The sequence below is a fragment of the Acinetobacter sp. ANC 4779 genome (assembly GCF_004331055.1).
Lineage (GTDB): Bacteria > Pseudomonadota > Gammaproteobacteria > Pseudomonadales > Moraxellaceae > Acinetobacter.
Window position 1 is genome coordinate 1 of the sequence record NZ_SJNU01000010.1, and the last position, 115,343, is coordinate 115,343.

Genomic DNA, 115,343 nt, shown 5'->3' on the forward strand with positions numbered 1-115,343 from the left:
AACCGCCATAATTACGGCGGTTTTTTTTAAAGCTGTCTGCCTAATAACACATAGGTAGTAACTTACAGCTATATTCTAGTTAGTTGTATAATATGAACTGTAGGGGGCGAAGTCCTAGAAACCGATATAAATATTCTGTGGATACCATTCAAAAAAATTGAACTCCTAAGAAAGTTCTTATATTTCATAACAACGAATAAGAGTTTATAAGTCTGTTAAAATAGAAATTTAACAAAATGTTAACCTAAACTTAACATTAATTTAGTATTTTTTTAAAAGCCCTGATGGGCTCAGATGCCCATCAATATCCAGATCTAATCTTGATTATATAATTCAATCAAATATTTTACAGACTGCCCTAATGCATACCCTAAAAGTGGAGGAACGGCATTACCCACTTGTGTGTATTGAGGGACTTCAAACTTACGCATTTGGCCACCAGTAGTGACTTTAGAAAGAAACTTAAAGTTATCAGGGAATGATTGAATACGTGCCATTTCACGCACTGTGAGCGTTCTAAGATCACTATAATGACAAGCATCATCCGGTATAGATAAAGCAGCAGGAGCAGGTTGATTCGGTATAAGCGCTTTCTGCGTTTGTTTGTTCGTTTGATGATTTTTCAAATAATTAACGAGATTACTTCGAACATCAAAGCGGATTGGTTTACTTTTTTCATCCAAAAACTCTAGCAGCTGTAATTCGCTGAAAGCTGTGACAGAAAGATCATCAGCATTACCCTTTAAAACTTGCTGTACTTCTTTTTTCTTTGTCTCTTTTGAAACAAGATTAAGGTTTTGATAAAGCTTAAAGCGCTTTTACACATGAATGCCATTAGCTCTCAACATTATTGAGGTTTACGTGATGAGTTAACAGTGGATTAAATAAATTATCCAACTTAGAAACATAAGCGGACTTATCAACCTTACCCGTTACAGATAAATCATGAATAGCATCTTGTACAGAAAACTCATTACCTTTAAAAGCAATCAACGGTTTTAAAAATGATTCAGAGAAAAACTCTGTATGATGATTAACATCGTAAAAATCTAGATGTCCATATTCAAGTTCCGGATTAGATTTTACTTTTTCAAAAAACTTAAAGCTTCTTTCAAATGCTTATTTTTCTACGTTATTAAATTTCTTAGCAATGTTTTTAAACACATCCACACGTACCCTTAATAAGATAAATCTAGGTTGGTTCTGAGCCACCCCTGCATACTTAGCATTCACATGCAAACATAACGGTATGTAATCAATACCGGCAAATGCTTTAGCCACTTCATACCAAGCATAAAACTGACCTTTTCAGTATTAAAGGCTTTTAGAATTTTAGCTAGCCAGTTTTTGCTTTTAATGGAACAAGGGATCATAACAATGGATTATTTGATTAAGCGTAAGGACATGACCGGTAAAACAACAGAAAAAGGACCTCTTTTTAAGATCAAGCCTGAGCATTTGAGTTTATTATTTCCTGAACCTAAATGTTATGTTTTAAACATGATAAAGAAGTAGTCAAATTAACTACATCTTTACTCATCCCAAGTTCTATTTTAAACATTAATCTACGCTAGTCTCGTTAAATAAATTTCGAAAATAATGTTTGTTAAGTGCATTGGCATCCAGATTTTTAGCTCGAAGTTCCGCACTAATTTCACTAGCTGTAGTTTTATTAGAACTTATAATTGCTGTATAAAAATTAATAAGATCATTTAATAGCCTATTTGTGGAATGCTCATCTAATATTTGAGTACCTCTCCCATAAATAGCATCAACTTGAACTTTTTTAACATTTGTTACTGTCACTGGAATTAAATTACTCATAGGCGGATATTTCTCCATAGCCCAGTTAATACTGACTTCTAATTGTCCAGCTTCTCCTTTGTTTAAAGGAGCAGTTTTATTATGTTTAATTTCAATAACAAATACTTTATCTTCCAAATGCCAACACACATCGGGACCAATATTATTATCTATTTCGGGATTAGATGAATCAGCTCCTAAAAAATCACCTAATTTTTTAAAATTTCGTTCGATTAAAATACTATTTTCATTATTAAAGCCGAAATTTTCTTGTAACTTTCTTAATTCCAATATTAATCCATTTAGTTCCGTAAATAGTTTCAGTTTCTCTGAAATTTTAATACCAGCTGCTGTAGCTTTTTTCGTAATTTTTTTAGGTAAAATAGTATTGGGTTTTAGTGCTTTAGGATAAAGATTTCTCGCACGAGATTGTAATTTCTGGCTTTCTTCGAAATCATAAACACTAACAACTTTTGCAAAATTCTCTAAATATTTTCCTTTTAAATATGAATCATCTAGACTATTAATAGCAGTATTAAAACTATCTTTATAAGTAAAATATTGATCATCAAAAGAGGCTTCAAAATATAATCTTTCTTGTTCAGCAATATTTATTAATTCAATTGAACATTTTTTATCACTCTTCCTAACATTTTTCATTGCATTAGAATATACACTCTTCCAAACTGGTTCCCTTTCTAAACATGCTGTCATAACTTCTTTAAACATTCTCAGTTTTTCACTTGAAGGTGCCGAAGCTACTTTTTTACTCATATTGATGCCTAATTCAAGTTGAGCATTAGTTTCTGCACTTAGAGCATCTCTACATTCTTTATATGCTATAAATGAGCTCAAATCATTTCCTGCGAGTAGAACTACAGCATAGTCCACATGAGATCTAACAGCCCTTCCCATACCCTGCTCTATTCTAAAAATATTTTTTTTACCGAATCCGCCGATATCACCCAAATTTTCTGAATCATGATTTTCAATTATTCTCTCACCGTAAGGGATATCATCAATAACTAAAACTCGACATAAGTCATCAGCTAAATCTAAACCTTCAAAACGTTGAGCTAAAACATACAAGCCATTTTTTTTGGGATTTTGTTTGAGCAAGACTAATTCAACAGCAATATTTTCACTATTAAGTATCTTTGCCCCCCTTTCAACCCATTCTAATGATTGAGATGTGGATGACGTTAAGATAAAAACTGAATAATGATTACTAAACTCTACACATAATTCCATCACAATGGGTCTATTAAAATCAGGAGAAACTAATGAGGGTGCAAGAATCATTCTTTCACCAATACCCTTATCGGATTCAGGGCTGATAATTGATTCAACTGTTTCCTTCTTGAGCCCTAGAGTCCTTATAAAACTATCACTATCTGCTAGTGTTGCAGACATAAATAACTTATGCTTTGCTCCACTATAAGGTGTTATATTTCTGATATTTATTATATCTGGCGCTATTTCAAAGCTATTTTCAGTAAAGACGCATCTACAAAATCTAAGTTCATGCTTTATTAACGGATAATTAAAGATAAATTCTTCACTATATTCATTTAGTAAATGGATTACTTTCTCTAATTTTTCTTGCCAAATCCAATACGGGATTTCAAAATTGCTACTTGCATTTTGTAAATCAATCCATTGTATTGGACTGTGCTTTTGGCATGACTCCTTGAAAATCTCCTTAAGTTTTATATATACATCACTACTCCCCACTAAAGAGAACTGTTTTTTTACGACATCCATTCCACTATGGGCATCATCAAAAACAATTGCACAGGGATTTATATGATAGCGTTGAAAAGTACTTAAACCATTAAAGAGTTTTTCGTACGTAGAAATAATTACAGTATTACCTCTCATAGCATCTGGTTCTACATGTCTATCACCATGACTATACAATGTTGCGGCTATACCAAGACTAGATGCTTCCGTTAACACCTGTTGAGCTAGTTGCAAATTTGGAACTAAGAATAAAACAGGTTCTTGATACTTATGCCCGTAATACTTCAAATATAGCAACCCTATAATTGTCTTTCCGGAACCCGTACTCAGCTTAAGAATAACTTCGGATTTATCTAATTTTGTATCTAATAGATCTATACACTCTTTTTGAATAGTCCTTAATGCTGCATGTGAACTTTTAGCATCCAGAGACTCATACATTTCATTTATATTATTAATTACAATTGGCTGTACATCTGCAAAAAAATTGTCAAAAAAAGACATAGTTATCCCTTAGTTATTATTTAATGATTCCTTAATTAAGAACTACTTTTACACTATTTTTTAATGTTTTGGGAATGCCTAAATACATATATTCTTCATTTTTATATATTGACGGTATAAATGGCGGTATATTTACAGCTCTATTTTTTTATGTTTAAATAATTCATATATTTAGATATTAAACCTGACGGACTCTCTCACCGCCAGAATTTAAAAAAGACTTAAACCGCATGGTTTAGGTCTTTTTTACGCCTATACATTAGGGTGCAATACAGTAGTAAACCGACATATTTATCGGTACATTTGACGGTACATTGTGTTATTCATCATGGATTGCATATTTTTTGCAGTCTTTAGAAATTTTTAGCGATGATGTACGAAAAAAATTCTAACTTATTAAAAATAGAACGATTAATACCAATTCAGATATTTAAAAGCAGTAAAGCAGACCACTTTTTCTAAACAAATGGGATAATATGATCTAAATTAGGCCGAATATTGGGAATTAATATGAGTTTTTTAACAAAGAAAAATAAAGCGAGCTTTGTATTCTTTATCATCACACTGTACTCATTTATTGGATTCGGTCTGGGTTATATTATTTGGGAATATTTTCTCTAAAAGCGTTCTTGTGCTGTCCCTGCTAAAATGTCCTAAACCTAGATAGACAAGATATTTTATTTGGGTGATTGCTCCCTAGGTTTAAATTAAAGAATAATTGAATCTTATGGGTATCTTCATTTAGATACTTACCATACAGATACTTCTGTCTAAATTCCGCATTCATATCAATATAAAAATAATTTATTTAGCATTTTTATCCTAGTTCATTGGGTACATTTAAAAATCATCATTTGTTATATTTCTGATTATGAAATCCATATTTTAAATTAAGTATAGGCAAATCCAGTTTTTTTATATTACGTTATAAGTGCTATAAAAAAGCTTGGATCGTACAGAACTTTAATAAGGAAAAATGATGAAAAAAACACTTGGCGCCCTTTCTTTAAGCCTGGGTTTATTACTCCCCTTTTCAACTTTTGCTAAAAACAATGTCGTGGTGGTTGCCACAGGCGGCACAATTGCAGGTGCAGGTGCCAGCTCCACCAACAGTGCAACCTATACCGCAGCCAAAGTGCCTGTAGATGACTTGCTCAAGGCCGTTCCTCAAATTCAGAACCTGGCAAATGTTACAGGTGTACAGGCACTTCAAGTTGCTTCGGAAAGCATTACAGATAAAGAACTTTTAACCATTGCACGAAAAGTCAATGAATTGGTGAAAAAGCCAGATGTAAATGGCATTGTGATCACCCATGGTACCGATACCCTAGAAGAAACAGCTTATTTTTTAAGCTTGACTGTGCATACGGATAAACCCATTGTGGTGGTGGGCTCTATGCGCCCACCTTCAACACTATCTGCGGATGGGCCTTTAAATTTATATAGTGCTGTTGCGCTAGCTGCCGCCGATAATGCAAAAGCCAAAGGCGTTTTTGTGCTCATGAATGATGATATTTTTGCAGCACGAGATGTGACCAAAACCATTAACATTCACACCAATGGCTTTGCTAGTCAGTGGGGAGCATTAGGTACACTGGTCGAAGGTAAAACCTATTGGTTTAGAAATGTTGCAAAACGCTTTAACAATACTTCCGAATTCAATATTGAAAATATTCAGGGTGATACGCTACCTTTAGTCCAAATTGTATATGGTTCCGGCAATATGATTCCTGATGCATATAATGCTTATGCAAAAGCTGGAGCAAAAGCCATTATTCATGCAGGAACAGGCAATGGATCAGTGGCAAAAAATATTGTGCCCACTTTAAATGAGCTACAAAAACAAGGTGTGCAAATTATCCGTTCCTCACGTGTGCCACAAGGCTTCGTTTTAAGAAATGCAGAACAGCCCGATGATCAATATAACTGGGTGGTGGCGCATGACTTAAATCCACAGAAGGCAAAACTACTGGCAGCCCTGGCGCTTACCAAAACCCGAGATGCAAAAGAAATTCAGCGCATGTTTTGGGAATATTAATATTTAAGCCAAATAAAGAAAGTATTTAGCGATACTTTCTTCATTCCTGAGGTTAAAAGTCTTCATCTGTTGATCGAAAAATTTTAAATAACGACTAATATTTTTAAAATAAATTTGCTCCTTAACCCACCTCATTACAAGAGAGCATAAAAACTCAAAAAATGATCATCAAACTGCAATATTCGGCTGATAATAATCATCTTACAGAACTTTAGATCAAGGCATAAAAGTCCATTCAGCAGATCAAAAACTACTATTCGGGAGTAAGCATGAATACCAGCTATAACTATGTAAAACAGATCAAGAATGCGAAACGTGGTGGTTATACCCCAACCCTTGCCAAAGACATGAATAAACATAAAATTCAGAAAGCGCTACGTTTAATAGAACAGTGGAGAAAGCTTGCAGACGAACTGAAGCCACAAATGCAAATTGACATGGCTTTAACTTTGGAAGAATGCGCACAAGACTTAGCCCAGATCCTGAGGCCCAAATAAGCAGTGTTATCTTTTAAATTCTTTTTGACTTGCCCACCTTTGCAGTGGGTAAGTTTTTTATCTTAAAGCAGGAAAATCAATCGTTCATTTTTTGGCTTGCGTTTTCAGCGAAATTCGCTATCATTCATCCCACGTTGCCGGCATAGCTCAGTTGGTAGAGCAACTGACTTGTAATCAGTAGGTCCACAGTTCGAATCCGTGTGCCGGCACCATTTTATACTTAGCCTCGCTTTTTAGTGAGGCTTTGTTGTTTTTGCAATTAATCTTTTTTCAGAATATTTAAAAGCTCATTATTTATTATTTTTCGCACTAATTTGCACGTACTTGACTACACCTTCCGCATACAGCTTGCGACATAACTTGGCTGTCATGCGAATTTTAAATGCATCCAAATCTGCAGTCTGGTGTGATAATTGCTGAATTTTATGAAAATAATTTGCAAAACCCTGCAAAACATCTTTAGATAAATCCCGGATTTCAATCTCCGCAAAATCATAGTCCTGCAAAGTTTGCTTCAGAGCAGATTCAGTCATTAAATGATCTGAATTTACATCCGCAGCTTTTAATAACCACTGATACTTTCGTTTTTGCAATGAATTTAACTCCAGCCATTTTTCAGACCAGATTAAATAATGAAAACCCAATCTGCCCTTTGAATTTAAAACACTCCGTACTGAATCGAGCAATGAATTCAAATTTGAGTGATAGGCAGCGTCGATACACAGCACCACATCAAAGCCAGATGTGAACTGAATCAGTTTTAAATTTAAAAAAGAGTGTGGGTAAATTGCAGTAAGTTGAGGAAGATGTTTTTGAATTTGAATTACACAACTGGATTGTAATTCCACGGCTTCAATATTCTGAACATGATAATGCTGTTGCCAATGAAGCAGACTTGCACCCTGTCCACAGCCTAAATCGAGCAATCTGTCTTTTGCAGTTAAATGAACTGCTTGCGCCAACTGATCTGCCAATTGACGACAAGCGTCAGGATAGGATGATGTTGCATCATCCCAATAGCCCAAATTACTCCAAGCGAGTTCAGCATCATCCCCTAAATGTTTTGCGTTAATCGCATACTTATGTTGTGAAAATTGCTGTTGAATCGCTTGAAGCCATTTCATGGATTAGTAGCCGAGTTGTGGGGCAACCTCAACTTTAGGTTTTAATCCCACAAACGGCAATGGGGCACCCAAAATTTCTGCAATATGCATTGCTGACGTCACTGCAGATTCGAGCACCGGCAACCCATCACAAGACCAAGAACCACAATAGAAAACTTTACGGTTGAGATCTTTATGGCGTTGTTGCAGCTCTTTGTTTAAAGCCACAGTTTGAGAATCCACCACAGCACGGGTTAAAGTCACACTGGAAATGACTTTTTTAGGATCAATGTCAGTCACCGGTCGCCAGGTTTGGAACACTGGCGTTTTACCCACCAGACTCGGCTCAACCGAATTCAACCATACGGTAAACTGTTGACGGGTAAATTTACGATCCATCATATAACTGAGTACCGCCCAGTCTTTACGCTTGGGTGGCATCACGGTTTGATCGGTGTGAATGACCAATTGACCCTGTTCAAATTTGAATTTCTTTAACAGCACAATATCATCTGCAAATTGTTCATTATTTAAAAAGGTTTCAATTTTATTGGTCGGTGTGGCCACAATGACACGATCAAAAATGCGTTGTTCACCCACTGCATTTTCAACTGAAACACCATTTTCTTGTTCTTTGACTTGGGTAATGGCTGAACCATTATGAATTTCAATGCCTTCAATCAGCTTGTCGACCAATGCCGGTGTACCACCTTGCAGACGCAGCAAAGCATCGCCATCGGTCAATTGACGCAAGAAGGTCAATAACGGTTTGGCAGGCCAGTCCCCAATGGTTTTTGGGTTACAGGTACAAATGGTATATAGCACAGGCATCACTACGCCATGCCAGAATACTTCCTCAATATCATTATTATTGATAAATTCAGCCAGAGTAATCTCTTGATTCTTTGATCTGAAGAATCTGGCAATGGCCGCTTTCAGTTGCAGCATGCCTTTGACCAAGCGCCAGCCGTATTGTTGCAGCCCTTTGCGGTTATTAATAATCGGGAAATTACCAATACGACTCCGCGTAGTGGTTAACCATGTTTCAGTGCGATCTTCAAATAACCAGCTGCATGCCATATAAGTACGCACGGGGAAAGTGGGGATACCTAAATACGTTGCCAAACTGAGGGTATTTTTCCACAAATGAGGATTCATGACACGTAAGGGTGCATCAATTAAGCCGCCTTCAAACTCAATGCTATGGCTATCCATACCACGTCCAGGCAATGCTTCAAAAATAGTTATGCTATGCCCTGCATCTTTAAGAATTCTGGCGGTAGCTAGCCCAGCCATGCCACTACCAATAACTGCAATATCCAAAATTATTATCCGTCAGTTACACATAAGATTATTGAAATTATGAACCAAGCGAGATTAAAAGGGGCTATTAAAATATTCCAGAATATGTTTTTTTAACAAAAGTCATCATCAGAACTATTAGAAAGATTTTTCAGACTGATTCAGAAATTAAACAAAACCAAATTAATATACTAAAGCAGTATAATTTTACCCATATAAAAACTAAAAACCCTTTAAAAAAGCATATATAAATTAACCAATATTATAACGATCGTTTTACAAATTCATAAAATATAGATATGATACATCACATAATAATTTGACCATCAGACGCACTTTTCATACCTTATAACTATCAAATGCTGTAAAAACAAAAAAATTATTTCGCAAAAAGCCCCTAAATTTTTTAGGGGCTTCTTTATTTCTTGAATGACCAATCAATCAATGGCTAAAATTAACTGGCCACCGGGATCTCACCAAACTTGCCGCTATTAAAGTCATTAAAGGCTTGAACGATTTCAGCCTTAGTATTCATCACAAAAGGACCATGGCCCTGAATTGGTTCATTTAAAGGCTGACCGGTGAGCACCAGAAATTTGCTGTCTTTCATTGCTTGCAGTTGAATATCGGCTTCACCATCTTGAGCAAACATGATAATGGAACTGTCTTGAACATGCTGCGTTCCATTCAGCTGCATTTCACCTGATAACACCACAACCAAGGCATTGTGATCGGCAGGCACATGAATGTGATGCACATGTTCTGCTTTTAATTCACCATCCCATACATTTACAGGACTATAGGTAGATGCAGGGCCACTATGTTCTGTATCACCCTGTATATAGTGCCCTGCAATCACACGGATATGCCCTGCACCCCGCTCAAGTTCAATCACAGGAATCTCTTGTGCTTCAATGGCCTGATATTTAGGTGCTGTCATTTTGTCTGCCGCAGGCAAATTCACCCAAAGCTGCACCATTTCAAACAAGCCACCATTTTGGGCGAATTCTTCAGAGTGGAACTCTTCATGTACCAAACCTGCACCCGCCGTCATCCACTGCACATCACCGGTTTTAATCTGACCGCCGCCGCCTGCTGAGTCTTTGTGAGTCACCCCACCTTGATAGGCTAGCGTCACCGTTTCAAAACCACGATGTGGATGTGAACCGACACCATGCTGCTGCGTAGTCGGGCTAAAATGATAGGGTGCTGCATAGTCCAAGAGTAAAAATGGACTAATCGCCTGCCCTAAACGGTCATAGGAAAACAGGTTTTTAACCGGAAAACCGTCGCCCACCCAATGCATGTTGTGGTTACGGTAAACGCCAATAATTTTTTTCATTTCAAAGCTCCTATCACTAGGAAATAATATGGATTTATCTTAAAACTTTTAAAGTCGTCAGCCTAGCGCATGAGCAATATACAGCGTATCAACTATAGGATAATCTGCAGACTATTTCTCTAAAATGATAAAAATCTGCATAAATGGCTTTAAGCAAACTCCTCTTTTTCCATCCTTTTTTCATCATTAAATCCGCCATTCTATGTTTTGATTTTAATACTATGAGCAAAGTGCTGTTCAGGATGAATCACCCTATAAAACATATGGATTGCTTTAAGCAGTTAATAAACAAAATAATGCAGAAATCATTCATTAAAAATTAAAAAGAGAAGACCAAAAAATTGAGCGGCAAAGCCTACCTATCTCGCTTTATTTATTAAATTTTACAGATAAAAAATCCAGGCGCTAAGTCCTGGATTCTTTGGGAGAGTATTTCAACTTAAAACTTAAATTTTACCAATCAAGTCGATGGAAGGCGCCAGTGTGGCGTCACCTTCTTTCCATTTTGCAGGGCAAACTTCACCTGGGTGAGCATGTACATATTGCGCTGCTTTCACTTTACGTAGCAGTTCTTGAGCATCACGACCAATACCTCCGGCATTGATTTCAATAATCTGGATTTTACCTTCAGGGTCAATCACAAAGGTACCGCGGTCTGCCAAGCCGTCTGACTCAATCAGAACTTCAAAGTTTTTCGCCAAAGTCCAGGTTGGATCGCCAATCATTGAATATTGGATTTTTTTGATTTCGTCTGAGCTGTCATGCCAAGCTTTATGGGTAAAGTGGGTATCTGTCGATACTGAATAAATCTCAACGTCCATTTTTTGGAATTCAGCATAGTTGTCTGCCAAATCACCCAGTTCTGTTGGACAAACAAAAGTGAAGTCTGCAGGATAGAAAAACACCACTGACCATTTTCCGATCATGTCTTTTTCAGATACTGCAACGAATTCACCATTTTTATAAGCGGTTGCATTGAATGGCTTCACTTCAGTATTTATTAAACTCATGAGATATTCCTCTAGCTCGTTTCTGGGATTGCTTATGTTGTGAAGCTAGAATATGAAAGTTTCTTAGATAGGTAAAACCGTGATTTTTTATAAAAACAATCGAAAAAATAGATTAAATATTTCTTTCATATTTCTAACTTTCATTGTTTTAGACAATAAAAAACCCTTTGTTGTTACAAAGGGTTTTAGATGACGACTTGCCTTTTTAACTCAATTAAAACGGTAGATCATCATCTAAATCAGCAGGTGCAGCGACAGGCGCAGCAGGTGCAGATTGCGGTGCTTTCTGGAAAGCAGACGGATTGTTGTTTGCATAACCGCCTTGCTGGTTGTTATTAAAACCACCAGCCTGATTATTGCCATAACCGCCTTGGTTATTGCTATTATTATTGTTGTTATAACCGCTGCCTTGGTTGTTGTTGAAACGTGGTTGATTATAACCTGCGTTGTCACCACCCGTAGCTTGCTCACCTTGCTGACGGTTGTTGCTATCTAACATTTGCATTTGTTCACCACGAATCTCTGTGGTGTAGCGTTCTTGACCGCTTTGGTCTGTCCACTGACGGGTACGCAATGAACCTTCGATATAAACTTTAGAACCCTTACGTAGATATTGCTGTGCAATTTCACCTAAGCGGTTATGCAGCACAATACGATGCCATTCAGTTTGCTCTTTACGCTCACCGGTCGTTTTATCCGTCCAGGAATCGCTGGTTGCAATTGAAAACTGAGTAAGCGAACCACCATTCGCGAAAGTTTTGGTTTCAGGATCTTTACCTAAAGTTCCGACTAAAATTACTTTATTAACACCACGCATCAGACGTACACTTCCTATCTATTTCTATATTTTACTTTATAAGAGTTATGCTTAAATGGCTACATCTTTACCTAACAACTGCGTTAAATCTTGTCGCGCAGCTTCATCTATAAGCTGTTTATCAATTTTAACATAAGCAAATTGCTGATCAGACATCACCACAACCTCTTCAATACCACGAATTGCCAAAAGTTGAGAAGTCCACTCATCTGTTTGTTTCGTCTCGGGTAAATGCAACACCAAGGATGAAAGATAGCGTGGTTGAGCCAAGCCAAAACTGACCAGCAACCAGACAATTGCGATGCCACTTAAGATACTCCAACCCAAGGCTGTATTATTGAGTATCAAGAGTTGACCACCAATCATACCGCCAAAAAATGCCCCTAAAAATTGACTGCTGGCATTCACACCCATCGCTGTGGCTTTAGACTGAATCGGTGCAGATTTAGATAGCCACGAAGGCAACAAAGCCTCCATCACGTTAAAGGCAATAAAGAACAATCCCAAACCTGCCAATAAAATGTATTTGGATTCATAGCCGAAAATCAGCACCAGTAAACCCAGAATGATCCCGCCAATTGCAGTCAGGAAAATACCGCGCATTTTACGATATTTTTCTGCCAATATAATGCTTGGAAAAGCAAAAAACAGGCTAATAACCAGCAGGGGTAAATACACCAGACCATGACTGGCCAATGGAATATCAGCAAACTGAATCAGTTGCGATGGCATATAAATAAACATCGCTGTCAGCAACAAATGCAGCGCAAACACTGAAACATGCAAGCGATTCAAATCGCCCATTTTCAGCACCTGTTTCAGTTGTGCAAAATAACCTTGCTGATAATTTTTATGATGACGGGTCACTTTAGGCACCAACAGCAACATGGAAATTGCTGCCAAGCCCATAATGGTCGTCACCCAAAATAGTCCGGAAATACCGACCAGACTGGTGAGCCAAGGGCCAAGGCTAAATGCCAGCATAAAGGAGAATCCGATACTCATCCCCATTACCGCCATGGCTTTGCTGCGCTGTTCTTCACGGGTAACATCGGCTAACAGTGCCATCACCACAGCAGAAACTGCACCACCACCGGCAATGGCACGACCAATGATCACCCCATAAATGGTTTCGGACATTGCGGCAACTGCACCACCCAGTGCAAACAACAACAAGCCTAAAACAACCAAGGGCTTACGGCTAAAACGGTCAGCCAGCAAGCTAAATGGAATCTGTAAAATGGCCTGGGTCAAACCATACACACCGACCGCCAAACCAATCAGCGCAGGTGTTGCCCCTTGATATGACTGCCCTGCTACAGAAAACACAGGAATAATCATGAACAAGCCCAACATACGCAGGGCAAAAATACTGCTTAAGGCAAAGGTTGAACGGCGTTCTAAAGCATTCATCATATCAATAAGCTTAGGTTTATGAGTTTAATTTCGATGGGCTATCCTACAACATTCATGTTATGGATGTTGAGTTATTCAAAGATCAGCCCCCATAAATAAGGGCGCATTTGATGCGCCCTTATTGTAACCGTTTTTCTTAAAAAAGGATTAACCGATCCGTTCTTGACGCTTACTATATTGAATGGATGCAATCACTGCCCAGACAATAAATGCGACACCAATCAAACCGGTCACGACTTCTGGTATATGCAACCCAGCACCACTCGCCAGCATAATGAATGCCAAAGCACCAATGGCATAATGCGCGCCATGCTCAAGGAAGATATAAGCATCTAATGTGCCTTTTTCAACTAGATAAATGGTCATTGAACGCACGAACATGGCACCAATCGCTAGACCGAGCATGATGATCACTACATCCGATGTAATCGCAAAAGCACCGATTACCCCATCAAAACTGAACGATGCATCCAGTACTTCAAGATAAATAAAACCGCCTAAGCCTGCTTTAATCACTCCGGTAGATGCACCACTGGCATCATGTGCCACCGCATTGCCATCTTCATCAACTTCAGGTTCACCACCTAACAAATGGCTGAGTACTTGAACTCCGATATAAACCACAATGCCCCAGATTCCTGCCATGGTCACCACCAAACGTGATGCTTCCGCTACATTGGCCGCCATGATCAGCAAACCAATTAATGCAAGGAATACTGACATTGCAGGTACATTGGCAAGATTGGACAAACGCGCTTCAATCCATCTAAACCAATGCGTATCTTTTTCACTATCCAGAAAGAAATTCAGGAAGACCAACAACAGGAACGAGCCACCAAATGCTGCAATTTCGGCATGATGTGCCATCAATTTCTCTGAATAACTAATCGGATCATTGATCGCCATTTTTACGACTTCAAGCATGCCCATGTCCGCAGTGACGGCAACAATCACAATCGGGAACACCAAACGCATGCCAAATACAGCAATAACAATGCCGACGGTCAAGAAAATCATTTTCCAGAAATGATCCCAACCGCGTAGTACCGAGGCATTGACCACGGCATTATCGAAAGAAAGTGACACTTCCATCACCGCTAAAATGGCAGTAATGGTGAGCGCAGTGAACATGGTCTTTAAACCTGCTTCTGGGCCATGGCTATAGCCCCAATATGCAGAAATAGCCAGACACACGATCGTAAAAATGATTGAGAAACCAAAATGTTTCATCATGATAGATCGACCTATGAACAAATATGTATGGAGAATAAATTCGGTAAAACTTAAAAATAGGAGTTTAAGATTTTATGCGCTCAATTATGACGGCTTTTTAATATTAATCCAAAATTCTTCGTATGATTTTTTTCAACACCACTCCAGGCTTTATGTGGCTGGATATCTTCCTCTAAGAACTCTTGATATAGTCGGCCTTTGGTATATTTTCTTTTATTCTCAACAGGATGATGACATGAGCTTTTCTCAAGATGTATGGCAGCGAAATTTAGCTTTATATCAAAAAACTTTAGCCCTGCCATTTAACCAGGAACTTGCACAAGGTACTTTGAGCAAAGAGGTTTTTAGTCATTATGTGATTCAGGATGCACATTATTTACTGGCATATGGTCGCGCACTTGCAGTCTGTGCTGCCAAAGCCTTTGAAGCCGATGACGTGATTCAGTTTGCAGAAGCTGCTCGCATTGCCATTGTGGTTGAACGCAGTCTGCATGACGGTTTCATGCAGGAATTTGATATCAACAAAAAAGAATTTGAATCCACTCCACTTACCTTGGCTTGTCATCACTACACCTCATTTTTAACTGCAACGGCATGGTCTGAAAGCTATCCAGTGGTTTTGGCTTCCTTACTTCCCTGTTTCTGGATTTATGCCGAAGTCGGTAAAGATATTGTCGAAAATTCTATCGTAAACAATCCGTACCAAGCTTGGGTCGATACCTATGCAGGCGAAGAATTTAATGAAGCAGTGCGCAATGTGATTGCCACCATTGATAAAGTCGCAGCGCGCTGTGATGCCGATACGCTTGAAAAAATGCATCAGGCTTATACCACGGCTGCCAAACTGGAATGGTTGTTCTGGGATAGCGCCTATGATCAAAGACAATGGTTAGGTTTGGATGCCTAAACTCTTTTCATAAATTATCTTTCAATTTCTATTAAGTCGTTGTTAAAGTAAAATTTAAAAATAGATTTTAGTAAGTCATGCGTGTGGCATGGATGCCACACGTTTCCCATCCCTTGCGCTGCATTTTAAAGCAGGGCTTAAAACTGACTCAGGATGTCGTGTATGGGAAACAAAAGTTTTTTCTTGCGGACTCAAAATATATTTCAAGATCCTCATTCTGCCCTCTCAACAGTAGAGTCAATACCTTCACAAAAATACAGAAATCGAATCAGTTCAACAAAGCAGTGCTGATTTTTAAAAATCCCAATATTGAACATTTTTTGATTTTTACACGTTATCTAATTACTCGTCATAGAAATGCATTGTTGGTTTTTAATTCTGAAACATCTGCCAGCCATAAATCAGCCCTGCTGCCGCCACAATCCAGCAAACTGTCGCAACACTCAGAGATAACAACATCGACATTTTGGTTGCCAGCACATACACCATCAACAAATAAATAAAATAGGGAATAAGCGACCATAAACCGAATAATGCAGTTGTACGCAACGCTGCTGCACCCTGCTGTTGCGAGACAATGACATGCACAATTAGGGCAAAAGTTGGAAATAGTGGAACTAATCCTGCAATATAAAAAGCTTTACTCTTGGAAAGGATAGAAATAATTAAAACAACGGCTGCCCCTAAACTACATTTTAAAAATAAAGCCAGCATCCCTCTCCCTCCGAAAAGCTCAATTGATTGAATCACCTAGTCTACGCTGCAGAGTGTCTTTCGCTTAAATTAAATTCACCACAATCAAGGCAATCAATGCAGGGATCGCCTGAATATAAATGATCTTTTTACTGGCGGTTATGCCACCATAAATTCCGGCAACCAAAACACAGCCTAAAAAGAAATTGGCTAGTGGAATGGCATAAGCATCCGGTGCGAATAGCGACCAGATTAACCCGGCGGCTAAAAAACCATTATATAAGCCCTGATTTTTCGCCAAAACTTGGGTCAATTTTGCCTTTTCGAGAGTATTACCGAAGGCTCTCATTCCAAGTGGTTTATCCCACAGGAACATTTCAAGAACTAGAATATAAACATGCAGCAGTGCAATCAGTGTGATTAAAATCTTGGCGATCATTGTTTTTCATTTTCCTTATTATTTTCATGTTATTGTGCTGTGAGTTTGCTTTTTTAGCGATACATCCGTCAACAATATTCACATTAAAAGTAAATTATTCAGGCTTGTTACTCCTTAAAAAGCTCGCTACAGTCTTATAAACTTTAACTAAATTCATTCGACCGACATAATATGTCGTTAAAAAACGATTTTTTCAGCTTGAACAAAATTAAATCGCTATCATATATAACCTTCAATTTGCACATTACCGAGATGTTTTATGAGCCAAAGTCATATCCGTATTCGAGGCGCACGTACCCATAACTTAAAAAATGTGTCACTCGATATTCCACGTGACAAATTCGTGGTCATTACGGGACTCTCAGGCTCTGGTAAATCTTCCTTAGCTTTTGACACCTTATATGCTGAAGGTCAGCGCCGTTATGTAGAATCACTTTCTGCCTATGCGCGCCAGTTCCTTTCGCAAATGGAAAAACCAGAAGTCGATTCTATTGAAGGTTTAAGTCCAGCGATTGCAATCGAACAGAAATCAACCAGTCACAATCCACGTTCAACTGTGGGAACAATCACCGAAATTTACGACTATTTACGTCTTTTATATGCCCGTGTCGGAACACCGTATTGTCCTGAACATGACTTGCCGATGGTGGCTCAAACCATCTCTGAAATGGTCGATGCGGTTAAAGGCTTAGAGGAAGGTACCGCTTTAATGCTGCTGGCGCCTGTAGTGCGTGAACGTAAGGGCGAATACACCAACCTGTTTGAGCAATTGCAAAGCCAAGGTTTTGTCCGTGCCCGTGTCGATGGTGAAATTGTTGAAATTGACACTCCACCGGAGCTGGATAAAAAGAAAAAACATACCATTGAAGTCGTGGTCGACCGTTTTAAAGTCCGTGATGACTTAGGCAACCGTATTGCCGAATCTTTTGAAACCGCACTGCGCTTAGGCGGCGACATCGCGATTTTATCGTGGATGAAGGGTGAACAACCTGAACGTGTATTCTCTGCCAAGCATTCTTGCCCTGAATGTGATCGTGCGGTGGCCGAACTTGAACCACGTTTGTTCTCGTTCAACAATCCATTTGGTGCTTGCCCGGTCTGTGACGGTTTGGGTACACGCAGCCATTTTAGTGCTGAAAAGCTGATTCCAAACAATGAAGTTTCAATTAGCCAGGGTGCCATTCGTGGCTGGGACAGACAACGTCCGTATTACTACAGCATGATTGAAAAAGTTGCAGCACATTTTGGCTTTTCTTTGGATACGCCGTGGAATGAACTGGATGCAGACACCAAAAAGAAATTCCTTTACGGAACCGGCAAGGATAAAGTTGATTTAAGTTATATCGATGAGCGCGGTCGTCAGCATAAACGTGTGCAAGCTTTTGAAGGAATTTTGCCGCATCTGGAACGTCGCTACCGTGAAACCGAATCTAATTATGTCCGTGATGATTTAGCGCAATATTTATCCAATGCTGCCTGTGATGCCTGTGATGGTTCACGTCTAAATGAAATTTCACGTAATGTTCGGGTCAAAGACAAAACCATCGCACAAATTACCAAGATGTCGATTGGCGATGCCGAAGCTTATTATCAAGACCTGCAACTTGAAGGTGCCAAAGGCGAGATTGGCGACAAGATTTTCAAGGAAATCCGTGAACGTTTGCACTTTCTGGTTTCTGTCGGTTTGAACTACTTAAGTCTTTCGCGTTCTGCTGAAACCTTATCGGGTGGTGAAGCACAGCGTATCCGTCTGGCTTCGCAAATTGGTGCAGGCTTGATGGGTGTGATGTATGTCCTCGATGAACCATCAATTGGTTTACATCAACGTGATAATGACCGACTACTTGAAACTCTGGTTCGTCTGCGTGATTTAGGCAATACCGTCTTGGTGGTCGAGCATGATGAAGATGCAATTCGTGCCGCGGATCATATTATTGATATTGGTCCGGGTGCCGGTGTACATGGCGGTCATATTATTGCCGAAGGTACCTATGAAGAAATTTTGGCAAATCCTGACTCGCTTACCGGACAGTATTTATCAGGCAAGTTAAAAATTAAAGTACCGGAAGTTCGTACCCAACCGCCCAAACCGGAAGAAAAAATCAAGTTGATGGGTGCTGCCGGTCATAACTTGCAGAATGTCGATTTAACCATTCCTTTAGGCATTATGACGTGTGTGACGGGGGTTTCAGGTTCGGGTAAATCTACCTTGATTAACCGTACCCTTTTACCGCTTGCTGCAACGCAATTGAATGGCGCAACCACTTTAACTGCTGAAAAATTCGATTCGATTGATGGCTTACAGTTCCTGGATAAAGTCGTGGATATTGACCAAAGCCCGATTGGACGTACGCCACGTTCTAACCCTGCGACTTATACAGGTTTGTTCACCCCGATTCGTGAATTGTTTGCGCAAACACCTGAAGCCAAAGCACGTGGTTATGCTGCGGGTCGTTTCTCGTTTAACGTCAAAGGTGGTCGTTGTGAAGCTTGTGAAGGCGATGGCATGATTAAAGTGGCGATGCATTTCCTGCCAGATATGTATGTGCCTTGTGATGCCTGCCATGGTGACCGTTATAACCGTGAAACGCTGGAAGTCGGTTATAAAGGCAAGAACATTTCCGATGTTTTGGGCATGACTGTTGAAGATGCCATGCATTTCTTTGAAGCCATTCCAGTGATTCACCGTCGTTTAGAAACTTTGACTCATGTCGGTTTGGGTTATATCCGTTTAGGTCAGTCTGCGACAACCCTTTCGGGGGGTGAAGCACAACGTGTCAAATTGGCCCGTGAATTGGCCAAGCGTGATACGGGTAAAACCTTATATATCCTGGATGAGCCGACCACAGGTCTGCATTTCCATGACATTGCCAAACTGCTGGATATTCTGCATCAGCTGCGCGACAAGGGTAATACCATTGTGGTGATTGAGCATAATCTGGATGTGATTAAAACTGCCGACTGGGTGATTGATCTGGGTCCTGAAGGTGGTGCTGGTGGCGGTATGATTATTGCCGAAGGCACGCCTGAAGAAATGTCGAAATCTAAAGTTTCCCATACAGCGAAGTTCTTGAAGCCGTTATTGAAATAATTTTCTATTTAAGCTAAATGCATGATAAAACGGTGATTCATTCACCGTTTTTTTATTTGGGGAAAGCATGCGGTTTTCAGAAAGATATGGATATAAACCGGTTAGGGATGTATTGCTTATTGATAAAATAACAGATGATTTAAGAAATAGAATTTGGTCTGCAATTTACTCTCAATTTCTAAAATATTATGAAAAAAGTAAAAATGAAGCAGAACAATACTCTTATCTTGTCGATGATATATGGAGTAATTTTTGTAAACTACCTTTAGACGAAATGGAAATTATTCAAGTCGAATTATATCGAAAAAGAAATATCTCCAAAATTAAAGAAAAAATTTTCAATTCTGAGTGGTTTGCGATATATGATTTTTTAGAATTCATTCTTAATCATAGTTTTACTAATTTGCCCTATAATCAGCATCAATACGAACAATTATTGAAAAATATTATTATTATTTTAAAAGAAGAATCTTCCGCATATAGCTTAATAAATAAGCAACTCATACAGGTTATTTCAGAACAAGAAATCCAATCCATTGAAGATGCTTTAGAAAATACAAATAAATTCACAGGTGTTCAGCAACATCTTAATCAAGCTTTAAAACTTTTATCAGATCGTCAAAGTCCTGATTACCGAAATTCAATTAAAGAATCGATTAGTGCAGTTGAGTCTATCTGTAAAATTGTCACCAATGAAGATAAAGCAACACTTGGAAAGGCACTAAAAATCATTGAAGATAAACATGGATTACATGCAGCATTAAAAGGTAGCTTAAGTCAGCTTTATGGCTATACATCTGATGCGGATGGTATTCGCCATGCCATGCTCGAAGAATCTAATTTAAGCTACATCGATGCAAAATTTATGCTGGTTGCATGTACTAACTTTATTAATTATTTGATTGAGAAAACTAAATAAATAGCGGGTGATATATCATCACCCCGCGACTTTATTCTTGCCGTTTTCTTTGGCTTGAAATAAAGACTTGTCGGCTTTTTCCAGTAAGGCCATCCACGATGCTGCACCCACTGCCACACCCGCACTGACAGAAATCTGGATATTTTGGTTGATCTCGGCAATGTACAGTTCAGAGCTGCCAATTTCTTTCAGAATTTTATTCGCGACAACCCAAGCGTCATCAAAATCAGCCTGTTCGATTAATACCAAAAATTCATCACCACCGTAACGAATGATCAAATCTGAATTTCGCACATTAACTTGTAATTTTTCCGCAACCAGCCGGATAACTTCATCACCGATAATATGCCCAAATGTATCATTTACATGTTTAAAATCATCAATATCAAAAATAATGAGGGCGGTTTGAGCGAATTTTTCAGGTTTCTTTTCCAAATACTTAATATATTCATCGAGTGCCAAACGGTTGGATACACCGGTTAAAGTATCGGTATTGGCAATGTTTCTAAGCTGAAATTCTAAAGCATCTCGTTGCTGTAGCACGCGTTTTAACTTTTTAATTGCCTCCAATAAAGTGATGGGGTCAGCAGATGAATCCTCATAATCTGTAATTTTATGCTGTGCCAAACGAAGAATGGTATTTTTGGCTTTAAGTAAAGGTTTGAATACCCCATTTCGTGCATAGATCATGGTAAAACATGCTGTAACCAGACAAATTATTGCAACCAATAACGTGAGAATAAATTGTTGCTGTGCTTGATTTTTTTGGTTTTGAGCAACGCTAACACTGTAATCAAAAATATAGTTTTGCAAATTTACCACTGTCACTAATTTATCAACCATTGCTTCTGTCAGTTGCGTACCGGTCAATGAATATGCCTGACTGTGCATACTTTCATTAATCAAGCGAGTTACGATTGGAATGCCTTGATCTAAAAACTGTGCCTTTACTTGCTGATGCAAAGCCAAATATTCCGGGGTTTTAGCCTGTTCAGGTTGTAGGGTATTGACTAAGTCCCATAAATAATAGGCTTGATGTTGAGTCTGTAATGATCGAGCCAGATTATCCGCAGGTATTTTTTCTACAAAAGTAATGGATGGTATGATATTAGAGACAATCCGCCCTGCTTGATCACGTAAATCTGCCAGAATTAAAATCAGGGTGTAGTATTCAGAAACAGATGTGCTTTTGGCTTCAGATTGTACCAATACATTTTTTAAAATTTCGTGACAACTATCCCAAGCCTTGAACATTTGCTGAATCGCATGATCAAGCTGTTTTGAAGTCCGTTCAGATTGGGGCAAACCAGCATAAGCATCTACAGCTTGACGACCATGATGTAAAGTCACTTTTAAATGGGAAGATAGGCCTTGGACCTGAGCAGAAAAGCCCGCTGCTTCTAAAATCTTCAGAGTTCGCTCAATCTGTAAATCGACTTCTTTTCGATGCGCATGCAATGCTTTTAAATTTTCTGCTAATTCATCAGGCGCACTCGACATCACCTTATTGGCAGGCGCTCTTTCACGTGAAACCTGATTGGCTAAATCTGCAACTGCACGCAGAGCAGAAATTTCAATCAAGGCGCGATCTGCTTTTTGATAATTCTGATAACTACTGATAATCAAAGGAACAGAAAGAAAAAGAAGGGAAAATATAATGATGATCATCGACAACAAAAGCCGTTGAGCAATATGTTTCGAACGTAATTTATACATGGCTTCAGTACGCCCCGAACAAAAACAGCTGGCCAATCATCATCAGGGTATGCTTACAATACAATCGTATATATTACATTATTTTAATATTTAATGACAAAATTTAACCAACTTTAGTAAACTTACACCTCGTATTAGTTACTTATAATTTTTTTTGATAAGAGACTATATTTATATATCATTTTCAAATTTTGATTTTTCATCTACTGGCAACTAATTAAGATAAAACAACAAACCCAGTTTATCTAAAATATCTAAAGTAAGTTGCTTGCGCTCGCCCGCATCATCAGCGTCATGCATTTCCAGATTTAAAACCAAAGCAGTAATCTGTCCGTTCGGCTGCTCAACCCAACCGGTATACCAGCCCACTTGTGGACTTACATCCATTGCCCAGCCACTTTTAGCATATAATTTGGTATCTCCGCGACGCTCTATAAAAAGCATGTCTTTCACCTGTTCTTGAACAGCAGCATCAAACGGCAATTGTTCAGTTGCAAGCTGATAAGCAAATTTCGCTTCCTGTTCAGGTGTGATTTTCAGAGGACCCAGCAGCCAAAAATTATCAACCTGTTGACCAATCTGTTGATTTCCGAAACCAACACGGTTTACCTCATGTTGCATTAAATCTAGCCCAATCCGTCTCGCCAGCTCTTGATATACCGGAACTGCAGAAGCCTGCATGGCTTGCGCCAAAGTCATGTCTTTTTCCCAAGCGGCAAAGGTACGTTTTTTGCCATCCCATTTAAAAACCTCAGTGCTATTCGCTTTATGATGTTGCAAGCCAATCAAGGCATTTAACATTTTAAACGTTGAAGCTGGAATATAGGAATGATTGGCGCGGGTTAAAGCATTTCCATAACGATTAAACTGATGACCATCGTAAGTTATAAAGACTGCTTGTTTATTGGCTTGATTTAATAATGGGGCAATATCTTTTGATCGTACAGATGTGACTTCTGAGATGGATTTTATCACGGCGAGTTTAGAATTCTGTTCTGTCTGCATGTGGCAAGCAGTTAATTGCATCAAGGCCATTAAGCAACCCAAGTAAAACAATCCCTGTTTCATCTAAAAATCTCGAATGAACTAATCTGCTATTTTTATCCAATTCCCAAACCTCATTTTGTATGGATTACGCATATCTAAAAATATTTTTATAACAGATGTAAGAAAATATTTACACATGCCACAAATAAGTGCATAATGCACCGCATTAGGGCAAGTCAAAATCATTCCTCAGCAGGATCTTTGATTTACCTGAGATTTTGGCTAAAAAACCCCATTTTTTTTGAAAATTGGGGTTTTTTATTGCCTAAAATTACTCACCCTGATGAAATTTAAGTTATTTTCGCACTTAAATAGGGCAATTATAGTGTCGATATTTCCAAATAGACTTTTTAAAGCAATAAACCTTGCAATAAATCGTTATGTAAGAAATTAATTTTGTTTGAATTTGCATGGGGGGTACGAATATTTGGATAGTTTCTTTATTGAATAGCAGGATTCATTTAGAGCACACTGAGCTCAGGCAAAAAAAAGCCCAACCTTGGGGAAAGTTGGGCATATAAAAACAAAACTTGTTTATGGAGAATCAGATCATCATCACATTATTTCAATGTAATATGAGCTGATAGATAGATTATGATAAAAAACAACAAATAAGTAAAGCCTATTAAAATAATATGGATTTACTTGAATCACAATAACCCCAGATAAATGTGAAATATTTCACAAATTCGTATTTTATATGTTTATATTTCACACAGAAAAGTTATTTATTTCAAGATATTTTTAGAGTGTAAATTCATAAAATATTACAAATTTAAAACCTTGTTCACTATTTCCCAACATAGATAAATCATTTTTATAATTAATTCATATAAATTAACCTAATTTTACATTGTAAAAACATTCTTATTACTTTTATAAATTTCAAGCACGTTTAGTTAATTTAATGCATATAATCTTTTGTTATAAAAAAGTTTTTTGAATTTAAAACACAAAAATAAATTGTATAATTCGTGCCTAGCGTGATGTTTGCAGTAATATTTCAATAAAACAATGTTCTTTGAGTTCATTGACTTAATGTTTTGTTACAATACAATACCTACTGTTTGATCCATTTTTAACAGAACTGGTAATTATTATGAAAAAACTTGGTTTAGCCACTGCTTTATTATTAGCCATGACCGGTGCTCACGCTTATCAAGCTGAAGTTCAAGGTACTGTCGGTTACTACGATGCTGAATTGAATGATGGTAACTATAACGTAGGTGCACAAGGTACTTACTACTTTAATGACATCGATACCTCTAAAGGACCTTTGGCTGAAGCTGCTTTCTTAAACCAAGCAACAAGCATTTCTGCTGGCTACAATTTCGGTCAACTTACAGCTGACATTCAAACCCCTAGAAATGAAGAACTAGATGTAGAACAACATTCTTACGGCGTTAAGGGTGAAACATACATTCCTACAAGTATTGTACCTGTATACGCAAGCGCATCTTATAACCATTCTAAAACTGATGCTAAAAACGGTTTTACAGCTCAAAATATTCAAGCTGATGATTCTGGCGATCGTTATGCACTTGAGCTGGGCGCTTTAGTTGCTCCAAACTTCTTGATAGCGCTTGGTTATACCAGTGTTGCTGCTACTCAATCTTTAGATACTTTTAACATTTTAAATAATGGCTTGATGAGCGCTACTATGGAAGCTCGCGCAATTCAAAAAGATCAAGATGCAATTACTGCACGTACTAAATATGTAGGTCCAATCGACGGTACTAATATGTCTATTGGTTTCGAAGCTGGTTTAGTTTACGGCGAAGATACGCTTTATAACTTAAAATCTGATCTTTACCTCACACCTAAATTCAGTGTAGGCGCATCTTATGCTGAAGGTAGCTATAAGAGTGCAACTGTTCCTAGCTCTGCAACTGGTGTGAATGTAAATTACTTCGTCACCCCTGCTATTGGCTTAGGTATGAGCTATGTATATGCAAATGGTGAAAATGGCGCAAACGATGCTCAACTGGGTGGCCTAAGCGCTAAATTCCGTTTCTAATTTTTAATTAGAAAAAGAATTCAAAAAAAGGACGCTTTATGCGTCCTTTTTTATTTTCTGGATTTATTCAGAAGTTCGAACCAAACTTAAAAAATGTAAATGGCGTTCATATTGATCAATAATATCTTGTAATAGATCATCTGAAGTCCAATCCATCACATCATAGTTCTGACCACCTTCTCTTAAAAAGACTTCCGCTTGATAATAGGTTATTTCATTCGCTGTCATTTCTGGCATGAAACTCGGTGGAACTGTTTCGCGTATCACTATTTGGTAAATAAAATTAATTTCATCATGGTGATCGACTCTTAATTCCAAGCCATCAGTAATCGAACGAATGCTTACAGTCAGCTTACGCCGTTGAAATTCTTTTTGCACACTTTGAAAAGCCTTGGATACTTCAGTTTCAATATACTGTTTCACCTCGGCTTCAGTATGCGGATAATGCATAATCAGACCTAAACGCTGCTGCCAGCTGCGTGGGTTCTGAATCGCTCGCGGGGTAATGCGTGCTTCTTGTAAGGCATCCATTTTAGTCACGTCTAAACGCAGGGCTTTTAATAAACCCCAACAGATAAACAGCATAATGAAAGTGAACGGCAAGGCACTCATCATGGTGGCTGACTGTAATGCACCTAATCCACCCACCAACAGTAGCACAATCGCCAATACTGCCATCAGCACGGTCCAAAACAGTCTTTGCCAAAGGGGAGAATTTTCAGATTTTGCAGTTAAATAGTCGGTCACCAGTGCCCCTGAATCTGCAGAAGTCACAAAAAACAGCACCACCAAAACAGTTGCCAATAAGCTCATGACGCTGGAAAAAGGCAAACTGTGCAGGAACTCAAAGAGTGCGACCGATGAATCACGTTGAACTGCCAGAACCAGAGAATGATTGGCCTCATGCAAAATGCTATATAACGCGGCATTTCCCATAAAACCCATCCAGATCAGGGTAAAGCCGGTCGGAATCAGCAAAACACCGACAATAAATTCACGAATAGTGCGTCCTTTGGAGACCCGGGCAATAAACATGCCCACAAATGGCGACCATGAAATCCACCATGCCCAGTACATAATGGTCCAGCCCCCAATCCAGCCATTCGGTTGATAGGCATAGAGATTAAAGGTCATCGCAAATAAATTTGAGACATATTGTCCCGCATTTTGAATGGTGGTCTGGAGTAAATAAATAGATGAACTGGCAAAAAACACGAACAGTAATAAAATCAGCGCCAAAATTAAATTCAGTTCAGATAGACGTTTAATACCTTTATCTAAGCCTAAAAATACCGACATGGATGCCATCACACTGACTATAACAATCAGAATCACTTGGGTGCTTGCGGCTTGTGGAATTCCAAACAGATAGTTCAGCCCCGAATTAATTTGCGTCACCCCGAAACCCAAGGTGGTAGCGACACCGAAAACTGTTCCAATCGTGGCAAAGGTATCGACCGTATCCCCGATAGGACCATAAATTTTTTGACCAATCATCGGATATAAAGCAGAACGAATTTTGAGCGGCAGATTGTGGCGATAAGCAAAATAGGCCAGTGCTAATCCCACGACGGTATAGATTGCCCAGGCATGAAAGCCCCAATGAAAGAAAGTCACGCGCATAGACTGCTGTGCAGCTTGAATCGTTTCACCCGCCCCTTGCGGTGGTGATACATAGTGCATGACCGGTTCGGCAACCCCAAAGAACATGAGACCAATCCCCATGCCTGCGGTAAATAACATGGCAAACCAGGAAGTATTGCTATAACTGGGTTGGCTATGATCGGGACCCAGTTTAATTTTACCCATGTCTGATAATGCAATATAAATCAGTAAAATAAGAAATATCGCGACCGATAATACATAGAACCAGCTAAAAGAATCTGTGACCCATTGATTGAGATGCTGAGTAATCAGCTCAAATGAGTTTGGGGCTAAAATAACCACGACCAGAAAGATAGAAATAATAGCGACGGTACTCAAAAACACATTTGGATTGACGTTGGCAAACCAGGATGGATTTTTGGAAGGCATATATCCTCCATTTAATATTTTAATTAATGGGACAGACCAAACGGTCAAATAAAGCATTTATCGAAAGATAAATAAGAGACGAGCGAAGTAGAACTACATTAACACTCAAACATAGCGTAAATTAATGACATGGCTGGTGCAGTTACATTCCTGTAACATTGTCATAATTTTAGATTATTTCTGATTCTTATCCCGGTTGGGCAAGTGTGCAATGTATTGCAGGGCGATTAAACGCGAAACAATCAGCGCCAAGTACATGACACCCACAAACATTTGCAACATGGCCAATACACGTGCAGGCGCACTCATCGGCATTAAATCGGACAAACCGGTTGCCGACTGCAAACTAAAACTTAAAAACAATAAATTCAGCCAGGTTTGTAAGCCGGTCATATTTGGATTGTGAAAGCTACCCGGTAGCAAAAGCTGGCAAATGTTATATAAAAAGGCAAAACCCCAGGCAAGCAGCGTAAATACTGCACCGGCAGCGAATAGCTCATCTTGGGTTAAGTAACGGTCTTCAAACATATAACGCAATAAACCATAGGCAGCACTAAAATAGGCGGCAGCCTCGAAACCATGAGCAATCACCTGAATTATGGGATGATTTAGGCCCAATAAAATCATTGAAGAAAAAATTACCGCCCCACTGACAAAACTCAGACCTAAAATCGTAAACATGGGGGTTTGTCGAATCACCTTGGCAATGACAAGTAAAACAAGAACCCCCAACAGCCAGGTCAAGGTTCGATAAGTGACACTATGATTACCGATGACAGATAATATTAAAATGATAAATTGCAGCAGAATCAGCCAGGCTGAAGGTAATAAGCGGAAAATTTTCCAAACATGAATAAACGCCTGCATTCATCACTCCAAAAAATTGCTGTTTTTGTTGATCATTGTTTTTGTCAGTCATACTGTTTCTTTGTTTTTGATCGGATCAACTTAGCATGAATTTTCGAGCAGACGAATAACACATTTGTATGAAAATTTTCGATAAAATTCACTTACCCCTGCTGCTCAGCTGAATTTTAACCAAGAAATTCTCTGAGGTGAGAAATTTAAAATCAGCGTTAAATCATAACCATACACCTGTATCAATAATTTATTGATAAATCATATCTTGAATCTTTAGACAATAAAAAAGTCCCCTTAGGGACTTCTTTATCATTGCAATTTTAAGTCTTAGTGATCAGATGCACCTGATGAACCAATACCTGTCATTGAACGAACATACTGCGCGTGAAATGCTTTACGCTCTGCTTGTGCACGTGCTGAATTATCAGTCACGGAGAACAACCAGCAGCAGAAGAATGACAATGGCATAGCGAAGAGCGCAGGACCATTAAATGGATTGATTGGTGTATCCGAGATACCCAATGTATCCACCCATACTGCTTTAGACAGTACAATCAACAGCACGGCAAGACCTAGACCCACAACACCACCAACAACCGCACCACGCGTGGTTAAGCCTTTCCAGAACATGGACAGTACCAGTATCGGGAAGTTGGCACATGCAGCCACAGAGAATGCCAAACCAACCATAAAGGCAACGTTTTGCTTCTCAAACAAGATACCCAAAATCATCGCAAAAATTGCAAGACCTAAAGTCGCGATTTTTGACATACGAAGTTCAGATTCAGGAGTGGTTCGTCCTTTTCTGAATACGTTTGCATACAAGTCATGTGAAATTGCTGAAGCGCCCGACAAGGTCAAACCTGCAACTACCGCAAGAATGGTTGCGAATGCCACGGCTGAAATGAAGCCCATGAACAAGTCGCCGCCAAGCGCGTCACTTAGATGCACTGCAGCCATGTTGTTACCACCAACAAGTTCTAACTTACCGGTCATTGCCATTTTTGCCACATCAAGGAATTGCGGGTTATTCGATACATAAAGGATCGCACCGAAACCAATGATGAAGGTTAAAAGGTAGAAATAACCAATGAAACCTGTAGCAACAACAACTGACTTACGAGCTTCTTTAGCATCTTTTACAGTGAAGAAACGCATCAAGATATGAGGCAAACCTGCAGTACCAAACATCAATGCCAGACCGAGTGAAATAGCATCTAGAGGATTGGCTGCTAACTTACCTGGTCCCATGATATTGCCCGCTTCAGTCAAGCTTACATCATGTACTTTAGAGAAGATTTGAATCGACTGTTCAAACATTTCCGTGAAGCTAAAGCCCACACCTTTCATGACCATAAATGCCATGAAAGTCGCACCAGACAATAACATTACTGCCTTGATGATCTGTACCCAAGTGGTTGCCAGCATACCGCCGAAAATCACATAAGCCATCATCAGCAAGCCCACAATCACGACTGCAATGTTGTAGTTCAAACCAAAGAGCAGTTTAATGAGCTGACCTGCACCCACCATCTGAGCAATTAAGTAGAACGCAACAACCACAAGGGAACTAATTGCAGCTAAGGTACGCACCGGCTTTTCTGCCAAGCGGAAAGACACCACGTCAGATAGGTTGAATTTACCCAAGTTACGTAGACGTTCAGCCACCAGGAACAAGACGATTGGCCAGCCCACCATAAAACCGAGTGAGTAAAGCAAACCATCAAAACCTGAACTGAACACCAATGCAGAAATACCCAAGAATGACGCAGCCGACATATAGTCACCGGCAATCGCTAAACCATTCTGGAAACCTGATATACCGCCACCGGCAGTATAGAAGTCTGAAGTACTGGTGGTTTGCTTCGCTGCCCATTTGGTAATAACCAAAGTAAAAGCAACGAAAATCACAAACATGATAATCGCATGCCAGTTGGTTGGTTGCTGTTCGGCAGTTCCCAGATCTGGGCCAGCCATGGCCATACCCGACATGAGTAACGTAAAGGCTACAAGAGCTTGGGCCTTAAATGAATTCCATTTCATATTATTGCTTTCCTCTAGCAATTGCTTCTACTTCTCGCATTGCATCTTGTGTCAATGGATCCAACTTGTTATTGGCAATATAGGAATACACACCACACAGTACAAATGACAATACGATGATGCTTAGACCCAGTGGTATACCCCAAGTGATCACACCACCGTCAAAAGAACTCATTAAGAATTCTTTGTTATAACCGACGAGTAGCATGAAACCAACATAGACAAACAGCATGATTCCAGTCAGCGTCCAACTCAGACGACTTTTTTTAGCAACCATTTCTTTAAACTTTGGATTTTGTAGAATTCGATCTACTTGTACTTCATCCATAATCACACTCCTTTTAGCCCAGCCATGGGCTGACTATTTTTTAATTCGAATTATTTACTCATGCAAGGTAACAAGAATCATACGTTCTTGTAATTTAGACTTTGGTCGTTAAAAAATGATCAATTAAAACCGTGAGATTATCAGATGGGGTATCATTACGCTATAGTTTTACACTGTAGGCAATATGAACAGCTGGCTCATCATAGGGGTACTTGCCCTCTATATCGCATTACTCTTTATCTGCGCTTTTTATGGGGAAAAACATGCCAGTCGGCTGAGTACTCGTGGGCGTATGTTACTCTTTAGTTTGACTTTAGGGGTGTACTGTTCATCTTGGACATTCTATGGCGCGACCGGTGCCGCTGTTCGTGAAGGCATTATTTTCTTGCCAATTTACCTCGGTCCCTTAATCTTTGTCGGGGTCGGTTATGATATTTGGCGGCGCTTGGGTCGAGTGCGTCAGCATCATGCAATTTCATCTATTGCCGACTTTGTTGCTGCCCGTTATGGCAAAAGCGGGACATTGGCGTCCTTGGTCACCATTCTTGCCGTTATCGCGATTATTCCCTATTTGGCTCTGCAGCTCCGAGCGATTGCCTTAAGTGCTGCAGTAATTCTACAGCAGGATTCGGGGATGGAAAGCACCACCAATGGCGTGCTGTTCTTAACAGGGATATTGGCCATTTTGGCCATGATTTTTGGAACAAGGCAAATTGCCAATACCGAACAACATGGCGGTTTAATGCTGGCGGTGGCATTTGAGTCCTTTGTTAAACTGTTTGCTTTGCTCTGTGTCGCCTTATTTTTTGTGTTTGATTCTCCGGACAATTTAAAACAAATTTCAAGTGATGTCGCTGATTCCTTTAAAGAAGTTCAACTGTTTGGTGTGCCGGAAACGTTTTGGGTACAAACGCTATTGGCAGCCTTGGCGGTCATTTGTTTGCCGCGCCAATTCCATGTGGCTGTAGTTGAACTACGCGATGAAAAACATATTCGTGGGGCACGTCGCTGGTTTGCCACTTATCTGATTCTGACCACCATCGCGATTATTCCAATTGCCAGCTGGGCATTACATGCCGCACCGCACTATTTAGCCATTCCCGATGTTGCCGTTCTGTCCTTGCCGCTCAGTTATAATCAGGAATGGTTAACACTATTGGCCTTTCTGGGCGGTTTCTCCGCATCAACCGGTATGCTGCTGGTGTCATCAGTCGCCTTGTCGATTATGCTCAGTAATGACCTGATTATGCCCGCCCTCTGGCGCACAGGTATCCTTTCTCGTCACGACAAACGTCTGCCTCTGGTCCTGAAATTCACCCGTCGCGTCTGTATTTTAGCGGTCATGTTGCTGGGCTTCCTGTTCTTCCATTTCTTTAATGACATCGACCAACTTTCTGTTTTTGGCTTGCTGGCATTTAGTGCAGTGGCACAATTCTCCCCTGCCCTGATTGGTGGACTGTACTGGCGTGGCGGCAGTAAACAAGGGGTTTATGCCGGTCTGATTACCGGCTTTGCAATATGGGCCTATACCTTACTGTTACCGACCATACTGCGTAGCTTGCCTGCTGAATATAGCCAGTTTACCCAACAATTCCTGAGTCTGGGACCTTTGGGAATTAACTGGTTAAGACCAGAAGCTTTGCTCGGTTTTCAGTCTTTTGCCGCCCTGACGCATGGCGTGGTTTGGTCTTTAGGTCTGAATATCCTGTTATATATTTGGGTATCTCGGATTTTCCGTCCCAGTATTGCAGAACAGATTCAGGCAGAAAGCTTCTTCTATTATGAAACCAAGCCCTTGCCTGCACACACCAGCTCGGCTGATATTAGCTACCTTAATCATGATGTGGCGCGTCTGAAAGTCGGAGATTTAATAGCCTTGGCCAAACGGATTACCGGTGAAGGTCCTACGACCCAAGCCTTCCGTCAATTCTGTGCGCAAAACAATGTCATTCTGAATGAAAACAGCAGTGCCAATGGCATGTGGTGGCGCTTCACCGAGCAATATCTTGCCGGTACCATCGGTTCAGCTTCTGCCCGTACTCTGCTCACCACTGCAATGGTGAATAACGGTTTAGCTCTGGGTCAGGTGGCAAATATTCTGGATCAGGCATCACAATGGCAGCGTTTTAACCAGAACCTGATCATGACCATGATTGACCATATGACCCAAGGGGTCAGCGTGGTGGATGAAAATATGTGTCTGGTGGCCTGGAACAATCAATACCTGAAACTGTTCGATTATCCAAAAGACATTGTCTATGTCGGTTGTCCCATCGCAGATTTAATTCGCTATAACGCAGAACGCGGTGAATGCGGTCCGGGTTCGGTTGAAGAACATGTACGGAAACGGATTCACTGGATGGCGATGGGAAGTGCACATGAATTTGAACGGATTCGTAAAGATGGCCGGGTAATTCAGATGCGCGGCAATCCGATCGAAGGCGGCGGTTTCGTCACCACTTTTGCCGATATTACTGCGTTCCGTGAAAATGAAGCGGTGCTAGAAGGACGCGTTCAGGATCGAACCCAGCAACTTGCCAATGCGCTTTCCGAGCAGCAACTGGCACGCGAACAAGCTGACCGGGCCAATATGTCAAAAAGTCGCTTTATTGCAGCGGCCAGTCATGACTTATTGCAGCCAATGCATGCTGCACGTTTGTTCAGTACAGCTTTAGAACAAAGCGTGCAGTCCGATGAAGACCGCAAGACCCTGCAACAGCTTGATCGTGCCTTGTATGGTGCAGAAAGTATGTTGTCTGCCCTGCTGGATATTGCGCGTCTGGAAGGCGGTACGATTCAACCTAAGCGTCAATCTTATCCGCTGCATGACTTGCTGAGTGATCTAGAACTGCAATTTAAATCGATTGCTGCGCAACGCGGGATTAAATTCAGTGTGCATGATGTGAAATTCTGGATTGATACCGATCCGCAATGGATTCGCCGTATTATTCAGAACTTCGTCAGCAATGCATTGCGTTATACCGCCAAAGGTCGCGTGATTGTCGGCGTACTGCGTTCTGCAGAAAAACCCAACCATATTCGGATTGGGGTATGGGATACCGGTCCGGGTATTGCTGAAGAACAACGGATTAAGCTGTTTCAGGAATTCGAGCGCTGTGGTCATACCTCACCTTGGGGAGAACAGGGTCTGGGACTCGGCCTGGCCATTGTGCAACGCATGACCAGCGTGCTGGACTATCCGGTACATGTCTATTCCGAATATGGCAAAGGCTCTTGCTTCATGATTGAGGTACCGATTGTAGAAGCGCCAAAAGTGGTGGCAACACCGGTTCAGGCAATTCCACTGAAAAGCAAAGCTTATAAAATTTTATGTTTGGACAATGATGAAACCATTCTGGAAGGCATGTCGACCTTGCTGACCAAATGGGGCTATCAAGTGTTTAAAGCAACTGAACCTGAACAGGCTCTAACACTGATTCAGCAAGAAAACATTCAGGTGTGGCTGGTCGACCAGCATTTGAATAACGGTAAAATCGGTCTCGATTTCATTCAGGAAAACCGTCAGGAACAGGTTCCTGTGGCGCTGATTACTGCAGATTCTGATCCTGATCTTCCACAATATTTGAAAGAAATGAATATTGTGCTGCTGAAGAAACCGTTAAAACCGGCATCGCTTCGTTCATGGTTATCCGGATTAAAAATTTCCAGTGATTAAACCTGAATGGTAAAATCAGACGTCCATTTCACTTTGCTGAAATGGACGTTTTTTTTATATAAATTCACCTCTAATTACGCGTACTGGCTCTTTAATTTTCCATCCAGGCCAAACTGTTCAAAAAATCTGCTTTTAGGCGCTGTTAGATTGACCAAAAACTTCAACCCGATATTTTCTATGGCAAAGAACATCAAAATATAAATATACACTTGTATAATTAGTTACAATTTTACAAGACATTATTATTAATAAGTATTTTTCTGATAAAACTGCGCTCTATAACTTTAGTCGTATTCCGTTCGTCACTTTCCTGGCTCATATATGAGAGCAACGAATGATCAGTTTAATCGCTCTATCAGTACGCACATTAAAAGTCTGCCCAAGAAACTGATCATCATAGAAAAATACAGGAGTTTAAGATGAACATTTCTGAAGCCGCAAGCTATGGCGTAGATCCATCGCAACAATTTTACCGTCAATATGGCGTCAATGCCCTGTTACCTGAAATTCAATGGACGGAATTATTTAAGCCCAGCCACTTAAAAGATACTCACATTCAGGCACTCAACACCTTGTATCAAAGTGCTGTTCCGCTGGCATTACAGGTGTTTGATGAGTTGAATTTTGATGTTTTCAGTCCTGCCGCCTATAAACCGCAAGGTTTGGGTCTATTTGATCGACTCGCTGAACAGGAAGAGAAGCTGATCGAATCACTAAAAGCCGAGTCTAAAGACTTAACCGACCCAGTACGTCACCAGATTTGGAGCATGTTATTGCGTGGGGGTGCGGTGCTGGTATTTAAAGCATGGCTGGGCAAAGTCAAAACCGATGAGAATCTGCTCGATACTACCCAATTTGATGAATTGTCGGATCTGCTTTTTATTAAAACCCCACCTTTGGAATTGGCACAACGCTTAGGTGTCAATGCCCATGGCAATGAAGATCATATTTTCCTGCTCTATGGCAGTGATGTCTATTTAGACCGTTTTAACAGCTTGGAAACTGCAGCTTTATTCGTCGATTTAGGCGTATATGATGCCGCATTTTTAAGTTTGCGTGATGACAGTGTGGCTGAATACCTGAAAGAGAAAGCCTACGTCTCTCAAGAGCAAATTGATGATCTGCAATGTGCCTTAAATCCACTATTTTGTACCGACCATACCCCCAGACAAAGCTGTGTCGCCTAATCTAAAGCGCGAAATACTTTGACTTTCAAAACACTGCTCACAACAAAAAGGCACTTTCAATCAAGTGCCTTTTTCATTCAGTGTGCTGTCTAGTAAATTACATTCTCTTTTCTTCGATATTCAAGGCACTGATCGCCAATACGGCTTGCGTACGGTTTTGCACATTCAATTTACGGAAAATAGCCGTGACATGCGCTTTAATGGTTGCTTCAGAAACATCAAGCTCATAAGCAATCTGTTTATTCAGTAGGCCTTCAGCCACCATCATTAATACACGGAATTGTTGCGGTGTCAGCGACTGAATACGTTCTGCCAGCGCAGTTTCATCTGCTGCACGTGGATCAAAATTCAGATTGGCAGGCAAGTTTGGCGGTAACCAGATATCACCTTCCAGCACTTGGCGAATTGCCTCACCAATATGGCTTGGATGGGCAGATTTAGGAATATAGCCCATTGCACCATGCGCAATCGCGCGTTGAATAATTGAAGTTTCTTCATGTGCAGAAACCACAATGATCGGAATTGAAGGATATTGTGCACGTACATGAACTAAAGCTGAAAAGCCCGAAGCGCCTGGTAAATTTAAATCCAATAAAACCAAATCCGGTTCTGGTCCGTTATCTAAGCGTTCATACAACTCATTTACTGCAGCCGTTTCTTGAATTTGAGCTTGCGGTAAGCTGTAACGAACGGCCTGAATTAAGGCATGACGAAACAACGGATGGTCATCAACGATTAAAATATTCATAAGCGACATGAAGGATTTTGTGCACAGTGGTTTCTATTCTAACCATAGTCACGCATTTAAGGATATGCAAGATCTCACTATTTTTGCATTTAAACTCATATTCGCAATAAGAAATTAGCAAAACTCTGTATTTTCTTAATTTGTTTAAACCTCATCACTTTTTCATATAAATTTTATCGCATAAAGCAAAATACTTATTAAGAATCAATATAAACCTATAAATCAAATAATTAACGCTTCCTTAAAGCTTACTTCGTGACAATTTTTTGCATATCTCAAAATCAGATAACTTTTCTGTATTTGCTTAGTTTACAGGCTATCTCAGGTGCTGATTAATAACCATATTCCGATATTTTATTGTTTCAGGTTATTCCAAAATGTCTATTTTAAATACACAAAAACCATTAAATATTGTTGCTGTATCGGGTGGTTTGAACAACCCATCAAAAACTGAAGCTTTGGTTCAAGCGATTCTGGACGAACTGGGTGAAGCCACGCCGATTAATGTCCATTTCATTAAATTCAGCGAAATTGGTCAATTGATGGGGGGGGCGATCTACCGTAATCAATTACCACAACGGGTACAGGATGACTTGGCTGCCGTAGAAGCAGCAGATGCGTTAATTGTAGGTACGCCAGTGTACCGCGCATCATTTACCGGTCTATTTAAACATTTCTTTGATTTTGTAGAACAAACCGCATTGGTGGATGTTCCTGTCCTGCTTGCAGCTTCTGGTGGTTCTGAACGTCATGCATTGGTTCTTGAACATCAACTTCGTCCATTGTTTAGCTTCTTTCAGACGCAAACTTTGCCCATCGGTGTTTATGCAACCGATCGCGATTTCACCCATGAATACACAATTCATAGCGAATTCTTGCGTGACCGCATTACTTTGGCAGTGGCACGTGCACTCCCTATCCTTGAATGGGCACCGGCTAAAGGGCAACGTGCGGAAGTGGTGAAAGAAAAAACCCAACAAGCCAACCAAAATTTGGGCATTAATAAACAAATCGAGCAGGAAGAAGTGCTTCCATCTGCAGCAGTACCAAGCCTGAATGCAGCAGAATCTCGTCTGCACAGTAAAAAAGTACCGAAAACTCAAGTCGCTTAATCTGCGACTTTCACCTCGAGGGTTTAGATATGTCCCAACCACCAGCACAAGCACAGCAAGAGAACAATATAAAATTTGCCTATTGGGTACCGAATGTCAGCGGCGGCTTGGTGGTGAGTAATATTGAACAGCGTACCGACTGGAGCTATGAGTACAATGTACGACTGGCTCAAGCTGCCGAAAAAAGTGGCTTTGAGTATGCACTGACGCAGATTCGTTTTACTGCTGGCTACAACGCAGAAAATCAACATGAGTCTGTCAGCTTCAGTCACGGCATTTTGGCTAAAACGGAACGCTTAAAAGTAATTGCGGCGATTTTGCCTGGCCCTTGGAAACCAGCACTGGCTGCCAAACAATTGGCAACGATTGACCATCTGACCAATGGACGTATTGCCATTAATGTGGTCAGTGGCTGGTTCCGCGGTGAATTTGATGCGATTGGCGAACAATGGCCAGAACACGATCAGCGTTATGCCCGTTCAGAAGAATTTATTCGTTCTTTAAAAGGAGTCTGGACTCAAGATAATTTCAGTTTTGAGGGCAAGTATTATCAATTCAAGGATTACACCCTAAGTCCAAAACCGGTGCAAAAACCGCATATTGAAATCTTCCAAGGTGGCAGTTCACGTGCTGCACGTGATATGGCTTCGCGTGTTTCAGATTGGTACTTCACCAATGGCAACACGCCTGAAGAAATCAAAAAGCAGATCGATGATATTCGCAAAAAAGCTAAAACTAATAATCACAGTGTCAAAATTGGGGTCAATGCGTTCATTATTGCACGTGAAACTGAACAAGAAGCTCAATCCGTTCTGCAAGAAATTGTGGATAAAGCCAATATCCAAGCTGTGAATGCTTTTGGTGCTGCTACCCGTGAAGCAGGTGCTTCAACATTAGAGGGTGAAGGCAACTGGGCAAAATCGACTTTTGAAGATTTAGTGCAGTATAACGATGGCTTTAAGACCAATCTGATTGGAACTCCACAGCAAATTGCACAGCGTATTCTGGAATTGAAAGCGGTCGGTGTCGACTTGGTATTGTCAGGCTTTTTACACTTTATTGAGGAAGTTGAATACTTCGGTGCGAAGGTATTGCCTCTGGTTCGGGAACTTGAAGCAAAAGAACAACAAGAACAACAAGAACAACAAGAACAACAAGAACAACAAGAACAACGGATTCAAGCTAAGTCAGCTTAACCACCTTTGAAAATAAATAAGAAGAATAAAAAGTAGCTTCATTTTCCCCTCAAGGCTCGGCTTGAGGGTTTTTTTTATGCAAATACAGTAGTCATATTACAGATTGCTACTTACAATCGCAGTCATCTGAATAAGGAAAATGTCAATGTATACAGGTATTGTTCAAGGCTTGGAAAAAATCATTGAAATTAAAAAAGGTGATGGTTTTAATACGATTGTGGTCAGCAACCAACATCACTTTTTTGGCGATATTTTTATTGGTGCAAGTGTCGCGATTAATGGCGTATGTCTGACCGTCACCACCATTGACACTGCACTGAATCAAATTCATTTTGATATTTCTGATGTCACTCTAGCACTCACCAGCTTAAAGAATTTAAAAGTCGATGATCAGATTAATATTGAGCGTTCTGCCAAAGTGGGTGCTGAAAACGGCGGACATAACCTGTATGGACACATCGAAGGCACTGCCCTGATCAAGCAACTGGAACGGCGCGGTGAGACTTTCCACATTGACCTTCAGATTCCAAACGGTAATATCAAATATTTCTTCTTAAAAGGTTTTATAGGGCTAAATGGTTGCAGTCTTACCATTAACCGTGTCGACCGCGAAACCCATGAAATTTCGGTCGATCTGATTCCTGAAACGCTGCGTTTAACCACGTGGAAAGATGCCAAAGCGGGTGATGAAGTAAATTATGAAATTGACCAAATGACCCGAACTTTGGTCGATACCTTAGAAAACATCCATCAGCGTTAAGCCTTATTTTTCAATTTTTACCGAGTTGCATAATAAAAAAGCCTTTAGGTAAAGGCTTTTTGAGTCTCGGATAAAATGCCAAGTCAGGAATAGAAACTCGGATCCGGTATTTTACCGGTCAATAGCCATTCCCCGACTTCCTGATATTTATAATCAATCGGATCATGCAGCGTCTGGGTACGGACATTGCGCCAGAAACGATCTAAATTCAGTTTGGCTGTGGTTGCACGTGCGCCCATCACCTGAAAAATGTTCTGAGTGATATAGAGCGAAGTATGGGTCGCAGCAATTTTTGCAGTGGCAATGGCAATGCTGACTTCACCGCGTTGCTCGGCTGTTAATTTCTCACCTATATCCCAGGCATTTTGCAAGGTTTCCACCGCTTTATTTGCCAATAAACGCACGCCTTCAAGCTGTACATAAAACTCGGCAAAATGCTTTTGGGTAAAGGGATCATTTACAGCATTTTCAGCCAAAGATTTTGACCATGCTTTTTGAGTTTGTACGGTTTGTTTTGAAGTTTCAAAGGCACCTTCTGCCACGCCCAAGAACAGATGCACAAAGATGAGCTGTGCCACCAAAGGACGCAAGCTCGAATAAGGTGTGCTGAGTGGCCCCGGATTTAACAGCAATTCATGCTGCTGAATTTTGACCTGCTCGAAATGACTGGTTCCGCTGTCAGTTTGGCGTTGCCCCATATTGTTCCAGTCACCTAAAAAGCTCACACCGTCACGCGCAGTTGGAATCACCCCTATCAGTAATTTTCCATCCTCGTTATAACCCGAGCAAAGCAGGATGTCCGAATCCATCGAGCCTGAACAAAAGCTTTTATCGCCATGAAATACGTATTCATTTTCGGAAACTTTGACTGCCGTGGTTCGTTGATCTAACGGATTTAAAGCATTGCCCCAAAACAGGTTTTCTTGTGCTGTTTGCTCAAACCATGTTGCATATTGTTCCGGTTGGGAAAACAGTTGCACCGTTGCAATCAATAAATGGTGAAAACCATAAACATGCGCCAGTGAACTATCCACTTGGGCAATGGTCTGAATGGTTTGAAAAATCGTTTTCCAGTCTGCCCCTTGTCCACCATGTTGAGTAGGAATAGAAAGACCCAATAAGCCACTTTGACGAATTAAATCACGCTCCAATTTTGGGTTACCGCCCTGTTTGTCGCGTTCAGCCGCAGTAGTTGCAAACTGTTCGGCAAGTTGTCGGGCGATCTCAATCGGGTGAGCTGAGCTTAACGATGTTGAAGCATTCATAATATGGTCTGATTATTCCTGTGTTTTTAGCTTAGCAGATGAGGTTTGGCTGCTTTATCTCAATGCTTGCAATCTTTATACGCAAAATAAAATACCGCCTGAAAAATACAGGCAGTATTTTACTAAATCGCTTACTTGTCGGGATAGACGGTCGCGATCAGATTGTCTACCACCTGTGGATCGGCCAAGGTTGAGGTATCCCCCAACGTATCCAGCTCATTGGCAGCAATTTTTCTTAAAATGCGACGCATGATTTTACCGGAACGGGTTTTCGGTAAGGCCGGTGCCCAATACAAGGCATCCGGTGTAGCGACGGGTCCTAACACCTTACGCACCCACTGGATCAGTTCCTTACGCAGCTCGTCAGATTCTTCAAAATCGGCCTGCAAGGTCACGAATGCACAGATACCCTGACCTTTAATATCATGCGGCATACCGACGACCGCAGCTTCAGCGACATGCACATGCGCCACTAAGGCACTTTCCACTTCTGCCGTGCCTAAGCGATGTCCAGAAACATTCAGCACATCATCCACCCGACCGGTAATCCAGTAATAGCCATCCTTGTCACGGCGTGCACCGTCTCCGGTAAAATAAGTTCCCGGATAAGTCGAAAAATAGGCTTCAATAAAACGCTCCGGATCACCCCAAATGGTGCGCATCTGACCCGGCCAGGAGTCCTTGATAATCAGGTTCCCTTCCGCTTCACCTTCCAGTTCCTTGCCTTCTGCATCGACAATAGCGGGTTGTATGCCAAATAATGGACGGGTAGCCGAACCCGGTTTTAAATCTGTGGCTCCAGGTAATGGTGAAATTAAAATCCCGCCGGTTTCGGTTTGCCACCAGGTATCGACTACTGGACAACGGCTTTCACCCACCACCGTGTAATACCAGTTCCAGGCTTCCGGATTAATCGGCTCACCGACTGATCCAATCAAGCGCAAGCTGCTGCGGTCACTTTCGCGGACAAAGGCATCACCTTCACGCATCATGGCGCGAATCGCGGTTGGTGCGGTATACAGAATGGTGACATTGTGCTTGTCAACAATATGCCCAGTACGTGCCCAGGTCGGATATTGCGGTACACCTTCAAACATGACTGTAGTCGTGCCGTTAGACAATGGCCCATACAGTACATAGGAATGTCCGGTAATCCAGCCTACATCGGCAGTACACCAGAACACATCATCCTGTTTGATATCGAAGACTTCACGGAAAGTCGAGTTCACATAAGTCAGATAACCGCCAGTGCTATGCAGTACCCCTTTCGGCTTTCCGGTTGAACCCGAGGTATACAGAATAAATAAGGGATCTTCCGCATTCATCGGTTCAGGTGGGCAAATCTCATTGACCGACATGATTTCCATGTGATACCACAGGTCACGTCCTTCCTTAAGTTCAATCGGATTGCCGGTACGGTGCACCACTATCACATTTTGAACCGATTCAGTTCCCTGCACATTGAGTGCAGCATCAACATTTTCTTTCAGTGGAATCGGCTTGCCGCCGCGCATGCCGGAATCGGCAGTAATCACGACTTTTGCCTGACAGTCTTCAATCCGGCTGGCCAGTGAGTCTGGCGAGAAACCGCCAAATACTACACAGTGCACCGCACCAATTCGTGCACAAGCCAGCATCGAAATAGCCGCTTCAGATGTCATGGGCATATACAGCACCACACGGTCGCCTTTGGTCACTCCATGTTTTTTCAGCACATTGGCAAAACGACAGGTTTCATCATGCAGTTCTTTAAAGGAAATAATTTTATGTCGTGAAGGATGATCGCCTTCCCAGATAATCGCCGGTTTATGCGGATGTTCTTTTAAATGACGGTCTAGACAATTGGCACTCAGATTAAGCTGCCCATCGGCAAACCATTCGATCTTGAAATTATCCTTGTCGAAGCTGGTATTTTTGACTTGGCTAAAAGGTTTAATCCACTCCAGTTTATTGGCTTGCTCTGCCCAATACTCATCAGGCTGATCAATGGATTTTTGATAACGCTCGAAATATTCAGACTCGGTGGTACGAGCGGTTTTTTTAAATTCTTCTGGTACAGGATAGATCTCTTTCATAGGTACTTCCTTGCTTTTTTCATCTCATCACGAGATGCTATGCCACGTTATTGATTTTATTAAATGCATACCCACAGTATGGCGATTATTTTTCAACCGCTTCAATCATGCTTTGGTCGTAGTTTATTTATATAATTTAAAACACAGACTGCTTATCGCATACAACAACAAAAATGGTCTTATTCGTATCTGATCTGTTCATTTAATCTTATAATTTAACAAGAAAATGCTTTCAATGCTGTATCCCAACCTCCATTTTCTTAGCTCACTCTTACTCGGAAAAGCATATGAACCCGCAAGACTCATCCCCCTTTTTTTCCCGACCGCAACCGACACGTTCAGATAATCCATTATCTCCAGAAGGTCGTTTTGGTCGCTTGAGTTCAATCGGCTGGTATGGCTTTATTCACTTAATTACTTTCTTTGCCACCCTTGCACTGAGCCTGACCATGGGTATTTTCAACCTGACTACCCTCTCGGTCGACAATCAGTTTGTGAATACCTTAACCGGGCTAGCAGGAATCGGCTTTGTGGTGATTTTGGTACTGTACATCTATTTTTTGATGGTGATTACCATACGCCGTTTGCATGACCTGAACCGCAGTGGCTGGCTGATTCTGTTGTTTCTGGTGCCGCTACTGAATATTTTTATGGGTCTCTATCTGCTTTTAGCCTCAGGGACCAATGGAATCAACAATTATGGTTTACCGCGTGAAACCCCGGTCTGGGAAAAAATACTGGCCTGGTTGATGATTATTATCACTGTGTTAAGTTTCTTGGCTTCAGGCAGCATGATCTCTTATATGTTTGGTGCCGGTGAACTGGAAATGCCGCAAGAAGTCATTCAAAAAGGCACTCAATATTTTTAAAAGCTGCTGACAGTTTTCTGACAAAATGTCCGGTAATACGTTTTATTACAGCTTAAATTATGAGTGAGTTTCAGGCAAAATAGCGCATAATTTTTATGATTCGGAAAACCAGTGGCTGAACAAAACAATGCCTTGAGTGAAGTAACTCAAGGCACATCAGATTTGTTGCACGAAGCAGGTGAAAAAACGGCACAAACCGTACTTAAACACACAGCAAAATACAATGATGCCTATTCGACCATCGATAAATTTGTCGAGGCATTCTGGGAACGTTTACCTTATATCTGTATTGCGCTGGTGGTGTTTACGATTTTCTATTTACTGTCAAAATTATTTAAATTTTTTGTCCGTAAAGCTTTAACAGACCGCACCTATACCAAACAGAATTTAGTTCTGGTGCTCAACCGGGTCGGTAGTTCAGCCATCATGTTCTTTGGTTTCCTGATTGCCATGGTCATTGCCATTCCAGGATTCACCCCGGGTCAGCTGATGAGCGGATTGGGGATTGGTTCGGTTGCGATCGGTTTCGCGTTCAAAGACATCTTCCAAAACCTGCTTTCCGGTATCCTGATTTTACTGGGCGAACCGTTCAAAATTGGTGATGACATTATCGTTTCAGGCATGGAAGGTACGGTTGAAGACATTCAGATTCGTGCAACTTTCTTACGTTCCCCCGATGGTCGTCGTATCGTCATTCCAAATGCCACTGTTTATACCAGTGCAGTGACGGTAAATACCGCCTATCAACGTCGCCGTTGTGAGTTTGTGGTCGGCATTGGCTATGAAGATGATATTCAGAAAGCCAAAAATATCATTATGACCCTTTTGGATAAAAACCAGAGCATCCTCAGCCAGCCTGCGTTTAGTGTCAATGTCAGTGCGCTTGCAGATTTCTCAATCAACCTGAATGTGCGCTGGTGGGTCGATACCACTGAAACCAGCACGTCGGCCTCTATCAGCGAAGTTCAAGAACAGGTGATTAAAGCCTTCGCGGAACACAATATTTCTATTCCGTACCCAGTACAGGAAGTGAAAGTGTATCGGGGCAGTGAAGCTGAAGCGACTGAATCAGCACGTGCTAAATAAGCGACCAAGTACGTAAGGAATTACGGTTTCGGTTCGAATAATACGGTTGCCTAAGCTCACTGCCTGGCAGCCGTTTTTTATCAGTAAATCTACTTCATAGGGAATAAAGCCGCCTTCGGGTCCAATCACAACCGTACAAGGATGATCAATCGCAAATGGCATTTTCATGTCTGTATAAGGATGGGCCACATAAGCTGGACAATTTGCGGTAATTAAACCAGGCAAGACATCTTCTACAAACGGTTTAAAGCGTTTATAGATTTCAATTTTCGGTGCCATGGTATCCCCGGCCTGTTCTAAACCTAGAGTCACGTACTGATCGAGCTGTTGTAAAAACGGGGTTTGCCAATAGCTTTTATCCACCCGATAGCTGTGCAGAAGAATAATTTTTTCTACACCCAAGGTCACGCTATCCATAATTAAACGGCGTAGTACTTTCGGACGTGGCATGGCCATAATTAAAGTGACTGGAAGTTTTTCAGCCACACGCTCTTCTTTAATGGGTTTTAATTTTATCGCTTGTTCAGTCACTTCCACAATTTCGGTCAGATAGCGCTTTCCTTCACGAATTCCCACTTTTAAACTGTCACCGACTTGCACAGCAATATGCTGTTTTAAATGTTCCAGCTGACGTTTCGAGCTAATCGACCAAAGCTCTGATTCAGTTTGACGAGGATCAAGGAGGACAATATTCATAAGACCCAGCTTTAAAAGAGTTAGCGCAATATGCTACCGCGGAAGGCGACATGGATGTCGCCCGCAGTGCTGAGGTACAGGATGTACCTTCAGCACTGCAAAAGATTTTTGCTACTTTTAATCTTTTAAAAGTAGCAAAGACCTACACGAAAAAATAAGAACCTATCCTGACTTTTGAGGTCGTGAATGCTTTGATCTGAGATTATTTTTAAAGATACTGATCAATTACCGCAATATGCTTGGCTAAAGATCCTGTATTTTTCTGCATGATCTGCTGCGCCGCAATGTTTAATCTGGCAGCTTTATCTTGATCGGTCAAAAGTTCAATTAATTCCTTCGCTGCCTGCTCGGCATCATTTAAAACTTTTACACCACCTACAGCGACAAATTCATCAACAATGGTTTGGAAATTAAAGTAATTTTTACCCAAAACTGTCGGTACATTTAATGCAATGGGTTCTAAAATATTATGTCCACCGCCCGGCTCGTTCAACGAACCGCCGACAAAGCAGACTTGGCTTAAGGCATACCACAGCCACATCTCGCCCATACTATCGGCTAAATAGACTTGGGTATGGGTTTTAATTTCTTCACCTAAACTACGACGTTGAGTGTTTAGGTCTAAGTTTTGTGCAAGCTGAAATACTTCATCGAAGCGTTCCGGATGACGTGGCACAACAATGACCACAATCTCTGGATTTTGCATCAGATAAGGCTTTAACGCGTTCAGTAATTTTTGTTCTTCTGGTGCATGCGTACTGGCGAGGGTAATAATTTTACGTGATGCTAAATTCCATTCTTGTTTGAGTTGCTCGGCTTGTTGAATAGATGTTGCAGGTGCATGAATATCAAACTTGATACTGCCCAAGACCTGACTTTTATTTTTAGGCATGCCCAAATTTAAAAACCGTTCCAAGGTCGCTTGATCTTGTGCCAGTAACTGGTCTAAACCATTCAGCATGCCTCGGGTCAGCCCTTGAACTTTGCTGTAGCCTTGGGCAGATTTTTCCGAAAGTCGGGCATTAATCAGCAAACAGGGCACTTTAAATTGCTGCGCCTGATCGATTAGATTTGGCCAAATTTCAGTTTCTACCAAAGCCAGTAATTTTGGCTGATATTTCTGATAAAACGCCTGCACCAAATGTTTCTGGTCTGCAGGCAAATACACGGCCTGAAACAGCTGCTCATATGGGGCTTTTAAAAACAGGGATTTTGCACGTGCCTGGCCAGTCTTGGTGGTATTGGTCACTAACACCGCATGACCCAATTTCAAATAATGTTCGATTAAAGGTTGTGCTGCATTGGTTTCGCCCACAGATACCACATGGAACCAGATGGCATGCAGGTTTTTAGGCGGCTGGAAAGGGCCAAAGCGCTCTAGACACTCTTGTTGCAATTGCTCCATATTCAACGCACGTTTTTTGATCTTCCATTGATACAATGGTTTAATGACGGATAATGCTGCGTTGTACCAAAAAGGAGTAGCCAAACAAGTTGCCTCTAATTGTGTTCAATCGGCAAAATATAACAGAGCAGCCTCCACATGTTAATGAATTCTGCTCTGCTCAATGATTTATTCTGCTTTACCGCTGGATAAACTTAGCTTTCGGCTAGCTGTTTATTAAGGAAAGGATAATCAATATAACCTTTTGCCACATCGGTTCCAATCATATTTTCAAACTTCAATTCATTCAGTGGTTCATCTTCCACCAAACGCTCAAAAAGGTCAGGATTGGCAATATAGGCTTTACCAAAAGACACCGCTTCTGCTTTGCCCGATTCCAATAATTCAAGCGCATCTTCACGACTTAAACGCATATTGGCAATATACGGCACGCCACTTGAACGCGCTTTCATTTCCAGACTGATGCTGTCATCGGCTAAATATTCACGAGTAAAGAAGAAGGCAATTTTGCGCTGGCCCAATTGTTCTAACACATAACCAAAAGTTTCTTTCGCATTGGCATCGCCCATATCATGCTCATCGCCACGCGGTGCCAAATGCACCCCAACACGACCTGCACCCCAGACTTCAATCAGGGCATCTACCACTTCAAGCAGAAAACGGCTACGGTTTTCAACTGAACCGCCATAAAGATCGGTACGCTTATTGGTTGAACTTTGCAAGAACTGGTCAATCAGATAACCATTGGCAGCATGCAATTCCACCCCATCAAAACCGGCAGCTTTGGCACGAATGGCAGACTGTTTGTATTGCTCGGTAATCGCTTGAATTTCTGATATTTCCAGTGGACGCGGCACCACGTATTCACGTTTCGGACGTAACAAGCTGACATGACCAGCCTGTTGTACGGCACTGGCTGAAACCGGCGTTTCACCCTTTAATAAATCAGGATGCGATACCCGGCCGACATGCCACAATTGCGCCACGATCAAACCGTCTTTGGCATGTACGGCATCAGTAACCAGTCTCCAGCCTTCCACTTGCGCATCAGTAAATAAGCCCGGCGTTTTTTCATAGCCATTGGCTTCTTCAGAAATTACCGTTGCTTCTGAAATGATTAAACCTGCGCTTGCACGTTGTGCATAGTACTCGGCCATCATTGCGGTCGGCACACGATCTACAGTGGCACGGCTACGCGTCAAAGGTGCCATCACGACACGGTTTTTAAGTTTGAGTTCACCAAACTGAATCGGTGTTGAAAAATCTGTCATCAAGCAATCCTCTTACAGCTTGCCCGGACTGATTAAAGTCTAAAGCGCATGCTGTAAATGTTGTAAAAATTCCTGGATCAGTGCTTCATTACGCGAGAAATAAGACCATTGCCCATATTTGGTTACATCAATCAGTCCTGCCTGTTGCAGCACCGACAAATGATTGGACATGGTCGATTGAGAGATATCGGCAATTTTTTCCATCTGCCCTGCGCACACGCCACGACTAAAATCATTTCCGCACTCTTCAGTGGAAATGTAACGCTCAGGTTCTTTTAAACATTGCAGAATCTGACGTCTAATCGGGTTGGCTAAGGCTTTATAAATTGCTTCTGTGTCCATCTCATTTCACTCATGTCATGATCAGCACCTTACCTAGAATCATTATATCGAATTTATACGATATTAATATCGAAATTTATCGATATTGTATATTCATTTTGTAAATTGCTGCAATTTTGTACAACTTTACTCTATTCTAACATTGTCTGATCATTGAGTTTCATCAACTCAAATCTCTCAATTTTAAAGCTAAAAAAACAGAGGACCAGCCTCTGTTTTCAAGCCATAAACTTATAAGCCCTGTTTTAAGCTGGCTTCAATAAATTTATCCAAATCGCCATCCAGCACTGCACCGGTGTTCGAGCTTTCCACACCGGTACGCAAATCTTTAATACGTGAATCATCCAGTACGTAGGAACGAATCTGGCTGCCCCAACCGATATCCGATTTGGTATCTTCTAGTGCTTGAGCGGCATCGTTACGAATTTGCATTTCACGTTCATACAGTTTTGCACGTAACTGTTTCCAGGCATGGTCACGGTTGGCATGTTGTGAACGCTGGTTCTGACACGCCACCACAATCCCTGTTGGTGCATGGGTTAAACGTACCGCAGAGTCGGTTTTGTTAATATGCTGACCACCGGCACCCGATGCACGATAGGTATCGGTACGAACATCCGCAGGATTGATGTCAATTTCAATATTGTCATCAACTTCAGGCGACACAAAAACCGCAGAGAATGAAGTATGACGACGGTTACCCGAGTCAAAGGGCGATTTACGTACTAAACGGTGCACACCGGATTCGGTACGCAACCAGCCATAGGCATAGTCGCCTTCTACACGAATCGTCGCCGATTTAATTCCGGCAACATCACCGTCAGATTCTTCCATCAATTCAGCTTTAAAGCCGTGACGTTCAATCCAGCGCAAATACATGCGCAGCAGCATTGAAGCCCAGTCCTGTGCTTCTGTACCACCAGAACCCGCCTGAATTTCCACATAACATGGGTTTGGATCCATGGGATGACTGAACATACGGCGGAATTCAAGTTTTGCCAGTTCAGATTCAGAGCCATCTAATTCTGCTTGCACATCTTCAAGCAAACTTTCGTCATCTGCTTCAACCGCTAAATCAAGCAACGCTTGCGCGTCTTCAAGTTGCGTCGATAACCCTTCAAGTACATTGAGTACGTTTTCAAGCTCGCCTTTTTCTTTGGCCATGGCTTGTGCACGACTTTGATCATTCCAGATTGTCGGATCTTCTAACTCGCGGAGAACCTCTTCCAAACGCTCTTTTTTCAGATCGTAGTCAAAGATACCCCCGTAGTGTTTGACCACGGTCGTTTAAGTCTTTTAGTTGGTTTAGATAAGGATTAATTTCCACGTGAATTACTCTCAATCAGAATACTAGGCTTAAATAGGCAGTAATTATAACACAGAGCATGGATGCAATTTTAGAGGCGCTACGATCAGATCACTACTGTCAGTTTTGAAATTTTTATTGATTTAAGCACGTGAATCATCCTTAAAGCCTTGAATAAATACTTGGCATATTTATTAAAAAGATTTGCCTCAAAACAGCCAAAATTAATTTTTAATTTAAATCCGGCTTATAAAAAATAAATCTTTGAAGACTCAATTTTCGTCCAAATCATCATCATGTGTTTAGACAATTCAGTGATCAAAAAATGAGTATAAAAGCAGGCTCAATTGAGGATATTTTTTAATATTAACTCACTATTATGTTACAAAATACTTAATTTTTTATTAAAAATTCACATAAATTCATTAACTCTCCATAATTTTAATAAAACAAAACATTTAAATAATATTATATTTTTCAAATAGTTAATTAATTTAACTTACATAAGATTACGTTAGCAACATTTGAGTAACCTTGCGAGGATTGACCCAGATTTATTTTGCTCTAGACTTAAACTTGTAACAAAAAATGTATTAATTTTAACCATAAATTTTAGGGGTAGTATCCATGAAAAAATTAGCCATTGCTTCAGCACTTCTTTCTGCTCTAGCAGTAACAGGTACAGCAAATGCATACCAAGCCGAAGTAGGCGCAGCAGCAGCTTACGTGGATCCAGATAATGGCAGTTCAGGTAGTGCTTTTGGTGTAAATGGTACTTATTACTTTAACCCCGTTCAAACTCGTAATGCCCCACTTGCAGAAGCAGCGTTCCTTGACCGTGCAAGTAACGTAAATGCACAAGCAACATTTGCTGATCGTGGTGATGTAGATGACAACACTTACGGTATCGGTGCAGAAGTTTACGTACCAAATTCTGACTTTTACTTAAGCGGTAACATCAGCCAAAATCAAACAGAACGTTATGATTTTTTAGGTCAAAAATTTGACTTTGACACCACATACTATGCCGCTGAAGTCGGTTACCTTCCAGCTCCAGGCCTATTGATTGCTGCTGGTCTTAAAGGTTATGACAACGACTATGACGATGGCGTAGATCCAACACTCCGTGCGAAATATGTTACTACCTTAAGTAATGGTAAAGACATCAACCTAGAAGCTGGTGCTGCATTTGGTGATCTAGATGAGTACAATCTTGCTGCCGATTACTTCATTGATAAAACACTAAGCGTTGGTGCTGACTATCATAACAATGACTTAGTTGATCAAAGTGAATTTGGTATCAATGCACGTAAATTCATTAACCAACAAGTAAGCCTTGAAGGTCGTGTTGGTTTCGGTGAAATCGGTAATAATGACTACAACTCATTTGGTGTAGCTGCAAAATACCGTTTCTAATCACTTCTTAACCTATTTTCATAAAATGGCCCATCTTTAGATGGGCCATTTTTTTGCACTCAAAAAAAGCATTTAGGTATTTTTTGCACATTGACGGGGCGAATATAAACTGTACAATTTGTTACAACTGTTAATAAAACAGTTATATTTTTATAACAAAGAGAGAAATATAAATGCTTAAGAAACTTGCTCTTGCTACAGCACTTCTTGCCAGCCTAGGAACTGCACATGCTTACCAAGCTGAAATCTATGCTGCATATGAAAATACTGATATTGATGATACTGATGGCGTTGATACATATGCAATTGGGGGGAAGTATTATTTAAATGGGGTTCAAGTTAAAAATGCTCCTCTTGCTGAAGCTGCTTTTTTAGGCAAAGCTAGCAATATTGGTTTGGCTTATGCCAATGCAAGCACCGATGAAGAAGGCATTGAACTTAAAATTGATACTGTAGGTATCAATGGTGAATTCTTTATTCCCGATACACAATTCTATGTTGCGGGTAGCTTAAATCGAGCAGAAATTACTGTTGAAAGTGAATTTGGTAAAGTATCTGATGATAATACCGGTTATGCTTTTGAAGTCGGTTACTTACCTGTTGAGGGTTTATTATTAGCCGCAGGTGTTTCAAAAGAAAATGTCGATGCATATCAAGTCGGTAAACAAGGCTTTATCAATACTTATAGTGCTACTTCTGCATTAGCAGATGATACCGCGCTTACCTTGCGTGCTAAGTATGTAACTTTGATTGGCAACCACTATGCTAACTTTGAAGCATCAACTGCATTTGGTGATGAAACGACGTATGGCTTAGCTGCTGACCTTTATATTGACCCAACTTTAAGCGTGGGTGTGTCAGTTAATGATGCGACTTTAGATGATTTTGACCCTGTATTCTCAGTTCGTGCTCAAAAATTCTTTACTCCTGCAATTGCTGCAGGTGTGAACTACACGACGACTGATGGCGCTGACTCATTCGGTATTAACGGTACATTCCGCTTCTAATCAGACCCGATGAATCAAATCAAAAAAAAACGCTCAGCTGAGCGGTTTTTTTATTGTGATAAATGTATGACCCGCAGTTGTAAACTGACGTTGCCATTAAATTCATTTTTATCGATTTCATACACCAGTCGAATACTATTTTGCATGGCATCAAATTCAAATTTTTCACTGGCATTAAAGGCAATCGCTTCCACAATTTGGCCATTCTCCAAAGCTAAACGCAATTTCAAATGGGTTTCTTTCAACCAGCGATAATCCAAGACTTTAAATACGCCTTCAAAAATCGGTGACGGAAACTTTTGTCCCCAGGGGGTTAGATTTTGCAGCAGATCGACTGTATCAATTTGAAAATTTGCTGTCGGTAATTCACCATCCGTCCATACAGTCGCCTGAAACAGTGATTCATCCAGAGTTGAAATTAACTGCTCAAAAGCGTGCTTAAATTCTTCAAAATGCTGTTTCTTGATGGTTAAACCCGCTGCTGCGGCATGTCCACCAAAGTGACTGACCAAATGCGGATGTTGTTTCGCAATCAGTTCAATCGCATCCCGAATATGCACGCCCTCTATGGAACGTGCAGAACCTTTGATATGAATACCATCGTCATCTGCCGCAAAAACAATACTTGGACGATGAAATTGTTCTTTCAGACGACCTGCCACAATGCCAATCACGCCCTGATGCCAGTGCGGTTCAAACAGAATTAAAGCTGTGGGTAAATCTGCCTGATCCAATTGCAAAGTTGCTAATTCAGATAAGGCCTCTTGCTTCATCTGCGCTTCCACCTGACGACGCTCAATATTCAATTGATTCAACTGCTGCGCCAATGGATAAGCCGTTTGCATATCACTTGCCAGAAGACATTCAATACCAATGTCCATGGTTTCCATGCGCCCAGCTGCATTAATTCGTGGACCAAGTACAAAGCCCAAATCTTGGGCTTTGAGTTGCGACGGTTCGCGTGCTGCAATATCGAGTAAAGCACTAATCCCTGCACGACATTGATTTTGCTGAATCCGTTTAACCCCGGCATCGACCAAAATGCGATTGTTATAATCTAGACTTGCGACATCTGCATAAGTACCCAGTGCAACCAGATCTAAATACTGGGTCACTTTGGAAGTCGACTTTCCGAATTTGCTTCGATAACTCGACAGATTGGCAAGTAAGTAAAATGCAACCCCCACCCCCGCCAAAGCCTTACTCGGAAATTCACAACCCAGTTGATTCGGATTCACCACAGCTTCAGCTTTAGGCGTTTCCTTGGTGGTCAAATGGTGATCGGTAATAATTACCTGCATGCCATGTGCTTGAGCTTGCTCAACGCCAGCATGACTGGAAATACCGTTATCGACCGTTATCAGCAGGTCTGGCTGATAGCGGATAAAAGCCAGGTCGGCAATTTTGGATGTTAAACCATAGCCATACTTGAACCGATCCGGAACCAAATATTTAACATTGGCACCCATATCCCGTAAAGCTAAAACCATCAATGCGGTGCTGGTTGCACCATCGGCATCATAGTCACCGACAATAACTATTTTTTTATTTTCATCAAGAGCTTGATCCATAATTTGAATGGCTTGTTCTAAACCCTTCATATTTGGAGCAAGTAAATTTTTCAGTTTAAATTCAAGCTCTTGTTCAGATTGCACACCACGGCGCGCTAAAATTTGCGCAACAAAGGGCGACACGCCCTGAATATTTTCAGGGCGTGTAATAAAAGGTCGTTGCTGAATCAGGGTTTTTGGCATTTAAGGCATGAGCCGTTGTAATTTCCACGTAGCGTCGATTCTTTCATAACTTAAGCGGTCATGTAAACGGTTTGGCCGCCCTTGCCAAAATTCATAATAGTCCGGCACCAGACGATAACCACCCCAGAATTCCGGTTTGGCCAATTCTGTTTTATCTCTTACCTTATCTTGCAACGCCTGGAAACGCGTTTGCAATTCTTCACGGCTGGCAATGACCCCAGTTTGTGGGGTACTGATATGCGCGGCAATCTGGCTATCCCGTGGACGTTTATGATAATAGTCGGTCGACTCTGCTAAGGAGATCTTTTCAACTTTACCACTCACCCGAATTTGACGTTCCAGTTCAGGCCAGTAGAACAGCAGTTCCGCATAAGGATTTTCGATTAAATCCACACCTTTTTGACTGTCATAATTAGTATAAAAATCATAACCTGCCTGCGTTGCACCGCGTAATAATACGGTACGTACGTGCGGACGACCTTGCGCATTTGCCGTGGCCAAAGACATGGCATAGGGTTCATGCAACTTGGCTTCTAAAGATGCGTTAAACCATGTTAAAAACTGTACATGTGGATTCTCATCTACATGTGCTTCATGTAATTCACCTTTTTGGTAACTTAAGCGAAGTTCGCTCAAGTCTTTAATCACATCATTCATATTGTTCCCTTAAGCCGTATTGGCACGCACAGCATCTGCAAGATGGTTGGCTAAATCGGTCACTTCCTGAAGATCTTCACCTTCCACCATCACCCGAATGACCGGTTCAGTGCCCGATTTACGAATCAGTAAACGACCTCGACCTTTAAGTTGTTGTTCCGCTTTTTCAAATTCAGTCACCAGTGCAGGCACCGCATAGGGATCAAACATTGAGTCTAAGCGAACATTTACCAGTACATTGGGCAATAAATGGAAATCTGCAACCAGTTCATGCAAGGCTTTTTTCTGTTCAACCATGACCGTCAATACTTGCAAGGCTGCAATAATCGCATCACCTGTGGTGCTCTTGTCTAGCGTCAAAATATGCCCGGATGGCTCACCGCCAATCACCCAGCCATTTTCATCTAGTGCCTGCAAAACATAACGGTCACCTACACTGGCACGTATAAATGGAACTTGCGCTTTTTCGAGTGCCAATTCAAGTGCCATATTGCTCATTACCGTACCGACAATTCCGGCAGGTTTCTGGCTCGCTTGGGTCGCCAGAATATAAAGGATGTTATCACCATCCACCAACTGGCCATATTTATCCACCAAAACTACGCGGTCGGCATCACCATCAAAGGCAATCCCTAAGTCAGCTTGATGTTCAAGCACTGCTTTTTGCAGGCTTTCGGGATGGGTTGAACCACAGTCTTTATTAATATTTAAACCATCAGGTTCGTTATAAAGTGCAATAACTTTAGCACCTAATTCTTTAAAGACCGAAGGACCTACGTTATACGCAGCACCATTGGCACAGTCCACCACGATCTTTAAATTACTTAAGTCAAAATGATAAGGAAATGTGGATTTACAAAACTCGATATAACGGCCGTTGGCATCTTTAACACGAACGCTTTTACCCAGGTTTGCGGTATCTTCAATTTTCAATTCTTTTTCAAGTTCTTGATTAATTGCATCTTGAACTTCATCGGGTAATTTTTTGCCTTCGCTTGAGAAAAATTTAATCCCGTTATCAAAATAAGGATTATGCGAAGCTGAAATCACAATGCCTAAACTGGCATGCAAAGCACGGGTTAAATGTGCAATCGCGGGGGTTGGCAATGGTCCCAATAAATGAACATAGACTCCAGCAGCATTTAAACCGGCTTGTAATGCAGATTCTAAAATATAGCCAGATAAACGGGTATCTTTACCCATAACCACGATGGGCTTGGTTTTCTTACTATATTGTTTTAATACTTTACCTGCTGCAAAACCTAGCTTAAGTGCAAATTCAGGTGTAATTGGAAGCTCCCCAAACTTTCCGCGAATACCATCTGTTCCAAAATAACTCATTTTTCACTCACTTCTTATATATATGATGATATTCATCATCCAATTTTATCCGCAATTACTTTACACCAAAATCAAAAAAGCCGTCATATAAATGACGGCTTTTCAAGGCTTGGATTACCAAAACTCAACCAATACGGTAGTTTGGCGCTTCTTTAGTAATGGTCACATCATGCACATGTGATTCAGACATACCGGCCGAAGTGATTTTGACGAACTTCGCATTTTGACGAAGATCTTCAATCACGGCTGAACCGGTATAGCCCATAGATGAACGTAAACCGCCCATCATTTGATGCACGATGTTACCCATTGGGCCTTTGTAAGGTACGCGACCTTCAATGCCTTCCGGGACGAGTTTTTCCTGACCTGCTTTAGCGTCCTGGAAATAACGGTCTGCAGAACCCGTTGCACCCGCCATTGCACCCAACGAACCCATACCACGGTAAGCTTTGTAATAACGGCCCTGGAAGAATTCAACTTCACCAGGCGCTTCTTCAGTCCCTGCCATAAGTGAACCGACCATAATGGTACTCGCACCTGCACCAATGGCTTTTGCCATATCGCCAGAGAAACGAATACCACCGTCAGCAATTAAAGGAATCTGATCTTTCAATGCATTTGCAACAGAATCAATCGCAGACATTTGCGGCATACCAATACCGGCAACGATACGTGTAGTACAGATTGAACCCGGACCAATACCGACTTTAACCGCATCCGCACCGGCATCAAGTAAAGCCAATGCAGCATCACCCGTTGCGATGTTGCCGCCAATCACCTGCACTTGCGGATAGTTGGCCTTAACCCAACGAACACGTTCGATTACACCCGCAGAGTGACCGTGTGCAGTATCTACCACAATCACATCTACGCCTGCTTCAACCAATGCTTCAACCCGTGCAGGGGTTTCAATCCCTGTACCCACTGCCGCACCAACACGTAAGCGGCCAAGGTCATCTTTACAGCTGTTTGGATAAAGCTCTGCTTTACGGAAATCAGTAACCGTAATCAAACCTTTAAGTTCGTTGTTGTCGCCCACTACCAATACTTTTTCAATACGGTTTTTTTGTAATAAGGCTTGGATATTTTCTTTAGATTCGTTTTCACGAACAGTCACCAAACGGTCTTGCCCAGTCATGATGTTGCTGACTGGCTGTTCCAGATTGGTCACGAAACGTGTATCACGACCAGTGACAATGCCGACCACTTTGCCATCTTTAACAACAGGTACACCGCTGATATTGTTGGCTTGAGTAATCGCAATCAGTTCACGAACCGTTGTTTCTGGCGTCACAGTGATAGGGTCTTTCACCATCCCTGCTTCGAATTTTTTCACGCGGCGTACTTCAGCTGCTTGAGCAGAAATATCCATATTTTTATGCAGGATGCCAATACCACCGTTTTGCGCCATCGCAATTGCCATACGTGATTCTGTCACAGTATCCATTGCAGCTGAAACAAGAGGAATATTCAGATTAATGCCACGAGTAAGGCGTGTCTTTAGAGAGACATCTTTTGGGAGGACAGTTGAGTAGGCAGGCAGTAATAAGACATCATCGAAGGTTAGTGCTTCTTGAACGATGGTCAACATAACAGTCTCACTGGTAATTTCCGTGCGCTATTATAAACAAAAAATACAGGTTTATTCATGTTAATTGCAAAGCACAGTGAAAAATAAATTTACATTACTGCACATTTAAGAATTTTTTTGTTCAAAAACAGCAACTCTGCTGAATTATATGACTTAAGACTTAATTTTAGCGACGATTAAACTAAACCACCTGATCAAAATCATCGTTGCTTTGTTCTGCTGTTTCAAGGGGTATAAACGGAATCATAGTGTAAGCACGTCGGGCTTTATTGCATTGCTCATCGGCAATTTTGACTTCCTTACACGAGGAACTGCGTGCCTGATACATCCCCCAGCTTACCTGCTTGCCTATTTCACCTGTCAGGGCAATACAGCGTGGTGACTTTTGATGAGTGCCAGTCATACACGAATACACTGCTGTTACAGGTTGCGTATAGTGGTCCGGCATGGCAAGACCTTCTGCCCAATAAAATGAAACCCGGAAATAGGCGCAGCACGCGCCACAGCTTAAACAGGCATCCTGCGTGGGGATTTGAGACAACATTCTTATCAATCCCTATCATCAAAAGTTTAATTTTTAGAAAGAAATATTAAAAAATGTTGCTTTTATACGCAAGGAAAATCAGTGAACAGCAGAGATATTATTCAGGACAGGTAAATACGGTTTCATCCATCAAGTCGATACCGCACTCTAAAGTTTCAATCCAGTCCAGGAACTGGTTAACCTGCTCTTTACCCATAAATGGCGTACCGTGCTGCGGCACGATCATTTCAATATCCATAGTACGCACCATTTTTACCCAAAGGCGAATCACTTTATTGGAACACATATAGCGCTGGTGAAAGCTTTTCATCTTGGGAATATGCGCTGCAAAGTTTTCCAATGGTTTAGCGGCATCATCCACCATTGATGCGCCCATATCACCTGAAAATAAAATTTTTGCAATCGGATCGTAAAACTGAAAGTTGCCAACCGAATGCAGGAAATGTGCGGGCACAACAATAATACGTGATTCGCCCAAAGGAATAATCCCACCGTGATCCGGCAATTCAATCAGGCGTTCCAACCATCCACCTTTCATTCGGTCACTCATAAAGGCCGAGTTCAAATGCGGTAAGAAACGTGCCCAGAGTTTAGAAGCCACCACTTTGGCTTCGGTATAGACCAACCAGCGCGGCATCGAGGTAATAATATCGGGGTCCTGATGGGAAGCCATCACATAATCGAGATTGGTCAGGCGGGTATATTTATTCAGCTCCATGGTCAGTGGAACATAGGTTAAATCCCCGCCTGGATCCAGCACTGCGGCACGTTCATGATCTAGAATTAGAAACTGGTTAGCTTGTACACCCTCACCTTTGACCAGGCTGGTAAAGCTAATACATTTATGTGTGCCATTATCAAATAACACTTGTGATGTAGTGCGATCAAACGCCATATCCTATTCCCCCAAATATTATTGTAAAAGTACATTTTAAATGCCATACAACATATAGGGAATTATTGTAATTTACAACAAACATATATTGATATATTGTGATTTTTATCAGTAAATTGCGGCATATTTGGCCATAAAAAATCCCGACTAAAATGCCAGGATTTTTCTTTACTATTCGACTTTAAAAGAAATAATGTTGCACCAAAGTCGCCACACCAATAATCAAGAATATGCTCGCACCAATTTTATGAATCAGAGGAATTGGCAATTTGTCAGCCAGCTTGTTCCCGATAAAGACTGCAGGCGCATTGGCAATCATCATCCCAAGGGTGGTGCCCAGCATCACCCAGAACACACTGTCAAAACGCGCTGCCAGAGCAACGGTGGCCACTTGGGTCTTGTCGCCTATTTCTGCCAAGAAGAACAGCACAAAGGTTGCCCCAAACACACCGTATTTTTGCCATTTATTAATATTATCGGTTTCATCTTCCAGCTCATCTGGAACAAGCATCCACAATGCCATGGCGATAAAGCCAATCGACACAATCCAGAGCAACACATCTGGACTTAATACCGTAGTAATCCACTGACCAAGCACTGCCGATATACCATGATTCAATAAGGTGGCAAATAAAATGGCAAATAGAATAGGAACGGGTTTTCGAAAACGTGCCGCAAGGAGAAGTGCTAATAGTTGAGTTTTATCACCCATTTCAGCAAGGGCAACAATAGCGGTAGAGATGAGCAGTTCATACATGAGATCTTTCTCTGGCTAGCAAAATTTGCCAATGACTTATCGCTCCTGCTAGCCAAAATCTGCGGAGTGATAAATCAAAGGTCTTGCCAACAAAAAAAGCTTTCAAAAAGCTGAATTGGTTCTTTGCTATGATGACCATGTTCTGTTGAACAATTATGTTGACCATCACCTTTTTACATTGCGTAAAAAGCGGCTACTCCCCAATGAAGTGGAGTGATTTTAATCGCAAAGCTGTTTTTTATCAAATCAATTTACTGTCAGTATTTTACAATAGAAGATTAAAATAAATAAAATTAAGCAATAATGATGAGATGAGTAGGATCTTTCAGACATTTTAATGATCTGGCACCCATAAAAAAACCCTGCCGAAGCAGGGTTTATCTTATTGGCGTTTTATGAGCTAATTAGAGCAACAAAGTCCGGATATCCGCCAAAAGCTTGGTTAGTTTATTGGTAAAGCGGGCAGCATCAGCACCATTAATCACACGATGGTCATACGACAAGGACAATGGCAACATCAGGCGTGGATCAAAACTTTCACCATTCCATACCGGTTGCATGGTTGCAGGTGAAATACCCAAAATTGCCACTTGAGGCCAGTTCACCAGTGGTGTAAATGCGGTTCCACCAATTGAACCCAGACTGGTAATGGTAAAATTCGCACCTTGCAAATCTTTCGGTGATAATTTTTTCTCACGCGCCTTTTTGCTTAACTCGCCCAGCTCAATTGCAATTTGCTTCACTGATTTTTGGTCTGGGTTACGCAACACAGGCACAGTCAAACCATCCGGTGTTGCCACCGCAATGCCCATATGGATTTCATTGCGCAGCAATACAGATTTTTGATCATCGGCCAAATGACCTGCAAAATAAGGCTCTTCCTTTAAAAGATGCGCCAAGGCTTTGGCAATGAAAGCCAAAATGGTCAGGCTAATACCTTCTTTCTTAAAGTTGCCTTTCAACTCGCCACGCCAAGCTTCAAGCTCGGTAATATCTGCAGCATCAAACTGCGTGACTTGAGGGATGAAGTTATTCAATGACAATTGCGGTACAGAAACCTGTTGCAAGCGTGTCATGGCTTTTTCTTCAACACCACCAAATGCAGAGAAATCTGGAAGTTTTGGCAGACTGGCTGCCTGAACAGCAGCAGCTGCTACAGGAGCAGGTTGCGACGTCGTGAGGCGAGTTTTGACATAAGCCTTCAGATCTTCTTTCATCACACGCGCATGCGAACCAGATGCTTTCACATCCGATAAAATCACACCCAATTCACGTGCCAGTTTACGCACAGCAGGGCCAGCATAGACTTTCGAGTTGGCTGCATTCTGCTCTTTGGTCAGCTTGTCTGCATTATCGGTCGTCGCTGCCGCTTGAGCAGCAGGTGTAGCCGGGGCTGTTTCTGCTTTTGTAACTGCTGCTTTCGGTGCTTCAACTTTGGCTGCAACAGGGGCAGCATCTGTTTGCGCTTTACCTTCAATCGTAACCAGTGCAATGCCTTCAGAGACATTTTGACCCACTTCAACGTGAATCGCTTTAATCACGCCTGCTGTAGAGCTGGGAACTTCAACCGTGGCTTTATCTGACTCAACCACAATAATGCTTTGATCCGCTTCAACCGTGTCACCGACTTTCACTAAAATTTCAGCAACCGTGGCTTTGTCCACACCCAGATCAGGCACGCTAATTTCAATTGCACCGCTTTGAACCGGAGCAGCTTCTGCTACAGGTTCAGATTTCGTTGTAGCAGCTTGTACGTTTTCTGCTTTCGGAGCGTCCACAACAGTTTCAGCTTGGGTCGCGCCAGCAACTTTCACCTTAATCAGCACCACACCTTCTTTTACCGTGTCGCCTTCAGTAACTTCAATACTTTCAACGATACCCGAAACTGAACTGGGTACTTCAACCGTGGCTTTGTCGGATTCAACCACAACAATGCTTTGATCAACGTCAATAGTATCGCCGACGCTGACCAGAATTTCGCCCACCAGCGCTTTTTCTACGCCAATATCCGGCACCTGAACTTCGACAATGCTGCTTGATGCAGAGGCCGGTGTAGCAGAATTTGCAGGGGGATGCGGCTGATGAGCTGCAAGTTCCTGCATAATTTCTTGATCAGGCAGTGAGGTCGGGGTATTTTCCGATGTCTTTTGTGAAGCATCCGCCTCTTGAACTTCAGTTGCTGCATTGGATGCATCTTCTGCTTCAAGTTCAATTAATGCGATGCCTTCAGTAACATTATCACCCAGATTAACCAAAATGCTTTTTACCACACCTGCTGAAGTGCTAGGCACTTCAACAGAGGCTTTATCCGATTCCAGCAAGACCAGACTGTCATCAACAGCCACGGTATCGCCGACTTTTACCAAAATTTCCGCAACGCTGGCTTTATCTACCCCAATATCAGGTGTTTTGATTTGCATGCTTAGTTCTCCTCACCTGTTGGCTCTTTATAATCCGCAACCGCTTGAACTTCTGGGTGGGTTTGAGGCAACCAAGCCACAGGACGATCGGTATCCAATTCAAAGTTAGAAATCGCATCCTTGACTAAACGCGCATCCACTTCGCCTTCATCGGCTAATTTTTTCAATGTTGCAACCACAATATGCGCTGCATCGACACCAAAGAAACTACGCAGATTGCCACGCGTATCAGAACGACCATAGCCATCTGTACCTAAAGTCACATATGGACGGTTGTCTGGAAGATAGGCACGGATTTGTTCACTATAGGCACGCATATGATCCGTTGCAGAAACCACGATACCATCGGTACTACGCAATTGCTGAGAGACCCAACCTTCTTGTGCTTCTTCCGCCAATGGATGTAGACGGTTGTATTCTTCAACAGCCATACCATCGCGTGCAAGCTCGTTGTAGCTGGTTACACTCCAGACATTAGAATGGATTTGGTATTCATCACGCAGGATTTTTCCAGCTTTAATCACTTCACGGAGAATCACACCTGAACCCAATAATTGAACAGTGGCTTTTTCATCTTCTTCAAGCAGGTACATACCACGTTTAATGCCTTCCTCAACACCTTGTGGCATTGCTGGATGCTCGTAGTTTTCGTTCATTACAGTCAAATAATAGAACACACGTTCCTGATTCACATACATGCGTTGTAAACCGTCATGTACAATCACAGCAAGCTCATAACCAAAGCATGGGTCATACGCCACACAGTTTGGAATGGTGCCGGCAAGAAGGTGTGAGTGACCATCCTGATGCTGCAAACCTTCACCATTTAATGTGGTACGGCCTGCTGTTGCACCCAGCAAGAAGCCCTGTGCCTGAGCATCACCTGCAGCCCATGCAATGTCGCCAATACGCTGAAAACCAAACATCGAGTAGTACATGTACATGGGAATCATCGGCAAGTTATTGGTTGAATAACTGGTTGCCAACGCAGCCCAAGCACTCATCGCACCGGCTTCGTTAATCCCTTCTTGCAACATGTGACCATCTTTGGCTTCACGATAGTTCATCAGCTGTTCTTGGTCTTCAGGGGTGTATTTCTGACCATGTGCAGCATAAATACCCAACTGACGGAACATGCCTTCCAGACCAAAAGTACGCGCTTCATCCGGAACAATCGGCACGACGCGATCTTTAATGGCTTTTTCTTTTAACAATGCAGAAATTAAACGCACCATCACCATAGTGGTGGATTGCTGCTTGCCATTGGAACCTTTTAACACTGCATCAAAGACCGACAAATCAGGGATGGGCAATGAGTCACTTTCTTTACGACGTGCAGGTAAATAGCCACCCAACGCTTCACGACGTGCCTTCATGTATTTCAATTCAGGTGAGTTTTCACTTGGACGATAGAATGGCACTTCTTCAAGCTGTTCATCGGTGAATGGAAGATTGAAACGATTACGAACATATTTCAATGATTCAAGCTGCATCTTTTTGATCTGATGCGTTTTGTTCACTGCTTCGATTTCTTCAGATAAACCATAACCTTTAACAGTTTTCGCCAAAATTACGGTTGGCTGACCTGTAGACTTCATTGCTTCTGCGTAGGCAGCATAAACTTTGTAAGGGTCATGACCACCGCGGTTTAAGTTATCGATGTCTTCATCACTTAAACCTTTTACCAGCTCTTCTGCTTCTGGATATTTACCAAAGAAGTGTGCACGGGTATATGCACCCCCTTTGACCTGGTAACGTTGATAATCACCATCAACCGCTTCTTCCATAATCGCTTTTAAAGCGCCTGATTCATCTTTATCAAGCAGTGGATCCCAATGACGACCCCAAACTACTTTAATGACACGCCAGCCTGCACCACGGAATAGTGATTCAAGTTCTTGAATAATTTTACCATTACCACGAACCGGACCATCCAGACGCTGTAAGTTACAGTTCACCACCCACACCAGGTTATCGAGCTTCTCACGACCTGCAAGAGAAATCGCACCGGTACTTTCTGGCTCGTCCATCTCGCCATCGCCAAGGTATGCCCAGACTTTACGGTCTTCTTCTTTAATCAGGCTACGGTTCATCAAATATTTTTGAATGTGTGCCTGATAGATCGACATGATTGGACCCAGACCCATCGAAACAGTTGGGAACTGCCAATAGTCCGGCATCAAGTAAGGATGCGGGTAACTTGGAAGACCATTACCATTCACTTCACGACGGAAGTTACTCAGTTGCTCTTCGGTTAAACGGCCTTCAAGGTATGAACGTGCATAAACACCCGGTGCACAGTGACCTTGATAATAGATCATGTCACCACCGAAATGGTCATTGCCTGCACGAAAGAAATGGTTAAAACCGACATCATACAAAGTTGCCGAAGAGGCAAAGCTGGCCAAGTGCCCACCGAGATCATCACCGGTTTTATTGGCACGCAGTACCATCGCCAAAGCATTCCAGCGAATCAAGGCGCGGATGCGACGTTCCATGTCTTGGTCACCCGGCATGGCTGGGGTTTCTTCAACTGAAATGGTGTTGAGATAAGGAGTATTTAGACGCTGAATGGGAACATGAGTAGCAATTGCGCGCTGGTAGAGTTTTTCGAGTAAAAATGCCGCTCGCTCCGTTCCCATGTGTTGTAAAACCGAGTCGAAAGCATCTTGCCATTCTTGGGTTTCTTGCGCGTCAGTATCACCATAAAACGCCATATTCCACCTATTCCTTGAGCCTATTTATATTCTCTATATGTACCATACTTTAGAAGGCTTCAGTTATTGCCACAGCTGAATACGGAATAGCACTATTATTTAGATAATAAATACCCACTGACTATTCTTTACGCAATAAAACAAAAAACCGCCAATAAAGGCGGTTTTTTATACAATAAGTATTCGTTACAGTGATAATATAAAACTTAAAAGCTATAGCGGCTTTTTAATCTACTCTTTAAATGAATTACCACACTCTTTAACTATCGTTACAACTCTTAAATTAAAACCGACAGAATGGGTTTTAAAAAGTGTTCATAATGAGTTTTATGGCAACATGGCCAAATATGCTGATGGATTCTTACGCTGACCATCTTTAACTACTTCGTAATGTAAATGCGGACCGGTACAACGACCAGTACAACCTACGTTGGCAATATGTTCACCTGCTTGTACCTGATCACCAACACGGGCAATTAAACGAGATGCATGTGCGTAACGCGTTAAATACCCATTGCCATGGTTAATTTCAACGTATTGACCATAACCGGTGCCCCAGCCTGATTTAGTAACGACACCCGGGCCAGTTGCGTAAATAGCAGTACCACTTGGTGCAGACATATCTAAACCTGAATGGTTTTCTGCGCGACCACCCATGGTACGACCACCATAAGTTGAACTAACACGTTTCATGTCAGGAAGTGGATGAGCTACCAACCAAGAGTAAGCATTGTTAGAATAGCTTTTTGAAGTACTTGAACCGTATTTTTTCGCGAGCGATTCATTGTTTAATTCAACAGTTTTTTCACGTAATTTAACGCTCATTTTGGTTTCAGCAGGAATATCAATATCATTTGATTCTGCATAAGAACCTTGAGCCAAAGTACGGGTCAATTGTTCAATACGATCGGTGGATACGTCAGAATTTAGCTCGACCAAATCAGCAAAAGCTACAGATGCAGCAGACGCTGCCAATGAAAACGCTAATAAAATACGTCTCGTATGCATAAAAAACCTCTTTTAACTGTTCTTAGTTAATGTCCTTGCGTGATCTCTTCCTTGATATCTACTGAAAGGAACGCATAAGATTAAGACACAAATATGTAGGAACAATGTATGTCTGAACCGCTAAAGCTCTTCCAACAAACAAGAAAACACTTAAAAACAGGAAACTTTACGTTTCTCTCTACACAAGTTGCTGCTTGGCAGAAACTTACAAAACTTATTCAACCAATATTACCCCAACCAGAGCAATGGCAAGTTGTATGTTATGAAAATGGCATTTTGACCATTACCGGTGCAAATCAAGCCATGATTAGTCAACTGGCATATCTTCAAAAGCAATATATTGTTCAATTGTCACAATTGTCCGAATTTAAAGATTTGCAGAAACTGCAAGTTCGTTTAAGAATTCAAACACAACAACCACTCAAGCCTGAGTCGCTGACCAGATCCCTTAGTCCAGATACCCAAGATTTAATTCGTGGGGCTGCTGACTTTGTGAGCGACCCTAAGCTTAGCCAAGCAATGCTACGTTTGGCAAGCAATAAAAAGTAACTGGTATTTTGATGTCTTTGAAATTAGTCATAAATTCTGTGACCGGTTTAACAGTCAGCTTTGTTATATTATAACCCAGGCATTAAAAGACAATGACTTATGTCACACCCACATAAGAAATAGGGCATTTGGTTTCGTCATCAAATGTTACAATTTCGTAACTACTTGGATCACTCTTAACATTACGTAATAATTGATTATTTAATGCATGTCCTGACTTATAGCCATCAAACTTTGCAATAATTTGATGCCCCAGCAAGTATAAATCACCCACGGCATCTAAAATTTTATGCCGTACGAATTCATCCGAGAAGCGAAGCCCTTCCTCATTCACTACACCTGTTTCATCTACCCCAATCGCATTTTCCAGACTCGCGCCCAATGCCAAATTGTTGGCTTTCAGATAGTCTAAATCTTTCATGAAGCCGAAAGTACGCGCTCCACTCACTTCATAAACGAAGGTTTCAGTAGAAAAATCGATAGTTGCAGACTGGTATTCTTTTTTAAAGGCAGGATGATCAAAATCGATGGTGAAGTTAAGTTGAAAACCCTGATAGGGATGAAATATTGCACGCTTATCATCAATCAGGGCTTGCACAGGTTTTAAAATTTTGATGAATTTTTTCGGCGCATTCTGTTCAGCCAAACCACCTTGCATCAATAAATAGATAAACGGGCCTGCACTACCATCCATAATTGGTACTTCAGAAGCAGAGACTTCGATAATCAGGTTATCGATACCCAATCCCGCAATCGCACTCATTACGTGTTCAATGGTACCGACTTTGGCATTTTCCTGAACCAGATTCGAGCACATAAATGCTTCTTGAATCAGCATTGCATCGGCTTGAATATTTACCGGTGGATTTAAATCAATACGTCGAAACACAATTCCCCCGTCTACATGGTGCGGCACAAAGTTAATTAAGACTTTTTGCCCACTATGAAGACCGATACCGCTCGCTTTCACGACACGTTGTAGGGTTCGCTGTTTCAACATTTTTCTATCATCTGCTCATAAAACCGATATACGTTAGCATATTTAGCCATTGATAAAAAACAAAAAGGTCGTATAGCTACGACCTTTTTTAAATTTGTAAACTAAAACTAAAACTATTAGTTTATTTACGTTGCTGATTTTTCAAGTAATCTTGAATGCTCATTGGGGTTGGACGTGTAGCCCCTACTGCTGGAGCCGGTGCTGTACCCGCATCATTGTTTTGACGCTGAATTGCAGGTACATCATCATCTTCCACCACAGTATGATTCGCCGCAGCAGCTGGACGTGTTGCCGACTGTGAAGATGGACGTTTGACTGTATCCGCTGAATCCGCTGAATTACGGGTTAGTCCCGTTGCAATCACAGTTACACTCAGTTCATCGCGTGCATCTGGATCAAATACAGTTCCGTAGAATACTTGCCCTTCATCCAAATCGACAATTTGATTGACAACATCGGTAATTTCTTCAATTTCACCGAAAGTCACATCATCGCCACCGGTCACGTTAATCAAAATACCTTTGGCATTCATGATAGTCACGTTATCCAGCAATGGACTACGAATCGCTTGTTCAGCCGCTTGACGTGCACGGTTTTCACCACGACCTGAACCCACACCCATCATGGCATAACCACGCGTACTCATGGCAGTCTTCAAATCGGCGAAGTCAAGGTTGATATGCCCTGGACGAACCACAAGATCAAAAATACTACGTACTGCATTGAGCAAAACGTCATCTGCTTTTTTGTACGCGTCTTTCATTGAAATATCGCGGAATACTTTAAGCAAACGCTGGTTGGGAATAATGATTAAAGAATCAACATGTGCTTCTAAAGCTTCAATCCCTTTTTCAGCAGATTGCTGACGACGTTTCCCTTCGAAATTGAAAGGTGTAGTCACCACGCCGACGGTCAAAATCCCCATTTCTTTGGCGATTTCAGCAACCACAGGTGCCGCACCAGTACCAGTACCGCCACCCATACCGGCAGTCACAAACACCATGTCTGTACCTTCAAGGTGTTGACGAATGATTTCACGACTTTCTTCAGCAGCAGTTTGCCCCACTTGAGGATTTGCCCCAGCACCCAAACCGCGTGTGCTTTGCTCGCCTAACTGGATTTTGAATTGAGCATTCATCCGATCCAAAGCTTGTTTGTCCGTATTGGCACAAACAAATTTTACACCCTGAATATCTGACTCAAGCATATGTTGTACAGCATTACCACCAGCACCACCTACACCAAACACAGTGAAACGGGCTTGACCGTTGCTATCGTTTTGATCATCTTCTAAAAATTCAAATGAGGCCATGACCTTTGGATTTCCTAATTCGTAATTGGCAGTCACTTAAGCCCGTATACTGCCTTGATCTTAATAAAAAATTGTGTTTTAGGATGCTGTTCAACGACACGCTTGTCAAGTACAAGCCGTTAGACGTACAACTTCCTAACAATATTCCCAATAAATTCAACTTAAAATATCGATTTTAACTGATTATTTAATGCCGACCATGCTCGACCTACTCGCTTAAAAACAGACAGTTTTCCAGGATCTGTAGATTCTACAATGGTATCTTGCGTGTCACTTTGGCTGAACATCAATAATCCGGCAGCTGTTGCATATTGCGAACGGCGCAAAGCAGCCTGATTTTGCTCTTCAGCATATACCTGTACCGGTGGATTTCCTAAATGCGCTGAAACACCCAACATTTGACGTGCCAGATTTACCATTCCTTCGATTTGGCTTGCATCCCCTGTCAGTACCACACCATGATATAAACCATGAATTGCGCCATTGCGTTGTAGCTCGTGATGAACTTGCGTCAAAATTTCTTCATAACGCGCAATAATAATTTCTGCCAACTCAATGCGACTGATGGTTTGTGGACCCTCGATCCCCTGAAATTGAATCATATGATCGGGTTTCACCACTTTCAGGTCAACACAACCATACAATAACTTGATTCGTTCCGCTTCTTCCGTCGTGGTTTGCAGTACTGCAGCAATATCACGCGTAACATGCTCACCACCACGTTGCAAAGTATGCGTCAATGCAAGGCGACCATCTAGATAGACCGCAATATTGGTGGTACCCGCACCAATATCCACCAAGCATGCACCATACTCTTTTTCATCTTTAAGCAGACTTGCTTCAGCAGTTGCCAAACAAGACACCACCATTTTTTCGACACCGATATTGGCACCTTTAAGCGCACGATCCAGATTCTGCATGGTACTGATCGGCAGCATCATCAACTGATAATGCCCTATCATACTGTGGGCAGACATGCGAATCGGATTTTGTACCCATTCTGCCGAATCATCCAATTCAAAGCCCAACGGTACTGCACTGACCAAATAGTGGTCTGAAGTCAAATGACTGGCTTTGGCCAACTCTAGCGCACGCACAACCTCACTGGTTGTAATAGTATGTTCACTATTTTCAATGGGTGTACGGCCTGATGCATAAAAGCTTTTTAATTCTGCGCTTGGAATGGAAATCCAAGCGGAATGCACCCGGCATTCAGCCATGTCTTCTGCTTCTTGTACGGCATTTTTAATTGCAGTGATGACTTTATCGAGACTTACAATTTTTCCTTTATTCATGCCTCGGTTACGAGCTGTTGCCATCCCTATCACTTGGATATTGTCTGGCGCATGTACCTTACCAATCAAAACTGAAACTTTGTGTGTCCCAATGTCAATCGCAACAACCGAGGGAACAGCTTCATTCATTATCTACTACCATCATCACATGTTTGGTTAATTTATGGCCATAAGCCTCTATTTTATATCAAGCCGCTCAATTATGGCTTTACCATTCTTGCATCTGCAATGCTTGTGTCATTAATCGTTACAACAAAATGACTATTTACAATATTAGGTGGTGCTGAATTCTTCCATTGTATCGCCAATCCATTTCGATAACGTAAATCAATTGATGAGATTTTAGACCAAACTGGTTTTAAATCACTTTGTGCCAGATGACTCAAGCGTTGAAGTTTACTCATGGTCTGGTCTTGATCCACAATCACACGTAAACCCGAATCAAACTGCATAAACCACGTCATACGTTCTGTTAAATATAATTCTTTTAAACGAACATTGACCGGCAGGAATAACTGGTTAATTTCATTGTAGCGGCGCATCATCATTTTGGATTGAGACGTTGGACCGTGTAGCAAGGGTAATTTTTGATTATTTTGCGGAATTACTTGTGCAAAAATATCACCACTATCACTCAACAGTCGCCCAGTCCCCCAACGGGCAATGGGATGACGCGGCATCACTCTGACCCGAATTGAATTCGGCCATGCACGTGAGACCACCACACGATCTACCCAAGACAACTCTAGCGCCTGATCTCGAATTTGTTCTAAATCAGCGGTAAAATAATTTGCTGTTACCGCCGGGCTAACATGCTTCATGACCTGACTGTTTTCAGCGTCGGAACGCGTACCCACAACATTGAGTTCCGCGACATGTGCATCGGTCATGACTGTATATAAACCATAGACTCCTACAGCCAATACCATGAGTGCAATCAGCAACAATAACCAGCCACCGGCATTCGCAAGCTTTTCCTTACGGGTTGGGGGCTTGTCATGTATTGAGGTAATTGCTGCTCGTTTACGGCGCATTGAAGCAGGAAGTTGAGCCATAGTTTAGTGAGCCGCACCTGTCAAAGTTTGTTCCAAAATGGCAACGCAAAGCTCATCAAAGCTATATCCCACCGCTTGTGCAGCTTTAGGCACCAATGAATGACTGGTCATGCCTGGAACAGTGTTGACTTCCAACAACCAGAAATTGCCGTGTTCATCCTGCATCGCATCAATACGGCCCCAGCCACTTGCACCCACGGCTTGGAAAGCACGTAAAGACAAGGTTTGTAAACGTTTTTCTTCATCTTCGCTTAGACCACAAGGAATACCGTATTGCACATCGTTACGGTTATATTTGGTCTCATAATCGTAGAAAGCCACATCTTTTGGCGGCTCAAGACGAATTACAGGAAGCGCCTGACCATTTAGAATCACAATGGTAAACTCACGGCCGCTAATCCATTTTTCAGCCATTACCACTGCATCATGTTCAGTCGCTTTTTCAATCGCGATTGCAAAGTCTTCAATACGCTCAACTTTGCTCATACCGATACTTGAACCTTCATGTACCGGTTTGATAATGAATGGTAAACCAATACTGTCGACGACAGCATTCAAATCAGAATCTTTAGTCACAATACGATACGGTGCCGTCGGCAGTTCAGAACCTTGCCAAACCTGCTTGGTTTTGACTTTATCCATACCGATGGCTGAGCCTTGCACACCAGTACCGGTATAAGGCACATTCAACCATTCTAATGCCCCTTGAATTTGACCATCTTCTCCACCGCGACCATGCAACACAATAAATGCACGATCATAGTTGAGCAGTTCAGTCACGCTACGTTCTTGCGGATCAAAAGCTTCTGCATTTACACCCAAGCGGAGCAATGCTTCAAGTACAGCCCTACCACTATCTAGAGAAACCTCGCGCTCAGCCGATTTACCACCAAGCAACACGGCAACTTTGCCGAATTCTGAAGCATTTGCCACGTTTATATCCTTAAACTTTATAACTGAACGATCAAATTCAAAACCACATAAAGTGATTATTTTAAATACAATTTATTTTGTGCAAGCTCAATCGAGATCGCACCCACATTACCTGCGCCTTGGGTTAATAACAAGTCATTTGCTTTTAACACTTTTTGTACCGCATTTTTTAAATTGCCTTGCACAGGATCAATCAAAATCGGTTCAACATCGCCACGTAAGCGAATGCTACGCGCCAAGCTACGACTATCCGCGCCCACAATTGGTTTTTCACCGGCAGGATACACTTCAAGCAGCAGTAATTGATCGACTTGTGACAATACATCTACGAAGTCATCGAAGCAGTCACGGGTACGACTAAAACGGTGCGGCTGGAACATCATCACCAAACGACGGTCTGGATGGCTTTGACGCGCAGCTTTGATGGTTGCTTCGACTTCTTTAGGATGGTGACCATAGTCATCCACCAGTTTTACGTTCCCACCTTCCAGTTCAAATTCACCTTGTACCTGAAAGCGGCGACCGACTCCGCTAAAGCCTTCCAACGCACGGCAAATTGCCGCATCAGAAACACCTTCATCCGTTGACACACCAATGGCAGCCAAGGCATTGAGTACGTTATGCAGACCCGGCTGGTTCACCGTCACACGTAAGGGCTCACGATCTTTACGCAATACGGTAAAGTGCGTGCGCATGCCATCTGGATCTACATCGACCGCACGGATGTCGTTATCTTCGTTAAAACCATAGGTTAAAAGCGGACGACCAATACGCGGCATAATCTCGCGGACATTGGCATCATCGCCACAAACCACAGCTAAACCATAGAATGGAAGTTTTTGTAAGAACTGTACAAAAGTATCTTTAAGCACATCAAAACTACCGCCATAGGTATCCATATGATCGGCATCGATATTGGTCACAATTGCCGCCATCGGATGCAAATGCAAGAAAGTCGCATCAGATTCATCCGCTTCAGCCACAATATAACGGCTCGCACCGAGTGCGGCATTTACGCCCGTACGATTCAGCAAACCACCGATCACGTAGGTCGGATCCATGTTTTCTTCCGCTAACATACAAGTGATGAGACTTGTAGTGGTGGTTTTGCCATGAGTACCTGCAACGGCAATACCATGACGGTAACGCATCAACTCACCCAGCATTTCAGCACGACGCACTACGGGAATGCGGGTTTCAATCGCTGCCTTGATTTCCGGGTTTTCTGGATCAATCGCTGTAGATACGACCAGCACATTGGCATCTTTAATATTTGCAGCCGCATGACCGATATAAACTTTGATGCCGTTTTCTTCAAGCTGTGCAGTGGTTTTAGAGGCTTTGATGTCCGAACCCGAAATTTTATAGCCCTGGTTTTTCAGCACTTCCGCGATGCCACACATACCGGCACCACCAATTCCTACAAAATGAATGTGTTTGATACGGCGCATTTCCGGCACTTTAATTAACTTTTTCGCTTGCTCAGCAGGAGTAGATGAAGACATATATCACTCTAATTTACAATTCTTGAATTAAACGAACCACATGCTGGGTTGCATCAGGTTGTGCTTTTTGACGAGCTTTGACTGCCATTTCTGACAGCAATTGGCGATTCATCAGGGGGGTTAGCAATTCTTTTAAATGATCCACAGTCATACTGGCTTGCGGACAAATTTTCGCAGCATTGATATTCGCAAGGAATTTGGCATTTGCAGTTTGATGATCATCCACTGCACTTGGCAGGGGTACAAAAACCGCAGCCACACCCGCAGTTGCTATTTCGGTCACTGTTAACGCACCCGCGCGGCAAATAATTAAATCTGCATCCGAATAGGCTTTGGCCATATCTTCAATAAACGGCTGCACTTCAACCTGCAAGGTTGCAGGTGCATCACGATAACGTGCTTGCGTTGCATGCTGATGCTTTTGACCACATTGATGAAATACCTGCATGGGTATATTGAGTTGCTTCAATGCTTCCGGCACACGTTCATTCAATGCTTGCGCACCTAATGAACCACCGACAATTAAAATCTGTAAAGGCTGTGCTGCTTTTTCACGTTCTTGATAACGCCAAGACGGATTTAAAATTTCTGTAATTTCTTTGCGTACCGGATTACCGGTCGTCACTATTTTTTTACTTGCAACAAAAGTATCTGGAAAAGCCTGACACACGGTTTTAGCAATACGGGATAACTGGGTATTGGTAAACCCTGCAATCGCATTTTGCTCATGGATAATGACAGGAATACCCAAGGCACGCGCAGCCAGACCGCCCGGTCCTGCCACATAACCGCCAAAACCGGCAACAGCATCAATATTGAGCTGTTTCATATAGCGCATGGCACTTAAGGTTGCTTTTAAAATTTTAAAAGGTGCCAATAATTTACGCACCACACCATTGCCACGCACACCTTGAATATCAATTTGATAAATTGGGATATTGTGATTTTTTAACAGCCGATTTTCCATGCCTGCAGGCGTTGCCAGCCAAGACACCTGTATCCCTTGTTGCTGTAATTCTTTAGCAACAGCGAGCGCTGGAAAAACATGTCCGCCCGTACCTGCGGCCATCATCATGACATGTTTGGGCTTTGTTTGCGTTGCTTCAGTCACAGTCTAATTCTTCAATTCTAAAATAAGGATAACGAAATACGATTTTAAGCGATCAATTGTAATCACAAACACATAACCGTGAAAGGTTATTTACTTTTTTTCACGAAGCGCTTCATTGTTTTTTTCTACCGATTTAAAAGTTTAAACTAGTTTTATTATTAATCGAGGAAAAATATACAATTTAATGCATTTTTTATCCAATTTCGTGACTTTGTTTTTGATCAGCTGATCAATTTAATCCGCTTTTGCCCCACAAGTTTCGATAAAAAAGAGCCCGGATTGGACTCTTTTCAAGAAAAAGAATTTAAGCTTTCAAGCCGGCTTCTAAAACATCAAATAAATCATCTGCAATTGATGTTCCGAATTGATCATCAATTTCACGGATACAAGTAGGACTGGTAACATTAATTTCTGTCACGTAATTGCCAATCACATCCAATCCTACAAAAACCAGACCTTTTTCACGTAAGTAAGGGCCGACTTTTGCAGCAATCGCTTTATCATTTTCACTTAAGGGACGGGCTTGACCCAAACCACCTGCCGCCAAGTTGCCACGTACTTCACCATTTTGTGGAATACGCGCTAAACAATAAGGTACCGGTTCACCATTAATCATCAAAATACGTTTATCACCTTCGACAATTTCTGGAATATAGCGCTGTGCCATAATTGGCTGGTTACCGTTATTGGTTAGCATTTCAATGGTAGAACCAATATTTATACCATCTTGATATAAGCGGAAAATGCCCGTACCGCCCATCCCATCGAGGGGTTTCACAATCACATCCACTTGTTCTTTTAGGAATTCACGGATCAGACCTTCATTTGAGCTTACCAAAGTCGGTACCTGAAGTTCAGGGAACTGGGTAGCAAAGAGTTTTTCATTACAGTCACGCAGGCTTTGCGGCTTGTTAATAATCCACGCCCCTTCACGCTCTGCCTGTTCCAAAATATAAGTGGTATAGACAAAGTTCATGTCAAACGGTGGGTCTTTACGCATTAACACCACGTCATAGTCGGCAATCGATTCTTTTTTCTTTTCACCCAGTTCATAGTAATGGTTATAGTCTTCAAATACTTTTAATGCTGAAATTAAACCGAATGCCTTACCGTGTTCGATATAGAGATCTTGCTGTAACGCATAACCCAACTCGTGTCCACGACGGCTGGCTGCCCAAAGCATCGCCATAGAAGAATCTTTTTTCAGGTTTACATTTTCGATGGGATCCATCACAACAAGTACGCGCATATCGATCTGCTCATATATTTTTAAATTGAGAAAAGTATAACGGAGTTTAATCTTTCTTTTTTCTCAATTTTGGTAAACCTTTTATAGGATTGTATAAAACACTTTCAGGAACAGCTGATGCAACAGGCAATTATTGGTTTTCATTTGGATAAAGAAAATGACTGGGTGGCAGATTTGGCCTGTGGTCATGGACAGCATGTTCGACATAATCCGCCGTGGCAAAACCGTCCTTGGGTGATGACTGAACAAGGACGGCAAGAGAAAGTAGGTTTAATGTTGGAATGTAAAAAGTGTGATGAACAAAGCGAGTAGCTTTTATCATCTATCAATCTGTGTGCAGTGGGCTATTCATGCCTAATATATAAGTATAGCAACCCTTTAAAGAATCAGAAGATGCCAAATTTATTGGCAAAATTTTCAAACACTCTTACTGAAAATACCTTATCGATTGTTTATCGTACTTATCTAATCTCTAATTATTGTTTTATAAATTTGATGAGCTCACATAAAGGATCAGCATTTTTAATTTATATAATGCTAACCCTTTTACGTTCATTTTTGATTATTTTAAAATCTGGCTAAGAAAAAACTCTCATGCTAAATCCACTGCATAACCATCAAGCTGAGCTATATAAAATATACCCGCTTTCCTGAAGTGAAAATGAATTATGCATATTCCCATAAAACAAAAATAAATTACTGAACCACCTCAAACTTCTTCTTAATTAAATTGAGCTTAATGGGCTAGATTTTTAAAAATAAGCTTAAGATTCTCTAACATTTTCTCAATTTGTAAGGGAGTTAACCCGTCAAAAGATGGTTCCAAAACGATATGACTAAGGTCATTAATTTTTTGGCTCATTTGCTGTCCTTTTTCGGTTAATAAAACCCGGGTAATTCGACCATCATCTTCGCAACAGTAGGTATCTACCAATCCTTCATCTTTTAAACGATAAACGATTTTGGTGGTCGTCGACATTTTAGAAATGACCATTTCTGACAACTCAGATACGCTTGCATTATTTTTAGATTTTAAAGCCAGTAAAATACGACGGCGAGAATTATCTAAACCATATTTCTTTAATGCATGATCAACATTCTGTATATATTGAGCATGCACTTGAGTGATCCAGTAATATGGAGAATTTTCCAAATTAAAATCTGCGGCAGCAGATAAAAACTTATTGAACCTTTTTGTCATGACTTTATCTCTCTCATTTATTATAGCCATTTAAATTGTTTAAAAAATTTACACCCATTAGTGACTGCTCTATTTATTAAATGAACTTGGTCTTACTAATTTCGCTATACAATCTGTTTTTTTAAAGATTGACTCTCTAATTCTTCCTTTGCTTTCTATGAGCTGGATTTATAAAAAGAATTAGAGAGCCAAGTACCATATAACGTCCTCTTTTGTATTTATTTATTGTTATTGTGCAAGCAGATTAAATCACTTTAATGGTTAAATGATCTATCACAAAAAATACCAAACTATCTACCCAAATGTATGAAAATGTGACATGATTAACATTATTTTCCAGATAAAAATCATCTATTTCACTGCGTCTCAACTTAATGGAACAGCTTTAAATTCTTGTAATAAATATTTTTAATTTAGATAAATTCTCATGCATAAAATTATGGGGTTAAAAAATAATAGGAAAAGTCGTCTATTTATATTTTTATATAAGGTGCATTTTGTTTAATTTATGAAATAGCAGTTTATTTTATAAGGATCATTTTATTTAATATTTCTAAAAAATAATTTTTTACTTTAACCCCATTCAGGGTCTTTACCGGGAGTCGAGAATACTTCTTCACTTAATGGCTATTCTGAAATAGACCTCTATGTTCAATGCTTAATTTTTCTCTCCAACTGGTGAACCGATTAAAAAATTGTTTAAATTCTGCAGATTGAAGTATCAACAAAAAATTAAAGCTCAATATCTTCTATAACTAGAGACAAACACACTCTCAATATTGCGAATACTTGCCTAAATCTACTAACTTTTTATTTTAATAATTTATCACTTTCTTAAAATCATAAAAAAGGAAGCATTAAGCTTCCTTTCTTAATCTATCTAAGCATCAGATGCCGTATTTGACACGGTAATCTTCCATTTTTGCTAAAGCCTCTTTCTCGCCTTTTGCATCCAGGAAGTCCATCAAATCTTTCATGGTAATTAAAGCATGTACAGGAATTTCCAGTTCTTGTTGCACTTCCTGAATTGCAGACAAGCTACCTTGACCTTTTTCCTGACGGTCTAATGCCACCAATACTCCGGCAATTTGCGCACCGGCATTTTTAAGCACAGTCACCACTTCACGAATGGCGGTACCTGCAGTAATCACATCATCAATAATCCAGACTTTTTTACCGTTAACTGAAGCACCAACAAGTACACCACCCTCGCCGTGATCTTTGGCTTCTTTACGGTTAAAGCCCCAAGGTACGCTCACAGCATGATTTTGTGACAAAGCCACAGCCGTTGCAGCGACAAATGGAATACCTTTATAGGCAGGTCCAAAAATCACTTCAACATTATCGCAAGTGGTTAATTTATCTGCATAGCCTGAAGCCAATAGGGTTAATGCTTCGCCATCATTGAGCAAACCGGCATTAAAAAAATAAGGACTCACACGACCCGATTTTAAAGTAAACTCACCAAATTTAAGCACACCACGTGATAATGCAAGTTCGATAAAAGCTTGAGGGTTAAATTGAGCTGGCGAAGTCATGAGGTGCTCCAAAATTCATAAATAGAGGTAAGACTTGCGCATGATACCAAAGAGTAGCTATCCAAGTGATCAAAAAATTCTAAGAGTCGTTTCCATTAACGTAAATGGTTTACGTTCGTCAGTGACCAAAGGCTTGCTTGAATGGATGGAACAGTCAGAAGCCGATGTGATTTGTATGCAGGAAAGCCGGATCACGCATGCGCAGTGGACTGAAAAGTTTAGACCGGAAGGTTGGTATACCCATCTGTTCCCTGCTGAACGTGCAGGCTATGCCGGTACTGCCATTTATAGCCGCTTGCCCTTTGTCTCAGTGACTGACGGTTTGGGTTTTGAATTGGCAGATTCTCAAGGTCGTTTTATATCTGCTGAATTTGACTTAGGCTTGGATAAAACTGTTCATATTTGTTCACTGTATTTACCTTCCGGTTCATCAGGTGAAGAAGCGCAAGCGCGTAAAGACCACTTTCTAGATCAATATCAGGACATTCTAAAACAATGGCGCAATGAGGATAAATCGATCATTGTCTGTGGCGATTACAACATTGTGCATAAACGGATTGATATTAAGAACTGGACCGGCAACCAGAAATCTTCAGGCTGCTTGCCGCATGAACGTGCTTGGCTCGATCATATTTATGATGATCTGGGTTATGTCGATACTTTCCGTGAAGTGCGTAAGGAAGCTGAACTTTATTCTTGGTGGTCAAACCGCGGACAGGCCCGTGCCAAAAACGTGGGTTGGCGGATCGATTACCACGCCTGTTCACCTGACTGGAAAGACCGCACAATCAATGCCTGGGTCTATAAAGACACTTGGTTCAGCGACCATGCTCCGGTAATTATTGATTATAAAATCTAATCAATAAGATTTAATTGAGTGAACATACGTTCACTCAATACCATCCAAAAACCTACAACACTTGACGCGTTTGTATATTTTTATACAAGTGTTTTGAGTGCATTATGGCTTCACGGCAAAGGGATACGTCAGGATGACAGCAAAAGGACAGGACGCCGTAGGATGAAACAAAATAAACCGCTTCGGTAGCTTATTTTGCAAGGATGTGACAATGGACGTTGAAATGAGACCCGCATGATCAGGATGATTAAATGCGGGTTTTCTCTTTTATACATCTGTTAAACTTATAATTTTTATAATCAAGTTATTCTTATCTATATAGTCATTATATTGCCGAACCTAAATGTCAATTTGATGACATCCATATTTAATTTTTAATACTTTTAATTAGCTCTAGAGCTTCTGGATAATTTTCGCTAGGCTATTCAGCAATCGAAAATGGAATGATCCTCTTATGCTTAAAATTTATGGCATCAAAAATTGTAATTCAATGAAGAAAGTCTTCGACTTATTGAATGAACTGGGTCTGGCCTATGAATTTCATGACTACAAAAAACAAGGCATTGATGCTGAAACTTTAAAAAAATGGCTCGATGAAGTTGGACAAGATCTGATTCTTAATAAGAAAGGAACCACCTGGCGCAAACTCAGCGAAGAACAACAACAAACTGCACTAGAGAATCAATCAAATTTAATTTCTGCCTTGACTACGCATAGCAGCTTAATTAAACGTCCGGTACTGCAAACCGAGCAAGGTTATATCATCGGATACGATGAAGCTGCTTATAGAACTTTAAAGTAAAAATTGACCATTATGCCGTCCATAAAAAAAGCCTGATCATGTCAGGCTTTTTTTATAATTTTACTGATTAAAATTAGTTTGCACGAATCCAAGTTTGGTTACGCCCTAAAACTGATACGCCAATAAAGCCGCGTAATTCTAGTTTTTTACCACCTTCAATGATTTGACCTTTTAACTTGTAGGTTTTTCCAGAAGAAGGGTCAAGAATAGTTCCTTGATCATAACTTGTACCCCCTGCATTTTTAAGACCATGAACGATCTTTAGACCTTTTAAAGATTTGTTATGATATGGGCCTTCACATTTTGAACATGCTTTTTCTTCACCCGGTGTCAAAACCTCTTGAATACTGGCAGACAATGTGCCATTTTTTTGTTCAGTAAATTTTACGATTGCTTTGGGTTGTTTTGTTTTATCATCAATCGTTTTCCAAACAGTACCATTTAGTGGATCAGCAGCATTAGCCAAAGCTGTTAATCCGAGCAATCCTAGTGCAAGTGCAATTTTTTTCATTTTTTTTCGTTTCCCTAGTCTGGTATAGACGGCTTTAGTATTAAAAAGTCACAACATTTTTGCAATTTTTCAGTGTGACCGTTTAGTGTAATCTTGTAACTTGAATTGGTAAATATCCAATCATCCCTTAAAAGATATAACAAGATGGAAAAAATATGAAGTTAAGCCCGTTATGGAAACAATTAATTACAGAGAGCATTTTAAAAACGACGATCCGTACCCCCAGTCAGTTTAACTTGCCACCCAACTCGATACGTTTTGCTTTGGAGCAAATGTGTCGTGCCTTTCCAAGTAACACAGAAGTTCAGATCAGACCGCTACGCTTGGCCGGCTTGCATGCTGAAGAAATAAAACCGCAAAGCGAATCAACACAACTGATTTTGCATATTCATGGCGGTGCATTCTTTTTGGGTTCACTCAAGACCCATCGTGCCTTTTTAACCCATGTTGCTGCACGTACACAGATGCAAGTGCTTCACGTCAACTATCCCTTAGCTCCAGAGTCGGTCTATCCTGAAGCTAGCGATGCGATTTTTGATATCTATACCACCTTGTTAGGTCAAGGGATTCAAGCCAAAGACATTATTTTATCCGGTGACTCTTGTGGTGCTAATTTGGCTTTGGGTCTGGCAGTTAAAATCCGTGATGAAGGCCTTCCTCAAGTGAGTGGACTGATGCTGTTATCTCCATTTTTAGATTTGTCTTTAAGCAGTGAATCTTTGCGCTATAACCGTAAACACGATGCACTACTCTCTATTGAAACTTTAGAAGCAGGGATTGACTATTACCTACCTAAATCTGTGGACGCTGCCGACCCTGCCATTTCACCGTTATTTGCAGACTTAAGCAGATTGCCCCCCATTCTGGTTCAAGTCGGTTCTAAAGAAATTTTACTGGATGACGCGCAACGGTTTAAAGAAAAAGCGGAACAAGCCGGTGTGGATCTGACCTATAAACTCTATACCGGTATGTGGCATAACTTTCAGATGTTTCACACCTGGTTTGATGAAGGTCAACAGGCCTTGGCTGATCTGGCTGAATTTGCGCACAAACTCGATAAAGACTAGATTTTATGATTAAAAAAATTATGGACATAAAAAAGGTCAGCAGAAGCTGACCCAAAAGAATATGCTATTTTTTAAAAATTACAGCGCTTGGACTTGAGTTAAAGCGCTAGAAATGGCTTTGTCTTTCAACTCTGGTCCCATATTCACGCCTTCAGCGCGAATAATTTCCACATCATTCACACCCGTAAAGTTAAATACAGTTTTCAAAAAGCCTTCCTGAAAATCGACTGGGCTATTTTCACCATAGACGCCACCACGACTACTGGCGATATAAACTTTTTTCTCACCTGCTAAACCGACTGGACCATTCTCAGTATATTTAAAGGTTTTACCCGCTACGCTGATACGGTCAATCCAGGCTTTCAAGGTTGAAGTCAAACCGAAGTTATACATGGCTGCACCCACGACCACGATATCTGCATCCAGATATTGCTGAATAATTTTTTCACTCAAAGCAGCTTGTTCTGCATCTTGCCCCATTAAAATCGCACCAGTTAAATGCGGAATAGGCTGTGCAGCTAAATCTAAATAATCCACAGCTAAATCTGCATGTTTAGTCTGTAATTGATCAACAATGGCTTGGCTTAATTGACGTGAAACTGAAGCACTGCCTAAAATACTTGAATCGATATGTAAAACTTTCATGCTCAAAACCTTAATGTTTATTTATTCAATGAACCCAGTTTAATCGATTAACAAAAATAGAATAATATCCTTATCCACAACACACTGTTTTATATTTAGAACAATAAACATTCCGATAAAATCCATTTTTATAGCGAATAGTACAAAATATAGCCATTACCATTCATAAAAAAACGTGCTATGTTATGAATTATTAAAAATAAATCAGATCAACTGATCATTAATACATAATTTGAAGATCTAAAGGTCATATCTATCGAATGAAGCAAACCTTTCCCCCCAATCTCAGCTCCTCACTCAAAGAAAAAATTGCGAAATATCTGATAGAAGATGAAGTCGTAATGAACTGGAGCGTCCTCAATAAATGCATCCTGATGCTTATTTTAGGAAGTTTGGTGCATGTGCTTTGGATTGTCTGGAAAGTTTTTGTGCTTCTTTCACCTCATGTATGGCACTGGGTGAATTTGCCTTTACTCAAGCTCCAGCTTGGACTCAATATCCTCAGCTTGATGGTTTTTATTGGGCTGATTTATCCCTGTTCCATCTGGCGAAAAAAACCTGCGGTACAGCAGTGGCTGCCTTATGTATGTGTCGCCATTTTTGTAATTTCATTATGCCGCGATGGCTATATCGTTGGGGTTCTTAGTCCCGCCACCATGATCTCTTACATTAGTTTGGTGACTGTGGGCCTGGTGCTTTTTAAACGTAAAATTATTTACTCTGCATTGATTCCAGCTACTCTATATTTGCTCTTATGTGGCTATTTAAGCTTACAAGGTCAAATCAGCTACGCACCTATTTTTTATCTACAGAGTCTTCCCTATCAAAATATGTTTTGGGTGCTTACGATGATGTATTTCATTGCACCCATTTTGATGACCTGTTTAATTTTATTTGAAATTTTACTCAGTCAATGGCGGCATAGAGAAAAATTAATTCAACATTTAAGTCAAATTGACCCACTTACCAATGCGCTTAACCGTCGCAGTATTAACGATTGTCTAGAAAAATTAGAGCGCAAACCAACATCATCTTATGCATTGGTGTTAATTGACCTGGATCATTTTAAACGGATTAATGACCAATACGGACATGATAAAGGCGATGAAACCCTGATTAAAGTCAGTGAAGTGCTTTCCCAAATCATTCGGGATAGCGATGTGGTGGGTCGCTTTGGCGGAGAGGAATTTATTCTGATTCTGAATCAATCTTCTTTAGAACAAGCGAAAATTATTGCTGAGCGTTGTCGCCAAGCCATTCAACAGCTAAATTTGATCAGTGATGTGGGTGAGAGCATTCGGGTCACAGCCAGTTTTGGGATTGCATTATCCAATACCCAACTTAGACCGCAACAATTGTTAAGCCAAGCAGATAAAGCACTTTATCAAGCAAAAGCATGTGGCCGTAATCAGGTCAAATGCTATCAAGAAGAATTGTTGAGTGAAGCCAAGCTGGGTTAAAGCGGTTTCTGTTGATACGACTCTAAATAATTCACCCACGCGTCTTCTTGTAATGCGCCATCCATCCAGACTTTTACGGCAGCATGTTGCAGCATGGTTTGCATATACTGCTGTGTAGACTCAATTACAGGCAGATTATAAGTCATTAAGCGCATTACCATGGGTGCATAAAATGCATCGGCAATTGAAAATTCGCCACATAAAAAACGATGCGATTCTGGGCGTTCAGACCAGATCTGCTCGATACGTGCCACATCCTGACGCAGCTCCGCATTGTCCTGCCATAAACGTCTCCCTACATCATCCAGATTCGCCCGGATATTCATGGCGCAAGCATTGCGTAAAGTAGGGAATCCGCTGTGCATTTCTGCCGTAATACAGCGTGCACGTGCACGTTGCTTAATATCTTGTGGCCATAAAGCCTGATCTGGATGTTGTTCTGCCAGATATTCACAAATGGCCAAAGAATCCCACAGCATCAGCCCATCATCAATTAACACCGGGACTTTACCATTCGGATTAATCGTCCGTACTTTTTGTTTAAAAGTACCTGTGCCGCGATCTAAAGGAAACGGAAGCAGGATTTCTTCAAATGGCAAATTAAATGCCTTCAGTACCAACCATGGACGCATGGACCAACTGGAATAATTTTTATTGGCAATATAGAGCTGATACATGAACTTATTGTCCTGTATGCTTTTGAAACAGATCAAGCTGTTTCAATAATTCGGCTTCGCTAAATGCTCCGGTTAAACGTAAACCGCGAATTTCTTGTTGTTTTGAATTTAAGAATAAATAGGTCGGTGGGCCTAAAATATCCCAGTGGTTCAGCAATGCCTGATGGGTTGCATCGTAATGACTCAAATCCAGTTTAATCAGAAAATAAGCTGCCAAGGCTTGCTGCACTTGTGCTGATTTTAAGACACGATGTTCAATCGGCTGACAGGCCACGCACCAATCGGCATATACATCAATAATAATGCCTTGATCTGAGGGTGCACTGGCTAATAACTGCTGAAATTCATCGGCTGTTTTTGCCACATGCCATGTTGCCTGAGTAGTGCTTTGTTCGACAAAGAAGCGTTGACTGTGTTGATATTGCGTATAAGCCAGATACGGAACCACCACGAGCAATGCCAAAATATACAGCCATTTAAATGGAGCTGTTTGTCGCATGATTCGAGAGCTTAAATAAGCGATAAAAATGATGCCTAAGCCCAAACTTAACCATTGCAGCCAAGCTTCAGAAATTAACGGACGAATAAAATACAGGGCTAGGGCCAACATGATAAAGGCAAAGAACACCTTAATCTGGTGCATCCATAGCCCGGCTTTAGGCAGAACCTTGGAACCTAACACACTGGCCAGAAGCAAGGGAGTTCCCATACCAAAACCCAGCGTGAACAGCAAGATTGCTCCCTGCCACTGACTTTGGGTCTGGGAAATAAATAACAACGCTCCTGCTAAAGGTGCGGTCATACACGGCCCAACCAACAGTGCCGAAATCATGCCCATAATAGCTGCGCCAATTAAGCTGCCACCTTTTTGTATCGACTGGGCTTGGTCCAGTCGATTAACCCAGCCTTGCGGCAATTTAATTTCAAACAGGCCAAATAAATTTAAGGCGAACAGGACAAAGAGCACGCTAAAAGCAATCAGGGTAGAAGGCTGCTGCAACCAGCGCTGGAAATTCAGTCCTGCTGATGATGCGATTAAACCTAAAATGGCATAGACCATGGCCATGCTACAGACAAAGACCAAGGCAATCATCCAGGCTTTTAAGCCCTTGCTGTCACGCACGATTAACGAGGTCAAGATCGGTAACATCGGTAAGGAACATGGCGTGAATGCCAGTAAGATACCTAAGCCAAAAAACAGCAACAAGCTATAAAACAAAGAATTTTTAGCCAGTTTTTCTGACCACATCTGATCTTGAGCACTATCTAGGGTAACTGAAGGTTTAGCATTTTCTGAATGATTTTGTTCAGCTGCAAAAGATGTATTAGGCTTTGTGATGCTATTTGACGACTGTGAAAGATCCAGCAAACGTTTGCTGGATTTGGCCTGATTTTGCAGAAGCACCAAGCCATCGACATCGGTGTGAAACTCGACCGTTTGGGGTGGATAACAAATACGATCTTGGGCACAGCCCTGCCAGATCACCTGATAATTTTCTGATGCTTCGGTCGGAATATTGAATTGGACATTGTGAAAATAAACTTGGGTATGACCATAGTTTTCATCATTTAGATCGCTGGCTTTAGGCAGGTTTAAAGCCAGTTTTTGTGTTCCCTGCTTAACTTCAAACTTATGTTGATATAAATAATAACCATCCGGAATTTTCCAATTCAGCTGAGCTTCATGCTCACGGTTGGATTCAACCGTAAAAGAGAAAGCATCTTCTGCGGAAAGTAATTGATCCTGCGCCTGTAAGCTCATTGAAAATAAGAAAATGACAGTACAAATCAATCCACTAATTGCAGACTTGCCCAAGAACTCAAGATCTTGAAGATGCTTTTTCATATGGTTATATATTTTTAATTAAAATAAGAAGGAAACACCCAAACCTGATTGATAGCTTTTATCTCTGCCATTCAAGTCCACACCCACACTGGCATCCATTTGCACGTGGTCATTTAGTGCATAGATAACACCAGAACCCAATGAATATTCATTAGGTTCACTTTCAGCTTTACGATAAATCAACTCAGAAAAACCAGACCACTTATCCGCAATTTTATATTCAATGACTGGGACAGCCGTCACCGCCCAATTACTGTTTTGGACTTCGTAACGCATGGTGATTGACGTCTTAATCAGATCGGTCGCTTCATAAGCTACGGCAGAGCTCAGGCTATAAATATCATCATGATTGCTAAAGCCATCATTTCCTGTCGCTAAAATGGCTTCTGCCAAAATAGCCATAGACAGCTTGTCATCATCCAGATCAATGGCTTTTTTAAGTCCGATGCTGACATCGCCCAAACCATCTTCTTCAACTGACTGACCTGCACGTTTTACTTTGCTCCACGCTGGACCTTGCCATCCCAGTTGTAACTCGAGGTCTTTGGCCAAACCGGTACGCAATAACATATCTGCATTTAAAGTGACCGTTTTTTGTTGTTCGCCCTCTACCGTGGTTTGGTTATAACTGACATTCGGTAAACCTTGTTCCCATGCCAGTTGCCCGACTGGAGTAATACCGGTACTGAAACCTTCCCCCGGACGGTCGAAGGAAAATTCAGCAGCCATAGTATTCATACTAAAACCTGCCGCAACAATCAAAGCTAATATTTTTACTGCTGACATTTTTCTCTCGCTATTGTGTTAATTCTTTGGTCATTTTAGCACCGTGGCTACGGAGCAATTCTAAGGTTTGTTTTTCTTCTGCCAAAGCTTCTGACCAGTTAATTGCATCAAAATCACAATCGAAGAATAAATCGCTGATTGAAGATAAAATAGTAAGCCCTTCTTCATCCTTGCTGTTTGGATCTACTTTTTCATCGAGTAAGCGTTTTACTGCAGGCACACAGGCAGCACTGGCAGCATCCCATAATGGACCATACAGTTCTTCAGCATCCCATAAATGTATATTGGCTTTGGCCTGAATAAGCGCTTCTAAAATTTCAATATGTACCGTCAAACTTTGTTGTTTTTCTTCTTCAGACAAAGGTGAACCTGCTTCATGGGCTTCACAAATCTGTTCCCACCATTTAAATAAACCATCTGACCAGACAGAAATGACAGGACCTTTTTCCGGATCAATAAAATTAGGGTCGAGACCTTCTGCCAAAAGGCGTTGCACTTGAGCAAGATCGAGTTCTTCTATTGCTTGTACAAAGACTTGTTGTTGCGCTGTTAACATGGAGAAAGTTCTCTTCAATCAGTTTTAAACTATTATGCCCAATAAACGCTGATTTGTTTTAGATAAATGTATAACAAGCATATTTATTATTTATTTTGCTTTCATAACATGCACACGTAAAAAAAGCTCCGAAGAGCTTTTTTCCTATTTAATGAAGCACGTAGCCAGTTAATCTTTTAAATCCTCGGCATCCTCAGTATCAGCATCGTTGACTTCAGCAAATACCGGCACTGCCGCACGAGGGTTTTCTTTCTTCTCGAACAGATGCTCTAAACTGCGTTTCAAACGATCGATGGCCCCATGAATGGCAGTATCAATATTATGACCGCGATGGTTGACCACTACAGGTTTCAACCCTGCTGGACGCGCTTCAATCATGCAGTGAATATCATCTGCACCGCCTTTGGCTGCATTTTCGTCACTAAAATGAACTGAAAAGTGAGTAATACGTTCGCTATGACGTTGGAATGCTGCATTCAGTTCTGCACGAACATAAGTAATTAAACGTTCACTATTTTGAATGTTTTTATCTGTACGGATTTCAATGTTCATATAATTTCATCCTCTTTTATTCACATCTTTTGTGCAAAACTTCTTATCTTGGCACGTTTAAACTTGCTGTAAAAACAGCGCGAAACATCTTCAAATTAGTTTGGAACGAATTCCTCCACATTGAACGATGAACACTTTTGAGTCTGCAGAATCGTGTCCTTATGCTTCGAATATAAGGGGCTAAGCGAAGCAGATGCAAGTAGTATTTTGATATTTTTTTAATATCCATATGAAAACTATGTGATTAAACTTTATTTGCCAAGTTATTTGAAAAATCTCATATTATTTTTTATTGATCAAAAATCAGGTTTAAAAGTGATTTATCTTTTTTATCCGTATGTAATTTTTGAGTATCAAAGCTGTAGCGTAATTTTAAGCTCAAAAACATTTTGGCCATTAAATTATTTTTGAGTCATTGATCAATTTTGGCTTTATTTTTGCTAAAGAATCTGTATGCTTTGCTTGCTTCTCGGGGGAGATATTTTTAATGAAACTTACACAAATTTTTGCTACATGTGCATTGGCTTCAACTGCTGCACTTACTCAAGCTGCGCCAATCTGGCAAGACTTCAGCGTGACTGGTCTTTATGGTGAAAACTATGAAGTGGTAGATGATCAGCAAACCACTATGACTGTTGAATATGCAGCCAAAGTTAAATATGCAGATGTATTCTTCTTCGTTGACCGCCTACGTGGTGGTAATGATCACAAGTCTACTTATTTTGAATTATCACCTCGTTTAAGCTTGGGTGAAGTGACCGGTCAAAAACTTGCATTTGGGCCAGTAAAAGACGTCTTGGTTGCAACAACGTGGGAAGGTAATAGTGAAGATGGCAACAACTTCGACAACTTCCTCTATGGTGTAGGTTTCGATCTTGATATTCCTTATACTCAATATGCCAGCGTAAACTTCTACCGCGCGAACAACGAAAATAATGCTGATGATTATCAAATGACCATCACTTATGGTATTCCTTTTAAACTAGGTTCTGAAGATTTCCTTGTTGATGGCTTCTTAGATTGGTCTACTGCTGAAGATGATCACGCAAGTGAATTGAACTGGACCACACAATGGAAATGGAATGCGGGTAAACACATTTCACCAGATACCCGTTTATACCTGGGTATCGAACATTCCGTTTGGAACAACAAATTCGGTATTCCAAATGCTAATGAAAACAACGTAAGCGCATTGGTTAAATACCACTTCTAAGCACAACGTTTTTTAGATCTTAGATGAGTGTTTAAAAGCAAGGCTTCGGTCTTGCTTTTTTATTGCCCTAAAATGGAAATATTTCTAAAATATGCTTCTCTTTATTTATTCGGCATAGCTAATGGACTTTCAAATCCGTCCCGCTCAAATACAAGATCTAGAACAAATCCTGAATATTTATAATGCTGAAATTCTAAATGGAACTGCAACCTGGAATGACAAGCAAAAGTCTTTAAATGATTTCCATGATTGGTTTAAGGATCTAACGCTTCAACAATTTCCTTTCTTTGTTGCTGAAGATTTAGAGTCTAAATGCATTGCAGGCTACGCTGATTATTCTTCATTTCGTCAAATTACCGGGTTTAAATACACTGTTGAACATTCTGTGTTTATTGATCCCGACTTTAACAGACGAGGCGTAGGCAAAGCTTTAATGCTGAAACTGATCGATCATGCAAAACAGCATCATATTCATGTCATGGTCGCTGCGATTGATCATGGAAATAAAGCCTCCATTGTATTACATGATAAGTTGGGCTTTAAGCAGACAGGCTATATGCCGCAAGTCGGACAAAAATTCGGTCAATGGAGAGATTTGGTATTGATGCAGCTAATATTAGATTAAGTCTGTGGTTATTTAACCGTCCAAAATGATGCCTTAAATTTTTCTATTTACTGCTAAATAAATGATGTGTATATGCTTTAATAACCAAAAATAATTTGAACAAACCTTTTTGGGGGATCAATGGCTAAGTTTTTAAACACCAGTGCAACCAATTTTTTCTTGGAAGAACTGATTAAAAATGCAAAAGAGCGGCTCATCTTAATCAGTCCTTATTTGAGACTGAATGATCGAATTAAAGAACTATTAGAAGACAAAAACCGTTTAAAAATTGATATCCGTATTGTCTATGGCAAAAGTGATTTGCATCCTGATGAAATCAAATGGATGCAAAAACTTGATTATATACGCCTCAGCTTTTGCAAAAACCTGCATGCAAAATGTTATATGAATGAATCGGAATGCATTATTTCGAGTCTAAATCTCTATGAATTTAGTCAAGTGAATAATAATGAAATGGGTATTTTAATTCGTAAATATGAAGATGCTGAAGTATTTAAAGAGGCTTATGAAGAATCTCAGCGCATTATTCGCATCAGTGATGAACTTCGAATCTCATTAGATGAAGTAAAAGCAGGACAATCTCAAGTTGAAGAAAAAAACGATGAGGACGCAGATCATTTAAGTAAATTAACTTCATCAAAATTAGCGGCAAAACATAAATTAAAAACTACTGATTTATTAGATAAATTTGTTGAAAAAGGATTGTTAACTCTCAATGAAAATGGCAAACATTTACTCACAGAACAAGGCAAAGCCATGGGCGGAGAATTTAAAACCAGCCAATACGGGGGTTATTTTCTGTGGTCAGAAAGTTTAGAAATCTGATCAAAAAGCCCGCGATTGCGGGCTTTTAATTGGCAAATACTAAGTGAAAAATCACACCACCAAATCAGCCAAATTACCTTTTTGTTCTAACCACTCTTTACGATCACCGGAACGTTTCTTGGCAAGCAATTTATCGAGCAAACCTGTGGTAAATTGCATGTCGTCTAAATCAAGTTGCACCAGACGGCGAGTGTCCGGATCTAAAGTGGTTTCACGAAGCTGACTGGCATTCATTTCACCCAAACCTTTGAATCGGGTAATTTGTGGGATTTTGGTCTTGGTTTTCTTCAAAATTGAGGCTAATTCATCTTCATCCAGTGCGTAATGAACGTCTTTACCATCGTCAATCCGGAAGAGTGGCGGCATGGCCACATACAAATGCCCTTCTTCGACCAAGGTCGGGAAATGTTTCACAAACAATGCGCACAATAGCGTCGCGATATGTAAACCATCTGAATCGGCATCGGCAAGGATGCACACTTTGCCATAACGTAATTCTGAAAGGTCATCACTGCCAGGATCGACCCCGATCGCAATGGCAATATTATGTACTTCCTGAGAAGCCAGAACTTCATCAGATGCCACTTCCCAGGTGTTTAAAATTTTCCCGCGAATCGGCATGATCGCCTGGAAATTCTTATCGCGTGCCTGTTTGGCAGAACCTCCGGCAGAATCCCCTTCCACAATAAACAGTTCCGATTCATCCAGAGTATGACCGACACAATCGGACAGTTTCCCCGGCAAAGTTGGCCCAGCCACAATCTTTTTACGTTCAACTTTTTTTGCTGCTTTTAAACGACGACCGGCTTTGGCAATCATGATTTCAGCGATCTGCATGGCAGTATCAGAGTTCTGATTCAACCACAGTGCAAAAGCATCTTTGGCGATATTCAGCACAATGCTGGATGCTTCACGACTTGAAAGACGCTCCTTGGTTTGACCGGAAAATTGCGGTTCCTGAAATTTCAAGGACAGAATGTAGTTCACGCCATCCCAGACATCTTCTGCAGAAAGCTTTAAATTACGTGGCAATAAATTACGCAGTTCACAGAACTCACGCATGGCATCCGTGACACCTGAACGAAGACCGTTCACATGGGTACCACCTTGCGCCGTTGGAATCAGGTTGACGTAACTTTCCTGAACCTGTTCACCACCTTCAGCATTCCAGCAAATTGCAAATTCAACACTGGCACGTTCTGCTTCACCGGTTGCGACAAAAGCAGGACAGGGAATAATGTCACGGTCTTGCAACTCATCCATCAAATAGTCGACCAGACCATTTTCAAATTGCCATTCAATTTTTTCGTTATTAATTTGATCCACATACACAATTTGTAAGCCGGCCGCCAAAACCGCTTTGGCTTTTAAATTATGTTTTAACGCTTTTAAGGCAAATTTAGGTGAATCAAAATATTTGGTATCGGGCCAGAAATGCACCGTGGTGCCTGAGGCACGCTTGGGTGCTTTGCCTTGCAAAACTTCCAGCTGTGTAACCGGTTCACCATGTTCAAATGCCATTTTATAGACATTGCCCTGGCGCTGAACTTCAACTTCCACCCGGTTAGACAAAGCATTGACCACCGAAATTCCCACACCATGTAAACCACCTGAAAACTGGTAGTTATCGGTACTGAATTTACCGCCGGCATGCAATTTGGTCATGATAATTTCAATTCCGCTCTGACCATATTCAGGGTGAATATCGACAGGCATACCCCGACCGTTGTCTTCTACCGATAAAGAGCCATCTTTATACACCGTCACGGTAATTTTATCGGCATGTCCTGCAAGTGCCTCATCCACAGCGTTATCAATGACTTCTTGTGCCAAATGGTTTGGACGAGTGGTATCGGTATACATTCCCGGACGACGACGAACCGGATCTAAACCAGATAAAACTTCAAGTGATTGAGCCGTATATTGAGACACGTTGTACTGTTTCCTTATTTTATACAATCCGATAAAAACTGTAATGCCATCGGTATTTTGTCTGCGAAATTGTCCATCGCATGCTTGCCATTCGTTTCTGTGATGATCATGGACTGATGTGAAGCGTTGCTATAATAACGCTGTGCTTCACGATAATCCAAAACTTCATCACCTTGTTGCAGTAACACTAAAATTTTGTCTGCATCTTGCACAAATGGCAGCGCCATCTGCTCCAGTTGAGCAAGATCCGTATGATTCAAAGTCCATTCGGCACTCACTACATAGGGAATGTGCTGGCTGCCAAACAAATCATCAAACAATTGCCATGGTCGCATGGCAGGATTAATTAAAACAGCCGGAATACCATGTTTTGCGACCAGTTGTGTCGCATAAAAGCCGCCCAGACTACTGCCAATCAGTACCACTTGATCTAAACGTGCAATCATATCTGAAACATAAGCCAAAACCTGTTGCGGTGGCATATTTAAATCAGGCAAATAGACTTGAAAATCGGTGTGCTGCTGACAAAAGGCCTTAATCTGTTGTCCTTTGATGGACAAGCTACTACTTTGAAAACCATGTAAATAAATAATGTTCATCACTTTTTATTTCACATTAATTTAAATAAATCTGTTTTATTCTAAAACGAGAAGCTTATCACTCCCTTATTTTAATACTTATATAACAGGAATTGTCAGACAAAAAAATCAACTCTAAAAGGCAATCATCGGTATTGTAAAAGCTGTTCGAGATGAACCCTACCAGATTAAAAGCTAAGAATTTATACCGTGATCTTAAGAAAAAATAAAGTACCTGTGGGACCCGACCAGAAAAAGGATAGGATAAAATGCCAAGTTTAACACCATTGCATGAAACCTATTGTAAATGGGATCGTACCCCACCCAGCCAAGCGGATGTATTAGAAGGCTTGGCTCAATTGGTTACGACTCGTTTAGGGGATGTGGTACAAGACCTGATACAGGTTATTCAACGCGAAATCATGATCAGCTTGTTTGGCATGAGTGAACAACGCTCGAAAAAATTACAGCGAATTCCATATATTGAAAAACTGTATCAGTTCTCCTACGATACTTTATTCAATTCCGGTCTCTATTTGCTTGCGCCTGGTTTACGTCAAATTATTGAAAAATATCCAAAATTGCATGATAAACCGCTTACACCATCACTACATTTTTTAGTGGGGGTGCTAAACGGTATATTGGGGGATTATTTACTCAAATATCAAAACCCGATTGCACTGCCGATGGTGTTATACGACCACTATGGTGAACTGCAAAAAGGGGATTTATCCGGTCGTGTGGTAATTTTTGTGCATGGCTTATGCTTAAACCATCTGGATTGGTCAAACCATCCGTACGGCGGTATTGGCGAAAAGCTCTTGGCACAGCGTGATAACAACACCATGCTCTACCTTAACTACAACACCGGGCGTCGTATTTCTGCCAATGGACGCAGTCTTGCCAACACTCTCGAAGATCTGGTTCGTCGTAATCCGCTGATTACCAGCATTGACTTGATTGGACATAGTATGGGCGGCTTAGTGCTACGCAGCGCCTTGTTTTATGGCAAACAAAACATGTATCCCTGGATACATCTGACCGAAAATTTGGTCTGTTTAGGTTCACCGCATCATGGTGCCGTTTTAGAACGTTTTGGCTTTATCATGCAGGATAAACTGGGACACTTTCCCTTTGTCAAAATCGTTCGGCATATCGTCAATATCCGCAGTAACGGGATTCTGGATTTACGTTATGGCAGCGTCCGTGATGATGACTGGGAACATAATCATGCCCGGATTGGCGGGATGGATGACAACCGCAAACCCGCACCATTGCCTTCTCACATCAATACTTTTTTTATTGCCGCCTCCATTGCCTATGAAAATAGAAAAAATCGCCCTTTAAATGTACTGGGTGATTATCTGGTGAATATTAAAAGTGCTTTAGGCGAACATCCTAATCCACGTTTTCAATTGAAAGTACCTGAGTCACATAAAGCAATTTTTTATGGCTTAAATCATTTTGAACTGCATAATCATCCCAGCGTGGCTGAACAAATTATAAAATGGTTCTATCCGCCAAAGGATGAGCAAGTGAAAGAACAGGTGCATGAGTACATACTGCAATTGGAAGACTTATCAGGTATTGCCCTCACTTAACTTGAGAATAAAAAAGCCAACTTAATGTTGGCTTTTTTATTAGATTTTTTATTTCTTCTTGATAGGTTTATACGTTACAAACGGATATCTACGCAACAGCTGCCATAAACAGATCAAAGCCAGTACCGCAAAGAAGGCCAGTGACCACACTGGAAGGGATTGCCCCAAAAAAGTCCAATCCACTTTGGCACATTCGCCCGAACCGGTCAGCACTTGTTCAAACACCGACTTTAATGGCAAAGTTTCTACCCAGTAATCCAGGCCTGGACCACAGCTGGGCACTTGATCGGGTGGCAAATTTTGCAGCCAGACATGACGCGCTGCAACGCCTGCCGACCAGAGAATGCTGATTGAACCCAACAAGGCATAAATACGTTTTACCGCATTTGAGTTCGGGTGATGCAAAAAAGCGACCAGAGAAAAAATCCCCAAGCCCATCAGGCCGATACGTTGAAACACACATAATGGACAAGGTTCAAGCCCTTGTACGTGTTCCAGATATAACGCAAACGCCATTCCAATGACGCTGGCCAAAAACAAAAAACCACTCACGAAGCGATAACTCCATTGCATGGTGAATCCTCTTAATTTTTATCGATAATCGGCAAGATATTGTTCAAAACTGAGACTGCTATCTTGTTCGAGTTGCTGTTGTTGTTGCAAAGATTGTTCAGCCACCCCCTCAAAATAAGCCAATGTATCCGAGCTTAATTGATACTGCTCATAGGTCGTTGCATGTTGTTGTGCCATGAAACTACCAAAGCTCCAGGTGCCGCCATTTTCTAAAGTATCGGCAATCACTTGTGCAGACAGGGTTTCATCCACGTCATCAATACGTTTAAACATGATTGCCAATGCAGCTGAATATAGATTGGTACTATAGGTCACATCCAGTAAATCAGCCAAAGGTTGCATTTCTGTAAGCTGATTACGTGACCAGTCTTCAATGGCATGTTCACCTGCCGCATCAATAATCAATGCATTGGGCGCACGACCACGATTCACCACTTCCGCCTGATTACGTTCAATCTGTTCTTGTTCAGGATCCAGTAAATCCGGACTATCTTGTAATAAACAATGCAGTGCCAGCACTTCCAGGAATGCCGCCGTGTTTTCATCAATCCCGATCGGGCTATATGGATTGACATCAACCGCACGCAATTCAACATAACTTACCCCACGATTCTCAAGCGCTTGAGATGGGGTTTCGCCGGCTTGAGGCACCTGTTTCGGACGGACTAAGCTGTAGTATTCATTTTCAATTTGCAGCACATGATCATTGATTTGAATCGGCTCGCCCTGTTCATCATTTAGACCTAAACGGCTAAACGGTGCATACGGGGTTTTTACTGCTTTTTTCAAGCCGTCTAAATAGCCAGTCAGACTATTGTAGTGAATACCCAATTCTTTCTGGGCAGAATTCTGATAACCAAAATTGCCCATGCGCAGTGCTGTCGCATAAGGAAGGTACAAAGTTCCTTTTAATAAAGGCAATAAGTGATGCTCACGTCCGGTCATAAAGCACTGGCACACTGAGGGACTGGCACCAACCAGGAACATCACCAATGGGGTTAAACGAATAAAGTTGCGAATTAAACCAAAGTAACGATGACTGCGATAATCCTGCAAAGTTAAACTTTTTAGCGTGTCGTCAGTTTCCTGTTGTTGTAGTGCTTCAAACAATTGATCAGGAAAAGATAAATTATAATGTACCCCTGAAATGGTCTGCATACGACGACCATAACGCACGCCTAAACCATGCCGATATAAAGTCTTAAAACGGCCCACATTAGACGTGCCATATTGCGCTAAACGAATATTGCTTTCGTCATCATCCAGCATGCAGGGCATCGACAAGGGCCACAGTTTTTCACCATTTGCTAAATGACGATGTGCAACCGCATGAATATCTTCTAAATAATCTAATGCTTTTTTTATGCTGTCTTGCGGTGGAGTAATGAACTCCATCAAGGCTTCTGAATAATCCGTGGTGATATGCGGATGTGTTAAAGCCGACCCGAGTGCTTTTGGATGCGATGCCTGTGATAAAAAACCATTGCTTTGCATACGCAGGCTTTCGCGCTCAATACCGCGCAACATGCCTTTAAACAGCGAAGAATCCACCCAAGCTGGTAATAGCACTTGAGAGGTCGATTCGGGTTGACTCATTACAATCTCGCTTATCGGAAGATAACTACTAAATAGAACTACTAAAATAAAATCATCAGTTTATAGCAGTATAACGTGATTTTTGGCTGCTACATTACACCCTGTATAGTTTTCAAACAAAATGTCGATTTTATTTCTGGCAAATTTTTATCACAAAGTTACTCTATAAGACACCTACAATTTGTGATTGTATTGAATAATAAGTGCTAAGGAATTGTAAATATTATGAATTATCAGGATATTCTGGACTTTTGGTTTAATTCGGACACACAGCCCTTATGGTTTGTAAAAAGTGATGATTTTGATGAATTAATTAATCAACAGTTTCGTGATATTCACCATCAAGCTACACAAGCCGAGCTTTGGTCCTGGCGTAAAACTGCCGAAGGCCGCCTGGCTGAAATTATTGTACTGGACCAGTTTTCGCGCAATTTGTTCCGTGATCAAGCGCAAGCCTTTGCTCAGGATGCTTTGGCACTGACCCTTGCCCAAGAGGCAATTAGCCTGGATTCGGATAAACAATTAAGTCCGGAACAACGTGCGTTTTTATACATGCCGTTTATGCACAGTGAATCGAAATTAATCCATGAATTCGCGTTAAAATTATTTCAACGATTGGGTAATCCCATGAATCTGGATTATGAAAAACAGCATAAAGCGATTATCGACCGTTTCGGGCGCTATCCGCACCGTAATCAAATTTTAGCGCGTACCTCGACTGCAGAAGAGCTCGAATTTTTAACCCAACCCAACAGCAGTTTCTAAACATTTATTGTGTCTCCTCCCTCGCACAGTAAATTAGTATGGAGGTTTAACATGAAAAATAGCATTATCGGTCTAAGCATAGTGGCGGCAATTGCCCTCTCTGGCTGTGCAACCACACCTTCCAAACCGCTGACTTTTGACCAATTAGGTCAATTCAGTAATGTCCCTTTAAATTCTCAGTCCTATCGTGTCAGTTTCCAGGCACGCCCCAACATGAGTTTTGGAACAGCCCAAGAAATTACCTTGGTAAAAGCCGCTCAAACCACCCTACAAAACGGATTTCGCTATTTTAAAGTCCTGAATGATCCAAGTAATCGTAGCCAAGCCCCCCGACAAGCCGTGGTCTACTCCACCCCAATGTACTATCCATACGGCTATTACAGCCGTTACCCGGGTTTCTGGCCTGACCCGTTTTATGATATGCCGCGCGTAGTCAATATTGACCCGGTAGAGGTTTCCTATACTATTGAATGTTATAAAGATCAGAAAAAAGCACCAAATGATGCCTTCGATGCCTATTTAATTTTACAATCGTTAGGACAAAAATACGGACTTAGCCCGACTGGACAAGTTTTACAGCCCCCCGTCGTGACACCAAAAAAATAATCGACCGCCCTATTAACAGGAATATTGCATGACTCCAGCGGAAGTAACCCCTCCACCTAGTTTGCAACGCAGTAAACGCTTTGCCACCATTGCGCTAATTTTGGCGGTTTTAACATGGTTAGTGCTGATGGTGGTGGCCAAGCTGCTTCCTGAATATGTCTGGCTGATTCATATTTTGATGCTGGCTGCTGAAGCCGGTGTGGTCGGTGGTTTAGCAGACTGGTATGCCATTACCGTGCTGTTCCGTAACCCGTTTGGGAAAATGCCGATTCCTAAATTTATGCGCGATCACACCGAAATTATTCCACGCAACAAAGCCCGTATTGCAGAATCCATGGGACGTTTTGTACAGGAAAACTTTTTGTCACCGCAAGTGGTGAAGCGAAGTCTGCACAATACCGATATCAGTCTGGCCGTAGGACAATGGCTGGCCAAAGCTGAAAATAACGCTCAAGTCACCCAAGTCATTCAGCAAACGGTACCGAAAATTTTTGAATTTGTGGGGCAGGAACAAATTGGGCGCTTTATTCAAAACAATAGCGTGCAATGGGTGCGCAATACCCAAATCAATACCTTGGCCAGTGAAATGCTGCGTGCGGTTCTGGAAAATGACTTTCATCAGGATGTCTTACAACGCGGACTTGATCTTGCGCATGACTGGGTGATGTCACATCCGGAAGAAACCCGTCAGCTGACCCGCACCTTATTCAAAGAATTGGGCGTGTGGAAACTGGCCAAAGGTGCAAGCTGGATTGGCATTGATGTACAGCAACGTACCATCGACTCACTGGTTGAACGGGTGGAATCAATGCTGGCCGACCCGGAGCATCCGTGGCGTCAAAAAATTGAAGAAATGGGTCATCAGTTGATGCTGGAACTGGCAGATGATGAAAGTAATGCCAGTCATCGTTTAAATAGCACCAAAGATGCCTTGCTGGATAGTCCGCAAGTACTGAATTTCATTAGCGGGGCTGTGGTCATTCTTTGTGATGCGATTAAAGCCGACTTGCTAAAAGACGATTCAGGCATTGCACAGAACCTGCGTGTTGCCATTCAGCAAGTGGGGGAAAATATTATTTCCAACTCGGCAGTACGTGAACTACTCAATGACCGGATGAGCGGGATTGCGGTTAATTTAAGTGACCAATACAGTGAGAAAGTCATTCGGTTTATTAGCGAGCGTATTCATGAATGGGATTCGCGGGAAATGATCGATAAAATTGAAAATGAAGTCGGTGGCGACTTGCACATGATCCGTGTCAATGGCGTGGTCGTGGGTGCATTTATTGGTTTGGTGCTGGGGATTATTCGCGCTTTGGTGGATGTGGTGCTTTAGTTGCATTCAGGTGTTTAGATTGCAGCAGACATTGCTCAATAAATAAAATGTCCTTTAAACGGCTCAATATTGAGGATTAATAAACTGATGTAGCAACAGCAAGCTACGCTGATGTCTATGTATTTATAACAACAACAAAAATTAAAAGCCACTACCTTTAAAAACAGCTCTGCGCATCGCCAAAATCATTAAAGTTTTAATGTCTGCAAACTGTAGATATTTCAAAATAAAAAAGCAGAATGATGGGAATAGACTATCACCTAAAAGGACAAAATCACTTCGGCCCATTTGAAGCCGATAGATCGACCAGTTGGCCTGTCAATTTGCGTACCAAAGGTAAAAGCATTAATACAATTGGAAAAGCAAAGGCCCAAGAAATCATCCAGTTGTGAAACCATAAATTTATAAAACCATCGATCCAACCCAGATTGCGCAGCATATTGATCAAGGAAATAATGCCACTCATCAGGCCAGATAAAATAAACGGCAATACCACTGCGGCCCATTTTGCTGGAAGTTTGGGAATATTGCCGATAATCGTCGGGCGTTCAGTTTGCATCTGCTCTGCTCTGTTCATTTTTTCACGTCCTCCAATATGCCATAAATCATTATTTTTGCGATCTTTTCCTTTTTTATCCCCTTGCCCCAGTATGTAGACAGTCAGACAAGATTCATTCAATACAAATGGGTTTACCTAAAGACGGTGAAATTTGCTATATTTGCTGTTTTTCCGCGACGTTTATTTTTCGACTGATTATGAATACGGCAATCCAAGCAGCTCTCGAACATGCAGTGCAATCTCTTCAAGCTGAAGGTGTACTCCCATCCGACTTTAATAACAGTGGTAACTTAACGCGAACCAAAGACCGAAGCCACGGTGACTTCGCCTCAAACATCGCGATGATGGGTTCTAAAGCTGCGGGCATGAAGCCTCGTGATCTTGCGGAAAAAATCCTCGCCAGTCTTCCTGAAGTTGCAGATATCAGCAAAGCAGAAATTGCCGGCCCTGGCTTTATTAATTTCTTTTTAAATGCCGACCAACGCTTTACTGTGCTTGATCAGGTTCAAGCGCAAAAAGATCAATTTGGTCGTACTCAGGCCAACGCTGAAAAACGCATTCAAGTCGAATTCGTTTCTGCCAATCCAACCTCTAGCCTACACGTAGGTCATGGTCGTGGTGCAGCGTATGGTATGACGGTCGCCAACTTGCTTGAAGCAACGGGTGCAAAAGTTGACCGTGAATATTATGTCAATGATGCCGGCCGTCAAATGGACATTCTTGCGACCTCTACATATCTTCGTTATCTAGAGCTTACTGGTCAAAGCTTGGTATTCCCCAAAAATGCCTACCAAGGTGACTATGTTAAAGAAATCGCGCAAAGCATTCTTGACCAAGATGGTGATGCGTATGTGCGCCCTGTTGCGGATGTCTATAAAGACGTGCCTGAAGATGTGCAATTTGCTGCTGAACTCGATGCAGATGGCAACAAAGTGGTACTTTCAGGCGATAAAGAAAAACATATCGATGGCTTGATCTTCAATTCACAACAATTAATTGGTCAAGGCTACCGTGTATTTTTACAAGCAGCCTTAAAGGCCATTCTTGATGACATTAAAGATGACCTTGGCGAATTCGGTGTAACCTTCAATCAATGGTTCAGTGAAGAATCTTTAACTGAAAAAATTGATGAAGCTTTAGGAACTTTAGATCAACGCGGTTTCTTGTATAAAAAAGACGGCAATATCTGGTTTAAATCGACTGAATTCGGCGATGAAAAAGACCGTGTAGTCAAACGCCGTAATGGTCAAACCACCTATTTCGCCTCTGACATTGCTTACCATTTAAATAAATTACAACGTGGCTATACCGATATCGTCGATATCTGGGGTTCAGATCACCACGGTTATATCGCACGGGTTAAAGCTGCGATTGATGCAATGGGTTATGACTCGAAAAAACTGACTGTGCTTTTAGTTCAGTTCGTCAGTCTATGGCGTAGCGGCGAGATGGTGCAAATGTCATCTCGTTCAGGTCAGTTCGTCACCTTACGTGACCTGCGTAAAGAAGTCGGTAATGATGCAGCACGTTTCTATTATGTAATGCGTAAATCTGAACAGCACATTGACTTTGACCTTGACCTTGCAGTGTCACAAAGCAAAGACAATGCGGTGTATTACATTCAATATGCCCACGCCCGTATTTGTCGTATGTTAGAGAAAGCCGCGTCTACTGATGTGAATTTTGATGCAGTGAATGCACGTCAATTTGCAGTAAGACTTGATCTTGATGCTGAAACTGAAATTCTGGCCAAACTTGCCGCGTATCCTGAAATTGTGATTCGTGCAGCCAACAGTTATGAACCGCATCAGGTCGGTAACTATCTGAAAGAATTGGCAGCATTATTCCATGGTTGGTATAATGAGCATAAAGTACTCAACAATGATGCTGACCTTACGCAAGCACGTTTACTCCTTTCAGTAAACGTGCAACAAGTCTTACGTAATGGTTTAGAATTATTAGGCGTATCTGCCCCTACCTCCATGTAATTAAAATAAAAGGAAGTCCACGTGTTTGGAAAAACGCAACGCGGTGTATCTGAGCGACCGAACAAGCCTAAAAAGCCATTGATTCCGGCATGGCTTGGAACACTTGTCGTCATTTTAATCGTGCTGAGTTTTGCCGTAGCCTTGATGCTATGGAAACCGTGGGCACCGGTTCAGCCGAAGAATCAGATTAATTCTGAACATTACCAGGAAGACACCAACAAAGATTATCGTTTCTACGATTTATTGCCTCAACAGCAAGTCACGCCTATTCCTGATCAGGCTGTGCCAGAAACGAAAAATTCAGAAGCAGTAGTGATTGTGGAAGCACCTGAACCAAAACCAACCATTAATACGGAAGCCACTGAGCCAGGTCTTGAAAGTGCTGAAGCTCCGGCTGCCTATCAACCCAGTTATATTCTTCAAGTCCGTAGCTATGCTGATCCAGATAGTGCTGATGCCCGTCGTGCTGAAATTATTTTAAATGGATTATCTGCCGATGTGGTTAAATCGGTTGAAAATGGTCAAACTTGGTATCGGGTGATTTCCGGCCCTTATGATTCTGCTGATGCGGCACTGATTGCACAGCAAACTTTACAACGCAGCGGCATTGATTCGATTGTAGTGAAACGTTAAGTTGAATTCATAAAAAAAGCGCCTCAAATGAGGCGCTTTTTTTATAGCTTAAATTCCCTTTCCTCGCAGCAGAGGGAATATTTTATTAAACCGTATGTCCCAAAGCTTCACCCATTACGACGACCGAGTTGGCTTTAAACATCGCATCCCACTGAATTTTATCTTGTTCAAATAAAATGACCGCTGTAGAACCTAGATAAAAGCGCCCCAGCTCGGCTCCTTTTTCAAGGAATAAATTGTGCTGGTTGAGTTCCAGACGGCCTGTGGGTTTTACCTTACCTGTCGCCACTGTTTCAATACCGGCAACAATCATGGCACCGACTAAAACCACAGCCATACGTCCCAGTTCAGTATCAAACAGACACACCATGCGTTCATTACGTGCAAACAAGCCTGGAATATTTTCCGCAGTGGTTTGATTGACCGAGAACAATTCACCTGGCACATATAAAGTTTCAGTTAGAGTTCCCGCAAAAGGCATATGCACACGGTGATAATCTTTAGGCGATAAATACACGGTTGCGAACTGGCCATTTTTAAATGGTTCTGCCAGTTGCGGATCGGCAATTAATTTTTCAACTGAAAAACTTTGACCTTTGGCCTGAAAAATATCGCCATCTTCAATTTTGCCCAATTGTGAAATTGCACCATCCGCAGGTGAAACGATGCTGTTGGGATTGTTATCAATCGCGCGAACTCCGTCTTTCAATGAACGGGTAAAGAATTCATTGAAAGACTTGTATTTCAATGCATTACTTTGTTCAGCAATTGACATATCAATGCCATATTGGGCTTTAAAAGCCTGAATCACGGTATTTTTGACAATCGGGTTTTCACTGGCAGCGAGTTTCCCCACCACACGTGATAACTGGTGTTGTGGCACAACACGTTGTGCTTGAATAAAAATTTGTTTTTTTAATCGTGATGCGAAACTCAAGACGGTAAATCTCCGGTAATAATCGGACTGTCGAAGCGGTTGCCCCATTCACTCCACGCACCATCATAAGCTTGAATATTCCAGCCGAGTAATCGACCCAAAATATAAGCTAAACCTGAACGATGATGGGACTGACAATACACCACCACAGGTTCATTTAAATTGAACCCCAATTGTTCTAAGCGTTGTTGCGTGCGTTCTAAAGGATGTAATTTTAAATGATTTTCACGATTAAGGGCAGTACTCCATTCAAAATGTCGGGCATTTGGAATGTGACCGCCGCGTCGCGCTGCCAGTCGAAGTCCAGTGTATTCATCTTCCGTGCGGCAATCCCACACTTGGATTTTATGATTTTGAACTTTCTCAAGAAGTTTTGGATATTCAATACGGTACTGATTGATTTGAGTCTGGTTAATTTCAACCAGATTTGAAACAGGCGCTAATTTTTCAACATCTGAAGAGGTTGGAAATCCTGTCGCTAACCAGGCATGAATACCACCATTGAGTAAACTGGTGTTTTCAAAACCGAGGCAATGCAAATTCCAGATCAAGCGCCCTGCCCATGCCCCGCCTTCATCGTCATAAACAACAACGTGATGCTCTGGAGAAATATTCAAATATTCAATCAGGGCTTTCAAGCTTTCAACATCGGGAAGTAAACCCGAGGCTTGTTCTTCTTGGCGAACCAGCTGTTTCGGCTTGACATGGATCGCATGCGGAATATGCAATTGATCATAAACAGAAGTACGGCTTAAATCGACAATGCGTAATTTTTCATTGCCCAGATGTGGCAAGAGTTCTTCTGCTTCAATGAGCAGACCAAAATCAAATGCAGAAACAGTCATACTTTTCGAGTTTTATTTAGATCAATATTGCTGATCTTAGCACAACTCATTTTCACTATTATGCTGATTTTTTGCATTCTTTTAGCAAAAAATCAGCTATAGAAAAATCACTGTGATTCAGTTTCAGTGATTTGGAATACCTGACGTAAATAAGCCAGGAAAGTATCGTTATCGGTCATGGTTTTACCTGGGCTGTCGGAAATTTTAGCCACCGACTGACCGTTGCATTCCACCAGTTTCAACACAATATTCAGTGGGGTTTGCCCCAAATCATTGGTCAAGTTGGTCCCAATACCAAAGCTCACCTGAAAACGATCTTTAAAGTACTGATGCAAATCCCAGGCTTTTTCCAGGTTCAACCCGTCACTAAAGGTCAGCATCTTGCTTTTGCTGTCTACTTTTAGTTTTTTGTAATGAGCATAGGCTTTATCGCCCCATTCGTAAGGGTCGCCACTGTCATGACGCAGACCATCAAACAGTTTGGCAAAATACAAGTCAAAGTCGCGCAGGAAGGCATCCATCCCGACCACATCGGTCAAGGCAATTCCCAAATCACCGCGATATTCCTGCACCCAGGTTTCCAACGCCAGTTTTTGAAAATTACGTAAACGCACATCCAAGGCTTGAAAAGCTTGCAGGAATTCATGTGCCATGGTGCCAATTGGAGTAATACGCAATTCTTTGGCAATCAGCACATTGCTGGTACCGCGGAAAATATAGGGTGAGGCTTGATTAAACTGGGTAATGACGTGTTTCTGCCAGGCATAACTATGACGACGACGGGTACCAAAGTCAGATACTAAAAATGGTGGATCGTTTGGATTTTGTTCTTGTTCGTACTTTTTAAGCAACGCCACTTTGGCTTGCAAACGACGTTCACCCTCCACCAAAACCTCATCACTACTAATACGGCGGAAATACAATTCGTTCACGATGGCCAGAACAAAGATTTCAAACATCATCGCTTGTACCATCGGGCCTTCCACCCAAATATCCAAACGGCCTTGATCATCAATACTGGCTTTAATAAAGCGTCGTTTCAGCTGGAAGAGTTCTAAGTAATCGACAAAGTCACTTTTAATAAAACGTAAGCTACGTAAATATTGCAACTCATCTTCTTTAAACTTGAGCTGACATAGATAATCGAGCTGCTGATTTAAATCGTCCAGAATATCCGTCAGTGGATAAACGGTCTCTTCTAAATTACGACAACGAAAATGGTAGACGCTATGCGTTTGAGGAAATTTATGCAGAACAACCTGTAACATGGTGAATTTATACAGGTCGGTATCTAATAATGAATGGATAATTGCGGACATATAACTTTCAGTTTTTATCAACTGTCCGCATTAAAGCATATTTTTCAGCACTGCAAAGCCATGTTTTAGTAAATGCTCAGATCTATTCGACTCATTATTCGAAGATTGACACTTTTATTTCTGTTCCGTATACGATTCAAGTATTTTCTTCAGCTGCTTTTCTTGACCAATGACTTTGGCAAATTCAGCTGCTGTCTTTTGTCCTGTTTGCTTGGCATTGCGATCACAATCGACTTGGCGTAACTGTTTCACAATCGCCCATTCCAGCTTAAACATCGCACCCATCAAGGCAGTATTGCCTTTGCTATCACGTGCACAACGATCTGCGCCATATTTCAGCAATGTAGTGACTGTATCTTGATGACCATAATAGGCTGCCATCATTAAAGGCGTATAGTTGGCTGTATTGCGGACATCGACAGGGAATCCATGTTTTAAAAATTCATCAATGACTTCTTGCTGACCGGTTTTTGCTGCGGCAAAAAAGATATCCAGCAATTCCTGTTGAGAATTTACTGTTTGTTGCTGAGCTACCTGAACTGTTTCTTGAGCATGAAGTTTAGTCATTCCTAGCGTAAGCACTGTCATTAATAAAATGCTGGACATCGCCATCATCACACTATTCAAGATTACTTTCATTTCAATTGACCTCAAGTTTGCTTGGACAAAATATTGGAAATATAAAATGCCTGTAAAACTCCCCTAGGGTTGCAGGAAAGGATTTGAGTTTTACAGGACTTTTCGGTGGTGACTCCTCAGCCCTAGTCACCGATTTGATCAACCAAGCAAAATTAGTCTTTCAATTTTTCTGCTTTCGCTTTAACAGTGGCCAGGTTACCGCTCACGGCTTTAGTCATACGCGTACCGTAGTCTGCATCAGCTTTATAGAAGTAAGACAACATGATGTGCTTGGTTTCAGCATCTTTCACTGCACCCAGATCAGCAGCCAAGTTCATGATTAAATCGTCTTTTTCTTTCGCAGTGTATGAACGGTAAAGTTCACCCGCTTGCTTGAAATTTTGCTCTTTGGTACCCATTTGTTGTACATAACCAGAAAGTGGCGTTTGTACCGCACGTGCTTTATCAGTAGATGGTTTAGGTTCCATACGGCTTGGTTCGTAGTTTACGTTCGAAGTCGTCGTAGCTGTATTCATGTGACCTTCTTGGTTGTTGTTGTTCACAGCAGCCAATGGACGGTTAACAGGAAGTTGCTGGTGGTTCACACCTAAACGGTACATTTGAGTATCTGAGTAAGAGAAGATACGACCTTGAAGTAAACGGTCTTCAGATGGTTCGATACCTGGAACCAAGTTACCTGGAGCGAAAGCAGCTTGCTCAGTCTCCTGGAAGAAGTTGTTCGGCATACGGTTCAGCGTCATCGTACCGACTTTAACTTCAGGAACTAAATCATTCGGCCAGATTTTAGTTGGATCCAACGGATCAAAATCAAACTTGCCTAGATCTTTAGGATCAAGAACCTGAATGTGGAGATCCCATTTAGGGAAGTTACCAGCGTTGATATTTTTATACAGGTCGTTGGTTAAGTGGTTGAAGTCTTTACCCTGTTGTTCAGCAGCTTCTTTCACGTTCAGGCCTTTAACACCTTGTTGTGAACGGAAGTTGAACTTCACGTATTTGTATTCGCCTTTGTCGTTATACAATTTATAGGCGTGAACACCAAAGCCATCCTGTTCGCGGTAGCTGGTTGGAACACCTTGCTTGCCGTAAACATAAGTCAACATGTTGGTTGCCCAGGGTTGACTAGACAAGAAGTCAAATACACGGTTCGCATCTTGAACGTTGTTGATTGGGCTTGGTTTCATGGCGTGAATGAAATCTGGGAATTTAATTGCATCACGAATAAAGAATACTGGAGTTTGGTTACCCACTAAATCCCAGTTACCTTCTTTCGTGTAAAATTTAATTGCGAAACCATGCGGGTCACGTAAAGTTTCTGGTGAACCCTTAGGGTGAATTACCGTAGACATACGTACAAAAACTGGAGTTTTAGTCCCTGCTTTAAACATTGAAGCAAGTGTTAAATCAGATAAATCTTTCGAAACAACAAATTCACCGTAAGCGCCTGTACCACGTGCGTGTACTACACGCTCAGGAATACGCTCACGACCGAAACGCTGTAATTTTTGTACCAATTGTACATCTTGTAATAAGACAGCACCGTTAGAACCAGCTGTAATAGAGTTCTGGTTATCGCCGACTGGTGCACCATTATCTTTAGTTAATGCCGCAGCTTGAGTCGCAGCTGTTGCTGTTGCAAGCATTGCAACCAATAAAGAACGCTTAAACATCGTCTTAATCTCACTAAAATTTATACCTTTCCTGCACGACAAAGATACTGTTTTCAAATAAATAGTGAAAACAGATAATCTTTATGGTTGTAATCGTTTTATTGAATATTTAAAGTTTAATTCTTTATTTTTCAGTATTTTATTGCTTAAAAAACAGACATAACCTCAATCATTAACAGCGCATTTTGCTACAATCGCTTTCAGCCAAAAATGATGGAATCACAATCAATTATGCGAGCCTTATTACAACGTGTCCTAGAAGCCAAAGTCGTGGTAGAAGGTGAAACCACAGGAGAAATCCAACACGGTATTTTAGTTTTTCTCGGTCTGGGCAAAGATGATAATCTGGATAAAGGTAAGAAGCTGATTGATAAAATTTTAAAATATCGTTTTTTTGATGATGAACAAGGCAAGATGGGCTGGAATGTCAGCCAAGCCGGTGGCGGATTACTACTGGTTTCGCAGTTTACCCTGATGGCTCAAACGCAAAAAGGCTTGCGTCCAGACTTTGGCCCAGCGATGCCGCCAGGTGAAGCTAAAGCACTTTATGAACAATTGGTCGCTTATGCTCAAACTCAATTTGAGAATGTGCAAACCGGCATTTTTGCAGCCGATATGAAAGTCCATTTGGTCAATGATGGCCCGGTGACCTTCAACCTGGAAGTTGAATAAACGACGCAACATATTCGCCATTAAAAAAGCCCTCAAATGAGGGCTTTTATTTTTTTAAATACAGATCTAAAATTATTTACCGATTTTTTCGCGAATAAATGAACGCACCAATTTCACTTTTTCTTGTACAGGCTTAGGTAATTTAGGTGGAATCAGTTTGGCTACTTTGTTAAACCAAACTAAAAGACCAAAATCGCCTTCCATTTTAATGCTGCCATTTTGCATGCCAGTCATGAAAGCGGTTGGGTCACCTTTCATTAAGGTTTTTACACCTTGCTCGCTGTCGGCAAACTGCAAAATAAAATCCGCTTTTTCAGCATCACCAGACACAGTATCAATTTGTCCATTGTTTACCAGAATTTGACGCGCAACGCCCAAATCTGTACCAATCTGAATACGGAACTGACGTTCATGAACTAACTCAATAAATTTTGGGCTAGTACGAGCCAATTGCTTCATACGCAAAGCCAAGCCCGCAACTAATAAATCAAGCGGATCCGTGCTTACATCGACCAGCGGTAATTTTACGACAGGAATCGAAGATAGTTTCATGACATTTAAGCCTATTGTAATTGTTGGAAAATTGACGACTTATCCTAACATAAGTTGTGTTTTTTGAAGTAAGGCTTTGTATAACAATAATGAACGAACAAAAAAAAGATGTGCTTCTGGCACATCTTTTTTAGATTTTTTGAATACTTTGATTTAACGGCTTGAACAGTGTTGCTGCTCTTCTTCATATACAGGCGTATGTTCAATACAACGACGTTCAGTTAAAGCACGTTCTGCACGACGATCTTCACGTATCAAAAGCATGGCAACTACAACCATTGCTGACATTGATGCCATAAGATAGCTATAGGTCATAGGTAATTCAAATATCGCTTGTGTACCGAAGCGGACAACTTCAATCAATCCCCAAAACAGCATGCCTGCACACATAAAGCTTAACAAACGACGATAAGGCGAGAAGAAAACAGCTATCAAAGCAGCCGCAATCAAGCTTAAGCCTACCATGGTTGCTAAATTCCCTGTAACCATAAAAACCTCCGTCTAAGATAAGGTCTGGACATTGAATGTTTGTCTAAACCTGATTCCCGATACCGTTAAATAAATGATGAATATGTCTATATCAATCCCTATGCAAGCATTATGCTTAGTTTTTTAAAGAAAAAAAGTCTTGTATTTTCATAAAGCGACACACCTTGTCGCAATATTATTTTGTCATTACATCTTTTTATTTTTAACTTTTTCTGGAAACGAGATGGGTACGGACTTGCCGTGTCATTACAAAAAAACCACGGATTAAAAACATTAAAAAAATATTTTTTACGAACGGATTGATTGTCGTTTTTATCAGCAATTTAACTCAACCGCTCATCGCGTTTTAACTATTTTTATAATAAAAAACGCAACATCAATGTCGCGTTTTGTCAATAAACTTCAACAGTTAGGTAAATAATTAGGCACGACTCAGATCTTTATCATGCACACCGAGTAGATACAATACACCATCCAGACCTACGCTAGAAATAGCCTGATTGGCATTTTGGCGAACCAATGGTTTTGCACGGAATGCTACACCTAAACCTGCGATGGACAGCATCGGTAAATCATTCGCGCCATCCCCTACCGCAATGGCTTGTTCCAGTGAAATACCCATTCGTTCGGCAAGTTCACGCAGCAGAAAGGCTTTACGTGCACCATCGACAATATGACCTTTGACTTCACCTGTGACCACACCATCGACAATATCCAGGCAATTGGCATGCACTTCATCAATTCCCAATTTTTCTTGCAGGTATTCAGCAAAATACTGGAAGCCGCCTGACAGAATAGCCGTTCTATAACCCAATGCTTTTAATGTAGAAATCAGGCGTTCTGCGCCTTCAGTCACGGTTAATCGTTCTGCAATTTGAGGTAAAACAGAAGCATCCATCCCTTTTAATAAGGCGACACGCGCACGGAAGCTTTGCTGGAAATCAAGTTCCCCTTGCATGGCCCGTTCAGTAATTTCAGCAACTTGCTCCCCTACACCGGCTTCTATCGCCAGCTCATCAATCACTTCCTGTTCAATTAGGGTGGAGTCCATATCGAAGCAGACCAAACGGCGATTACGACGGTAAGCATTGTCTTCCTGAACCGCGACATCGACATTAAGTTCAGTCGATAAACGCAGGCAAGATGCACGCATTGCCGTGGCATCCAACATTTGTCCTTTCAGACCAAATTGTACGCAAGAGCGTTTCGGTCCATCGGCTTGACCTGCTAGCTTTGGACGTTCCGACAAACGGGTTACAGTTTCAATATTAAAGCCTTGGTTAGACACAATATTGGTGACTGCTTGTAATTGAGATGCAGTTAATTCCGGTGCAAGTGCAGTCACGATATAACGGGTCTGGCCACCCTCACTGACCCATTGATCATATTCTGCCGTAGAGATTGGTTTAAAGCGCACAGTTAAACCAATATCATGTGCTAGAATCAAGATCTCCTTCATGGCTAATGCTGTAGCAGTTTGGTCATCTGACGAAACAACAATACCTAAGGTCAGTTGGTTGTGGATGACGGCTTGTCCAACATCCAAAATTTGTAAAGAATGTACGGACAGCACCTGCATTAATCGTGTAAATTGATTGGGCTGGTCGGGTCCCAAAAATGATATAAGAATGATTTCTCGCATGAATTGACTCGGATCTGAGCTACAACTATTGTAAGAATCATAATCGAATTTGAATATAAATGCCTTGGAAGTTTACGTTGAATGCGCCTAGACAAGGGCTATTTGCTAGCCTACTGATTATAAGTTTTGCTTTACACACCTTTTTACTGGTACTTGCGACGACGCACCAACTGAATGCAAATCGCGCCAGTCAAGGACAGCTGATGACCACGCAACTGGTCACAGACAGCCTATCCGAGCTTGAACCGGCCAATACCGTATCCTTGGCATTATTGGCCGAGCGTTATGCAACCAATCCGAGTGTGGCCTCTATTCGTATTTTAGATGCCAACAATCAGGTACTGGCAACAGGCGGTTTAACCAAGACACGTCAAGGTGAAGTGTTTGTTCGTGAAGCACTGCAAAATGAAAAGAAAGTCGGCACCATTGAAATCACGTTAATCCAATCCAGCATCGGTGAAATTTTACGTACCCAATGGCTGGCAATTTTATTATCACTGATGATTCACGGTCTATTATGGTTGGCTTATCGCGCGATTGCCCGTCCAAGTCGAACTGAATATTTGGCACGCATTAATAATGAATCGCGCTTAAAACATGAAATTCAAACCCTGACCCAGGCTTTAGAACAAGAACAACATAATGCCGCTGTGGCAGTGGCACAAGCACAGCAAAATGCCCAGGCAAAAAACAAAATTAAAGAAGCCAAACCTGTTGTTCTGGATGATAAATGTATTGCATTGAATATCCAGTTTTATGATCCAAAACAACTCATGGATTCGGTGAATAAAACCGTATCCTTGCCGTATTTTAATTTATGCCAGATTTTCCTGAATAAAACTGCGGAACTCTGTGTTCAACACTACAAACTGAATAGTTCTGATATTTCAACCGTGCATAAATTTGATGAACATGGCGCAACCATCAGCATATCGGTAAATACGCCAAATGCGGTGCAATGCCTGGTGATGATCAGTACCGTATTCCAGTTGTTGTCGGATGTATTGTACAAACGCTATCGCGAAGAAAAGCGTTTCGTTTTACAAACCCGTAGTGCAATTTCGAGTCATGTCGAAGCGATGCACCTGACGCCAGTGCAAGCTGCAGAACGTCTGGTTCAACAGTTAGTGGCAAAAGAAAGTGCGATTTATTTACCCAATGAATTACTCAAGGATATTTCCGACCGTTACCAATTGGTCAGCATGCCCAATCCCACTAATGTGCTGACCCGTCATGCCTTTATGATGAACGGGATGGATAGTGAAGTAGCAGAATTGGCCCAGACTTTCAGAACTGAAATTTTAAAAGCTAAACAATCTAAAGCGTCTTAATTTTTCTTTGAAGCATAGCGCTAAAAAAGCCTGATTCGATATCAGGCTTTTTTTAGGGTCTTATATTTTCATTGATTTTTTTTCAATTAAGTACCTTTGTGCACTGTATGAAACCGCTTGCTTTTCAACTGCCACTTTATGCCATTGTCCATTTTTTTGTAGTATCCATGCATTTTGATTATCATTTAAGTAACTGATCAAACCATCCTCTAATATCCGCTGTTTAATCCGTTTATCCAGAATAGGAAAACATGTTTCTATACGTGAGAATAAATTACGCCCCATCCAATCTGCACTGGCACAATACAGTTTTTGCTCGCCACCCTGTTCAAAATAATAAACCCGTGTATGTTCAAGAAAACGTCCCACAATAGAACGAACATGAATATTTTCAGACATCCCTTCTACTTGCGGAATTAGACAACAAATCGAACGGATAATTAAATCAACCTGTACCCCAGCCTGTGATGCGCGATATAAAGCAGTAATTAACTGAGGTTCCGTCAAAGCATTCACTTTAATGATAATCCGTGCAAATTTACCTGCTTGCGCAAATGTAATTTCTTGTTCAATTAATTTTAATAATTCACTATGTAAGGTAAATGGCGCATGTAATAAAGCTTTTAATTTCGCCATTTTTCCCATACCGGTTAACTCTTGGAACATCCGGTGTACATCTTCACAAATATCTTCATGTGTGGTCATTAAACCGTAATCGGTATACATCCGGGCATTACCCGCATGATAGTTCCCTGTACCTAAATGTACATAACGAGCAAGCTGATTATGTTCACGACGCACAATTAAAATCATTTTGGCATGAGTTTTATAATCCACAATGCCATAAACTACGACAGCACCCGCTTCTTGCAAAATATTTGCAACCCTAATATTCGACTCTTCATCAAAACGTGCACGCAATTCAATGACTGCCGTTACCTCTTTACCATTACGCGCAGCTTCAGCAAGGACTTGTACAATTTCTGAATTTGGCCCACTACGATATAAAGTCTGCTTAATTGCCAGAACATTAGGATCTTTAGCCGCTTCATGTAATAAATTAATCACTGGCTGAAAAGAATCAAATGGATGATGCAATAACACATCCTGTTTTTTAAGAATATCGAAAATAGGTTTCTGCTTACGAAAAACCTTCGGGATAACGGGTAAAAATTTTGGATGTTTTAAGGTCGGGCAGTCAAAACTGGTGGTCAAACGCAATAAGTTAATGGGTCCATCAATATAATATAAATGCTGTTCATCTAAATCGAACTGAGCCAACAAATAATTGATAATGGAGGATGGACAATCCTTTTCAATTTCCAAGCGTACCGCACGACCAAAACGACGTGAAGACAATTCATCTTTCAGGGCTACAGCCAAATCATCCACATCTTCGGCCAAAATTAAATCGGCATTTCGGGTCACTCGAAAGGCATAACAGCCCGTTGCTTTCATGCCGGGAAACAAATCATCAATATGCTGTTGAATAATGGCAGACAAGAAAATATGTTCTTTCGTTGTACCCGCAACATCGCCAGGTAATGCAATCAGATGAGGCAATGAACGCGGAGCAGGAACAATCGCCATGGTAATGTTACGACCAAAAGCATCTTTCCCCGACAAACTCACAATAAAGTTAAGACTTTTATTGACTAACCGTGGAAATGGATGTGAAGGATCTAAACTAATCGGTGTAACCACAGGTTGTACTTGTCGCGCAAAATATTCAGCAATCCATGGTTTATGCTTTTCTAAAATATGTTGATATTGAATAAAATGAATGCCCAAACTTTGCAACTCCGGCAAAATTGAATAATTCAAAATCTCATATTGTTGTTTTACTGCTTCATTCACGACTTGAGATAACTCAGATAAGATCACTTCTGTAGGGACTGCATCTG

101 protein-coding genes, 1 tRNA gene and 1 riboswitch (1 of these 103 running past the window's edge) are annotated in these 115,343 nt (G+C 41.3%); of the genes, 35 read left to right on the forward strand and 67 right to left on the reverse strand.

What is annotated here, in order from left to right; translation table 11 throughout:
• Nucleotides 1–314: 314 nt before the first annotated feature.
• Complete coding sequence (locus E0H80_RS11745) at nt 315–683, reverse strand: DNA cytosine methyltransferase (protein WP_165494312.1); 369 nt, start codon at nt 681–683, stop codon at nt 315–317.
• A 436-nt stretch (nt 684–1,119) separates the two neighbouring features.
• On the reverse strand, nt 1,120–1,281 hold the full coding sequence (locus tag E0H80_RS16650; protein ID WP_165494313.1) for a hypothetical protein: 162 nt from the start codon (nt 1,279–1,281) through the stop codon (nt 1,120–1,122).
• A 66-nt stretch (nt 1,282–1,347) separates the two neighbouring features.
• On the opposite strand from E0H80_RS16650, the gene E0H80_RS11750 reads away from it, so the two are divergent.
• Entirely contained in the window at nt 1,348–1,515 is a 168-nt protein-coding gene (locus E0H80_RS11750) for an MvaI/BcnI family restriction endonuclease (protein ID WP_228259995.1), read from the forward strand.
• A gap of 45 nt (nt 1,516–1,560) precedes the next feature.
• Here E0H80_RS11750 and E0H80_RS11755 read toward each other — a convergent pair whose 3' ends face one another.
• A complete protein-coding gene (locus E0H80_RS11755; protein WP_131366049.1) occupies nt 1,561–4,050 on the reverse strand; it encodes a DEAD/DEAH box helicase family protein in 2,490 nt (829 codons plus the stop codon).
• Between the two features lie 510 nt (nt 4,051–4,560).
• Between E0H80_RS11755 and E0H80_RS11760 the strand changes: the two genes are divergently transcribed.
• The 4 genes from E0H80_RS11760 (at nt 4,561) to E0H80_RS11775 (ending at nt 6,797) form a co-directional block, all read left to right on the forward strand.
• Entirely contained in the window at nt 4,561–4,671 is a 111-nt protein-coding gene (locus E0H80_RS11760) for a hypothetical protein (protein ID WP_131267706.1), read from the forward strand.
• A gap of 358 nt (nt 4,672–5,029) precedes the next feature.
• Nucleotides 5,030–6,088: a type II asparaginase gene (locus E0H80_RS11765; RefSeq protein WP_416224591.1), complete on the forward strand. Its 1,059-nt coding sequence runs from the start codon at nt 5,030–5,032 to the stop codon at nt 6,086–6,088.
• Nucleotides 6,089–6,357: 269 nt separating this feature from the next.
• Entirely contained in the window at nt 6,358–6,585 is a 228-nt protein-coding gene (locus E0H80_RS11770; protein ID WP_131366053.1) for a hypothetical protein, read from the forward strand.
• Between the two features lie 136 nt (nt 6,586–6,721).
• A tRNA-Thr gene (locus E0H80_RS11775) sits at nt 6,722–6,797 on the forward strand.
• A gap of 78 nt (nt 6,798–6,875) precedes the next feature.
• On the opposite strand, the gene E0H80_RS11780 is transcribed toward E0H80_RS11775, so the two are convergent.
• From E0H80_RS11780 to E0H80_RS11810, 7 genes are all read right to left on the reverse strand, one after another.
• A complete protein-coding gene (locus tag E0H80_RS11780) occupies nt 6,876–7,709 on the reverse strand; it encodes an SAM-dependent methyltransferase (protein WP_131366055.1) in 834 nt (277 codons plus the stop codon).
• Nucleotides 7,710–7,712: 3 nt separating this feature from the next.
• Nucleotides 7,713–9,011 carry an FAD-dependent oxidoreductase gene (locus E0H80_RS11785; RefSeq protein WP_213073408.1) on the reverse strand — a complete coding sequence of 433 codons (1,299 nt, stop codon included), beginning with the start codon at nt 9,009–9,011 and terminating at the stop codon, nt 7,713–7,715.
• 433 nt (nt 9,012–9,444) lie between these two features.
• Nucleotides 9,445–10,332, reverse strand: a complete 888-nt coding sequence (locus E0H80_RS11790) for a pirin family protein (RefSeq protein ID WP_131366061.1) — start codon at nt 10,330–10,332, stop codon at nt 9,445–9,447.
• Nucleotides 10,333–10,778: 446 nt separating this feature from the next.
• A complete protein-coding gene (gene ahpC, locus E0H80_RS11795; RefSeq protein ID WP_131366063.1) occupies nt 10,779–11,342 on the reverse strand; it encodes an alkyl hydroperoxide reductase subunit C in 564 nt (187 codons plus the stop codon).
• Between the two features lie 214 nt (nt 11,343–11,556).
• Complete coding sequence (ssb, locus tag E0H80_RS11800; RefSeq protein WP_131366065.1) at nt 11,557–12,159, reverse strand: single-stranded DNA-binding protein; 603 nt, start codon at nt 12,157–12,159, stop codon at nt 11,557–11,559.
• A gap of 51 nt (nt 12,160–12,210) precedes the next feature.
• Complete coding sequence (locus E0H80_RS11805) at nt 12,211–13,575, reverse strand: MFS transporter (RefSeq protein WP_131366067.1); 1,365 nt, start codon at nt 13,573–13,575, stop codon at nt 12,211–12,213.
• Nucleotides 13,576–13,722: 147 nt separating this feature from the next.
• The gene (locus E0H80_RS11810) at nt 13,723–14,808 is read right to left on the reverse strand and encodes a DUF475 domain-containing protein (protein ID WP_131366069.1); all 1,086 of its coding nucleotides are present in this window, start codon (nt 14,806–14,808) and stop codon (nt 13,723–13,725) included.
• A 235-nt stretch (nt 14,809–15,043) separates the two neighbouring features.
• Here E0H80_RS11810 and tenA point away from each other — a divergent pair, with 235 nt between their 5' ends.
• Nucleotides 15,044–15,715, forward strand: coding sequence for a thiaminase II (gene tenA, locus E0H80_RS11815; protein WP_131366071.1), 672 nt, complete (start codon nt 15,044–15,046; stop codon nt 15,713–15,715).
• Nucleotides 15,716–16,087: 372 nt separating this feature from the next.
• On the opposite strand, the gene E0H80_RS11820 is transcribed toward tenA, so the two are convergent.
• A complete protein-coding gene (locus E0H80_RS11820; RefSeq protein WP_131366073.1) occupies nt 16,088–16,429 on the reverse strand; it encodes a GlpM family protein in 342 nt (113 codons plus the stop codon).
• A 64-nt stretch (nt 16,430–16,493) separates the two neighbouring features.
• The gene (locus E0H80_RS11825) at nt 16,494–16,847 is read right to left on the reverse strand and encodes a DUF1304 domain-containing protein (protein ID WP_131366075.1); all 354 of its coding nucleotides are present in this window, start codon (nt 16,845–16,847) and stop codon (nt 16,494–16,496) included.
• A 259-nt stretch (nt 16,848–17,106) separates the two neighbouring features.
• Here E0H80_RS11825 and uvrA point away from each other — a divergent pair, with 259 nt between their 5' ends.
• Together uvrA and E0H80_RS11835 are read left to right on the forward strand one after the other, a co-directional pair.
• A complete protein-coding gene (gene uvrA / locus E0H80_RS11830; protein ID WP_131366077.1) occupies nt 17,107–19,938 on the forward strand; it encodes an excinuclease ABC subunit UvrA in 2,832 nt (943 codons plus the stop codon).
• A gap of 67 nt (nt 19,939–20,005) precedes the next feature.
• The gene (locus tag E0H80_RS11835; protein ID WP_131366079.1) at nt 20,006–20,857 is read left to right on the forward strand and encodes an AbiJ-NTD4 domain-containing protein; all 852 of its coding nucleotides are present in this window, start codon (nt 20,006–20,008) and stop codon (nt 20,855–20,857) included.
• Nucleotides 20,858–20,875: 18 nt separating this feature from the next.
• On the opposite strand, the gene E0H80_RS11840 is transcribed toward E0H80_RS11835, so the two are convergent.
• Both E0H80_RS11840 and blaOXA read right to left on the reverse strand, forming a co-directional pair.
• Complete coding sequence (locus tag E0H80_RS11840; protein WP_131366081.1) at nt 20,876–22,573, reverse strand: GGDEF domain-containing protein; 1,698 nt, start codon at nt 22,571–22,573, stop codon at nt 20,876–20,878.
• A 213-nt stretch (nt 22,574–22,786) separates the two neighbouring features.
• Nucleotides 22,787–23,641, reverse strand: coding sequence for a class D beta-lactamase (blaOXA, locus tag E0H80_RS11845; RefSeq protein ID WP_131366083.1), 855 nt, complete (start codon nt 23,639–23,641; stop codon nt 22,787–22,789).
• A gap of 1,078 nt (nt 23,642–24,719) precedes the next feature.
• Between blaOXA and omp33-36 the strand changes: the two genes are divergently transcribed.
• Complete coding sequence (omp33-36, locus tag E0H80_RS11850; protein WP_131366085.1) at nt 24,720–25,637, forward strand: porin Omp33-36; 918 nt, start codon at nt 24,720–24,722, stop codon at nt 25,635–25,637.
• Between the two features lie 63 nt (nt 25,638–25,700).
• On the opposite strand, the gene betT is transcribed toward omp33-36, so the two are convergent.
• The 4 genes from betT to E0H80_RS11870 form a co-directional block, all read right to left on the reverse strand.
• Nucleotides 25,701–27,671 (reverse strand): choline BCCT transporter BetT, encoded by a 1,971-nt coding sequence (betT, locus tag E0H80_RS11855; protein ID WP_131366087.1) that lies wholly within the window; start codon nt 27,669–27,671, stop codon nt 25,701–25,703.
• A 174-nt stretch (nt 27,672–27,845) separates the two neighbouring features.
• The gene (locus E0H80_RS11860; protein WP_131366089.1) at nt 27,846–28,538 is read right to left on the reverse strand and encodes an ion channel; all 693 of its coding nucleotides are present in this window, start codon (nt 28,536–28,538) and stop codon (nt 27,846–27,848) included.
• 321 nt (nt 28,539–28,859) lie between these two features.
• Complete coding sequence (locus E0H80_RS11865; protein WP_131366091.1) at nt 28,860–30,575, reverse strand: cation acetate symporter; 1,716 nt, start codon at nt 30,573–30,575, stop codon at nt 28,860–28,862.
• Nucleotide 30,576: 1 nt separating this feature from the next.
• Nucleotides 30,577–30,903, reverse strand: coding sequence for a DUF485 domain-containing protein (locus tag E0H80_RS11870; protein ID WP_131366093.1), 327 nt, complete (start codon nt 30,901–30,903; stop codon nt 30,577–30,579).
• A 184-nt stretch (nt 30,904–31,087) separates the two neighbouring features.
• Between E0H80_RS11870 and E0H80_RS11875 the strand changes: the two genes are divergently transcribed.
• Nucleotides 31,088–34,579, forward strand: coding sequence for a PAS domain-containing hybrid sensor histidine kinase/response regulator (locus E0H80_RS11875; protein ID WP_131366095.1), 3,492 nt, complete (start codon nt 31,088–31,090; stop codon nt 34,577–34,579).
• A 419-nt stretch (nt 34,580–34,998) separates the two neighbouring features.
• Nucleotides 34,999–35,766, forward strand: coding sequence for a hypothetical protein (locus tag E0H80_RS11880; protein ID WP_131366097.1), 768 nt, complete (start codon nt 34,999–35,001; stop codon nt 35,764–35,766).
• A 97-nt stretch (nt 35,767–35,863) separates the two neighbouring features.
• Here the strand turns inward: E0H80_RS11880 and E0H80_RS11885 are convergent, their stop codons facing one another.
• Nucleotides 35,864–36,514, reverse strand: coding sequence for a response regulator (locus E0H80_RS11885; protein ID WP_067869355.1), 651 nt, complete (start codon nt 36,512–36,514; stop codon nt 35,864–35,866).
• Nucleotides 36,515–36,891: 377 nt separating this feature from the next.
• On the opposite strand from E0H80_RS11885, the gene msuE reads away from it, so the two are divergent.
• The 3 genes from msuE (at nt 36,892) to E0H80_RS11900 (ending at nt 39,582) form a co-directional block, all read left to right on the forward strand.
• A complete protein-coding gene (msuE, locus tag E0H80_RS11890; protein WP_131366099.1) occupies nt 36,892–37,626 on the forward strand; it encodes an FMN reductase in 735 nt (244 codons plus the stop codon).
• A gap of 29 nt (nt 37,627–37,655) precedes the next feature.
• Nucleotides 37,656–38,822 (forward strand): dimethylsulfone monooxygenase SfnG, encoded by a 1,167-nt coding sequence (gene sfnG / locus E0H80_RS11895; protein ID WP_131366101.1) that lies wholly within the window; start codon nt 37,656–37,658, stop codon nt 38,820–38,822.
• A gap of 145 nt (nt 38,823–38,967) precedes the next feature.
• On the forward strand, nt 38,968–39,582 hold the full coding sequence (locus E0H80_RS11900) for a riboflavin synthase subunit alpha (protein ID WP_131366103.1): 615 nt from the start codon (nt 38,968–38,970) through the stop codon (nt 39,580–39,582).
• Nucleotides 39,583–39,665: 83 nt separating this feature from the next.
• Here the strand turns inward: E0H80_RS11900 and E0H80_RS11905 are convergent, their stop codons facing one another.
• Together E0H80_RS11905 and acs are read right to left on the reverse strand one after the other, a co-directional pair.
• A complete protein-coding gene (locus E0H80_RS11905; RefSeq protein WP_131366105.1) occupies nt 39,666–40,847 on the reverse strand; it encodes an acyl-CoA dehydrogenase family protein in 1,182 nt (393 codons plus the stop codon).
• A 131-nt stretch (nt 40,848–40,978) separates the two neighbouring features.
• Complete coding sequence (gene acs, locus E0H80_RS11910; protein WP_131366107.1) at nt 40,979–42,922, reverse strand: acetate--CoA ligase; 1,944 nt, start codon at nt 42,920–42,922, stop codon at nt 40,979–40,981.
• Nucleotides 42,923–43,209: 287 nt separating this feature from the next.
• Between acs and E0H80_RS11915 the strand changes: the two genes are divergently transcribed.
• Both E0H80_RS11915 and E0H80_RS11920 read left to right on the forward strand, forming a co-directional pair.
• A complete protein-coding gene (locus tag E0H80_RS11915) occupies nt 43,210–43,791 on the forward strand; it encodes a DUF805 domain-containing protein (protein WP_131366109.1) in 582 nt (193 codons plus the stop codon).
• A 111-nt stretch (nt 43,792–43,902) separates the two neighbouring features.
• Nucleotides 43,903–44,877, forward strand: a complete 975-nt coding sequence (locus E0H80_RS11920) for a mechanosensitive ion channel family protein (protein WP_131366111.1) — start codon at nt 43,903–43,905, stop codon at nt 44,875–44,877.
• Here the strand turns inward: E0H80_RS11920 and E0H80_RS11925 are convergent.
• From E0H80_RS11925 to prfB, 5 genes are all read right to left on the reverse strand, one after another.
• Nucleotides 44,860–45,573 (reverse strand): 16S rRNA (uracil(1498)-N(3))-methyltransferase, encoded by a 714-nt coding sequence (locus E0H80_RS11925; RefSeq protein WP_131366113.1) that lies wholly within the window; start codon nt 45,571–45,573, stop codon nt 44,860–44,862. The genes E0H80_RS11920 and E0H80_RS11925 overlap by 18 nt on opposite strands.
• Nucleotides 45,574–45,781: 208 nt before the next feature.
• On the reverse strand, nt 45,782–47,062 hold the full coding sequence (locus E0H80_RS11930; protein WP_131366115.1) for a 3-deoxy-D-manno-octulosonic acid transferase: 1,281 nt from the start codon (nt 47,060–47,062) through the stop codon (nt 45,782–45,784).
• A 110-nt stretch (nt 47,063–47,172) separates the two neighbouring features.
• On the reverse strand, nt 47,173–48,249 hold the full coding sequence (locus tag E0H80_RS11935; RefSeq protein ID WP_131366117.1) for an alkene reductase: 1,077 nt from the start codon (nt 48,247–48,249) through the stop codon (nt 47,173–47,175).
• Nucleotides 48,250–48,288: 39 nt separating this feature from the next.
• Nucleotides 48,289–48,591: an ArsR/SmtB family transcription factor gene (locus tag E0H80_RS11940; protein WP_067869321.1), complete on the reverse strand. Its 303-nt coding sequence runs from the start codon at nt 48,589–48,591 to the stop codon at nt 48,289–48,291.
• Between the two features lie 231 nt (nt 48,592–48,822).
• A protein-coding gene (gene prfB, locus E0H80_RS11945; RefSeq protein WP_131366119.1) for a peptide chain release factor 2 occupies nt 48,823–49,918 on the reverse strand; the annotation gives its coding sequence in 2 pieces (ribosomal slippage) (nt 48,823–49,845 and nt 49,847–49,918; 1,095 coding nt in all).
• A 606-nt stretch (nt 49,919–50,524) separates the two neighbouring features.
• On the opposite strand from prfB, the gene E0H80_RS11950 reads away from it, so the two are divergent.
• Both E0H80_RS11950 and E0H80_RS11955 read left to right on the forward strand, forming a co-directional pair.
• Nucleotides 50,525–51,313 carry a putative porin gene (locus tag E0H80_RS11950; RefSeq protein WP_067869310.1) on the forward strand — a complete coding sequence of 263 codons (789 nt, stop codon included), beginning with the start codon at nt 50,525–50,527 and terminating at the stop codon, nt 51,311–51,313.
• A 173-nt stretch (nt 51,314–51,486) separates the two neighbouring features.
• Entirely contained in the window at nt 51,487–52,320 is an 834-nt protein-coding gene (locus tag E0H80_RS11955; protein WP_131366121.1) for a putative porin, read from the forward strand.
• A 50-nt stretch (nt 52,321–52,370) separates the two neighbouring features.
• Here the strand turns inward: E0H80_RS11955 and recJ are convergent, their stop codons facing one another.
• The 10 genes from recJ to E0H80_RS12005 all read right to left on the reverse strand — a co-directional run bounded on the left by recJ (nt 52,371) and on the right by E0H80_RS12005 (nt 66,004).
• A complete protein-coding gene (gene recJ, locus E0H80_RS11960) occupies nt 52,371–54,074 on the reverse strand; it encodes a single-stranded-DNA-specific exonuclease RecJ (protein WP_131366123.1) in 1,704 nt (567 codons plus the stop codon).
• On the reverse strand, nt 54,075–54,731 hold the full coding sequence (gene pdxH / locus E0H80_RS11965; protein WP_131366125.1) for a pyridoxamine 5'-phosphate oxidase: 657 nt from the start codon (nt 54,729–54,731) through the stop codon (nt 54,075–54,077).
• A 9-nt stretch (nt 54,732–54,740) separates the two neighbouring features.
• A complete protein-coding gene (gene glmM / locus E0H80_RS11970) occupies nt 54,741–56,072 on the reverse strand; it encodes a phosphoglucosamine mutase (RefSeq protein ID WP_131366127.1) in 1,332 nt (443 codons plus the stop codon).
• 124 nt (nt 56,073–56,196) lie between these two features.
• The gene (gene guaB / locus E0H80_RS11975) at nt 56,197–57,663 is read right to left on the reverse strand and encodes an IMP dehydrogenase (RefSeq protein WP_131366129.1); all 1,467 of its coding nucleotides are present in this window, start codon (nt 57,661–57,663) and stop codon (nt 56,197–56,199) included.
• 181 nt (nt 57,664–57,844) lie between these two features.
• Nucleotides 57,845–58,207: a YkgJ family cysteine cluster protein gene (locus E0H80_RS11980; protein ID WP_131366131.1), complete on the reverse strand. Its 363-nt coding sequence runs from the start codon at nt 58,205–58,207 to the stop codon at nt 57,845–57,847.
• Nucleotides 58,208–58,304: 97 nt separating this feature from the next.
• The gene (locus E0H80_RS11985; RefSeq protein WP_131366133.1) at nt 58,305–59,102 is read right to left on the reverse strand and encodes an MBL fold metallo-hydrolase; all 798 of its coding nucleotides are present in this window, start codon (nt 59,100–59,102) and stop codon (nt 58,305–58,307) included.
• A 181-nt stretch (nt 59,103–59,283) separates the two neighbouring features.
• Entirely contained in the window at nt 59,284–59,859 is a 576-nt protein-coding gene (locus E0H80_RS11990) for a TMEM165/GDT1 family protein (protein WP_131366135.1), read from the reverse strand.
• 73 nt (nt 59,860–59,932) lie between these two features.
• Nucleotides 59,933–60,073, reverse strand: a riboswitch (yybP-ykoY riboswitch).
• Nucleotides 60,074–60,263: 190 nt separating this feature from the next.
• Entirely contained in the window at nt 60,264–62,279 is a 2,016-nt protein-coding gene (locus tag E0H80_RS11995; RefSeq protein ID WP_131366137.1) for a 2-oxo acid dehydrogenase subunit E2, read from the reverse strand.
• A 2-nt stretch (nt 62,280–62,281) separates the two neighbouring features.
• Nucleotides 62,282–64,996, reverse strand: a complete 2,715-nt coding sequence (aceE, locus tag E0H80_RS12000; protein WP_131366139.1) for a pyruvate dehydrogenase (acetyl-transferring), homodimeric type — start codon at nt 64,994–64,996, stop codon at nt 62,282–62,284.
• A 327-nt stretch (nt 64,997–65,323) separates the two neighbouring features.
• Nucleotides 65,324–66,004 carry a M23 family metallopeptidase gene (locus E0H80_RS12005; RefSeq protein WP_131366141.1) on the reverse strand — a complete coding sequence of 227 codons (681 nt, stop codon included), beginning with the start codon at nt 66,002–66,004 and terminating at the stop codon, nt 65,324–65,326.
• Nucleotides 66,005–66,112: 108 nt separating this feature from the next.
• Here E0H80_RS12005 and E0H80_RS12010 point away from each other — a divergent pair, with 108 nt between their 5' ends.
• Complete coding sequence (locus E0H80_RS12010; protein WP_131366143.1) at nt 66,113–66,553, forward strand: DUF721 domain-containing protein; 441 nt, start codon at nt 66,113–66,115, stop codon at nt 66,551–66,553.
• 97 nt (nt 66,554–66,650) lie between these two features.
• Here the strand turns inward: E0H80_RS12010 and lpxC are convergent, their stop codons facing one another.
• The 8 genes from lpxC to gshB form a co-directional block, all read right to left on the reverse strand.
• Nucleotides 66,651–67,553 (reverse strand): UDP-3-O-acyl-N-acetylglucosamine deacetylase, encoded by a 903-nt coding sequence (gene lpxC, locus E0H80_RS12015; protein ID WP_131366145.1) that lies wholly within the window; start codon nt 67,551–67,553, stop codon nt 66,651–66,653.
• Between the two features lie 121 nt (nt 67,554–67,674).
• On the reverse strand, nt 67,675–68,865 hold the full coding sequence (gene ftsZ / locus E0H80_RS12020) for a cell division protein FtsZ (RefSeq protein ID WP_131366149.1): 1,191 nt from the start codon (nt 68,863–68,865) through the stop codon (nt 67,675–67,677).
• Between the two features lie 161 nt (nt 68,866–69,026).
• Nucleotides 69,027–70,289, reverse strand: a complete 1,263-nt coding sequence (gene ftsA, locus E0H80_RS12025) for a cell division protein FtsA (protein ID WP_067869262.1) — start codon at nt 70,287–70,289, stop codon at nt 69,027–69,029.
• Nucleotides 70,290–70,360: 71 nt separating this feature from the next.
• Nucleotides 70,361–71,215: a cell division protein FtsQ/DivIB gene (locus tag E0H80_RS12030; protein WP_131366151.1), complete on the reverse strand. Its 855-nt coding sequence runs from the start codon at nt 71,213–71,215 to the stop codon at nt 70,361–70,363.
• 3 nt (nt 71,216–71,218) lie between these two features.
• Nucleotides 71,219–72,148, reverse strand: coding sequence for a D-alanine--D-alanine ligase (locus E0H80_RS12035; RefSeq protein ID WP_131366153.1), 930 nt, complete (start codon nt 72,146–72,148; stop codon nt 71,219–71,221).
• A 56-nt stretch (nt 72,149–72,204) separates the two neighbouring features.
• Nucleotides 72,205–73,653 (reverse strand): UDP-N-acetylmuramate--L-alanine ligase, encoded by a 1,449-nt coding sequence (gene murC / locus E0H80_RS12040; protein WP_131366155.1) that lies wholly within the window; start codon nt 73,651–73,653, stop codon nt 72,205–72,207.
• Nucleotides 73,654–73,666: 13 nt separating this feature from the next.
• Complete coding sequence (gene murG / locus E0H80_RS12045) at nt 73,667–74,764, reverse strand: undecaprenyldiphospho-muramoylpentapeptide beta-N-acetylglucosaminyltransferase (RefSeq protein WP_131366157.1); 1,098 nt, start codon at nt 74,762–74,764, stop codon at nt 73,667–73,669.
• A gap of 304 nt (nt 74,765–75,068) precedes the next feature.
• On the reverse strand, nt 75,069–76,013 hold the full coding sequence (gene gshB, locus E0H80_RS12050; RefSeq protein WP_067869248.1) for a glutathione synthase: 945 nt from the start codon (nt 76,011–76,013) through the stop codon (nt 75,069–75,071).
• Nucleotides 76,014–76,130: 117 nt separating this feature from the next.
• On the opposite strand from gshB, the gene E0H80_RS12055 reads away from it, so the two are divergent.
• Entirely contained in the window at nt 76,131–76,325 is a 195-nt protein-coding gene (locus E0H80_RS12055) for a DUF3565 domain-containing protein (protein ID WP_131366159.1), read from the forward strand.
• 424 nt (nt 76,326–76,749) lie between these two features.
• Here E0H80_RS12055 and E0H80_RS12060 read toward each other — a convergent pair whose 3' ends face one another.
• Both E0H80_RS12060 and pyrE read right to left on the reverse strand, forming a co-directional pair.
• Nucleotides 76,750–77,214, reverse strand: a complete 465-nt coding sequence (locus E0H80_RS12060; protein ID WP_067869243.1) for a MarR family winged helix-turn-helix transcriptional regulator — start codon at nt 77,212–77,214, stop codon at nt 76,750–76,752.
• An 887-nt stretch (nt 77,215–78,101) separates the two neighbouring features.
• Nucleotides 78,102–78,752, reverse strand: coding sequence for an orotate phosphoribosyltransferase (gene pyrE, locus E0H80_RS12065; RefSeq protein WP_131366161.1), 651 nt, complete (start codon nt 78,750–78,752; stop codon nt 78,102–78,104).
• A gap of 40 nt (nt 78,753–78,792) precedes the next feature.
• Between pyrE and E0H80_RS12070 the strand changes: the two genes are divergently transcribed.
• Both E0H80_RS12070 and E0H80_RS12075 read left to right on the forward strand, forming a co-directional pair.
• Complete coding sequence (locus E0H80_RS12070; protein WP_131366163.1) at nt 78,793–79,611, forward strand: exodeoxyribonuclease III; 819 nt, start codon at nt 78,793–78,795, stop codon at nt 79,609–79,611.
• 454 nt (nt 79,612–80,065) lie between these two features.
• Complete coding sequence (locus E0H80_RS12075) at nt 80,066–80,413, forward strand: Spx/MgsR family RNA polymerase-binding regulatory protein (protein WP_131366165.1); 348 nt, start codon at nt 80,066–80,068, stop codon at nt 80,411–80,413.
• A gap of 73 nt (nt 80,414–80,486) precedes the next feature.
• Here E0H80_RS12075 and E0H80_RS12080 read toward each other — a convergent pair whose 3' ends face one another.
• Nucleotides 80,487–80,924 (reverse strand): DUF2147 domain-containing protein, encoded by a 438-nt coding sequence (locus E0H80_RS12080; RefSeq protein WP_131366167.1) that lies wholly within the window; start codon nt 80,922–80,924, stop codon nt 80,487–80,489.
• Between the two features lie 155 nt (nt 80,925–81,079).
• Between E0H80_RS12080 and E0H80_RS12085 the strand changes: the two genes are divergently transcribed.
• Nucleotides 81,080–81,991 carry an alpha/beta hydrolase gene (locus E0H80_RS12085; RefSeq protein ID WP_131366169.1) on the forward strand — a complete coding sequence of 304 codons (912 nt, stop codon included), beginning with the start codon at nt 81,080–81,082 and terminating at the stop codon, nt 81,989–81,991.
• Nucleotides 81,992–82,069: 78 nt separating this feature from the next.
• On the opposite strand, the gene E0H80_RS12090 is transcribed toward E0H80_RS12085, so the two are convergent.
• A complete protein-coding gene (locus E0H80_RS12090) occupies nt 82,070–82,636 on the reverse strand; it encodes an FMN-dependent NADH-azoreductase (RefSeq protein WP_131366171.1) in 567 nt (188 codons plus the stop codon).
• Nucleotides 82,637–82,896: 260 nt separating this feature from the next.
• On the opposite strand from E0H80_RS12090, the gene E0H80_RS12095 reads away from it, so the two are divergent.
• Nucleotides 82,897–84,096 (forward strand): GGDEF domain-containing protein, encoded by a 1,200-nt coding sequence (locus tag E0H80_RS12095; protein ID WP_131366173.1) that lies wholly within the window; start codon nt 82,897–82,899, stop codon nt 84,094–84,096.
• Here E0H80_RS12095 and E0H80_RS12100 read toward each other — a convergent pair.
• The 5 genes from E0H80_RS12100 to E0H80_RS12120 all read right to left on the reverse strand — a co-directional run bounded on the left by E0H80_RS12100 (nt 84,093) and on the right by E0H80_RS12120 (nt 88,513).
• Nucleotides 84,093–84,773, reverse strand: a complete 681-nt coding sequence (locus tag E0H80_RS12100) for a glutathione S-transferase family protein (protein ID WP_131366175.1) — start codon at nt 84,771–84,773, stop codon at nt 84,093–84,095. The two genes, E0H80_RS12095 and E0H80_RS12100, sit on opposite strands and share 4 nt — an antisense overlap.
• Before the next feature lie 4 nt (nt 84,774–84,777).
• Nucleotides 84,778–86,619: a protein-disulfide reductase DsbD gene (gene dsbD, locus E0H80_RS12105; protein ID WP_131366177.1), complete on the reverse strand. Its 1,842-nt coding sequence runs from the start codon at nt 86,617–86,619 to the stop codon at nt 84,778–84,780.
• A gap of 18 nt (nt 86,620–86,637) precedes the next feature.
• Complete coding sequence (locus E0H80_RS12110; RefSeq protein ID WP_131366179.1) at nt 86,638–87,405, reverse strand: transporter; 768 nt, start codon at nt 87,403–87,405, stop codon at nt 86,638–86,640.
• Between the two features lie 10 nt (nt 87,406–87,415).
• Nucleotides 87,416–87,961 (reverse strand): ankyrin repeat domain-containing protein, encoded by a 546-nt coding sequence (locus tag E0H80_RS12115; protein WP_131366181.1) that lies wholly within the window; start codon nt 87,959–87,961, stop codon nt 87,416–87,418.
• A 168-nt stretch (nt 87,962–88,129) separates the two neighbouring features.
• Nucleotides 88,130–88,513 (reverse strand): HPF/RaiA family ribosome-associated protein, encoded by a 384-nt coding sequence (locus E0H80_RS12120; RefSeq protein ID WP_067869206.1) that lies wholly within the window; start codon nt 88,511–88,513, stop codon nt 88,130–88,132.
• A gap of 487 nt (nt 88,514–89,000) precedes the next feature.
• Here E0H80_RS12120 and E0H80_RS12125 point away from each other — a divergent pair, with 487 nt between their 5' ends.
• The 3 genes from E0H80_RS12125 to E0H80_RS12135 all read left to right on the forward strand — a co-directional run bounded on the left by E0H80_RS12125 (nt 89,001) and on the right by E0H80_RS12135 (nt 91,176).
• Entirely contained in the window at nt 89,001–89,726 is a 726-nt protein-coding gene (locus E0H80_RS12125) for an outer membrane protein OmpK (RefSeq protein ID WP_131366183.1), read from the forward strand.
• A gap of 121 nt (nt 89,727–89,847) precedes the next feature.
• Nucleotides 89,848–90,351: a GNAT family N-acetyltransferase gene (locus E0H80_RS12130; RefSeq protein ID WP_131366185.1), complete on the forward strand. Its 504-nt coding sequence runs from the start codon at nt 89,848–89,850 to the stop codon at nt 90,349–90,351.
• Between the two features lie 120 nt (nt 90,352–90,471).
• Nucleotides 90,472–91,176 carry a phospholipase D family protein gene (locus tag E0H80_RS12135; RefSeq protein WP_131366187.1) on the forward strand — a complete coding sequence of 235 codons (705 nt, stop codon included), beginning with the start codon at nt 90,472–90,474 and terminating at the stop codon, nt 91,174–91,176.
• A 51-nt stretch (nt 91,177–91,227) separates the two neighbouring features.
• Here E0H80_RS12135 and parE read toward each other — a convergent pair whose 3' ends face one another.
• Both parE and E0H80_RS12145 read right to left on the reverse strand, forming a co-directional pair.
• Nucleotides 91,228–93,108, reverse strand: coding sequence for a DNA topoisomerase IV subunit B (gene parE, locus E0H80_RS12140; protein ID WP_131366189.1), 1,881 nt, complete (start codon nt 93,106–93,108; stop codon nt 91,228–91,230).
• Between the two features lie 14 nt (nt 93,109–93,122).
• Entirely contained in the window at nt 93,123–93,707 is a 585-nt protein-coding gene (locus E0H80_RS12145) for a YqiA/YcfP family alpha/beta fold hydrolase (protein WP_131366191.1), read from the reverse strand.
• A gap of 248 nt (nt 93,708–93,955) precedes the next feature.
• On the opposite strand from E0H80_RS12145, the gene E0H80_RS12150 reads away from it, so the two are divergent.
• Nucleotides 93,956–95,287, forward strand: a complete 1,332-nt coding sequence (locus E0H80_RS12150; protein WP_131366193.1) for a hypothetical protein — start codon at nt 93,956–93,958, stop codon at nt 95,285–95,287.
• 48 nt (nt 95,288–95,335) lie between these two features.
• On the opposite strand, the gene E0H80_RS12155 is transcribed toward E0H80_RS12150, so the two are convergent.
• Nucleotides 95,336–95,860: a disulfide bond formation protein B gene (locus E0H80_RS12155; protein ID WP_131366195.1), complete on the reverse strand. Its 525-nt coding sequence runs from the start codon at nt 95,858–95,860 to the stop codon at nt 95,336–95,338.
• An 18-nt stretch (nt 95,861–95,878) separates the two neighbouring features.
• On the reverse strand, nt 95,879–97,456 hold the full coding sequence (gene gshA, locus E0H80_RS12160; RefSeq protein ID WP_131366197.1) for a glutamate--cysteine ligase: 1,578 nt from the start codon (nt 97,454–97,456) through the stop codon (nt 95,879–95,881).
• 225 nt (nt 97,457–97,681) lie between these two features.
• Here gshA and E0H80_RS12165 point away from each other — a divergent pair, with 225 nt between their 5' ends.
• From E0H80_RS12165 to E0H80_RS12175, 3 genes are read left to right on the forward strand one after another with little or no spacing between them, the layout of a single operon-like run.
• Nucleotides 97,682–98,221 (forward strand): DUF924 family protein, encoded by a 540-nt coding sequence (locus E0H80_RS12165; RefSeq protein WP_131366199.1) that lies wholly within the window; start codon nt 97,682–97,684, stop codon nt 98,219–98,221.
• 51 nt (nt 98,222–98,272) lie between these two features.
• Nucleotides 98,273–98,827 (forward strand): CC0125/CC1285 family lipoprotein, encoded by a 555-nt coding sequence (locus E0H80_RS12170; protein ID WP_131366201.1) that lies wholly within the window; start codon nt 98,273–98,275, stop codon nt 98,825–98,827.
• A 28-nt stretch (nt 98,828–98,855) separates the two neighbouring features.
• Nucleotides 98,856–100,163, forward strand: coding sequence for a DUF445 domain-containing protein (locus tag E0H80_RS12175; RefSeq protein WP_131366203.1), 1,308 nt, complete (start codon nt 98,856–98,858; stop codon nt 100,161–100,163).
• Between the two features lie 274 nt (nt 100,164–100,437).
• Here the strand turns inward: E0H80_RS12175 and E0H80_RS12180 are convergent, their stop codons facing one another.
• Complete coding sequence (locus E0H80_RS12180; protein ID WP_131366283.1) at nt 100,438–100,722, reverse strand: DUF2798 domain-containing protein; 285 nt, start codon at nt 100,720–100,722, stop codon at nt 100,438–100,440.
• A gap of 197 nt (nt 100,723–100,919) precedes the next feature.
• On the opposite strand from E0H80_RS12180, the gene argS reads away from it, so the two are divergent.
• A complete protein-coding gene (argS, locus tag E0H80_RS12185) occupies nt 100,920–102,710 on the forward strand; it encodes an arginine--tRNA ligase (protein ID WP_131366205.1) in 1,791 nt (596 codons plus the stop codon).
• A gap of 21 nt (nt 102,711–102,731) precedes the next feature.
• Nucleotides 102,732–103,343 carry an SPOR domain-containing protein gene (locus E0H80_RS12190; protein WP_131366207.1) on the forward strand — a complete coding sequence of 204 codons (612 nt, stop codon included), beginning with the start codon at nt 102,732–102,734 and terminating at the stop codon, nt 103,341–103,343.
• 85 nt (nt 103,344–103,428) lie between these two features.
• Here the strand turns inward: E0H80_RS12190 and asd are convergent, their stop codons facing one another.
• The 5 genes from asd to E0H80_RS12215 form a co-directional block, all read right to left on the reverse strand.
• A complete protein-coding gene (asd, locus tag E0H80_RS12195) occupies nt 103,429–104,280 on the reverse strand; it encodes an archaetidylserine decarboxylase (RefSeq protein WP_131366210.1) in 852 nt (283 codons plus the stop codon).
• Entirely contained in the window at nt 104,277–105,125 is an 849-nt protein-coding gene (locus E0H80_RS12200; protein WP_131366212.1) for a sulfurtransferase, read from the reverse strand. Before E0H80_RS12200 ends, asd begins: the two co-directional genes overlap by 4 nt.
• Before the next feature lie 107 nt (nt 105,126–105,232).
• Nucleotides 105,233–106,444 (reverse strand): nicotinate phosphoribosyltransferase, encoded by a 1,212-nt coding sequence (gene pncB / locus E0H80_RS12205; protein ID WP_131366214.1) that lies wholly within the window; start codon nt 106,442–106,444, stop codon nt 105,233–105,235.
• A 114-nt stretch (nt 106,445–106,558) separates the two neighbouring features.
• Nucleotides 106,559–107,011 carry an ankyrin repeat domain-containing protein gene (locus E0H80_RS12210; protein WP_228259996.1) on the reverse strand — a complete coding sequence of 151 codons (453 nt, stop codon included), beginning with the start codon at nt 107,009–107,011 and terminating at the stop codon, nt 106,559–106,561.
• Between the two features lie 224 nt (nt 107,012–107,235).
• Nucleotides 107,236–108,753, reverse strand: a complete 1,518-nt coding sequence (locus E0H80_RS12215; RefSeq protein ID WP_131366216.1) for a catalase — start codon at nt 108,751–108,753, stop codon at nt 107,236–107,238.
• 231 nt (nt 108,754–108,984) lie between these two features.
• Between E0H80_RS12215 and dtd the strand changes: the two genes are divergently transcribed.
• Complete coding sequence (gene dtd / locus E0H80_RS12220) at nt 108,985–109,425, forward strand: D-aminoacyl-tRNA deacylase (RefSeq protein ID WP_131366287.1); 441 nt, start codon at nt 108,985–108,987, stop codon at nt 109,423–109,425.
• 72 nt (nt 109,426–109,497) lie between these two features.
• On the opposite strand, the gene E0H80_RS12225 is transcribed toward dtd, so the two are convergent.
• From E0H80_RS12225 to serB, 3 genes are all read right to left on the reverse strand, one after another.
• Nucleotides 109,498–109,977 carry an SCP2 sterol-binding domain-containing protein gene (locus tag E0H80_RS12225; protein ID WP_067869157.1) on the reverse strand — a complete coding sequence of 160 codons (480 nt, stop codon included), beginning with the start codon at nt 109,975–109,977 and terminating at the stop codon, nt 109,498–109,500.
• A gap of 153 nt (nt 109,978–110,130) precedes the next feature.
• Nucleotides 110,131–110,466 (reverse strand): AciT family ciprofloxacin tolerance protein, encoded by a 336-nt coding sequence (aciT, locus tag E0H80_RS12230; RefSeq protein ID WP_131366218.1) that lies wholly within the window; start codon nt 110,464–110,466, stop codon nt 110,131–110,133.
• Between the two features lie 421 nt (nt 110,467–110,887).
• Nucleotides 110,888–112,108 carry a phosphoserine phosphatase SerB gene (gene serB / locus E0H80_RS12235; RefSeq protein ID WP_131366220.1) on the reverse strand — a complete coding sequence of 407 codons (1,221 nt, stop codon included), beginning with the start codon at nt 112,106–112,108 and terminating at the stop codon, nt 110,888–110,890.
• Nucleotides 112,109–112,185: 77 nt separating this feature from the next.
• Here serB and E0H80_RS12240 point away from each other — a divergent pair, with 77 nt between their 5' ends.
• The gene (locus tag E0H80_RS12240; protein WP_131366289.1) at nt 112,186–113,439 is read left to right on the forward strand and encodes a hypothetical protein; all 1,254 of its coding nucleotides are present in this window, start codon (nt 112,186–112,188) and stop codon (nt 113,437–113,439) included.
• Between the two features lie 60 nt (nt 113,440–113,499).
• Here the strand turns inward: E0H80_RS12240 and ppk1 are convergent, their stop codons facing one another.
• Nucleotides 113,500–115,343 carry the 3' portion of a polyphosphate kinase 1 gene (gene ppk1, locus E0H80_RS12245; protein WP_131366222.1) on the reverse strand. The gene runs 220 nt beyond the window's last position, so 1,844 of the gene's 2,064 nt are visible here — the last part of the coding sequence; the start codon falls outside the window, past its right edge; its stop codon occupies nt 113,500–113,502.

What these genes read in the sequence shown, in the direction of transcription:
- ahpC (WP_131366063.1), bottom strand. Translation starts at nt 11,342, where the DNA reads ATGAGTTTAATAAATACTGAAGTGAAGCCATTCAATGCAACCGCTTAT.
- E0H80_RS12010 (WP_131366143.1), top strand. Translation starts at nt 66,113, where the DNA reads ATGTCTGAACCGCTAAAGCTCTTCCAACAAACAAGAAAACACTTAAAA.
- E0H80_RS12005 (WP_131366141.1), bottom strand. Translation starts at nt 66,004, where the DNA reads ATGCATACGAGACGTATTTTATTAGCGTTTTCATTGGCAGCGTCTGCT.
- E0H80_RS11980 (WP_131366131.1), bottom strand. Translation starts at nt 58,207, where the DNA reads ATGTTGTCTCAAATCCCCACGCAGGATGCCTGTTTAAGCTGTGGCGCG.
- E0H80_RS11780 (WP_131366055.1), bottom strand. Translation starts at nt 7,709, where the DNA reads ATGAAATGGCTTCAAGCGATTCAACAGCAATTTTCACAACATAAGTAT.
- uvrA (WP_131366077.1), top strand. Translation starts at nt 17,107, where the DNA reads ATGAGCCAAAGTCATATCCGTATTCGAGGCGCACGTACCCATAACTTA.
- E0H80_RS12060 (WP_067869243.1), bottom strand. Translation starts at nt 77,214, where the DNA reads ATGACAAAAAGGTTCAATAAGTTTTTATCTGCTGCCGCAGATTTTAAT.
- E0H80_RS12085 (WP_131366169.1), top strand. Translation starts at nt 81,080, where the DNA reads ATGAAGTTAAGCCCGTTATGGAAACAATTAATTACAGAGAGCATTTTA.
- E0H80_RS12135 (WP_131366187.1), top strand. Translation starts at nt 90,472, where the DNA reads ATGGCTAAGTTTTTAAACACCAGTGCAACCAATTTTTTCTTGGAAGAA.
- E0H80_RS11765 (WP_416224591.1), top strand. Translation starts at nt 5,030, where the DNA reads ATGAAAAAAACACTTGGCGCCCTTTCTTTAAGCCTGGGTTTATTACTC.
- serB (WP_131366220.1), bottom strand. Translation starts at nt 112,108, where the DNA reads ATGCGAGAAATCATTCTTATATCATTTTTGGGACCCGACCAGCCCAAT.
- E0H80_RS11935 (WP_131366117.1), bottom strand. Translation starts at nt 48,249, where the DNA reads ATGACAGATTTTTCAACACCGATTCAGTTTGGTGAACTCAAACTTAAA.
- E0H80_RS12200 (WP_131366212.1), bottom strand. Translation starts at nt 105,125, where the DNA reads ATGACTGTTTCTGCATTTGATTTTGGTCTGCTCATTGAAGCAGAAGAA.
- E0H80_RS12165 (WP_131366199.1), top strand. Translation starts at nt 97,682, where the DNA reads ATGAATTATCAGGATATTCTGGACTTTTGGTTTAATTCGGACACACAG.
- E0H80_RS12170 (WP_131366201.1), top strand. Translation starts at nt 98,273, where the DNA reads ATGAAAAATAGCATTATCGGTCTAAGCATAGTGGCGGCAATTGCCCTC.
- E0H80_RS11860 (WP_131366089.1), bottom strand. Translation starts at nt 28,538, where the DNA reads ATGCAGGCGTTTATTCATGTTTGGAAAATTTTCCGCTTATTACCTTCA.
- lpxC (WP_131366145.1), bottom strand. Translation starts at nt 67,553, where the DNA reads ATGTTGAAACAGCGAACCCTACAACGTGTCGTGAAAGCGAGCGGTATC.
- omp33-36 (WP_131366085.1), top strand. Translation starts at nt 24,720, where the DNA reads ATGAAAAAACTTGGTTTAGCCACTGCTTTATTATTAGCCATGACCGGT.
- E0H80_RS11985 (WP_131366133.1), bottom strand. Translation starts at nt 59,102, where the DNA reads ATGGCGTTTGATCGCACTACATCACAAGTGTTATTTGATAATGGCACA.
- pncB (WP_131366214.1), bottom strand. Translation starts at nt 106,444, where the DNA reads ATGTCCGCAATTATCCATTCATTATTAGATACCGACCTGTATAAATTC.
- E0H80_RS12175 (WP_131366203.1), top strand. Translation starts at nt 98,856, where the DNA reads ATGACTCCAGCGGAAGTAACCCCTCCACCTAGTTTGCAACGCAGTAAA.
- ssb (WP_131366065.1), bottom strand. Translation starts at nt 12,159, where the DNA reads ATGCGTGGTGTTAATAAAGTAATTTTAGTCGGAACTTTAGGTAAAGAT.
- E0H80_RS12115 (WP_131366181.1), bottom strand. Translation starts at nt 87,961, where the DNA reads ATGTTAACAGCGCAACAACAAGTCTTTGTACAAGCAATAGAAGAACTC.
- E0H80_RS11755 (WP_131366049.1), bottom strand. Translation starts at nt 4,050, where the DNA reads ATGTCTTTTTTTGACAATTTTTTTGCAGATGTACAGCCAATTGTAATT.
- E0H80_RS11990 (WP_131366135.1), bottom strand. Translation starts at nt 59,859, where the DNA reads ATGTATGAACTGCTCATCTCTACCGCTATTGTTGCCCTTGCTGAAATG.
- E0H80_RS12080 (WP_131366167.1), bottom strand. Translation starts at nt 80,924, where the DNA reads ATGAAAAAAATTGCACTTGCACTAGGATTGCTCGGATTAACAGCTTTG.
- E0H80_RS11810 (WP_131366069.1), bottom strand. Translation starts at nt 14,808, where the DNA reads ATGATGAAACATTTTGGTTTCTCAATCATTTTTACGATCGTGTGTCTG.
- glmM (WP_131366127.1), bottom strand. Translation starts at nt 56,072, where the DNA reads ATGAGTTATTTTGGAACAGATGGTATTCGCGGAAAGTTTGGGGAGCTT.
- E0H80_RS11955 (WP_131366121.1), top strand. Translation starts at nt 51,487, where the DNA reads ATGCTTAAGAAACTTGCTCTTGCTACAGCACTTCTTGCCAGCCTAGGA.
- E0H80_RS11760 (WP_131267706.1), top strand. Translation starts at nt 4,561, where the DNA reads ATGAGTTTTTTAACAAAGAAAAATAAAGCGAGCTTTGTATTCTTTATC.
- E0H80_RS12130 (WP_131366185.1), top strand. Translation starts at nt 89,848, where the DNA reads ATGGACTTTCAAATCCGTCCCGCTCAAATACAAGATCTAGAACAAATC.
- E0H80_RS12125 (WP_131366183.1), top strand. Translation starts at nt 89,001, where the DNA reads ATGAAACTTACACAAATTTTTGCTACATGTGCATTGGCTTCAACTGCT.
- E0H80_RS11865 (WP_131366091.1), bottom strand. Translation starts at nt 30,575, where the DNA reads ATGAAATGGAATTCATTTAAGGCCCAAGCTCTTGTAGCCTTTACGTTA.
- blaOXA (WP_131366083.1), bottom strand. Translation starts at nt 23,641, where the DNA reads ATGAAACAGGGATTGTTTTACTTGGGTTGCTTAATGGCCTTGATGCAA.
- tenA (WP_131366071.1), top strand. Translation starts at nt 15,044, where the DNA reads ATGAGCTTTTCTCAAGATGTATGGCAGCGAAATTTAGCTTTATATCAA.
- E0H80_RS12225 (WP_067869157.1), bottom strand. Translation starts at nt 109,977, where the DNA reads ATGAAACTATCTTCGATTCCTGTCGTAAAATTACCGCTGGTCGATGTA.
- ftsZ (WP_131366149.1), bottom strand. Translation starts at nt 68,865, where the DNA reads ATGGCCTCATTTGAATTTTTAGAAGATGATCAAAACGATAGCAACGGT.
- E0H80_RS11885 (WP_067869355.1), bottom strand. Translation starts at nt 36,514, where the DNA reads ATGAATATTTTAATCGTTGATGACCATCCGTTGTTTCGTCATGCCTTA.
- E0H80_RS11900 (WP_131366103.1), top strand. Translation starts at nt 38,968, where the DNA reads ATGTATACAGGTATTGTTCAAGGCTTGGAAAAAATCATTGAAATTAAA.
- E0H80_RS12100 (WP_131366175.1), bottom strand. Translation starts at nt 84,773, where the DNA reads ATGTATCAGCTCTATATTGCCAATAAAAATTATTCCAGTTGGTCCATG.
- argS (WP_131366205.1), top strand. Translation starts at nt 100,920, where the DNA reads ATGAATACGGCAATCCAAGCAGCTCTCGAACATGCAGTGCAATCTCTT.
- msuE (WP_131366099.1), top strand. Translation starts at nt 36,892, where the DNA reads ATGTCTATTTTAAATACACAAAAACCATTAAATATTGTTGCTGTATCG.
- E0H80_RS11880 (WP_131366097.1), top strand. Translation starts at nt 34,999, where the DNA reads ATGAACATTTCTGAAGCCGCAAGCTATGGCGTAGATCCATCGCAACAA.
- E0H80_RS11995 (WP_131366137.1), bottom strand. Translation starts at nt 62,279, where the DNA reads ATGCAAATCAAAACACCTGATATTGGGGTAGATAAAGCCAGCGTTGCG.
- E0H80_RS12090 (WP_131366171.1), bottom strand. Translation starts at nt 82,636, where the DNA reads ATGAAAGTTTTACATATCGATTCAAGTATTTTAGGCAGTGCTTCAGTT.
- E0H80_RS12095 (WP_131366173.1), top strand. Translation starts at nt 82,897, where the DNA reads ATGAAGCAAACCTTTCCCCCCAATCTCAGCTCCTCACTCAAAGAAAAA.
- gshA (WP_131366197.1), bottom strand. Translation starts at nt 97,456, where the DNA reads ATGAGTCAACCCGAATCGACCTCTCAAGTGCTATTACCAGCTTGGGTG.
- E0H80_RS12110 (WP_131366179.1), bottom strand. Translation starts at nt 87,405, where the DNA reads ATGTCAGCAGTAAAAATATTAGCTTTGATTGTTGCGGCAGGTTTTAGT.
- E0H80_RS11840 (WP_131366081.1), bottom strand. Translation starts at nt 22,573, where the DNA reads ATGTATAAATTACGTTCGAAACATATTGCTCAACGGCTTTTGTTGTCG.
- E0H80_RS12070 (WP_131366163.1), top strand. Translation starts at nt 78,793, where the DNA reads ATGATACCAAAGAGTAGCTATCCAAGTGATCAAAAAATTCTAAGAGTC.
- acs (WP_131366107.1), bottom strand. Translation starts at nt 42,922, where the DNA reads ATGAAAGAGATCTATCCTGTACCAGAAGAATTTAAAAAAACCGCTCGT.
- E0H80_RS12120 (WP_067869206.1), bottom strand. Translation starts at nt 88,513, where the DNA reads ATGAACATTGAAATCCGTACAGATAAAAACATTCAAAATAGTGAACGT.
- ftsA (WP_067869262.1), bottom strand. Translation starts at nt 70,289, where the DNA reads ATGAATGAAGCTGTTCCCTCGGTTGTTGCGATTGACATTGGGACACAC.
- E0H80_RS12150 (WP_131366193.1), top strand. Translation starts at nt 93,956, where the DNA reads ATGCCAAGTTTAACACCATTGCATGAAACCTATTGTAAATGGGATCGT.
- E0H80_RS11875 (WP_131366095.1), top strand. Translation starts at nt 31,088, where the DNA reads ATGAACAGCTGGCTCATCATAGGGGTACTTGCCCTCTATATCGCATTA.
- guaB (WP_131366129.1), bottom strand. Translation starts at nt 57,663, where the DNA reads ATGTTGACCATCGTTCAAGAAGCACTAACCTTCGATGATGTCTTATTA.
- E0H80_RS11770 (WP_131366053.1), top strand. Translation starts at nt 6,358, where the DNA reads ATGAATACCAGCTATAACTATGTAAAACAGATCAAGAATGCGAAACGT.
- E0H80_RS12075 (WP_131366165.1), top strand. Translation starts at nt 80,066, where the DNA reads ATGCTTAAAATTTATGGCATCAAAAATTGTAATTCAATGAAGAAAGTC.
- E0H80_RS12145 (WP_131366191.1), bottom strand. Translation starts at nt 93,707, where the DNA reads ATGAACATTATTTATTTACATGGTTTTCAAAGTAGTAGCTTGTCCATC.
- E0H80_RS12215 (WP_131366216.1), bottom strand. Translation starts at nt 108,753, where the DNA reads ATGTTTAAGCGTTCTTTATTGGTTGCAATGCTTGCAACAGCAACAGCT.
- E0H80_RS11805 (WP_131366067.1), bottom strand. Translation starts at nt 13,575, where the DNA reads ATGATGAATGCTTTAGAACGCCGTTCAACCTTTGCCTTAAGCAGTATT.
- E0H80_RS12055 (WP_131366159.1), top strand. Translation starts at nt 76,131, where the DNA reads ATGCAACAGGCAATTATTGGTTTTCATTTGGATAAAGAAAATGACTGG.
- E0H80_RS11790 (WP_131366061.1), bottom strand. Translation starts at nt 10,332, where the DNA reads ATGAAAAAAATTATTGGCGTTTACCGTAACCACAACATGCATTGGGTG.
- dsbD (WP_131366177.1), bottom strand. Translation starts at nt 86,619, where the DNA reads ATGAAAAAGCATCTTCAAGATCTTGAGTTCTTGGGCAAGTCTGCAATT.
- pdxH (WP_131366125.1), bottom strand. Translation starts at nt 54,731, where the DNA reads ATGAATGATGTGATTAAAGACTTGAGCGAACTTCGCTTAAGTTACCAA.
- E0H80_RS11870 (WP_131366093.1), bottom strand. Translation starts at nt 30,903, where the DNA reads ATGGATGAAGTACAAGTAGATCGAATTCTACAAAATCCAAAGTTTAAA.
- recJ (WP_131366123.1), bottom strand. Translation starts at nt 54,074, where the DNA reads ATGCCAAAAACCCTGATTCAGCAACGACCTTTTATTACACGCCCTGAA.
- E0H80_RS12210 (WP_228259996.1), bottom strand. Translation starts at nt 107,011, where the DNA reads ATGACTAAACTTCATGCTCAAGAAACAGTTCAGGTAGCTCAGCAACAA.
- E0H80_RS11950 (WP_067869310.1), top strand. Translation starts at nt 50,525, where the DNA reads ATGAAAAAATTAGCCATTGCTTCAGCACTTCTTTCTGCTCTAGCAGTA.
- E0H80_RS11825 (WP_131366075.1), bottom strand. Translation starts at nt 16,847, where the DNA reads ATGATCGCCAAGATTTTAATCACACTGATTGCACTGCTGCATGTTTAT.
- dtd (WP_131366287.1), top strand. Translation starts at nt 108,985, where the DNA reads ATGCGAGCCTTATTACAACGTGTCCTAGAAGCCAAAGTCGTGGTAGAA.
- E0H80_RS11915 (WP_131366109.1), top strand. Translation starts at nt 43,210, where the DNA reads ATGAACCCGCAAGACTCATCCCCCTTTTTTTCCCGACCGCAACCGACA.
- E0H80_RS11940 (WP_067869321.1), bottom strand. Translation starts at nt 48,591, where the DNA reads ATGGACACAGAAGCAATTTATAAAGCCTTAGCCAACCCGATTAGACGT.
- E0H80_RS12180 (WP_131366283.1), bottom strand. Translation starts at nt 100,722, where the DNA reads ATGCAAACTGAACGCCCGACGATTATCGGCAATATTCCCAAACTTCCA.
- E0H80_RS12155 (WP_131366195.1), bottom strand. Translation starts at nt 95,860, where the DNA reads ATGCAATGGAGTTATCGCTTCGTGAGTGGTTTTTTGTTTTTGGCCAGC.
- sfnG (WP_131366101.1), top strand. Translation starts at nt 37,656, where the DNA reads ATGTCCCAACCACCAGCACAAGCACAGCAAGAGAACAATATAAAATTT.
- murC (WP_131366155.1), bottom strand. Translation starts at nt 73,653, where the DNA reads ATGTCTTCATCTACTCCTGCTGAGCAAGCGAAAAAGTTAATTAAAGTG.
- E0H80_RS11820 (WP_131366073.1), bottom strand. Translation starts at nt 16,429, where the DNA reads ATGCTGGCTTTATTTTTAAAATGTAGTTTAGGGGCAGCCGTTGTTTTA.
- E0H80_RS11925 (WP_131366113.1), bottom strand. Translation starts at nt 45,573, where the DNA reads ATGAATATTGTCCTCCTTGATCCTCGTCAAACTGAATCAGAGCTTTGG.
- aceE (WP_131366139.1), bottom strand. Translation starts at nt 64,996, where the DNA reads ATGGCGTTTTATGGTGATACTGACGCGCAAGAAACCCAAGAATGGCAA.
- gshB (WP_067869248.1), bottom strand. Translation starts at nt 76,013, where the DNA reads ATGCGCGTACTTGTTGTGATGGATCCCATCGAAAATGTAAACCTGAAA.
- betT (WP_131366087.1), bottom strand. Translation starts at nt 27,671, where the DNA reads ATGCCTTCCAAAAATCCATCCTGGTTTGCCAACGTCAATCCAAATGTG.
- E0H80_RS11905 (WP_131366105.1), bottom strand. Translation starts at nt 40,847, where the DNA reads ATGAATGCTTCAACATCGTTAAGCTCAGCTCACCCGATTGAGATCGCC.
- E0H80_RS12030 (WP_131366151.1), bottom strand. Translation starts at nt 71,215, where the DNA reads ATGGCTCAACTTCCTGCTTCAATGCGCCGTAAACGAGCAGCAATTACC.
- E0H80_RS11835 (WP_131366079.1), top strand. Translation starts at nt 20,006, where the DNA reads ATGCGGTTTTCAGAAAGATATGGATATAAACCGGTTAGGGATGTATTG.
- aciT (WP_131366218.1), bottom strand. Translation starts at nt 110,466, where the DNA reads ATGGTTACAGGGAATTTAGCAACCATGGTAGGCTTAAGCTTGATTGCG.
- pyrE (WP_131366161.1), bottom strand. Translation starts at nt 78,752, where the DNA reads ATGACTTCGCCAGCTCAATTTAACCCTCAAGCTTTTATCGAACTTGCA.